Raw genomic sequence first — 115283 nt, forward strand, 5'->3', positions numbered from 1 at the left:
CATGGCGTTACCACCACACCAGTCCGTTCGATTAACAACACCTTGAACGAGGGTTTTCAGCTCTGGAGAACTATAGCGATTAAGGTCTCCCTGGTTGTTCATACGCTCCCAGTCTTGAGGTTCCCACTCAATAGAGCTATTAAAATAGCTTCGAGAAGAAATATTGTTTTGACTATTTGTGTAGGTGTTTGCATTGCCAGAATTCTCGGCTTTGATATTCACTTTAATATCGGTGTTGGAATCCGAGCGCGGGACAACCTTGAAATAGGCAGAAGTAATGGTTGCTCCTTGAGGAACAGGAACCTCTTGAAAGCGCAGGCCAACAGTATTAGAAGCATTTGTAGGCGATGTATAAGTCAGGCGCAGTTGTGGTGGTAGAGGTCCCGTTGGGGCTTTGTAGGCATCAAAAGAATTGTTGCCACCACTCGTTTTACGGAAATGAAAACTGATACCCTGGATGCCCGAATATTTATCAACTGCTTCCTGCACAAGATCTTTCAGATCTGGTGTCGAGTCGAAATTATCCCCATGCCAGTTATAGTAAATATCGTTATTCCAGGGAACAACGGTATTTAATTCGTTACGGCTGCCAATTGTAGCACTTGTGCTATACATCGCAGGATTAGCACTGTCTTCAGCCGTGATATTCATCCAGACCGTAGAGTTTTTCCATGAGGTACCCCAAGGATAAAAATCTACATAAGCTGAGGTGATAATGGAATTTGCTGGGATATTCAGATCAGTAAATGTGACACCGGTGACTCGAGCCCCCCCGAAGCGAAGAAGCTGATTTGTATCGTTATCATCTCGGAATTGACCGTTAGGCTTATCAAAGCCTGCTCTGTTTTTTACACTCTGTATCTGAACTATGGAATTGTTTTGAGTGGAAGCATAGGTTTGGTTAATAGCCGAAGAGAGTGGTAGTGCAGTGTCGTTCGTTGCCAGGTTACTGGTTAGCTTGCCCAGAGTCAGTGGTGCTTCAATGTTGACTGTTCCAGTATTAGTGTTCTCAACAGCATCATCGCTACCCTGCAATATTTTTGGAGAAAAAGATGCTGATGACTGTGAGAGTGGATCGTCAATATATTTAACAGGGTGGTAAACACCGTTTGCATCGTTGATGCTGTTGTTTTCCCAGAGGCGCATTAGGCCAATGTTAACGTTGTTGGTGTTATCTATCAGAGATTCAAATGAATCCTGAAGAACATCCATTCTTGTTTTGCCATAGGTGGATGAGGCTTCATTCATCGAACCGGAGTTGTCCAGAATGAACATGACGTTCGGGCGAGCACTGCTTCCAATGCTTGTACCAGCAAAAAATATTTCGGTATCATCGGCCAAAACCGGCTGAATTCCAGCTATGGAATAGATTGCAGACGCTAAACCAATAAGCAGTTGTTTCTTAGTGTTTTTCATAATGTGCCACTCGAAAGTATGGATACACCCTGGGAGTGGGTTGTACTAATTTCGTTATTTGTAGGTGCAGTGCCACCGCTGGCATCGGCATCCTGCCAGGCGGTTGATTCGATCACGATGTTGACATAGTGCATCCCGCTACCTGCCACGGAAAGATCAAAGCCAGGGGCAATTTTGGTCTCGTGGGTGCTGTCTTTTTGTACCGTCGCATGGCTGCGGCTGTTGTTTGTGGCTGTCGAGCCAGTGCTTTTGGTGATATTCAAAATGGCTGTTGATCGGGCAGAGGATTCAATCTCCTGATAAGACTGGTTAATGCGATTTTCAGCTTCGATAAACAGTTGGGTTTTGACCTGTAGATTATTGGCCATGCGCTCCTGAACCGTTGCGCTGTATATGCTGGTACCCGCAAGACTGGTAATGATTAACAGCATCAGTAGAACGACGATTAGCGTCATCCCTTGTTCTTGTTTCATGCCCGCCCCCATTTATTGCACCACATTTCTGCGAGTCACTGTTGTTGCAAAGGTTTTTTGGTAATCACTCCCGGTATTATTGAGACCAAGAGTGATCGTAAAGGCATCACCCGATTGCTCGACAGACAGAATCTTGTTCGCTTTACTGGTTAGTGCTGCTGCGTTGTTAATTAAACGGTCTGGTCCAACAAACAGTCCAAATGGATCAGCAGCATTCTCCTTGCCGATGGAATAGTTACGGTAAACACCTTCATAAAGCAGAATGTCACTGTCGCCAAAATCTTCTTTTAGTGCCTTTTTAATGGTGAGCGTGGTCGCGCCAACTGTTGTATCCGAGGCCAGCTTTGCAACCTCAAGTCGGGTGCAGTTACCAATAAATAAGGTCGTGTTGGAGCCAATAACCCGGGTTATTGTATTTTGATCCACTGCCGGGTCAGGGTCTGGGCTTGGCTCGCGCAAAGTGACTGTCGTATTGCTAACAGAAATTCTATTGGAGCCGGCTCTGGGGAAAGGGCGCAGGTAGACAATTTCAATAGAGTCAGAAGCGGCATGAAGGTTACTGGCCAGATCAGTTGCGGGAGTGCTGATTCCGTCATTTAGTTTATCGATCTGACTCTGCATTTCGACAGCATCGGCTATATCATTTGCAGAGGTTGCGGCATCATAACTACCAAGTGTTACGTCTGTGGCGCAGCCTTTGAATCCTGCCCGTAAAAGATCCTGCCGCATTAAGTTCATAACAACACGGCCGCCGTCATTCACGGTATTCAGCTCATGCTGTGCGTTTTTACTCTGCAGGCTGTCCATAAACAAGCGCGTTACACCGAGGGTCAGCACAAGTCCAAGAGCCATGGCAATCATCAATTCGACAAGAGATAAGCCGGACTGATGCTGGATCAAGACATTCTTTCTGGCCGTCATAAAGCAAGCGCCACGTTAAGAGTTGTTGGACCTGATGCTTTCATCAGACTGTTATTATTTGTCCATGTCACAGTAATGCTTGGATCACCGGTGCAGTCTATGGTGGCAGCCGTTGCTGCAGGAACGCTGTTAAGCAGACCTGTTCTCCAGAGTACGAAGGGAGAGCCTGCTGCAGTAGCACAGTAGGTTTGACCAGATTGACCATCGGCTTTCATTTTTTCCACCAGATCATTAACGGTTAGAACGATCTGGGTTCTGGCGTCAGCGCTTTGGCTGGATTGCATGCTGTACATCTGCAGGCTGAGCATACCAAGGATGCCGACGCTCAAAATAATGAGAGAGACCAGTATCTCGATCATGGAGAGGCCGCCCTGTCTGGAGCGTGGTGTTGTTGTTTTTCTCATAGTCTGCACGCCATCATTCAATTTGCCCGATAGGGCTGACAGTTATCGTGTTTGTGTTTGTTGCACTTGTTGAAACAGTGAAATTGACTGAGCCTGATGTAATAAGGCCGTCCCGGGTAAAAGTGACCTGTGCTCCAGCAAGGTTGACGTTGTCAGGGATGCTGTCGTAGACCTGAATCACAGGGCCTCCGACTTCCATTATCAAAATGCCATTGCTGTAATTGTTGGCACCGAGGCAATTATCGAGAGTTGCATTTGCCGGGCAGAGGGTGACGTCTGTATTACGTGTGATGGCCTCGTTGCGGGCGAGCGAAAGTAAACCGGTGATTCTGTTGCTCTGGTTGGCAACATCATTCCTGTCCATGGTGTCAGAGAAGTCGGGAAGTGCGACAGCGACGAGAATGGCCAGAACGGCCAGTGTTACCATCAGCTCGACAAGGGTGAATCCCTGTTCTTTTAATTCTTTGGTTATCATTCGCTTTAAACATCTGGTTTTATAGCCGTAAGACTACAGAGCTCGATGTGCAAGCGGTGGGTCGGTCGATAAACGGCGTCAGTAGTCTGATAATTGACCACTGACGCTTTTGATGAGCTTTACACTGTGATTCAGTTAACGCTTTCCGGGCCGTCCAGACCAAGTTTTTTCAGTTTGTATCGCAGTGCCCGGAAGGTAATACCAAGTTGTTTAGCCGCTGCTGTGCGGTTCCAGCGGGTGGCCTCCAGGGCATCCAGAATGGCCTGCTTCTCTATTCCTTCGAGATAATCTTCCAGATTGTCGAAATCGGCTTTTGGCAGAGCGGGTTGCTCAATAGCGTCTTCAATATCCTGGGCTACGACTGGCTGGTCAGTCAGATAGAGATCGTGGGCTTCGATAATATCGTGATCGCACAGTGTGAAGGCCCGTTCGAGAATATTTTCCAGCTCCCTCACGTTGCCCGGGAATGGATAGCCCAGCAGGGTTTGCCGGGCAGATTCGGTCAGCAGCGGTAGTTTTGCATCACACTCAAAGGCCAGCTCATTCAGGAAATGATTAGCCAGTAATAAAATATCCTGACCACGCTCTCGGAGAGGTGGCACTTTTAATTCAATAACATTAATTCGGTAGAACAAATCCTGGCGAAAACGTTCGTCTTTGACTTCCTCTGCCAGATCCCGATGAGTGGCACTGAGTATACGCACATCCACCTGTTCTTCCTGATGGCTGCCCACTGGGCGAATCTTCTTCTCCTGGATGGCACGCAGCAGTTTGACCTGCATATGCAAAGGCAGGTCCGCAACCTCATCAAGGAACAGTGTGCCACCGTGGGCGGCGTGGAACAGTCCGTTTTTGTCATTTACCGCGCCGGTAAAACTGCCTTTGCGATGGCCAAAGAATTCACTTTCCATCAGCTCGGAAGGAATAGCACCGCAGTTAACGGCGATAAATGGCTGATCGCCACGTGAACCCTGCTCGTGAATCATCCGGGCAACGACTTCCTTGCCGGTACCAGATTCTCCATTGATATAAACAGGTGCCTGACTGCGGGCAATGCGTCCAATCTGCTTGCGAAGCTTTTCAACCGGGGCCGATTCGCCAAGCATTTTAATGGAGGAGCCTGGAGTTTTGGTTTGAGAGAGCTTGATGGCCTGATTAACCAGCTCTCTCAACCGTGGAAGCTCGACTGGCTTGGAAACAAAATCAAATGCGCCGGCTTTCAGGGCGGAGATGGCCGTATCCATGCTGCCGTATGCGGTGATAACGGCTACCGGCGTTTCCGGGCAATGCTTCTGGATAAATTGCACAAGCTCAATACCATTGCCATCCGGAAGATTCATATCGGTCAGGCATAGGTCAAATGTCTGCTTCAGTAGTTGGGCTTCTGCATCTTTCACGCAGGCGACAGCCTCAGTTTCCAGCTTCATGCGTCCCAGAGTGATTTCCAGAAGTTCACGGATATCTGGTTCGTCATCAATAATGAGTACGCGCGGGGTTTGCCCATTGTTCTGCACGGTGTCCATCCCTCTGAATCTTGTTGAAACGCTGGCATCGCTGCCGTTCATATTGTTAGTGCGTGCAAATGCAGTCGTTTATTACACACCGGTTATTCGCTTGTCCGGATGGGCGAAAGATATCCGGAATATGCAGCCGCCTGTCTCGTCAGGAGGCAGAAGCTCAAGGCTGGCCTGATTGGCTTCACATAGCTCGCGGCTGATATATAAGCCCAGGCCCGTGCCGTTTTTATCGGTGGTAAAAAACGGATTAAAAATGCTGTCGCGCTGATCTTCTGGAATGCCAGGCCCCTGATCAATGATCTCCAGCCAGGGGTGACCAGACGGACTAATGCCTGTGCGCATTTCCAAGCTGGCGGTTCCTGTCTTCTGTTGGCTATAGCGCAAGCCATTCAAGCTCAGGTTCATAACAACCTGATGTAGTTGTTTGATATCAAAGCGTGCCCATAGAGATTGCTCCGATTCATCCTTACCCATAGGATGGAATTGAATAGCTGGTGTTTCAAAGCCGGAGAAATATTCATCCTGAATAAAGTGTTGCAGCCAGCCATTCAAATCCAGTTTTTCGGGGTGCCAGCTCTCTTTACGTGATAACTGGAGAATGGTTTCAATAATTTCATTCATCCGGTTGCAGTGCTTATGGATAATGCCCAGAAGTTTCTGGTCGTATTTATCCAGATTCTCCGACTCTTCCATCAGTTGCGCTGAGTGGCTAATGGCTCCCAGAGGGTTTCTTATCTCATGGGCGATGCTGGCCGTCAGCTGACCAAGGGAAGCCAGCTTTAACTGCTGTGCCTGTTGTGCCATAGAGGCCTTGTCATCCAGGAATACCAGAACGAACACATCTGATTCATAGGTCAGTCGGGTAAAGCTGGGTTGAACCTCTGGTGTGTCCGGTGTGGTACGGAAGCTGTCGAGCTGTAGCTGAGGGTTTTCTTTCCACTGCCAGTAAGCGGTTTGCAGGGGATTGGATATCTGATCGAGATTGCCTTCCCGGTAGCGGGTGGCGAGCATATGGCTGGCCGCTTCGTTCATCATCAGAACCTGCGAAGGTTCCCGCAGCACAACAATACCGGTACGCATATGCTGCATGATGGTCAGGCTAAGCTGCTGCAGATTAATAGCTCGGCTCTGGCTTTGCATCGCGCTGCTGACAGTGGACTTTAAACGCAGGTTATAGCTCTGGATAATCAGAGTAGCTGCGAAGAACAATAGCCCGGTTAATCCGGCATCCAGCTCCTGCGAGAAGCCCATGTAGTAATCAATAAACAACAGAAATATCGATGCCATAGCAGTAAGCAGAACACCGATACGTCCGGGGATCAGAGTGTTGCCTATGGCGATCGGAATAAAGAGCAGGTTGGTCAGACCATTGTCGTTCACACTGCTCATCGTCAGCAGAATACAGAGCAGGATGATGTCCAGAAAGGTAATGGCAAACATCACCGTTCTGTTGGGCACGGGCTTCAGGAACATCATGGTGCCGAGCGCCTGCGCGCCATATATCAACGAAAAGATCACAGCGGCCGATGATGTAACTGCTGTGAAAACAAGAGGCGTTGCCGGAGTCACCGCAAGTATGAAAAAGATAACAGCCAGCATAAAACGATAGCTGCTGTAGAGGTTGTACATGCGGTGTGCCAGGGCCTGTTCCTGATCCACTGGCAAGGTATTGGCAGACAAGTGGGCGCTCTTTTTTGTTATGTGGACGTTAGTTGCCGATTCTACACAGGCGGTCGGATTCCGAAAACCGCTAAAAGCGAGCGGTATGGCACAGATCAAACTTCTGATAATACGCTGTAATGCTGGCAAATACGCTATAAAATAGCGGCCATATATAAGGAATTTTGAATTGAGGTTTTCATGGCCGCGACCCTGCGCGTTGCCCTTGCCCAGTTGAATCTGCTGGTGGGTGATATTGAAGGCAATGCCCGACGGATTGTTGAGGCTGCCCGTGAGGCAAAGACTCAGCACAACGCCGATATTATTGTATTTCCTGAGCTGACACTGTGTGGTTATCCCCCGGAAGATCTGCTTCTGCGACCGAGCCTGGATCTGCGTATCGGTCAGGCCATGCAGGATCTGGCCTATGCCTCCAGCAGTGAACTGTCCGGGCTGGATCTGGTGATTGGTGTACCGGTTAGAGTGGAAGGGCATCTGCAAAACCAGGCTGTGGTGATTCGCGATGGCCAGATTGTGGCCAGTCACGCCAAGTGGCACCTGCCTAACTACCGGGTATTTGATGAAAAGCGCTACTTCCAGCCAGGGAGCACTGCTGAAACCTATGAGTGTCAGGGTGTGAAAATCGGCCTGACCGTTTGTGAAGATATCTGGTTCCCGGATCCTGCCGCAGCGTTTAAGGAGTCCGGTGCCAATCTGCTGTTAAACCTGAATGCCTCCCCGTTCCATATGGATAAGCAGGGAGAGCGATACAGCGTCGTTAATCAGCGCTGTCAGGAAAATGGTATTCCTGTTGTCTATGTGAACCAGGTCGGTGGTCAGGATGAACTGGTTTTCGATGGTGGTTCATTTGTCATGAATGGTGATGGTGAACTGGCACTGTCAGCATCCACTCACGAAGAAACCATCGTTATTGCAGAGTACAACAAGGCGACAGGTGCGTTTGAGCAAGGGGAAAAGACTCCACTGAAGAGTCTGGAAGCCCGTGTTTACGACAGTCTGGTGCTTGGCGTCCGTGATTATGTGAATAAGAACGGCTTTAAAGGCATTGTTCTGGGGTTGTCCGGTGGTATCGACTCGGCCCTGACCTTGGCTGTCGCTACCGATGCTCTCGGCCCGGATCGGGTGGAAGCGGTGATGATGCCTTTCCAGTACACGGCCGAGATCAGCAAGGAAGATGCCGCTGCTGAAGCCCATGCTCTGGGAGTGACGTATAAAGAGCTGCCAATTAAGGGTATGTACGATGCCTTTATGGCGACCCTGGCGGACGAATTTGCCGGCACTTCCCGTGATACGACGGAAGAGAACCTGCAATCCCGTTGCCGCGGCGTTATGTTGATGGCTATCTCCAACAAGAAGGGCTATCTGGTTCTCACCACCGGTAACAAGAGTGAAATGGCCGTTGGCTATGCCACTCTCTATGGTGATATGGCCGGTGGTTTTGATGTGCTCAAGGATGTGCCGAAGACTCTGGTTTTTCGTCTCTCCGAATACCGTAACACCCTGTCTCCTGTCATCCCTCAGCGGGTTATTGATCGTCCACCGTCGGCCGAGCTGGCACCGGATCAGGTCGATGAAGATAGTCTGCCGCCCTACGATATTCTGGATGCCATTCTCGAGCTGTATATTGAGAAAGACCAAAGTGCGGAAGCGATTATCGCTGAAGGCTATGAGCGAGATGTGGTCTACCGCATCCTGCGCCTGGTGGATATCAATGAATACAAGCGTCGTCAGGCGCCTGTTGGTGTACGTATTACTTCCCGCGGTTTTGGTAAGGATCGCCGTTATCCGATTACCAACGGCTGGCGTCCAGGTGTTTAAAGCGGAAGAATCTGTATGAGTGAACAAAAACAGCCGGGGCTTATCCGGGATTCGTTTCCCGTTGGCCCACTGCAGTGCAACTGCACCATTATTGGTGATCCGATCAGCAAGAAGTGCATTGTTATCGATCCCGGTGGTGATGCCGATCTGATTCTCAGCCGGGCACAGAGTCAAGGGCTGACGATTGTCGCCCTGATTCATACCCATGCTCATCTGGATCACTTCCTGGCCAGCGGCGAGCTGAAAGAGAAAACCGGTGCACCGATCTATCTGCACAAGGAAGATCAATTCCTGTGGGACGCACTGGAAACACAATGTCGCATGTTTGGTGTGCCTTATAAGCCGGTTCCGCCTCCGGATTTCTGGCTGAAGGACGATGAACAACTGCCGTGCTGTAATGGTGTTGCCATGCACACACCCGGCCATAGTCCGGGTTCGATGAGTTTCTGGTTTGGCGATGACAAACTTTTGATCGCCGGGGATACATTGTTCCGAGGTGCCATAGGTCGTACCGATCTTTGGGGTGGCGACTTTGCCACAATCGAGAAGTCGATCAAAACCCGCCTTTATACCTTGGATGAAGAGGCTGTTGTTGTCACCGGGCATGGCCCGGACACCACCATCGGTGCTGAGATTCGGGGCAATATGGTTGTTAGGGGTTAGTCGTTTAATCTGTTTGTAAACCCTGTGGCAAATTGAGATATTTGTGATACAGATGCGTGGGATGATGAAACAAATTATTCCAATTAAATGTATGTGAAGGAGTCGCGACATGAAAAAGCTGGTTGCCATCTGTTTGGCAGGTGCCGTTCTTGCAGGTTGTCAGTCTACCAACCCTTATACGGGGGAGCAGCAAACAGCCAAATCCACCAAATATGCCGGAATCGGTGTGCTGGCAGGCGCTTTGGTTGGCGCTGCGGCCAATGGTAAGGATGGCGCTCTGGCTGGTGCGGCTCTGGGTGGTCTGGCTGGTGCTGGCTACGGTGCTTATGCCGATAAGCAGGAAGCAGCACTGCGAGCAGAGCTTCAGGGGACTGGCGTTCAGGTTGCCCGCTACGGTGACGATATCAAGCTGATCATGCCGGGCAATATTACTTTTGACAGCAGCGATGCCGCAATTAAGTCCGGCTTCTATCGGGTGCTGGGTTCTGTTGCGACAGTAATGAAGCAGTATGATGAGAACGCGATTGTGATCGTGGGTCATACCGATTCTACCGGTAATGAGCAAAAGACCAATATGCCGCTTTCCAATGAGCGAGCCATGAGTGTGGCCCGTTATCTGGAAGGGCAGGGTGTGGCTTCCGCACGAATTACTGCCTATGGCGTGGGTTCTTCTGAGCCGGTGGCATCCAATACCTCGCCAGCGGGTCGTGAGCAGAACCGCCGGGTGGAAATTGATCTTAAGCCGGTCGTGAGATAAGCCTTTCGAGATGAAAAAAGCCGAAGTGAAAACTTCGGCTTTTTTATGACTAACTCCTTTCGCTCAGGAAGTCAGTTCAGGTTGAGGCTGTTCAGTCTTGACCGTCTGTCTATCCATAAACCGGTCTTTCTCTTCCCACAAAACGTTGACCCATTTCTGGATATCCGCGCGGAACTCACGATCCTCCATATAGTTACGGCCAAGAAACTCCTCGGGAATCTTCACCAGCTCTACATGCAGGTGCGCAGATGGGCAGCGACCGCAGAGAAACTCCCAGAAAGATGGTGCCTGGTCACGGTACTCAATGGTGATATTGATCATATGCTTGATCTTGTCACCCATTGCGCCCATCACAAAACCAACGCCACCGGATTTAGGCTTCAGCAGATATTTATAAGGTGAGCCTTGTCGCTTATGTTTGGCAGGGGTAAAACGCGTACCTTCGACAAAGTTATAAATACACACCGGGCTGTCTTTGAACTTCTCGCAGGCCTTGCGGGTAGTCTTCAGATCTTCACCTTTTTTCTCCGGATGTTTGGCCAGATACTCCTTGGTGTGACGTTTCATAAACGGGAAGTCCAATGCCCACCAACACAAACCCAGCACCGGTACCCAGATCAGCTCCTGCTTCAGAAAGAACTTCAGCTGCGGCACTTTGCGATTCAGCAATATCTGCACCAATACAATATCGGCCCAGGATTGGTGATTACTGGTAACCAGAAAGGACGCACCGGGATCCATGCCTTGCAGAGTCTCGATACCGGATGCAGAGACAGCCATTGGGCTGCACAGTTTCATAACGATGTTATTGATGCTAATCCAGAATGAGACAATGCCATTCAGCACCCGGCTGCAGACAATACGAAAGCCGCGCAGTGGCAGAACAGCCTTGAGCAGGGCCACAGCAAAAAGTGGGATGCTGCAGGCTACAGTGTTGGCGACAATCAATATGGCAGCGAGGCTCCCCCTCAATGCGGGTGGCAGAAAAGTCAGCATGGTTCTCTTTCCGAGTTTGAATAGTTTTTCTCTTATTTACACCGTGGACTGTGACGTTACCACGGTGTTTTTGTAACAAGGTTATGAATACCGCCCCTTAATTCCCTGCCTGAATCGCCGTCAGCGCTATGGTATAGACGATATCGTCGACCAGCGCGCCCCGGGAAAGATCGTTGACCGGCTTGTTCAAACCCTGCAACATCGGGCCAACGCTCACCACATTAGCGCTCCGCTGAACAGCCTTGTAGGTGGTGTTACCCGTGTTCAAATCCGGGAAGATAAACACAGTCGCCTGTCCGGCAACCGGACTGTTCGGCGCCTTGCTGGCCGCGACTGAAGCAATAGCCGCTGCGTCATACTGCAGAGGTCCATCAATCAGCAGCTCTGGCGCCTGCTCTTTGGCGATACGCGTTGCTTCGCGCACCTTCTCCACATCTGAACCGTGACCAGACTGCCCGGTGCTGTAGCTGATCATGGCCACGCGGGGCTCAATGCCAAACGCCTGAGCAGAGCGGGCACTTTGCAGAGCAATGATCGCCAGCTCTTCTGCACTTGGATCAGGATTGACAGCACAATCGCCATAGACCACCACCTGATCAGGCAGCAGCATAAAGAAGACGGAGGAAACCAGCCCACCGGCCTGCGGATCGGTTTTTACCAGCTGGAAGGCCGGTCGAATGGTATTGGCAGTGGTGTGAATGGCGCCAGACACCAGACCATCCACTTCGTCCTGCGCCAGCATCATGGTGCCAAGCACAACGGTATCTTCCAGTTGCGCCTCGGCCATGGCTTCATTCAGACCCTTATGTTTGCGCAGTTCCACCATCGGTGCGATGTACTGCTGGCGAATGGTATCCGGTGCAATGATGGCCAGATCTTCTGGCAGGGTGATATCCAGGCCTCGAGCGATATCATGAATTCGCTCCGGATTCCCCAGCAGCACGCACTCGGCGATACCTTTGTTCTGGCAGATAACGGCAGCCTGAATAGTGCGGGGCTCTTCGCCTTCCGGCAGAACGATGCGTTTTTTCGCCTGCTGGGCCCTTTCCATCAGGTTGTAACGGAAGGCTGGTGGTGTCAGGAAGTGTTTGTGAGGGCGGCCACAGTGGCTGCGCAGCTTCTCGATATCGATATGTTCGGCGACGGTATCCATCACCATCTCCATACGCTCGACGTCGTCTACAGGCACTTCCGGGTCCATTCGATCCAGAAGCGTTGCCGTTTCATAGGAGTTGGTATCGGTCAGTAGAACTGGCAGACCGGATTCAGCAATGGCTGGCTGACAAAGGCGCATAATGCCTTTAGCGGGTTCCTCGCCATTGGTCAGCAGCAAGCCGGCCAGAGGTACACCATTGCCGGCGGCCATGCAGGCGGCCAGCACAATATCGTCCCGGTCACCTGGTGCGATAATTAACGTTCCGGCCACCAGGTGCTGGGTGACCTTGGCAGAACTGCGGGCGCACAGCACACGTTTGGTGACCCTACGGGAGTCGATCTGCCCTTCGTGCAGAACCTTGGCACCCATACGGTTGCTGATATCCCGGGTTCTTGGCGCTGCAAGTTCAGGGCTCCAGGGAATATGACCAATTGGTGGGAAGCTTTTGGCCGGCATGCGAGGCAGGGCTTTTAAGCCCGTTGGTGTGGTGCCGTACTTGTCGGTCAGCTCCGCAGGCATCTTATTCAATACATAACCCAGTACGGAAGAGTTTCTGACCCCGCCGTGGTAGTCAGCGCTGATACGCAGCAGGTCGACCAGTTCCCTCGGACTGTTTTCATCGGCCCGGGTAACGACAATCACGTCGGCACTCAGGGTTTTGGCCACATCACTGTTAAAGCGAGTGACCCAGGGGGTGTTGCGGGTGGGCGTCAGACCCTCCACTACCAGTGCATCAATCCCACTGCCAATGGCATGGTTCAAACGGCTGACAATCTCTTCCAACACATCATCCCGGCGGTTCTGGCCAAGCATATCTTCAACGTGATCGAACGACAGTGGCAGAGGGGGCTCCTGATGCAGGGTTTTGCGGGCAAACAGAACCGAGATGTCGTCCAGATTGCTCTGCTGGCTGACTGGTTTGTAGAAACGGACATGCATGCCGACCCGCTCAAGAGCCCGCACCATGCCCAGGGCTACGGATGTCAGGCCCGCACCATAACTGGTGGGTGATATATAAAAAATATGCATAGGTTATACGGCTTCTTTCGTCAGTTCCTGCCAGCTGATATCAGACGCGTGCAGGCGGTGCCTGGCCATGTAATACACCAGCTGTCCACCAGTTACCTGATGATTGGCGGGCGGGTTGAGTATCAGGTCTTCACCGTGAATGCTTTCCGCTGTCCCCAGTACCAGGGCGTCCCTATGAGCTTTGAAATAGCTGATCAGAGTGCTGAAATCACAACCTTCAAACTCGGCGGGAATCTGCAGGCTGAACTGGGTCGGGCCACTCAGAGTGTTGAGCAGCTGATTCTGAACCCGTGATGAACCTGGGTCCTGTGCGGAGCGCACCAGCATCTCTGTGGTATGGCTGATATGGCATTCCACCGTCGGCGCATGTTCGCGCAGCAGATCGGCCATGGAACGTTTCTGGAAGTGGCAGACAATATGAGCCTGGGTGCCGGTGGCCACCACTTTTAAAGCCGCAGCCAGAGTGCTGTCGTCATTGCCGGCAGAAATAATAATGCGGGCCGCTTTGGTAATACCGGAACGGTCACAGGCATCCTTGGAGGCCAGGTTTTCGGTCTGGATAAAAAAGATACGTTCCGGGTCCGGGTTTTCCATCTCCTGGGTAACCACCAGTACGACATCCCGTTTAACGCGCTTTTCGTCACCAAAGATAAGTTCGATCATTCGGCTGGTGGCTTCCCGGTGCCAGCCCAAAATCACCAGATGGTTATCTAACTGACTACTGAGGTCCAGCTGTCCCTTCATGCTTCGCCTCCAGGCGTTGACAAGGTGAGTAGAGAGTTTCCCGATGGCTGCGGCAAAGAGGGTAATGCCGCCTGGAATAATAAATAAACTGACGACCATTCGGCCGGCTTCGGTCTCCGGAGAGAGGTCGCCATAACCGACAGTCGATGCTGTGACTATATAGAAGTAGTAATAAATATTAGGGGCGACCAGTGATGTTTCATCAAACAGGCTCAGCAGGAACCAGGACGCCAGGAAATGTGCCACCAGAATCATGAGCAGCAGAAACCAGTTCAGCTGAAGCATGTGGTGATTGATGCGTAACAGGAAACGGACAAAAGGGCTCATAGTCTGCTCTCCCCATGAACTCTCAGGGAGAGCTTCCTCGTAAACGACGAATAGAGTCTTTTCATTGTGATATTTGGTCAGACCTTTTTGCAGTCATAATACATGGTTTAAAAGCATCTAAACATGGCAGTCTGTTATCCTTTACGGCCTGCTTTTTTACTTCCATGGACTGGTATGCGCATACTTCTCCTCTCCGGTTATGACGCTGTCTCCCACCGATACTGGCGGAAAGGGCTGGTAGAGCATTTCCCCGAACATGAGTGGACAGTGCTGACCCTGCCGGACCGTTATTTCAGCTGGCGTCTGCGCGGTAACAGTCTGACCTGGGCCATGGGGCCGGAGCGAGAGATACTGGAACAGCCCTGGGACAGAGTGATTGCGACGTCTATGGTGGATCTCGCTTCTCTAAGGGGAATGGTTCCGTCACTGGCTCAAGTACCGACGACGGTTTACTTCCATGAAAACCAGTTCGCTTATCCCCGTTCAGGTCACCAGGCGTTCAGTCCGGTCGAACCTCAGCTGCAGAGTCTGTATACCGCTCTGTGTGGCGAGCATCTGGTTTTTAATACCGAGTACAACCGGGATACCTTTTTTCATGGGGCAGCACAGCTGTTGAAGAAACTGCCGGACCATGTGCCTGCAGGTGTTGTCGAGTTTCTGCAGGCTCGGAGCCGGGTGATTCCGGTGCCTCTGGCAGATGATGTACCGGATGCTAAAGCGGAGCAGATATTGAATCCAGACAGTCTGCTGGTCGCCTGGGCGGCTCGCTGGGAATATGACAAGGGTCCGGATCGGCTGTTATCCATTATTACTGGCCTAGAAGCATCAGGGCTGGACTATCAGCTCTGTATTCTTGGGCAGGCTTTTCGCAAGCAGCCGCCAGAGTTTGAGCAGATTCGTGAGACATTCGGCCATCGTTTAAGCCATTTTGGCTATGCCGAGTCCCGTGAGGATTACCTGAACTGGCTGAGTCGGGCTGATATTCTGCTATCAACCTCTAGGCACGAATTCCAGGGTATCTCGGTTATGGAAGGCGTTGCCTGCGGAGCCTGGCCGGTACTTCCTAACGAGCAATCCTATCCCTGCCTGTTCGGAGATGATTATCTTTACGACAGTGATGAGCAGGCGGTTAACAAGATAGTTAGTTATGGGCAACAAAAGCTGTCAGGGAAGATGAATAGCCCGGTGCCGAATATGGGAAAATACCGCTGGAATACTTGCCGGGAAGCCTATCAGCAGGTGCTATGAGTTGCTGCCGACTTTGGTCGTAACGCGGGAACTTTGGGGGGCACTTAGGTTTCTAATCGGGGAATAACCTTTGCCGGAGATGTCAGAAATGGCTGCAACCTATCCCCCTCGTCCCGTACCCAATTCCCAGGGCTTTGTCCCAAATGGGCCCTATGTGCCGCCGTCATCGCAACAGGCATCGCAGCCAGGGCACCCACATTCTTCAACCCGGCCGGTTCCGCCAAGCAAGAATATCCCAGGCCAGCCTCCTGTGCCTGGGCAGCAGCCTTCGCTTTCCCAGAGGCAGACCAACCCACACAATGTTTCACATCCGCCTTCAAGCCAGCCTTCGACTCAGCCCAAATCCATTCAGGAGCAGGTGCAGGATGTTGTAAGTGAGCAGTATGCAGTCTCGACGCTGGATGATGCTTTACTCTGCCTGCAGAAGCCCGAACTGGCTCAGCAGAAGGGCATTATCATTTTGGTGACTCTGCCCAATACCAATGGTCGGCAGGTGTCTGTCGCGCCTCCTGAGAAGGGAATGAGCCCAGAACAGCTGAAGCCTTACATGGACGCAGCCAGTACAGCTCTGAGCGGCATGAAGAGTAAGTATTCCGTGCGTAAAGATGATTTCTATGAAGGAACTTATAACCAGCTGAAAGCCAGTTATATGCAGGAGGTCAAGAAGACTCCGGGCGCCCCGGATTGGGATACTTTCTTTGCAAATGTAAAAAAGAACGCCCACCAGTTCCGCTGCCAGTTGGACGATGGTTCTGTGGTCGTCTTCAGCCAGCAGACTCCGAAAAAGCCTGTGCCGCCTTCCCACCCTTCGGTCAGTCTGAAGCAGACCAAAAAGTAACTCGCCATTTCCCAGTCCGGACTTTTTCTCCGGGCTGGGTTAAACTCCCTTCCTCAGAATAATTCTTATGAAAAAGCGCCGGATTTACGCTCCGGTCAGCCAGAAGGATAACAAGACGTGAGTATTTCCCAACCTCAGGGCTCTAATAAGAGCAGTGGCTCTGTGGTCGTTTGTGCCCTGTATAAGTTTGTCTCCCTTGAAAACCATGAAGCTATCCGTGAACCGCTGCTGAACTTTATGCTGGAGCAAGGTGTACGCGGCACTCTGTTATTAGCCTCTGAAGGCATCAACGGTACGGTTGCCGGCAGTAGGGCTGCTATTGATGCGCTGCTGGAATGGTTACAGAACGATGCCCGCCTGAATCCTATTGAGTACAAGGAATCCTATACCGAGGAACTGCCGTTCCGCCGCACCCGGGTCAAACTCAAAAAAGAGATTGTGACCATGGGCATTGAAGGCATAGACCCTCGCAAGACAGTGGGTACTTACATTGATCCTAAAGACTGGAATGCTCTGATTAGTGATCCGGACGTTGTGCTGGTGGACACCCGCAACGATTATGAAGTGCAAGTTGGCACATTTCAGGGAGCGGTTAACCCGAATACGGAAACCTTCCGCGAGTTCCCGGATTATGTGCAGAACAATATGGACAGCACCCGGCAAAAGAAGGTGGCAATGTTCTGTACCGGCGGTATCCGCTGTGAAAAGTCTACGGCTTATATGAAAGAGCGGGGCTTTGATGAGGTCTACCACCTGAAAGGCGGCATTCTGAAGTATCTGGAAGAAGTGCCTGAAGAAGAGTCTCTCTGGAAAGGGGAGTGTTTTGTATTTGATGAGCGGGTGACGGTTAATCACCAGCTTGAGAAAGGCAGCTATGACCAGTGCAACGCTTGTCGTCTACCGATTACGGAAGAGGAAAAGCAGAGCGAAAAATATCAGCAGGGTGTGAGCTGTCCACATTGCTTCGACAAACTCTCAGACAAGCAGCGTCAGCGTTTCAGTGAGCGTGAAAAGCAGATGCAGCTGGCCAAAGAGCGTGGCGAACATCATATCGGTGGTGATGTTTCCGAAACCATTCGCCAGCGTCGGGATAATAAAGAACAGGAACGTAAGCGTCAGCAGGAGCTGGCGGCATCACGCCTGAAGTCTTAGTTCCGCAATTAACTCGTCTAACGTCGTCTGGTATTCAGAATCCTGATGCCAGGCGGCGTAGATGTGCCGCTCCAAAACCGGTGCCGCGTCCACGATAAACAACTCTCCGCGTTCCAGCTCCGAGGCCACGACATTCGCCGGCAGATAAGCGCAGCCATTGGTCTGGTGCAGAGCATTCATGGCAATGCGCAGGCTGTTGGTCTGCAGGATTGGCAAGGGCAATTCTGGCAGTGCACGAGCCAGCTCACTGCCAAAGCGGGTGCCCCAATCAATCATTATCCAGTTATCGTCTGGCTCACTGGGCAGCCAGTCGGATGTTTTGGCCTCCGTTGTTACCAGTACCATATCAATGGTCTTTACCGCCTTGCAGGCCAGTTCATCCACCTTGGGTGGATCAAACATCACGCAGAGATCCAGGGTACGTTCCAATAAACGACGGGGCAGGGTTTCTGCACTCAGGCTTTCTGCCCTTAATACTCGTGAACTGTTCGTCGCCAGCAAGGCTGTGACCCTTTCCTGCAGAAGAATGTCCCAGACATTGGCCGTGGCACCGATGGCAATCTGCTGCTGGTGAGTTTGATGCAGAGCAACATCCTGTCGTGCCCGATGCAAAGCGGTAAGGATGGATTCGGCATGGGGAAGCAGACGTTCACCGGCAGACGTCAGCCGGATATTGTGACGGGTGCGTTCAAACAGCGGGCTGTTTAACAGGGCCTCCAGCTGGCGGATACGGGCGCTGACAGCCGATTGGGTCAGATAGAGGTTTTCGGCCGCTTTGCCAAAGTGACGGGTGCGGCTGACTTCCAGAAACGTTTTCAGTAAATCCGTATCCATAAATTTTCTTCTTAACGAGAAAAAAATATTGTTTTACCGGCGGCGAACATTACTGCATAAAGCGGCGGTTTTATATCGGTATTTCAGGAAGTTTGCAGATGTTGCAAGTTGAAGAGACTCAAGGATTTGAACGCGGTGCAAGCCGTTGGTACGACAACGTCAACTGCCCGCACGGTTTTGCCCGTTCCGGCCACTTTACCCTGAAGCAGGCGGAGTTCCTGGAGTGGTACGGCCGCAGCCTGAAAGCACTGACTGCAGGTGAAGTGCTGGCGGGTACTCCAGAGCAGGAAGAACTGCTGAAGGTGGTGACTGGTGAGAAGCCGGCAGAAACCTTTGCAGAAAAAACCTGGAACCGTTATGTGCAGATTCTGACCCCACACTGGGTGTCTTTCTGCAGCGAGTTTTCTCCATCCTCCGACTATTCTTCCGAAAGTGCCTGATCGGGCTTCAGTTGAATTGTCGTTGAGTAGTGGAATAGACCGTTGAAAATCTGTTTTCTGATGTACCCGTGGGAACGTGTGGAGCCTGAAACGGACACCACACTGCGTATCATTCACGAATGTGCCTCCCGCGGGCATACGGTGGCGATTGCTACCACCAGCAGCCTGACCATGCAGGACAGCGTGGCCAGTGCCTTCTGTGATGTGCTCAAGCGCAGCGATAAAGTGGTGGAGAATATCCCGACCTTTTATCGTAAAGCCGAGTTCCGCCGAGCTCAGCTGCCGCTGTCCGGCTTTGACGTGATCTTTATGCGCTGTAATCCACCGCTGGATCTGCTGACCCTGAACTTTCTGGATTCTGTTCGTGAAGATACCTTCATCATGAACGATATCGATGGTCTGCGTATTGCCAATAACAAGCTGTACACAGCCTCGTTCCAGGATATTGCCAAGGAATTTATTCCGGCGACCCACGTTTCCAAGAATCGTGATTTCCTGCAGAAGGTGATTGAAGAGTCTTCCCAGGAGAAGATGATTCTCAAGCCTTTGAATGGCTATGGCGGTCAGGGCGTGATCGTGGTGGAAAAGAGTGCCCGCGCCAACCTGCGTTCACTGCTGGACTTCTACATCGGCGGTCAGGAAGGCACCGGTGGCAACTATGTGATCCTGCAGGATTATGTGGAAGGCGCAGAGCTGGGTGATGTGCGGATTCTGATGCTGAATGGTGAGCCAATAGGCGCCATGCGTCGGGTACCGGCCAAAGGGGATGTGCGTTCCAACGTACACGCCGGTGGTACGGTTGTGAAACATATGCTGTCCAAAGAAGAGAAAGAACTGTGTCGTCAGATCGGTCCCAAGCTGGTTCGTGACGGTCTCTACTTTGCCGGCATTGATGTGATCGGCGGCAAGCTGATTGAAGTCAATGTGATGAGTCCCGGTGGTATTACCCGTATCAACCGCCTGAACAGGGTCAAGCTGCAGAAGCCTGTGGTTGACTTTATTGAGGGTGTGATTCGGGCCCGGGAGAATTCCATAAACAGAAAAAATTCTTTCCGACAGTTAATAGAAGATGCAGACACAATCTGAGCAGAGGATCCTCTCTGAGCACGATGTTCTGGATCGGATTTCCCGCAGGGAAACCTTTGAGGGCTGCCTTGATGGCAGCCTTCATATCAAGATCCAGGATTATGTGCCCTTTCTGGCCACGGCAGTTCATGCCGGCCACAACCTTCGTTCTGAACTGATAAAAAAATGTGCGCTCACGGAGGAGGAGCGAATTTATGGTGAAGACCTGTTCACCGATGAGCTGATCAGCGCTTTTCCCATAACACTGAGTGTGCTTGATTCCCGTTATGAGTATGATCTCAACCGGGCTCCGGAGCAGGCTGTTTACCATGAAGCCTGGGGGAAGATGGTCTGGCGAAGGCCATTAACCGAGCGGCAGAAACAGGCCAGTCTGGAGAAACACGCCCGCTATTACCGCATTCTCAAGGCTCTGCTCGGCACCCTGAATAGCATCTACGGTAACTCCTTTCTTCTAGATCTTCATACCTATAACTATAAGCGTTTAACGACTCTCGACTCCTTTTCGGAAACTATTCCGGTATTCAATATCGGCACCTGGCGGATGAATACTTCCCGGTGGGGTTCGACGCTGGCCGCTTTTGAAAGCAGGCTCTGTGGTATCACTCTACCCAACCTGCGTACGACAGTTGCACAAGATCAGGTCTTCCAGGGGAAAGGCTATCAGGCGGCGTTCTGCCGGAAACATGCTCGGGATACCCTGGTTCTGCCGCTTGATGTTGCCAAGGTTTATATGGATGAAGAGACAGGGCAGCCTTATCCTTTGGTGTTAGAAGCGCTGGGCGATCAGTTGTACCACGCCTGTCTTGATACGGTCGGGCAGTTTGCGAAAAAACAGAAGCTTAATCTGCGCAAGCAGGATCTGGTCAGCTCGGATCTGGAGCCGGCGGTTTTGGCTGTGGATAAACAGCTTTACCGCATGGCACGTAATCTCAATACCCTGAGTTATGTGAATCCTGTAAACCTCCACTCCGAGAAGAAGCGCTTTCTCGCCAACCCCACCGGCTATGAACCGCAGTTCCGTTACCGGCAGCTACAGATTGATCCCTATGATTATCGGGAGAAGCTCTACCGCTTGCCGGTGTCAGATATTCAGGATCCTTTGCTGCGCTCACTCTATCGGGATGTTGTGGATTCTTACGGCAACAAGGTGGAGATGCTGACGCATCTGGGTACCGAGCAGTTCCTTTATAACTCTCTGCGTTACTATGGTCAGCCCGACGAGCATGATATCGCTAATGCTCACTTTCTGCTGCATGCCCCGGAGATAGATATAGACCCGGATCTCCTGGTGAAGCTCACGGCCCGTGAAGCGTTGCCACTGTTTCAGGCCGCTGTTGCCGAGCGCAAGTTGGATGTGTCTGTTCAGATCAGTCGCAAGATTGTAGCCAAGGCCATGGTGGATGGGGAAAAGCGACAGCTGTTGATTAATGAGTCCGCACAGTTTTCCCGCTTGGATATCCGGGCGCTGATTCATCATGAAATCGACGTACATCTCTACACTACCTTTAATGCCAGTCAGCAGCCGCTTAAAGTTCTGGCTCTTGGCTTACCTGGCAATACCCATACTCAGGAAGGTCTGGCGATTTTCAATGAGTATATGAGTGGCGGTTTAAGTGTAGGGCGGTTGCAAATTCTTGGTCTGCGGGTGCTGGCGGTAAATATGCTGATGAAAGGTTATAGATTCAGCCAGATTTACCGGGTGCTGGTGGAAGAGTATCAACTGGATAAGGATACTGCCTTCTCGTTGGTGATGCGGGTAACCCGAGGTGGTGGTTTTACCAAGGATTATGTTTATCTGACCGGCCTGCGAGATGTTTTGAAGTGTTATTCAGAACATGACCTCGCGCCACTGTTTGTTGGTAAAACATCGCTGAAATATCGGGAGACACTTACCGAGCTGCTGGAACGGAAGATTCTGGTTCAGCCCCGGCATCTGCCGGACTTCAGTGCCCCGGCGGATCATCACCCGGTGCTGGATTATCTATTGACCGCATTACGTTAATGGCATAACCAAAATGAAGAATATGATTGATTTTCAAAAAGCGTCCTGGATTTACCAGCCTCAAGAGTCGGTCGTAACTGATAATCAGGTCGTGATCAAAACCGAGCCTGGCACTGATTTCTGGCAGCGTTCCTATTACGGATTTCGCAATGATAACGCACCGGCACTGTTGCTGGAGTCGGATGACAATTTCACCTTCACAGCCGTGGTGGAGTTTGATTATCAGTCCCAGTTTGATCAGTGTGGCCTGATCATTTATCTGGACAATGACAATTGGTTTAAAGCGTCGATTGAGTACGAGAACCCGGACTATTCCCGGTTGGGCAGTGTGGTGACCAATCGCGGGTATTCTGATTGGGCAACCGCAGATATCGAACTCCCCGAAAAGATCTGGTATCGGCTAAGTCGCCGGGGGCCGGATTTCCTGATTGAGTATTCGCTGGATGGTGACGTTTTTCGGCAGATGCGGATTTTCCATCTTCATCTGCTGGGTGAAACATCACAAGCTATGGGCAAGGCCAATCCACCATTACCTGCGACGGGGGCCGTGCGATTTGGTGTTTATGCCTGCAGCCCTCTGGAGTCGTCATTTACAGCAACCTTTTCGCAGATGACTTTGGAGCATTGCATCTGGAAAGCTCACGCTGTCGCCTAATGACAGATACAAAAATGGCCGGACAAACCGGCCATTTTTATACTCAGGCTTTTTCTTTCTTAGTTTTCTTCACAGCCTGTGGAACAGGTTTGACCTCTTCCTGCTCTTCCAGCTTGCTGCGCTCAAACAGGCCCAGACGAATACGGATGTAGTGGAAGATCTCCCGTGGAATATTGATATCCACAACCTTTTCCAGACCTTCAAAGCCTGGAGAGGAGTTAGCCTCACAGATCTTGAAGTGATCCTGATCGTAAAGCAGATCAATGCCGGCAACATCCAGACCCATTTCCTTGGAGCACTGGGTGGCCAGCCACTCAACTTCAGGCGTCATCAGCGCTTCGTGCAGGGAACCACCGGCACTATAGTTGGCTTTGAAGTTATCACCCGCCGCACGGCGCTCAAAGCAGGCAATCGCACGTCCGCCAACAGTAAACACACGCAGATCGCGGCCGTGACTGTTGGAGATAAACTCCTGCAGGATAATGTTTACGTTCTTGGCCGTACACTCGATCAGCTGCATCAGATCGATAAACTCAGTGCGGCTGCGGGACAGGAATACACCACTGCCCTGGGAGCCGGAAATGGTCTTTACCACTACCGGGAAGCCAATGTTCTGTTCCACCAGATCAATATTGACCGGGAACTTCACCAGCATGGTCTTTGGGGTTGGCAGATTCTTCTGAGCCATGATCTGCTGAGCCCAGAGCTTGTCCTTCACCAGTTCGATACTGTGGGAAGAGTTCACACAGTACACACCCAGACGCTCAAGATGACGAATGATCGCCAGAGCAAAATAGGTTGTACCTGCTCCCATACGCGGCATCACAAAGTCAGGCAGGGGAACACGTTCACCCTTAAGCAGAATGCTGCGATCGCCATCCATGGTGACAGTGAGGTCAAAGTCATCAGGAGAGTAGACCTGCAGGTCAATATTCTGCTTCTTAGCTTCTTCCATAAACCGTTCAACCTCATAGGTCTCCGGCTTCAGAAGCGTCGCAGTCTCCTTGAAAATAATCCAGCCGCGCATAAATGCCCTCACAAAAAAAATGAAGCCCCAAAAATAAACACTCATGACCTGTAAACCATTCAGTGTGATGGTCAGGAGCATGAGTGTGGAGGCGTTTTGGTGGTGGATTATAGTTGTCCTGACAAAATTGGGAACCGCTGAATATACGAAGAATAAGGCAGATAAAAAGCAGAAATGCTTACTCTGGCTCATACTCCCGCACGCCTTGAGGCAGGTGGACGCGGATTTACAGTCTGCAACGGTAGGGACAAAAAAAACTAACAACCATGCTGAACGCCGCAAGCTGCTTCAGGTCTGAGTTATTCCACGAAAAATATCAACCAATAACGATGCTTTCCAGAGAAGGTATCCATTGATAGGGAGTAGACATAATGCCGTTCCAATCCGTGAAAGTGCTTTCTGCCGTTATTGCTCTGGGAGTGCTTAGCTCTCCGACTCTTCTCTGGGCCAGCTCAGATACACCGAATCTCGACAAGGTCGAAACCCTGATACAAGAGCAGGAAGACGGCAATAATGAGGGGCTTCAGCAGTTGCGCAAACCGGAAGCCCGGGATGCCGAGGCGATGACCAACTACCCCGAAACCCAGATGGGAACGCATCGGGTCTATGTGCATGGAAACATCGTCCATAATAACCACAGAGGGCGACATCTGGCGTCCTACTATGCTGATGTTCCCGTTTACTACGAGTATACCGATAAGAATGCCGATGATGCTGGCTATATTGCCTGCTACCGGAGTGCCAGTGATAACCTGCGGGAGTTTCGGGGGGATGGAGATCAGCAGCCTAATGCGTTCTACACATTGCCAGAAAGCCCATTCAGTGTGATGGGGATGGTGCGGGTTGAGGCTTACACCAAGCGTCAGGCCGGTATCGTGATCTTCCATCCCAGAAAAGATCAGGCTCCGCATATTGATAAAACCTGGACTTACTCCGGTCAGCTTTGTAACCAGCATATTCCAACCTGTCAGGGTGCATGCTGGGCCGGTGGTGATACCGTTGGCTTCTTCCCTCTGCTAGAGAAAGAGTACACCGGTGACTGGCCTCGGGTGATAAAAAGCAGAACCGGTGGAGCAGATGTGGATACTCAGGCACTGAAGGATGAGATCGATACATCTGTTCGGGATGAGCTGGCCCGAGAAGGTGTCAATATTTCTGAAGAGCAGAAGCCTCGTTATAAGGCCTACCTGAAAGAGACCACCGATAAGTTGATGGATCTTGGGTTAGGCGTCGAGCGTTAATCATTTAACTCACACAACGTTTCGCTTTTTCTCCCGTGTATGGATTTTAACCAGACACGGGACATTTCCCCGCTGCCCGTTATAATAAATGCACTTGTCGGAGTGCCTGCTGTATTGCATGCGTTAAAAGCGCACAACTCATCGGGCTGAGATTTCATTCGTGAAAAATCCGTTGAACCTGAACAGGTTAAGACCTGCGGAGGGAACAAGGGCCAGCACAGTGCCTGTTATGATGTCCATCATGATGTGGTATTGATGCGTCTCACCATCCGGCAAGCCAGCTTTTTGAGCAATGAACAATAAGGAAGAGCTCCGTGGCTTGCAGCAAAGATCAGTTAATCAAGGACGCCTGTCGTCCGTTTCCAGCCTCCCGCAAGGTTTATGTTGAAGGCAGTCGCCCTGATATCCGGGTGGGCATGCGGGAAATTGACTTATCCAATAGCCCTGAGCGCCTTGGAGGCCAGCCTAATGATCCGGTACGGGTTTATGATACGTCCGGCCCCTACACCCAGCCGGGTTACCAGCATGATCTGACTGAAGGCTTGGGTGCCTACCGTAAAGCCTGGATTGATGAGCGGAACGATACCGAACTTCTGTCGGGTAAAAGCTCCGAGTATGCCCGAGCGCGGGAAGCGGATCTGCGACTGGATAATCTGCGTTTCAATCACAAACTGACACCCCGCCGTGCCAAGCCCGGCAAGAATGTGTCCCAGATGCACTATGCCCGCAAAGGCATTATCACCCCGGAGATGGAATTTATCGCTCTGCGGGAAAGTATGGGACGCACCGGGAAGGATGCCATTACCCCGGAATTTGTGCGTAAGGAAGTCGCCGAAGGACGGGCGATCATACCCTGCAATATTAATCACCCTGAATCCGAACCGATGATTATTGGCCGGAACTTTCTGGTCAAAATCAATGCCAATATCGGTAACTCACCGATTACCTCTTCTATCGAGGAAGAGGTAGAAAAATTGCTGTGGTCAGCGCGCTGGGGCGCAGATACCCTGATGGACCTTTCCACGGGCAAAAACATCCATGAAACCCGGGAGTGGATTATCCGTAACTCGCCCATACCGATCGGCACAGTGCCGCTGTATCAGGCGCTGGAAAAGGTCAAAGGGCGTATCAAGGATCTGACCTGGGAAGTGGTTCGGGACACGCTGATTGAGCAGGCAGAGCAGGGTGTTGATTACTTTACTATCCACGCCAGCACTCTGCGTGCCCATGCTGCCAAAACCGGTAACCGGGTCACCGGTATAGTTTCCCGTGGCGGCGGCATTATGGCTCAGTGGGCTGAACTGCATAATGCCGAGAACCTGCTCTATACCCATTTCAGAGAAATCTGTGAAATTTGTCAGGCCTATGATGTCAGCCTGTCTCTGGGGGATGGTCTGCGTCCTGGCTCCATTGCTGATGCTAACGATGAAGCCCAGTTTGCTGAGCTGGATACTTCCGGTGAACTTACCCATATTGCCTGGGAATATGATGTGCAGGTGATGATAGAAGGCCCTGGCCATATACCTATGCATCTGATTAAGGAGAATATGGATCGACAGCTGGAGGTTTGTAAGGAAGCGCCGTTTTATACCCTTGGTCCACTGACTACAGATATTGCTCCTGGCTACGATCATTTCACGTCCGGTATTGGCGCAGCCATGATCGGCTGGTACGGCTGCGCAATGCTTTGCTACGTCACACCGAAGGAGCATCTGGGGCTGCCTAACAGGGATGATGTGAAAGAAGGGTTAATCACCTACAAAATTGCCGCCCATGCCGCCGATCTCGCCAAAGGTCATCCGGGTGCACGGGTGCGGGATGATGCCTTGTCCAAGGCGCGTTATGAGTTCCGCTGGGAGGATCAGTTTAACCTGGCGCTGGATCCGGAAACTGCCCGCGCCTACCACGACGAAACCCTGCCGCAGGATGGCGCGAAAGAGTCCGAGTTCTGTTCTATGTGCGGCCCGGACTTTTGCCCAATGCGAATGACCCGGGAGGTGAGGGAAATTACTGCGGATGCGGTGGACTCCGAAACAGCCTGAGCTTAAGTGTTGATAACCGGGTAGGCATTGGGTCCCCAATCCCTGTCGTTACTGTTCATCATGATCTGAATAATGATGGGCAGTAACGCTTTCAGAATGGCATGACCATCGTTGACCTGTTCCCGGTTTACGCCACTTTGAAAGGTGGCTCCACCATGTACCAGCTGGTTTCTCAGAACATACAGCCGATCAAGTACGATGCCCAGCAGCTTAGGAACATCCTGAGCCGCCAGGGCCTTCAGGGCATTCGCATGTTCTCTGTGGAATTGTTCTTCCCAGTGCGCTGTTCCCTCACGCTGTGCTTTCCAGAACCCTGCGTAAACATACTGGTTTTTGAGTAGCCGACGCACATGGTTGGTAAAGTTTCTCCACAGACAGTGGTAAATATGTTTGTTGAGGTCGCATTCACACAGGCTCTCAACAAACGCACGGAAACGCTGTCGTTCAGTCAGTTCCTGAGTATGGTCGCTCTCTTCGCCGTAGCAGGTATTAAAACCGATCCACAGGGACACAAAGCCCATATCAATAAAGTCGTCTTCCAACGCTTCCGTGGCGGCCAGCCAGCTGTTGGCACGGTGGAGCCGCAAGGCGAGATCAGGTTCCAGATCGTCTCTTACGGCGCGTAATGTAGCTTTAATCTCCTGGGCAATGGTGTCCATACACTGTCCTTATTCTTGTTCTTCCTGAAAACTTCTTATCCCCAGCCTTTATACGACAAATAGACTTTTTCTAGCATGCCATGCTGGTGAGTGAAAACAACCTCTGAACCTTTCATAAATCCTGTATATTAGTGCTGATATTTTTCCAGGGCTGGCAGGACTCCGGCCAGAAGATACAGACGTCTCAGGACTCACCATGCGCATTCTGCACACATCGGACTGGCACCTTGGTCAGCACTTTATGGGGAAAACCAGAGAACAGGAGCATCGCCTGTTTCTGGACTGGCTGTTAAACACAGTGAAGGAACACCGTGTTGATGCGGTCATTATTGCCGGTGATGTGTTTGATACCGGTGTTCCTCCCAGTTATGCCCGCACCGCCTACAACCAGTTTATTGTTGATCTGCAGCGTGCTGGAGATGGCAGATGCCAGCTGGTTGTGCTGGGCGGAAACCACGATTCGGTGGCTACCCTGCACGAGTCAAAGAGCCTGCTTTCCTGCCTGAATACCGTTGTTGTTGGCGGCGCAGGGCAGGATCCGGAACAACAGGTTATGGTCCTGAATGATCGCGAAGGTCAGCCTGGAGCTGTACTTTGTGCCGTCCCTTATATTCGCCCGCGAGATGTTCTGGCCAGTCGGGCTGGCGATTCCGGCGAAGATAAACAACAGGCTCTGCTGACCGCGATGACCGAACACTACCGTGCGGTTTATCAGCACGCAGAACGGCAGGCGGAGCTGTTGAAGGTGCCGGTTGTTGCGACCGGACACCTGACTACCGTTGGAGGCAAGCTATCCGAATCGGTGCGGGAAATTTATATCGGCACATTGTCGGCTTTCCCGGCTTCCGCCTTTCCTCCGGCCTCTTATATCGCACTGGGGCATTTGCACCGTGGACAGAAGGTTTCTGACCATGACCATATCCGCTATTCCGGTTCACCTATTCCTCTGAGCTTTGATGAATGCAGCGCTGGTAAGCAGGTCTTGCTGGTGGACTTTGTCGGTGATCGTCTCGAGGCCATTACCGAGCTGGACATCCCTCTGTTCCGAAGATTGGCCAGTCTGAGTGGTGATATCGAGAGCCTGAAGGCACAGCTGCAAAGTATTGCTGATGAGAAAGCCGCAGATGATCTTAACCCCTGGGTCGAGATTCAGGTGGATGACAAAAGCTGGATCAATGATCTGCAAAGCGTAATTGAAGCCTTTACCGCCGAATTGCCGGTAGAGGTTCTGAGAGTGCGGAGAAAACGACAGCAGGCAGCTGCCACACTGGCACTGGAAGAGCGGGAAACGCTGGCAGAGCTGCAGGTTGAGGATGTGTTTACCCGCCGTTTGCAGATCGCCGAGCTGGATGAAAAGAGTTCCGAGAAGTTGACCGGCGCCTTCCGTGAGCTGGTGGCAGAGCTGGAAGATGAAAAACTGTTGGGTGAGGTGATTGAGCACAAGAGCAGTAAGGTGTCTCAGGAGGAGAAGCCGGTATGAAGATCCTGACTCTGCGTCTGAAAAATATTAACTCCCTGAAAGGGGAGTGGAAGATCGACTTTACCACACCGGACTTTGTGGAGAATGGACTGTTTGCCATTACCGGGTCGACCGGTGCCGGGAAAACCACGCTGCTGGATGCGATTTGTCTGGCGCTTTATCACCAGACCCCGCGCCTGCATGTGTCCCAAAGTGATAATGAGCTGATGACCCGCCATACCGCCGAGTCGCTGGCGGAGGTGGAGCTTGAAGTTAAAGGTAAGGTGTATCGCTCCTTTTGGTGCCAGCGCCGCGCCCGTGGTCAGGTCGACGGCAAGTTGCAGGCACCACAAGTCGAGCTGGCAACAGCTGACGGGGAAATTATTACTACCCGCATCAATGACAAGCTCAAGCTGGTCAGTGAAATCACCGGTCTCGACTTTGCCCGCTTTACCCGCTCCATGCTGCTGGCCCAAGGTGGTTTTGCTGCGTTTCTGGAAGCGTCTGCCAATGAACGGGCGGAACTGCTGGAAGAGCTGACTGGCACAGAAATCTACGGAGAAATCTCTCGCCGGGTGTTTGTCCGGATGCGTGAAGAAGAAGCCCAGCTAAAGATCTTTCAGGCCAAGGCTGAAGGTATGGCCTTGCTCTCAGCAGAAGATGTAAAAGAGCTGGAGCGGGATGAAACCCTGTTGAAAAAACAGCAGGTTGAGATTCGCACACAGCATAAGCAGCTTCAGGAACAAAAGCAGTGGCTGGATGCTATCTCCGTCAAGCAGAAGCAGGTATCTGAGAACCAACAGCGGCTGGTTCAGGTTGAGCAACAGTTGCAGGAACGGGCTGGTGATCTCAAGAAACTGAATGATGCTTTGCCTGCGCTGGATATTCGTCCGGCCTGGGACAGTCTGCAGTCAATGAATACGACGCTGGATGAGCGTCAGAAAAAATTTAATCAGCTCAGCGGTGAACAGCACAGGACCAGTGAGGCGCTGAAAGCCGGAGAGGGGCAACAGAAAGAGGCTGAAGCGGCGCTGGAGAAAGCCCGTCTTCAACAGCGTGAAACCGAGAACCTTCTCGTTAGCCAGGTCATTCCTCTGGATACTGCCATTGCCCAGCTGGTCACGCAGCAGCAACAGCTGAAAGAGGAAGGTACGCAGCAGAAGGCGGTGGTCAATCAGAAAACCAGTCTGTTGAAGAAACTGGAGAGTCAGCAGGCCGAAGCGGGCAAAGCGGTTGAATCCGCTAATGCCTATCTGACTGAGCATGCCGGCTTTGAACAGTTGGGTGAACATCTCTCCGGTTGGCATCAGCAATTGAACAGCCGTAAGCAACTGACAAATGCCGTGCAACAGCTTGCCCAGCAGATCGAAGTACTGGATGGCAATCGTACAGCGTTTAATCGTGAACTGGCACAACAGGCCCAGACCATGACGGCTGCCGGAATGGCTCTGCAGGAGAACGAAGCCCAGCTGACTGATCTGGACAGCAAGTTCCGGGAATCTCTAGGCGACCATGAAGAACCGCACTGGCGGGAACGGTTTGGCCGGTTCCAGAATCAGCGCGTCACTATGGAAAACCTGAGAGAGCTGCTGGCGCAGAATCGGGAAGATGGGCTACAGCTGCGTCAGTTCCAGCAAACCCAGACCGAACAGCAGACCCTGCTTAAACAGAAGCAGCAGGAGCGAGATCAGTTCCGTGACCAGTATCGGAGTGAACGACAGCAGCTTAAGGATCTGGAAACCATCGTTCAGCAGGAACAGGCGATTGCCAGCCTGAGTGAATACCGTAACCGACTGCAGGCCGGTGAGGCTTGTCCACTCTGTGGCTCCCACGATCATCCAGCTATCCAGCAATATCAGCAGGTGGCTCCTTCCGACACCATTCAGCGCCGTGAGCAGAAGGCCAAACTGCTGGAGTCTCTGGAAAAGCAGGGGCGTGATCTGGGTAATGAAATTACCCGTCTGGAAACCCAGGCAGAAGCCACGGCCAAAACTCTGGTGGAATGCAGTAGTCGTATAGATAAAGGTCTGGAACGCTGGAAAGGGCTCTGTCAGGAGCTGGGTGTTGATCTCTCTATTAATGACCAGGAAGGTGTCGAGCGTTGGTTGAACCGTTGCCAGACCGAAGGTGAACGACTCAAATCATTGATTGAACGGCTGGATAAGCTGAATCAGGATCGCCAGCAGCTGTTGAAACAACAGTCTGACCTCCGCGCCAAAGCCGATGCAGCTCGTTACCAGCATGAAAGTAGTCAGCAGAAGGTGCAGGATCTGGAGGGCAAGCGTAATGATATTGCGGCTCAGCACCAGCAGCAGACACAGGCCTTGCAGGAGCTTGAAGATGCTCTTAAGGAATCTGTGTCGTCTTTCTCTCTCGCTCTGCCGGCCATTGCTGAACAGGAACACTGGCTGGAGGCGCAAAAGCAGAACCGGGAGACCTGGCTGAAAACACAGAAGCTGCAGGCAGAAGCGCAGCGGGAACTCGACCGTCTCAGCGGTGATGTCGGGTTGATGCGTCAGGAGGTTGCGCAACAAACAGAACAGTTTGGCAGGATTCAGGAACGCACCCAGAACCTTCAGGATGATCTGGCGGTTAAGACCGAACAGCGTAAAGGCTTGTTTGGTGATAAATCAGCAGAATCTGAACGCGAGAAGCTGCAGGATAGTGTTCAAACCGCGGAAGCAGCTTTGACACAACTCCGCCAGCAGCGTGAACAACAGGTTGAGCAGGTGAACCGTCTGGCAGGGGAAATTCGTAACCTGCAGGATACCATTCATGAATTGCTGGCCCGTCAGAAGAATGTACAGGCTGACTGGCAGAAAGCGCTGGAAGACAGCCCTTTTGCTGATGAGGCAGCCTTCCAGGCTGCGCTGCTGAGCACGGATGAGCGCCAGGAGCTGGAACAGTTGCGTCGTACACTGGATCAGCAGAAAGACAGTGCCGCCGCTTTGCTGGAACAGGCGGAAGCTGAGCTCAAAGCCCTGCAGGAGCAGGCGCTCACTGATCAGGAACTTACGGTTGTCGCAGAGCTGCTCGCCAAGGTCGAAACTGAGGTTGATCAGGTTGCCGATCGGTTGAAGGAAATCTTCCTGACCTTGAAACGGGATCGTGAAAACCGGGTTAACCAGAGCGATATGCTGAACCGGATTAACCAGCAGAAAGATAAACTGGCTGTTTGGGAGCAGTTAAATAACCTGATCGGTTCTGCCAAAGGGGATAAGTTCCGCAAGTATGCCCAGGGGCTGACTCTGGACCATCTGGTCTATCTGGCCAATCGACAACTGAACCGTCTTCACAGCCGTTATCAGCTGCGCCGGCAAGAGAATGAAGAACTGAGCCTGGAAGTGGTGGATACCTGGCAGGGCGATATTGCCCGGAATACCCGAACTCTGTCGGGTGGTGAGAGCTTCCTTGTTAGTCTGGCACTGGCCTTAGCGCTTTCTGATCTGGTCAGCCACAAAACCCGGATTGACTCCCTGTTCCTTGATGAAGGCTTTGGCACGCTCGACCCAGAAACATTGGAAACGGCACTGGATGCCCTCGATAGTCTCAATGCCAGCGGCAAGATGATCGGGGTGATCTCCCATGTGGAAGCTCTGAAAGAACGTATCCCGATGCAGATACAGGTGCACAAGGAGCAAGGTTTGGGGTACAGCAAACTCGATAGGAAATACAGTCTGGCCTGATCTGATCTTTTCATTTGCTGAAAGTGGGATTGCCCTGTTTAATGGAGTGAGAAAAATAATAACAGGGCGATTCCATGACCGATGTCGGTGAGAAAACAACCGTTAAAGCCAGTATTAAAAAAGTCTCGGTACGCACCGGGCGGCGTTATCGCCCTGGTCGTGCCGCTGATGATTATGATGTGATTGTTATTGGCTCGGGCATTGGTGGTCTGACCAATGCGGCTTTGCTCGCCTTGCTTGGCAAAAAAGTCTGTGTGCTGGAGCAACACTACACTGCTGGTGGCTATACCCACGCCTATGAGCGCAACGGTTATGAGTGGGATGTGGGTGTTCACTATATCGGTGAGGTTCACCGCCCTTATTCAACTCTCCGGCGGGTCTTCGATGTTATCAGTCAGAAGCGGCTGCAGTGGGCCGAGATGGAGCCGGTCTATGATCGGATCTTTCTGGGGGATAAATCGTGGGATTTTGTCGCCGGTCGGGAAAACTTTATTGAGAGTCTGTGCACGGCTTTTCCCGAAGAAGAGCAGGCTATCCATCGTTATGTCGATCTGATTCGCAAGGTCAGCACGCTCACCCCAAAATTCTTTGCCGGCCAGGGCATGCCCGCGTTTCTCAGCAAACTCTATAACCGTGTGCGGCCTGCGTTGATGCCGGATGAGTTTTTCCAGACCACCCGTGAGGTGTTGGAAGGGCTGACCAGCAATCAGGAACTGATCTCGGTACTGACCGGCCAGTGGGGAGATTACGGTCAGACACCGGCAGAAAGTGCCTTTCTGATGCATGCCCTGATCGCCAAACACTACCTTGCTGGCGGTGCTTATCCTGTTGGTGGTTCTTCGGAAATTGCCCGTACGATTATTCCCACGATTCAGGCCAATGGCGGAGAAGTGTTTACCTATGCGCCGGTAGAGCAGGTTCTTGTGGAAAACGATCGGGCCGTGGGCGTACGGATGGAAGATGGCAGTGAGATTCGGGCGAAACAGATCGTCAGCAATATCGGTTTGATGGCATCAGTGAACCAGTTGTTGCCAGAATCCGTGGGCAGCACCATGGGCCGGGAGCAGTGGCCGGAGATTATCCGCCATTCCAGCGCTCACATTTGCCTTTATGCCGGATTCAATGGCACGGCCGAAGAGCTGGGGTTGGATACGACTAACCTGTGGATTTATCCCGATGGGCGACATGAGCAGAATGTTGAAGCTTATTTGAATGATCCTGAACAGCCTTTTCCGCTGATTTATATCTCCTTCCCATCGGCCAAGGATCCGGATTGGGAGAATCGGTACCCGGGCAAATCCACCGTCGAAGTCGTCACCATTACCAATCGTGACTGGTTTGATAAGTGGGATGAAACTACCTGGGGCAAACGTGGTGATGACTATGAACAGTTCAAGGAGCAGCTGACTCAGCGGCTTTTGGACACGCTGTTCAAACATCGACCGCAACTGAAAGAGGCGATGGATTTTTATGAACTGTCCACGCCACTTTCGACCAAATGGTTTCAGAAAAATGAGAAAGGCGAAATTTACGGGCTGGATCATTTTGTAGGGCGCTTCGGTCAATCGTATCTCCATCCGCAAACACCATTAAAAGGCTTTTATCTGACCGGAGCCGATGTGATGACGGCCGGTGTTGGCGGTGCAATGATGGGCGGCGTGATGACGACTGTGGCTATGGAAGGGTTGCGTGGAAAAAGGGTTATGCAGCTTTTGAAAAATGGTTGATGTGAGAGGTCGTTCGTGACCGCTGCAAGCGCGGGCAGAACCTAGGAGAGCGGCTACACTACCTCGCAAGGTACAAGGTTGTAAATGGTTGTGTAGCTGACTCTTCATGATAATCGGACGTCTATTGAAATTAGTGTCGCTGTCTTTTCCGGGGTGTTTGATCGTCGCTCTGACGTGTGGAGCATTTGCTGTTGCCGGTGTAGGGGAGGCGGCAGGAGGGGCTGCTAAAGCGTCCCGATTCAAAGCGGGTGAGAAAACTGTTCCTCAGGCCTCTTCCCTTAATTCTGATACTGCTGATTACGGTGCTGATGGTGTCTCGGCTTCCGATGAGGAGGGTCGCCCTCAGGATGATGCCAGTTCTGTAAGTAGTACGGGCAGCGATGCAGAGGGTGAGAGTCTGCGGAGTGGGGGCGAGTACACTAATGAGCAGATTGCCGGGTTCTGGAAATTTATTAATGAACATTTCTCGATCTATTCGCGCATGCATCAACTCGCCAGTGCCAGCAAATATGATCTGATTGATATTGGGTTACCGGGCTCTGTACCGCCTAAAGCGAGTTTCTCCCAGACACTGCATACCCTGATTTCTGAATACACCAATCTTGCCCATGACTGGATTTACCAGTGTGAACAGGATGGGCTGCTTACACCTGATCGTAGCTATCTTGCGACATATACCCCTGAACTGGCACAAGGGGCGTTTGATGCCTTTTTGCAACTCAAGGATCCATTACTCCGTCCGTCATTGGTGCATTTGTTGTACCTATGTCTGCAGAATAAAGAAGAGTGCGGTTATGCTGAGCGGGAGTATGTTGCGCTGCGTATGCAATGGGTTGAAGAAACTCTGTTGCCCCCTGGTGTGATTGGGCTGCGCTGGAGAGTTGAGTATCAAAGGCTTTATCAGGAGCTGGTGAGCGCTCCGGATCAGATTCAGATTATTGATGTACCCTCCATGACCAAAGCGCGACTAAAGCAGAAATTGCGCTTGCCGCCGTTCTCAGAAAATAACGGCCTGGCGATGAAGTATATGGATGTAAAGTCGAACCCTCTGGAGCAGTTAATGACCACAGCCTGGGAGGCCGGCTTTGCGCTGTTCCAGTCAGGCATGCAGGCTTCAGAATCTGATGCGTTGATGTATAAACATGCACAGTTTGTCGCCAGGCTGATCCAGAAAGAACGGGCATTGTCACAAGATAAGCGCATATTGGCTATGTCATGGCTGGAAACAGCTGCAATCAAATCGCAAAAACAAAAGCATCTTAACTGGCGAGATAATTTATACAGCTACAAGCTTCCGGAACCGGATATTGCTAATAAAAAAGCGATGGGAAGAGGCGAAATCAAGCAGACGGAACAAACGGTGTATGCCACTCCTTCACTAGAAACTGGCAGCTATACAGATACCAGGATCGCCATGGCAAGAGATATATTGCGGGTATTAACCGACCGGGAGACTTCATCCCGGATCATTACCAATGTGACTGATGCCCAATCACTCAAATCTCCGGGGCATTTCAGTCTTCAACTTGGAGCGCCTGTTGGCTTATCTTCAAAAATCCGCACCAAGCCGGTAGCTGAAGGTGTGCAGAATTACTATGAAGGCTACTCGTACTCTGGCGTGCAGACTCCACTTTCTCCGAATACACGTTTGCCGCTGATGCCGGCTGGCAGCGGCAAGTTTATGTAGCTAGTACAATTTTACGTTGTTAGTGAAGCGTCTCACTCATGCGGTGAGGGGGAACATCTATTTTGGCGAGCCGTTTACCCAGCATATGGATTGAGCCTTCGTAGCGGTCATCCCCCGTTGCTGAAAACTCAAACGCACAGATAAACAATGGAGTGAGAATGCCGTTTGGCGCTCTTTTAAAACCAGACAGTTTCAGAGCAACATTACTGTCGAGTAGTTGCAGGTTCAGTTTCTTGCAGTGACGTTCAGCGTGGTGAAAGGCCCGCTGGCGAACATCCTGCAGGTTCCACCAGGCCAAAACGACCAATATCAACAAGGTCAGTACAACAATATCGGTCAGTTCAAGATACATTCGCAGTCATCCGTGCCATTTTTATTGTTATCGCTAGAGTCGGTTCTATACCGGGAGCAGATACCGCTGGTACCCCGTTAAGGGGCACCAACGCTGCAGTTTTCCGGCAAAGTCACATTGAGTTCCAGAATGGAAACATCTTTCTGGCTCTCAAAAGTAATGCTGACATGCTCTTCCGAGACACTGACATATTTGCGCACAACTTCAAGAATATCCTGCTTCATGGACGGAATATAATCGGGCGTGTTATTGCCGGCCCGTTCATGGGTCACAATGATCTGCAGGCGCTCCCGGGCAATGGCAGCACTATTGTGTTCATTCTTCTTTTGCTTACTGCGGAAAACTTCCAGCAGGCTCATGACTGCCCTCCAAACAATCGCTGAAACAGGCCTTTACGGGGAGTGTTCAGGAAGCGCATCGGACAATCCTGTCCCAACAGCCTGCGTACAGCATCATCGTACGCACTTCCGGCGTCGCTGTCAGCGAGATGAATAACGGGAGTACCCTGGTTTGAGGCCTTGAGCACAGCCGGGTCTTCCGGGATCACACCCAGCAGCGGGATAGCCAGAATGTCGGAGACATCTTCCACGCTCAGCATATCGCCGCGCACAACCCGTGCTGGATCATAGCGGGTCAGCAGCAGATGTTCCCGGATTGGTTCCAGGTTCAGCTCAGCCCGCTTGGATTTGCTGTGCAGAATGCCCAGAATACGGTCAGAGTCACGAACAGACGACACTTCCGGGTTGGTGGTGATAATCGCTTCATCGGCATGATACAGCGCCATCAACGCACCGCGCTCAATGCCGGCCGGAGAATCGCAGATGATGTAGTCGAACTCGCGGGACAGGGCTTCCAGTACTTCCGCCACACCTTCCGGGGTCAGAGCATCTTTATCGCGGGTCTGGGAGGCAGGAAGAATGAACAGGTTATCGGTGTGCTTGTCCTTGATCAGGGCCTGATGCAAAGCTGCCTCGCCATTGATGACATTAATAAAGTCATAAACGACACGGCGTTCACAACCAAGCACCAGATCCAGGTTGCGTAGACCGATATCGAAATCAACGACAACCGTACGATAACCCTGCATTGCCAGTCCGGTGGACAATGCGGCGCTGGTCGTGGTTTTTCCTACGCCACCCTTTCCGGATGTGACAACAATAATTTTGGCCAAAATAACCCCCTTAATGTTCCGTGCCGGAGCAGTGTTCGAGTAATGTGGCCCGGGTGATGTTCATTAACCAGATCATATGAGAAACATCCCTGCTCACAGTCTCTTCAATATCAGTGAATCCTGGTCCATATAAACTTGGACCGCTTTCTTCCATAGACTCTTGTCCATGGAGACAGCCAATTTGTAGTGCCCATGAATGGAAACCAGCTCGGCTTCAAAATGGGTACAGAAAATACGGGCTTTGCTGTTGCCGTTCACACCTGCCAATGCGCGGCCCCGAAAGGGACCATAGGCATGAATGTTGCCGCCGGCCAGAATCTCTGCACCAGCACTGACCGGTCCGGTGAGGATCAGGTCGCCATTATGGTAAACCTGCTGTCCGGAACGTACCGGAGTGCTGATCACCTTAGGTTCTTCAAAAGATGGTGCGGACGCTTGCTGACCTGCCTGTTCGTCAAAAGCCATTTCGTTCTGATGAATCGGCGTGACTTTCGCATTTTTGCCAATCGACGAGGTTTTATTGCGTTGCGGTGCATTCGCCGGCAACTTGCGGGTCACAGCCTGAGGTTGTGCAGCCAGACAGGCAAGTCCGGCCTCGGCAGCACTGCGGCGGTGTTGGCTGTTTCCACCGCGAATGGCAATCAGGTTGATACCGAACCCTGCACACAAGTGAGCGAGACGCTTCAGATCAATCGCATCTTCGGGGTTGTGCAGATGTTCAAGGCCAACGACAACCGGCGTATTTTCAAAAAAGCGGGGTGCGTTGGCCAACAGGCCCTGAAATTGCTGACGCAGCAGATTTTCATCGTAGCGATAAAGCTCCAGGGTCATCAGTGTGACCATTGAGCCCTTCAGCTGAAAGCAGGGACTCGCGGTATGGGGGGTAATGGTACTTGTCATCGCTGGACTGCAGATACATCTTCCTCAGCATGGCAGTAGATTAGGGGACAAGCCTCTCTCTAGGCAAGCCTGCAGTGCCATGTTAGTGCGAATAAAATAAATTTTTCGGGAACTTGCCCTGCACAGCCGAATTTTTCTGCCGTAGGCGTTAAAAATATCTTTGGATTGAAGAGGTTATCTGTACGTCGAAGAACGTTTATTCAAGGGTTTCATCATGCAGTGGGAATGTGCCAGTAGCTCGATCCTGAAAGAACAGTTCAAGCGTGCGGGATACGGTGCGGAAGGCCAGCTCCTTCCAGGGGATCTCTTCTTCGCTGAACAGGCGCACTTCAAGACTCTCCGGACCAGCGGCAAAGCCGGGTTCAGACAGTTCTGCCCGGTACATCATGTAGACCTGGCTGATATAGGGGATGCTGATAATGGTGTACAGCTCTTCTTGGCAGGTGCGGGCACAGGCTTCTTCCCAGGTCTCTCTGCGGGCGGCCTCTTTAACGGACTCTTCATTTTCCATAAAACCGGCCGGCAGGGTCCAGAAGCCTTTGCGGGGTTCGATGGCGCGGCGGCACAGCAGAACCTTGTCACCAACTATTGGCAGCGTGCCGGCCACGATCTTCGGATTCTGGTAATGAATGGTTTCACAGCTATCGCAGATATGGCGCTCCCGGTCATCCCCTTCAGGAATGCCCAGAGTCAGCTCAGATCCACACAGGCTGCAAAATTTCATACCGGTTCCTTGATGAGGAGGTTGTCGGATATCCAGATTGTCAGTGTGCCAGAACTGTTCAGGCAGGCAAATCCTTGGCGGGCAGAAACTTTCACCTCCATGGTGGTGTCGATGCTCATGGGGATGTTCGGGGAGGTGCATTTTGTTAGCCAGATTCAAAGTGTCAGCCAAAAAAACAGTGTCGTTAGCTTATGGCCTGCTTCTCATATTGGTATGCACCTTTACAGTGCATAACGTGAGGGGGGATGCCGCCATGTGTATTAACGGTTTTCCCGGTATTCCGGTGGAAGGTTTGACTCTGTCGCAGCCTCAGAATGACCGGTATGGCTTGCGCATCGTTGATCATGGTGAGTTGCGCTCACTGGTGTTTCAGGATGTGATGGGGCGGCAGCGGGTGGTGGCGCAGATGAATCTGGAGCAGCCTGAAACCCTGGTGCAGATTGACAGGCGCGGACTGCTGGCATCCTTTTTGCTGGTACCTGTGCAGGGGCGCTCGCTGGTTGTTGGGCTTCGTAACCTGGGGCTGATCCGCTTTCTGCGTAACTTTACGCCGGCCCAGTTTATTGATGTTGCGGAGGAGAACCCTGAGTTGATCCGTGCTGCGGATCAGTGGTTTGGTTTAAAGCCGGATGATCAATTGACGATTCGCCGGGATGATCGGTTGGAATATCTGCTGAGTCGCCCTCAGGGCAGCTACGATGTGATCTATCTTGATCAGGGTGTTATGGAGGCTGATGGGGTGGTGACGAACGGGTTGTCGGATCATGCCCGGCGGCTGGAAGTCATGACTGGTATCCGCGACCGGTTAACTGATCAGGGCGTACTGATCGTTGCACTGGAAACTTCACCCCGGACAGTGGAGCGGGATGCTGACAGTGTGATTGCTGTCTTTCCCCATGTGTTCGTCTGGGAAAGCCCGGAGACCGGTGTCACATTGCTGGCCGCATTAAAGCACCGGCAGATTATCAACCCGCTGATTCTGCGGGAGCGGGCAAGAAAACTGGATCAATGGGCCTATACGGGTTTCTCTTTCCACGGATTTATTGATCACCTTCTGGCCGGAGAATATCGGGTGCAGGAGATATGATCGATAAAGGAGGCAAAATATGTTTCTCGAAGCAGCAAAGACAAACGATTGTGGCTCTGAATTTGGATTGGGAGCTGCTATGCTGGGAGGTGCCGCCAATAACAAAACAGGCACGGATGTTCGCTTCAGCATGATAGAACAGATTCGCCAGCAGCTTACTGAACATACCCCGCGCAGACTGGCCATGGATGTGCCGGAAGCTGCGGTACTCATCCCGTTAACCCGGTGTAATAAAGAACCGGAAATCGTTTTTACCCGTCGTTCCAGTCGCTTGAATACCCACAGCGGTGAAGTCGCCTTCCCGGGTGGCAAACGTGATCCGGGTGATCTCGATCTGTCGTATACCGCCCTTCGTGAGTCCAATGAAGAGATTGGTCTGCCTTATGATCGGGTGGAGCTGATTGGAACCACTGGCGATGTCGTTTCCCGCTTTGGTATCAAGGTGACGCCGTTTATCGGTGTGATTGAGCAGGATGTTGAGCTGATCGCCAATCCTGATGAACTGGAAAGTATTTTTCGGGTGCCGGTGAGTTACTTCCTTGAAGCTGAGCGTCTGCGAACCGATGAGCTGCGCTACAAGAACAACCGCTTTTATGTCCCGGCCTGGCAGTATCAGGATTACCAGATCTGGGGACTTACCGCGATTATGCTGGTGGAGTTTCTGAACGTGGCTCTTGGTGCCGGTATCCCTCTCAATGTTCCCCAGACACTTCCCTCCATTCCTGAAAAAGGTGACTGGAGCCGTCAGGGATGACAAGGACCTTCCCACTGTCTCTTTAACCCCTGCTTTGAGTCGTGTAGTTTGTGATTTTTGGCAGGGTGAAGGGGAGCAGACCCATGATTTATCGATTAGGTGACCGCGCTGTTGAGATACAGGGCGAAGACTGGTTTGTGGCTGACAGTGCTTCGGTCATGGGCGCTGTTGTTCTGATGAACAATGCCAGTGTTTGGTTTAATGCCGTTATCCGTGGCGACCATGAGCTGATCACCATCGGTGAAGACAGCAATGTGCAGGATGGCGCGGTACTGCACACTGATCCAGGTTACAAACTGACTTTAGGGAAAGGCGTGACTGTGGGGCATAAGGTGATGCTGCATGGTTGTGAGGTTGGTGATTACAGTCTGATCGGTATTAATGCGGTGGTGATGAATGGCGCCAAAATCGGCAAGCACTGCATTATTGGCGCGAATGCCTTGATTCCTGAGGGTAAGGTTATCCCTGATGGCTCCGTGGTGATGGGGTCGCCAGGTAAGGTTGTAAAAGAGATTGCTGAACCTCAGAAGAAACTGCTGGAACTCTCAGCAGCTCACTATGTGCAGAACTTTAAGCGGTTCAAGAAAGAGCTGGTGGTTGACGAGCGGTTTGTGTAATTAAGAGTGTATAAGCAGAAATGAGAGGTTCCAGATTTGTGCCAGGAACCTCTCGATGAGACATTATTCTTTCGGCACAGTCCACATCTGTACCGTCTGCACCCGGTTATCCTGAATCTGCAGGATTTCCATCCGGTACTTGTTGTCTACCACCATGCAGACACCATGCTCCGGAATTTCTTCCAGATGCTCAGTGACCAGACCATTGATGGTTTTCGGGCCTTCCACCGGCAGCTCCCAGTGCAGAGTCTTGTTGATATCCCGAATGTTCGCTGAGCCATCCATAATAAAGCTACCATCGCCCTGTGGCTGGATATCATGGTTGTGGTCTTCGGTATCGGTGGTGAAGTCACCGACAATCTCTTCAAGAATATCTTCCAGCGTCACCAGACCCAGAACATCACCGTACTCATCAACCACAAAGGCTGAGCGCAGTTTCTTTTTCTGGAAGTTCACCAGCTGGGTGTGCAGCGGGGTGATTTCGGGAACAAAGTAAGGCTCAGAGGTTTCATTCAGCAGGGCGGCCTTGTTGATATCTTCCATATTGAGCAGGCGGGCGACATTACGCATGTGCAGCATGCCGATAATATTGTTGATATCGCCTTTGTAGACCGGCACCCGAGTGTGCTGGGCATTGCGGAGTTGCTCAAGAATCTCTTCGATATCTTCCTCAATATCGATCCCGATAATTTCGTTACGGGGGATCATGATGTCATCCACCGTCACCTTTTCCAGATCGAGAATGCTCAGCAGCATACTCTTATGGCGGGTCGGGATAAGGGTGCCGGCCTCGTTCACGACGGTGCGCAGCTCTTCCTGACTCAGCTGGTCGCCACTGGCTTCATCAGGGTTGACTCGCATCAGTCGCAACAGACCATTGGAGATAGTGTTGGCGGACCAGACCAGCGGGTAAAGAATCTTCAGCAGAGGCTTCAGGATCAATGAGGATGGGAAGGCAAAGCGTTCCGGATGAAGAGCGGCGAGGGTCTTCGGCGTTACCTCACTGAATATCAGTACAGCCAGAGTCAGCAGTAGAGTGGCTGCAGCAATACCTCCATCCCCCCAGACTCGAATAGCGATAACGGTGGTGATCGCGGCAGACAGGTTATTAACAAAATTGTTACCGATCAGGATAACGCCGATCAGGCGGTCCGGACGGTCAAGCAGTTCGCTGGTGCGCTGGGCGCCTTTGTGGCCGCTGCGGGACAGGTGGCGCAGGCGGTAGCGGTTCAGGGCCATCATGCCGGTCTCGGAACCGGAGAAGAATGCAGACAGTAACAGCAGAAAAACCAGTACGCCCAGCAGTATGCCGATGGGTGCTTCGTTCAAGGTGGTGTGCTCTCAGTTAATAACCATGTCCATGATGAATTTACTGCCGAAGAACGCAAGCATCAGCAGTGAAAAACCACTCAGGGTCCAGCGAATGGCTGTTTTGCCCCGCCAGCCCATAACGGTGCGGCCACCGAGAAGGATGGCAAACAGGATCCAGGCCAGAACCGACAGTACGGTTTTATGGGCAACATGCTGGGCAAACATATCCTGCAAGAACAGGAAGCCGCTGCCCAGACTCAGGGTCAGCAGAATCAGGCCAGCCCAGAGGAATTCAAAGAGTAGCTTTTCCATGGTCTGCATCGGCGGGAAGGCCTGAATAACGCTGTTCTGATGGTGACCTTTCAGCAGGTTTTCCTGATAGGCCAGCAGGACAGCCTGGAAAGCGGCAACCGTCAGGGTGCTGTAGGCCAGTATGGAAATCAGAATATGGCCAACCATGCCCGGAGCTCTGTTCATCAGCAGAGTTGGTTTGGTCGAGATGAATGTACTTGAGGCAATCGCGGCAATGGCGACAGGGAGCAGAACAACCAGCAGGTTCTCTACCGGCTTGCGGATGCTGCTCAGAAGCAGGATAAGAATCACCAGCCAGGAGCTGAGTGAACCTGCGGCATAAAAATTGAGATTAATGCCTTCAGGCTGGTGGAGCACATGATAAATGCTGAACGCCTGCGCACCAGCACCGATCAGTGCGAGCAATTGAACTATTGCCTTTTTTATATCCCGTCCCTGGATGCGCAGCCACTGACAGAGTGCACTGAACGCATAGAAAACGATGGCAACGGTACTGAATGTTTCTACTGACATCGATCCACCTTCCTCACCAGCTCAGAGTTTGGCATAAGCCTGTCCGAGGGTGAAGAGGCGAGACCGTTGATCTTGCGGTTAAATGCGATCTAGATAGAACTCAAACTGGCTGGAAATCAATTTTTCCATACTGCGTAATCCAGGATCATCGTCATTATCTATAAATGCTTTCAGCTCGGCGTAGGCCTCATCCGGAAAGTTGAAGGCCTCCATTTCACCGCCCAGTGAGCGGAAGCTCTTCTCAAACTTCGGAATTATGGATTCTCTGGCAATGTTGAGTTTTGCCTGTTTGCTGAACCCGGCAAAGGTCAAAGTCTCCAGCCGTGATGCGAGCGCTTCCAGTCGCGGATTGCTTCTGGCCAGCTCCCGAATGTCCTGATTGCCGGCCAGAATAATAATGTCTGGCAGGGTGATCGTAGTTTTCAGATAAGGGGAGTAGAAGTGGCGTTTGGTCGGGTCGAGCAGCTTTAACATAAAGCTCAACACTTCTTCTGAACGTTTGTCATCAGAGGTCAGCAGGCGGTCAAACTCATCAATCAGCAGAATCTGGTTCTGATGATTGATATCGTTGATGGAGTTGGTATTGGCAATAATGGCATCCAGCAGCCGTCCGGCTTTGGCGTCATAACTTTCAAAAGGCGTTCCGACGATATCATCAATGCTGGCACCGTCGAGGGTTACGCTGGCCAGTGTCGTACCCATGGCTTCTGCGAGTTTGTGCGCTGCATGGGTTTTGCCTGTGCCGGGAGCGCCCTGAAAATAAATAGGGTGACGGTTTCCGGGGCGAGGGGACATCTTCTGGTAGAGAATTTCGGTGCGGGCAAAGCGATCAAGGCGTTCAATCACCTTATCCGGGAAGTTGCGCAGCGCGGCATCGACGGCTTTTGGCGTGTAATGCTGCTCGCGAATATAGACCGGCAAACGCAGAGCCTTATCCAGAATTTTGTGGATTCTTTCTACTCCGGCGCTGCTCGGGGACTGCCAGAAGCTATAGAACACTTCGTTCTCGATATAGGACTGTGTGCTGGCAGGCAGCAGATGCCGTTTGCTTCCGTAAGCGATGATCAGCTCTCGCTCCGGTAGTGTGGGAGGGAACAAGGCAAAGTAAATGGCAGTAGAGGCGTAAAAGGCCGGCAGTGCGGGAATCAGCATGCCCAGAGGCGTGAGTCCGGCGATCACTTGCTGAGCCTCCCAGGGGAGAGTTGCGAACTTGCTCAACAGCCAGTTTCGTTTTAGCAGGACTGGCAGGGTGACGGCGGCGATCGGCATGCCGTAACTGGCAGCCGTGAAACCGGCATATTCCCGGACGGCAAAGTTGAGACGATCCGCAGAGCGTGATTTCTGGTTGGCGACCTGTTCGACAGTGGGCAGCTGGCTGATGTCTTCGCTCTCTATGCGTTCAAAGAAACGCTGGCTTGCGAGATAGCTTCGGGTGTACTGCACCTGTGTGGATTCCATGCCAACGATCTGATCGCCATGGACGGTACTGATAGACAGGATCAATAAAAGAGCGATCAGAGGTAACGGATAGGGATTACGGCCAGACATATCTGTTGTAAACCTGCTCAGACGGAAGCTGGAAATATAGACGGACGAATAACTCTGGCGTCCGATGGGGCAGAGAGATTTGTAACCGCAGAGTTTTTCTTTGCGTCCTTCCGTGAAAGGGTGCCGTACTGCACAGGGAACAGGTATACTCCACTGTTTTATGGACGCCAGGATCAAGAGAGCGCCGGATGTTCGAGAATCTTTCTGACCGCCTGTCGAGGACGCTGCAGCATGTCACCGGCCAGGCGAAGCTGACCGAAGACAATATTAAAGACACCCTCCGTGAAGTGCGTATGGCACTGTTGGAGGCCGATGTTGCCCTGCCGGTCGTCAAGGAATTCGTAAACCGGGTGCGTGAGCGCGCCATTGGTGAAGAAGTCCAGCAGAGCCTGAGCCCGGGCCAGGTCTTCGTGAAGATCGTTAATAACGAACTGATCGATGTCATGGGCGCAGCCAATGATGAGCTGAATCTGGCGACCCAGCCGCCAGCCGTTATTCTGATGGCAGGTCTGCAGGGTGCGGGTAAGACCACCTCTGTGGCCAAGCTCTCCAAGTGGCTGAGTGAGCGCAAAAAGAAATCTGTGCTGGTGGCCTCTGCCGACGTTTACCGTCCGGCGGCGATCAAGCAGTTGGAAACTCTGGCCGGCGAAGTGGGTGCGACCTTCTTCCCGTCCTCTACCGATCAGAAGCCGGTTGATATTGCCCGCAATGCGATTCAGGAAGCGCGCCTGAAGCATAAAGATGTGGTCATCATCGATACCGCGGGTCGTCTGCACGTTGATGCGGACATGATGGATGAGATCAAGGAGCTCCACGCCGCGATCAATCCAATCGAAACCCTGTTTGTGGTTGATGCCATGACTGGTCAGGATGCCGCCAACACCGCCAAAGCGTTTGGTGATGCCCTGCCACTGACCGGTGTGATCCTGACCAAGGCTGATGGTGATGCCCGTGGTGGTGCTGCGCTGTCCGTACGTCATATCACCGGCAAGCCCATCAAGTTCCTGGGTATGGGCGAGAAGATCGACGCCCTGGAGCCGTTCCACCCTGAGCGTATCGCCTCCCGTATTCTGGGTATGGGTGACATCCTCTCCCTGGTGGAAGAGGCTGAGCGCAAGCTGGACAAGAAGAAGGCTGACAAGCTCGTATCCAAGCTCAAGAAGGGCAAGGGTTTCGATCTGGAAGACTTCCGTGATCAGCTGCAGCAGATGAAAAACATGGGCGGCATGGCCGGCCTGATGGACAAGCTGCCAGGTATGGGTGGTATGAGTCAGATGGCTCAGACCCCGGAAGCCAACAAAATGTTTGTGCAGATGGAAGCCATCATTAACTCCATGACGCCAAAAGAGCGCCGTAACCCGGATCTGCTGAACGGTTCCCGCAAGAAACGTATCGCTGCCGGTTCCGGTACCCAGATTCAGGACATCAATCGTCTGGTCAAGCAGCACAAGCAGATGGCCAAAATGATGAAGAAGATGACCGGTAAGGGTGGTATGGCGAAGATGATGCGTGGCCTCGGCTCCCTGAAAGGCCAGCTGCCAGGCGGCATGGGTGGAATGGGAGGCATGGGCGGTATGGGTGGCCCAGGCGGAATGCTGCCTCCGGGCGGCGGCAAGAAATTCCCGTTCTGAGGTCGTCTTTCGATTCCTCTTTCGCGATAAATAAAAGATAGATACAAGTAAGCCCCTGTTTGAGATGTTTCTCGCAGGGGCTTTTTTGGTTATTGGGTTTTACCGATGGCTCTAGAGTGGCCCGAGCCATGGGGCAGGTGGAGTTGCTGGAAGTTTTGAATCATTGCCGGCATTGGTTGAACGGGATCGTGGGATGAGTCGAACTTGTGATATCTCTCAGACTTGGGGTTCGGATCTTTTGCCTTGGTGACGCTTATGCTGAATGTTGCATTACGACCATCAAGAAGGGAGAAGAAATGCTCATAGCTCATGTCGCTGCTGTAGCTCAGCGTTGATGAGTAGTTTGAGTGTTCCCATAGCCAATGTCGCCAATCACCAAAGTGACCAATCAGAACGCGTTCTCCAACAGGGGGATGCCAAAAAATCTGTATGTCTCTTGCCTTCATAAAGTAAAAGAAACGCTTTTTGTTCTCTTTGACCACTTGGGTCTCGATATGTTTTTTTTGATGGAAGGATGGTTGTGTGGTGCCCTGTTGGGGGTAAAGATCCCTCAGGCTGGCAATTGTGGCATAGGAATCCGGAGTATAAATATGAGTTGTCAGTTTTGATTTTTGATTGGTAAGGGCAAGGCCAAAGATTTCCCCATCAATTTCAATCCAGCTGGACCCTGCCCCGTTGCAGGCTTTGGCCTCCGGGGTTGGTGTTCCGTCGGCTCCCCGTGTGTGCAGAAGGGCATCGTAGGGAACTTCATAGGTGAAGGCATAGCCGTTTTCGGGAGTGACCAGAAGGTCGCGTTTTAGAAAGGCGCTCGGTGTTATGGCAAGTCTGAGGGTGTTTTGATCCCACTCATCTTTGAATTTGTTCCAATCTCCACTGCTGCCAATATCGACGAATGAGTGTTCGCATCCAACCAGACCGAAAGAGAATGCTTTGGTTTTCTTTTTTTTCTTGTGGACAAAGGTCAGGGTGCTATAAAAGCTTGAGGACTCAGTCTCGGTGCTTTTTAGCAGGCCTGATGTGAAGCGCGTTGGTACTTTAGCGCCTGAGTTTTGTGATTCCACGTACCTGTTAAGGTTCTGAAGCGTAACCAGAATCCGGCCGCGCTTTTCTGCACTTCCTGCACCATTTGGGAAAAGCCAGATCTCGGCAGTGTAGTGATCTGTCTTTTTCAAGTTGTGGTCAGCCTGTGAAAACTGAATGGGCGTTTTGATATAGCTTCCTGGGGGGAAGGTTTTGGCGTCTATATCATCATAGGAAATATCGAGGAATTGCTTTCCTGCGTCCTCGCTTTTCATGGAGACCGGTGCCAGTTCCTGGCTGTCAAACACCAGATATTGAATGCCGTCTATTTCCAGATAGCTTTCGTGCGTGGTTCCTTGTGAGTAAGGGGGCGGCCCGCCTTCGTCTATTTCGTTATCGTCTGTATCTTCTATAAGAGCTTCAGATTCTGTTGTTATTTTGCCTTTGCGGCCGCAGTAACCTTGTTCAGGGTGAAGCAAGGCGCTGAAAAGAATTCCAAAGCATAGGGTGGCTAATAATCTGGTTGACCAAAGGTTGGTTCCAAGGCGGGTCAAAACGCGGCTCCAAGTGTTCTCCTGAGGGGGCGGGTCAGTATAGGACAGGCTTTATAGGTGGTTGCGGCAGCTGGGCTTAGGTTATTCCGCTAATCTGTCTTCTGATATCTGCAGGTTGCATAAAGATGAAATTATCGTAGAATGTTGCGCCTTTACGGGGGAAGGCTCGGGCTTTCTCTCGGCCGGGTGAAGGAATCGGAATGCTCTGCTTGCAGATCAGGAAGATGGCTTTTCCCATCGGTAAGATTTCGTCGTTTTGCCGTAAAGCATCGCTGACATAGGAAGAGATAATTCCATGGTAACTATTCGTCTTGCACGTGGCGGTTCTAAGAAGCGTCCTTTTTACCATCTGACCGTTGCTGACAGCCGTAACGCCAGCACTGGCCGTTTCATCGAGCGCGTAGGTTTCTTTAACCCACAGGCTCGTGGCCAGGAAGAGCGTCTGCGTGTTGATGCTGACCGTGTTGATCACTGGGTCAAGCAGGGCGCACAGATGAGCGATCGCGTTAAGCAACTGCTGAAAAGCGCTTAATGCACGCGGAAGGTAAAGCACCTTCTGCCGGAGCTGCTGAGAAGTCCGATGACCTGGTCATGGGGCGCATTACAGCAGTGTACGGGATCAAGGGCTGGGTCAAGGTGTATTCGTTCACCGCGCCCATGACCAATGTCCTGAACTATCGGCAGTGGCGTTTGCGATACCCGGATGGTCGTCAAGAGACTGTCCAACTCGACAATGGCCGTACCCACGGTAAGGGCTTGATTGCCCTGATCGCGAAGACGGCGGACCGGAACCAGGCGGAACGATTTATCGGCGCTGAAATTCTGGTTAACAGTCGGGATCTGCCAGAACCGGATGATGGTGAGTTTTACTGGCACCAGCTTGAAGGTCTGACAGTATTGGCCCGGGATGAAGACGGCAACGAAAGCAATCTGGGCAAGGTTCATCACCTGATGGAAACCGGCGCGAATGATGTTCTGGTGGTGCGTGGCGCCAGCGGCAGCATCGACAGACGGGAACGTCTGATTCCGTGGCTGGAAGAGCAGGTGGTTACCGAAGTGAACCTTGAACAAGGGTTCATCCGGGTCGATTGGGATCCGGAGTTTTAAGTACTTTGAGTACACAAGCAATGAGGTTTGATGTTGTAACACTCTTTCCTGACATGCTGGCAACGATCACAGATTTTGGCGTGACGGGGCGGGCCTGCAGGCAGGGGCTGATTGAAGTGAATACCTGGAACCCCAGGGACTACACTCATGACCGACATCGAACAGTGGATGACCGGCCTTTTGGCGGTGGTCCCGGCATGTTGATGAAAATTCAACCTCTGCGTGATGCAATACAGGCAGCCAGAGAGGCTGCTGGTCCTGACACGACAGTCATTTATCTTTCGCCCCAGGGTCGCAGACTCGATCAGGCGGGAGTAAAGGAACTGGCCTCACGGAAGAAGCTGGTTTTAGTGGCGGGACGGTACGAAGGCATAGATGAGCGGCTTGTTGCCGAAGAGATTGACGAAGAGTGGTCTCTCGGTGATTTTGTCCTGAGTGGCGGTGAACTGCCGGCCATGACCCTTATCGACGCCGTATCGCGCTTTGTACCGGGCACCCTGGGTCATCAGGATTCCGCGCAGGAAGATTCGTTTGCCGAAGGCTTGCTTGACTGTCCTCACTACACCCGACCTGAGGTGTTTGAAGGCAGATCGGTTCCGGAAGTTTTGCTATCCGGCAACCATGAGCGCATCAGGCAGTGGCGGCTGAAGCAGTCACTGGGGCGGACATGGTTAAGGCGTCCAGACCTTCTCGAAGGCCGGACGATGACTGGTGAAGAAGAGCGGCTGCTGTCGGAATTTATTCGCGAACATCATGATGCGGATAATGATCAGACAGTAGGCGAGCAAAACTGAATTTCTGACGGTTTCTCGATACCGACTAATTGGGAGCAACAGAGCAAATGAGCAAGAACAAAATCATTCAGCAGATCGAAGCTGAACAGATGCAGAAGGAAATCCCTTCTTTTGCACCTGGCGACACCGTAGTAGTACAGGTTCGCGTTAAGGAAGGTAACCGTGAGCGTCTGCAGGCTTACGAAGGCGTTGTAATTGGCAAGCGTAACCGCGGCCTGAACTCTGCTTTCACCGTACGTAAGATCTCCAGCGGCACTGGCGTTGAGCGTACCTTCCAGACTTACAGCCCTCTGGTGGCAAGCATCGAAGTTAAGCGTCGTGGTGACGTGCGCAAGGCTAAGCTGTACTACCTGCGCGAGCGTAGCGGTAAAGCTGCTCGTATCAAGGAAAAGCTGGGCTAAACCTCACTTACACCCTAACGCTTTGCGACAAAACGACGAGAAAAAGGCAGCCCTTGTGGCTGCCTTTTTTTATAATCGAATAAATTACCCGCTCGTTTACAAGGGACTGTTCATTGTCCACCAAGGCTGCCAAACCTATTTTGCCACCGGATCTGGTGGACTATCTGGATTTCCTCTGGCTGGAAAAAGGCTTGAGTGAGAACAGTCGTCAGGCTTACCGCCGCGACCTGTTGCAGTTGCACCAGTGGCTGCAGGAGCAGTCAGTTTCTCTGCGCGAGTTGGAACGCCATCATCTGCAATCCTTTCTGGCCTGGCGTACCGAGCAGGGCTATAACGCCCGATCCATGGCGCGTCTGCTATCTTCGGTGCGCGGTTTTTATCAGTGGCTGCTGCGTATGGAGCGGATTTCCGAGAATCCTGCGCTGTTGGTGGAATCTCCAAAGATCGGGCGGGCGTTACCGAAAACCCTGACCGAAGACGATGTTGATCAATTGTTAAATGCTCCTGATGTATTAACCGCTATTGGTATGCGTGACCGTGCCATGCTGGAGCTGTTGTATGCTTGTGGTCTTCGTGTGTCGGAACTGGTTGGTCTGGAATTATCCCGCGTGAATCTGCGGCAGGGTGTTCTGCGTATTCAGGGGAAGGGCAGCAAAGAGCGACTCGTACCGCTTGGCGAGGATGCCATAGAATGGCTGGAGCGATATTTTAATGAGGCTCGGCCGGAATTGATGGGAGGCGTCGCCGGGGATGTTTTGTTTCCCGGTCGAGGTGGCCAGTGCATGACCCGCCAGACCTTCTGGCACAGAATTAAAAAATATTCGGTGATTGCGGGTATCGACAAACCGCTTTCACCTCATGTGTTGCGCCATGCGTTTGCGACACATTTGCTGAATCACGGTGCGGACCTGCGGGTTGTTCAGATGTTGCTTGGGCATAGTGATCTTTCTACGACCCAGATTTATACCCATGTGGCTCAGCACCGATTGCAAAAGTTACATGCCCGGCATCATCCGCGGGCTTAAAGATAACTTTGGTAAATCATCTAGGCTTTGGAATAGCCAACAAGAATTTAAAATTCAGGCGGGCGCAAGCCGGCTGCATATAGAGGTAGGACATGCGAAACAAAAATATTCTGGCAGCCATGCTGGTCTCGTTTATGTGTGCTGGGAGCGCTTATGGGGAAACAGAAACTGCCCTCGCTCCAGCCAAGCCAAAAGTGCAGGATGTGATTCAGAGTGGCTTCTCCAAAGTGAATCCAGGTCTGGTGGTTGAGGCGTTACGTCCCAGCCCGGTTCCGGGTGTTTATCTTGCGCAGATGAAAAGTGGCGAACTGCTGTACGTGAGTGAAGACGGCAAGCATATCTTCACCGGTGATCTGATGAGCATTGAAGGCGGAAGCCCGGTGAATCTCACCGAAAAGGTGCGTGGTGAACGTGCTACACAGCAGCTGTCTGCAGTGGATGCCAGAGATATGCTGGTGTTTCCGGCGAAAGGCGAGAAGAAACGGGTGATGTATGTCTTTACGGATGTCAGCTGTGGCTATTGCCGGAAGCTGCACCAGGAGATCCCGGAGCTGAATGCGAAAGGTGTAGAAGTTCGTTATCTGGCATTCCCCCGTGGTGGTCAGCGTTCGCCAGCATATTCGGAGATGGTTTCTGCCTGGTGTGCCAAGGATCGCAATCAGGCTTTGACTACGTTGAAGGCCGGTGGATCTATTCCTTCCGCCACTTGTGATAACCCGGTTATGGACCAGTTCAATCTGGGCGGCGCATTGGGTGTGCGTGGTACGCCGGCCATTTATCTGGATGATGGGCAGTCGATACCAGGTTACCGTCCAGCGCCAGATCTTTTGGATATGATGGGTCTGTAAAAGGACGATATGATTCGACAGAGCCGACTTCTCGAGAGGGGAGTCGGCTTTTTTATTGGTTATTTCTGGGGTTGTCTATGAACAAGTGGGTATCGTGTCACCACGGCTGACGATATAATCGATCACCAGTGCCAGTATCTGCAGAGTAAAAATATACAGGGAGATGCTCTGGCAACAAAAACAACTTCACATGAGGGTGTCAGTTTGAAACCTGTCAAAGTCGGTGTATGCGGTCTTGGCACAGTTGGCAGCGGGACTGTCAATGTTCTGCTCAGAAATGCTGGAATTCTAAAAGCACGAACAGGAAGAGAGATTCAACTGACCCAGATTGGTGCCCGGCGCCCCAATCCCGCCTGCGATACCACAGGTATTGATGTCACCACGGATATTTTTGAAGTCGCGGCCAACCCGGAAATCGATATCGTGGTTGAGCTGATCGGTGGTTATGACGTGGCTCTTCAGCTGGTAAAGACTGCCATTGAAAACGGCAAGCACGTGGTGACTGCCAACAAGGCGCTCATCGCCGAGCATGGTAATGAAATTTTTACTCTCGCCCGTGAAAAGAATGTAATCGTCGCCTATGAGGCCGGTGTGGCCGGTGGCATTCCTGCGATCAAAGCTTTACGTGAAGGTCTGGTTGCCAACCGGATCAGCTGGCTGGCTGGTATTATTAACGGTACCGGCAACTTCATCTTGACCGAAATGAAAGACCGTGGCAGCCCGTTCGCAGATGTACTGAAGGAGGCGCAGGAGCTGGGTTATGCCGAGGCAGATCCCACCTTTGATGTTGAAGGCATCGACGCTGCCCATAAGCTGGCGATCCTGGCTGCCAATGCCTTTGGTACCCCGCTGATGTTCGACAAAACTTACACTGAAGGCATTAGTCGTGTAACTCCGGACGATCTTCGTTATGCCCAGGAGCTGGGGTACCGCATCAAACACCTGGGTATTGCCCGCCAGCGTGAAGGTGGAGTTGAACTGCGCGTTCATCCAACTCTGATCCCTGAGTCCCATCTGCTGGCCAGCGTTAATGGCGTGATGAACAGCGTACTGGTGCAGGGCGATGCCGTAGGGCAGACCATGTACTACGGCCCCGGTGCGGGCAGTGAGCCAACGGCTTCAGCTGTTGTGGCTGATATTGCCGATATTGCCCGCCTGGTTGATGCACCTTCCGCTGCCGTGCCTCCTTTACCTTACAGTGCCGGCACCACGGAAGTGGCGGCTTTACCTATTGGTGATGTGGTAGCCGCCAGCTATTTGCGGATGCGGGTTAAAGACCATCCCGGTGTATTGATGCGGGTGACTGAAGCACTGGGGCAGTACGGGATTAATATTGATGCCCTGCTGCAGAAAGAAAAACGCGAAATTGCTGGTGCGGCAGATATTGTTTTGCTGACCCATGAAATTAAGGAAAGTGTCCTGATGAGTGCCATCCAGGCGATTGAGGCGTTGGATGATATCACCGGTAAAGTGGCCCATATACGGGTTGAGCATTTGGACTGAGAACAGGGCGGGATTTGAGACAATGAAATATATCAGTACCCGGGGGCAGGCGCCGGCACTCGGTTTTGAGGATGTGATGTTGACCGGTCTGGCCAGCGATGGTGGCCTTTATGTTCCGGAAAGTCTGCCGCAGTTCTCACCGGAAGACATGCGCCGTCTGGCTGAACTGGATTACCCGTCGCTGGCGATTGAAATTATTCGTCCGTTTGTTTCTGATTTCTTGAATGAAGAACAGCTGGCCAAGATTGTTAATGACACTTATGGCGTCTTTCGTCATAAGGCCGTCGCGCCTCTGATTCAATTGGATAACAACGAGTGGGTGATGGAATTGTTCCATGGCCCGACGCTGGCCTTTAAGGATTTTGCCCTGCAACTGCTGGGTCGTTTGCTGGATGAGGCGCTGGAGCGCCGTGGTGAGAAGGCAGTTATTCTGGGAGCGACTTCCGGTGATACCGGTTCGGCTGCGATAGAAGGCTGTCGGGCCTGTGAGCATGTGGATATTTTTATCATGCATCCGCACAACCGGGTCTCTGAAGTGCAACGTCGGCAGATGTCCACGGTGATAGCCGATAATGTTCACAATATTGCTATCGAAGGCACCTTTGATGACTGCCAGGCTCTGGTGAAAGCCAGCTTTGCCGATCAGTCTTTCCTGGGGGGGGAGCGTCGTCTGGTGGCAGTGAACTCCATCAACTGGGCCCGGATCATGGCGCAGGTGGTTTACTACTTCCATGCCGCACTTTCGCTGGGAGCACCGGAAAAAGAGGTTTCCTTCTCTGTACCGACCGGCAACTTCGGCGATATCTTTGCCGGTTATATCGCCAAGGGCATGGGGCTGCCGATCAAGCAGCTGATCGTTGCCACTAACCGCAACGATATCCTGCATCGTTTCTTTGCTGATAACAGCTATGCCAAAGAGCAGCTGATGCCGACGCTGTCACCAAGTATGGATATTATGGTATCCAGCAACTTTGAACGTCTGCTGTTTGATATTCATGATCGGGATGGTGCGCAGCTGAAGGCGCTGATGGATGCCTTCGACCAAAGCGGCAGTATTTCGGTAGAACCAGAACGGTGGGAAGCGATTCGTTCCCTGTTCAGCAGTGATCGTGCTTCTGATGAAGAAGTGGTTTCCGTGATCAAGCAGGTCTCGGATGAGTGTGGTGGTTATCTGCTGGATCCGCATACCGCCATTGGTGTGAAAGCGGCCCGCGCCTGTTGGGCTGATCAGTCGACGCCTATGGTGACACTGGCAACTGCACATCCGGTGAAGTTCCCTGATTCTATTATTCGTGCCGGATTGGAAGAACCGACTCTGCCATTGTGGATGGCTGATCTCCATGAGCGTCCGGAGAAATATGATGTGCTGGCAGATGATAAGGCTGGACTGCACGGTTATATCCGCAAGATCCTGAATCTGGGCTAAAAGCTGATATAGCGATTGAAAGGCGACTCTGACGGGTCGCCTTTTTTGTTTGCCTGCGGTGGTATGCGCAGTAAGATGCGAACCCCGCCTTCCCTTTGAACACTCTTTTCCGGGAGTCGGGTTATTCTTATCTGAGTGCTCCTCTTATGTCATATACCCTTCGCATCTACCAACAGGAAGACCTGCAGGCTGTTCTGGACTGTTGGGAAGCGTCTTCCCGGTTTGCACACACCTTTCTTTCCGATGAGCAGATTGCTGATGAGCGTCAGCAGGTGGCTGACATTTATCTGCCCAATACCGAGAGCTGGGTCGTTGATGTTGATGGCGTGGTTGTCGGATTTGTGGGCTTGATCGTTCCGGAGGAGAAATCCGTACCGGTTGAGGTGGGTGGCCTGTTTGTGTTGCCGGAATGCCATGGTCTGGGTTATGGAAAAGCCCTGCTGAATAAAGCGACAGAGCGTCATGGTGTATTGGAGTTGGAAGTGTTTGAAGTGAACGCCAATGGGCGCGGGTTTTACCTGCACTATGGCTTCGAGTTGATTGCACCAGCTGGAGAACGTTACGGTCAGCCTTTGCTGCGTTTGCGCTATACGCCCTGACAATCCTATCGCTGTTAGCGAGATGAATCCTGTGATCCCGTGTTAGGATTACCGGAAATCTTTTTGGAGCTCGCCCGGTCCATGACGGTCACCATTGTCAGACGCGAAGTGACAGATGCCGCTTCCGCTGAACTGCCCCCAAACCTGACACCCCTAATCCAGCGAATCTATCTTGCCCGTGGTATCAGTCATGCCCGTGAGCTGGAGCGTACTCTCCCGTATCTGGAGAGTAACCAGTCGATCAAAGATATTGATAAAGCGGCGGTGCTGCTGGCAGATGCGATCGAGCAGCAGCAACGTATTTTGATTGTTGGGGACTTTGATGCCGATGGTGCGACCAGCTCAGCTCTTGGCGTACTGGCTCTCAGGGCTATGGGCGCGGCCTTTGTTGATTTTCTGGTACCTAACCGGTTTGAATATGGCTATGGTCTGTCTCCGGCGATTGTGGATGTGGCTAAACACCAGCGTCCGGATTTACTGGTGACTGTGGATAACGGTATCTCCAGCATTGACGGTGTGCAGGCGGCGAAAGAGGCCGGAATGAAGGTGTTGGTGACCGATCATCACCTGGCCGGTGAAGTGTTGCCTGATGCTGATGCTATCGTGAACCCGAATCAGCCTGGCTGCCCGTTCCCTGGTAAGAATACCGCCGGTGTTGGGGTGATCTTCTATGTGCTGTGCGCGGTTAGGGCAGAGCTGGAGAAGCGGGGTTGGTTTACTGACCCGCACCATCCACGCCGCAAGCCGAATATGGCCTCCTTCCTCGATATTGTTGCTTTGGGCACCGTTGCCGATGTTGTCGGGCTGGACAGCAATAACCGGATTCTGGTGCACCAGGGGTTAAATCGTATTCGTGCAGGTGCGGCGCGACCAGGAATTCTGGCGTTGGCGGAAGTGGCCAAGCGAGATCCTTCCCGATTGGTGGCTTCTGATCTTGGTTTTGCCCTGGCACCACGGTTGAACGCCGCTGGTCGTCTGGATGATATGTCCCTCGGTATTGAGTTGTTGATCACTGAGGATCCGATGCATGCCCGTTATCTGGCCAGCCAGCTGGACAGCCTCAACCGGGAGCGTCGTGAGATTGAAGGCAGCATGAAGGAGGAAGCTCTGCGTGATCTGGCCAAACTGGAGCTGGATGAAGCGCAGGAGCTGCCGTGGGGTGTTTGTCTGTATCAGGATGACTGGCATCAGGGTGTGATTGGTATTCTGGCCTCCCGGGTCAAAGAAAAGATTCACCGGCCGGTGATTGCCTTTGCTCCCGGTGATGAAGGTCAAATCAAAGGTTCAGCCCGTTCCATTCCCGGCTTTCATATCCGTGATGCTTTGGAAGCTATTTCAACCCGTTATCCGGGTCTGGTTATTAAGTTTGGCGGCCATGCAATGGCGGCAGGCCTGACTATCAATGAGCAGGATTACCCGCAGTTTTCCGATGCCTTTGATCAGGAGGCCCGGCGACTGCTGACGTCTGAACAGTTGGAGTCCTGTCTGGTGACGGATGGTGAATTAACGCCGTTTGAACTGAGTCTGGATACAGCTGAGCAGTTACGGGAAGCCGGTCCCTGGGGGCAGAACTTCCCCGAACCGTTGTTTGACGGCATCTTTGAGTTGCAGGACCAGCGCCTTGTCGGCGGTCATCATCTGAAAATGGTGTTGGTGCCGGAAGGCGGCTCAGACTGGATTGATGCGATCTGGTTCAATATTGATACCCGGCAGTGGCCTGATACTTCAATCAAAAAGGTGCGGGTTGTTTATAAACTGGATATTAATGAGTTCCGGGGCCGCCGCAGTGTGCAGTTGATGGTGGAGCATGTTGAGCCGGTTTGATCCGGAATGAAGCCCTTACCATGTTCCGCCGGTATGCATGTAAATACCGGCGACCATGGTGAGGTACATAAAGAAGCCAAGACCATTGCCTACCCAGATGGTCGGGTTACGGTGATAGAAACCGTAAATTGTCCACAGGCAGGCAATCAGCGAATACATGACCCAGGTGGTCAGTGACAGCCCGACCGCATGGTGACTCTGGGAGCCATAGAGCTTAAGAATCTGGGGTATGGTTGCCAGCGGGCTGACGACTCCCATAACCAGCATCACCGGTTCAAGGGCCTTACCCAGAGCTTCAAGCCAGCCATGTGCGTTTGCAGGTTTATTGTTCAAGACGGGGGATGACTACTTTTTCGATTTGGTTTGAGAAAAGTAGTTCTTTAAAACATCGTTGTGTTTGTTGAGGGTTTTAAAGTCTTCTTCGTTTCCCTTTTTTGACTTGTCCGGATGGTACTTCTTGGCAAGCCTGCGATAACGCTTTTTCACTTCGGGTTCTGATGCGGTTTGTTTGAGGCCAAAAAAGTCGAAGGCCTGTTGAATTTTGTTCAGAGATTCCTCTGGGGTTGTGTTTGCTGCCTTCCTTCTCTTTCGTCTGCTGTATTGGGGCTGAGGGATGGAGCATTTCTTCCAGTAATAAAACGGACGGCTCTCATACTCTCTGTTGTATTCTTCACTCTTTTGAAGAGCTTCATTAGCTTGTTCTTCCAGGGCTGTCAGCTTCTCGCTGAATGCGTCTTTGGCCGCTTTTGCCGGCGCCAGAGGTGTTTCAAAATCAATGAAATCAACCGTAGTCCGTCGATTGGTGATCGGCGTCAGGGTGTTCTCTATCATGGAGCTTGCGAGCGTAATGCGCCGGTCATCTTCACGGGTACCGGTCTCTGCTTTTATCTGGTTGCCCAGATCGCCTACCTGCTGACGCATTGCGATAAGGCGCTCTGTATCCTCATCTCGCAGCCGGTAAAGGGTGAGGTGGGTTTCATGGCGAAGACTTCTGCACTGGTAGTCCAGGTGTTGTTTCTGCTTGTCATATTCACGTTCCAGACTACCCCTTAAGAGGTGAATCTCCTTCAGGATTCTCAGTGCTCGTGTTTCCTTTATGGGGCCAATGGGATAGTCAGTCATCTCGTTGTCCAGAGTCTCAATCGCTGTCAGCTGTTGGCTGTAGACCGGGGCAAGATTTTGCACTGTGGTTTTGGCCTCACTCAAAAGATCTTCATATTTCTTTTTTTGAGTGCTCAGGGTGGCTTGCCACTTCGCTTCCATTTCATCCCCAAGTGTCTGAATCTCCTGTGGAGAGGGAATGCGGCGCAGAGGGCTCGTCTCTGACCGAGAGGGTTGTTGTGGCGAAATCCGGCGCTGCTTGTTGGTGTGATGATCCGGATGATTGGTGGAGGCGCTGGGTGTGAACCTTGCACCGGGCTCGTGAGCGACCAGCTGGGTATTCTTATGGTTGAACCGGGCACTGGAGGTTCTTTTTCTGGTATCCAGTGTCACCTTTTGGAGGCGTAACTGGAGTGTCTTCCTCAGAAGAGATTCTGAACAGTCCATCGTCAACCTCATAAGTCTCAGTCAAATCATTATTTTGAGTAGACTTGATTAGCTCGGTTCACTTTGGCAATCGCTTGGTTGGTATGGATAACGCTCTGGTTGGCAGGTCTAAACCTGTCGATGTGGTAATAACCGGCGAGATTCGTTGCCAGCGGCGGGATAGGCTATTTTGTAACGACTCCCAATCTGTTAGATTTGCGCCCTTGAATTTTAAATTTGTCTTCTGGAAGTAGAGATGGAAATTAATCCAATCCTGAACGATATCAAGGATATGACAGAACGTACTGACGTTCTTAGGGGGTATCTTTGACTATGCCGGCAAGAAAGACCGGCTGATCGAAGTTGAGCGGGAGCTTGAAGACCCCGCAATCTGGAATGAACCTGAGAATGCCCAGGCTTTGGGACGTGAGCGTTCCCAGCTGGAAGCGGTAGTGTCTACGATCGACACTATGGACCAGGGCCTTGCGGATGCCCGCGAGCTGCTGGATATGTCCGTCGAAGACGACGACGAAGACGGCGTGCAGGGTGTTGTCGAAGAACTGGACGCACTACGTGAGCAGCTGGAGAAGTTGGAATTCCGTCGTATGTTCTCCGGCGAGATGGATCCGAACAACGCTTATCTGGATATCCAGGCTGGTTCCGGTGGTACCGAGGCTCAGGACTGGGCCAACATGATGCTGCGCATGTACCTGCGCTGGGGCGAAGACAAAGGCTTCAAGTGCGAGATCATCGAAGCTTCTGCCGGTGAAGTTGCAGGCATCAAATCTGCCACCGTTCAGTTTACCGGTGAGTATGCCTTTGGCTGGCTGCGTACGGAAACTGGCGTTCACCGTCTGGTACGTAAGTCGCCGTTCGACTCCGGCGGCCGTCGTCACACCTCTTTCTCATCCGTATTTGTGTCTCCGGAAATTGACGACAATATCGAGATCGAGATCAATCCGGCCGACCTGCGCATCGACACCTACCGTTCCTCCGGTGCCGGTGGTCAGCACGTTAACACCACCGACTCCGCCGTGCGTATTACCCACGTGCCGTCTGGTATCGTGGTAGCGTGTCAGAACCAGCGTTCCCAGCATCAGAACAAAGACAAAGCCATGCAGCAGCTGAAAGCGAAGTTGTATGAGCAGGAGATGATGAAGCGCTCTGCGGATGCTCAGGCTCTGGAAGACACCAAGTCTGACATCGGCTGGGGCAGCCAGATTCGCTCCTACGTGCTGGATAATTCCCGTATCAAAGACCTGCGTACCGGGGTAGAAACCCGTAATACCCAGGCGGTACTGGATGGCGATCTGGATCGCTTTATCGAAGCCAGTCTCAAGAAAGGGCTTTAGGGCCCGGAAGGCGGCGGGCGGACAAGCGTCCCGCTGTTTTCGTGTTAATATATCGTACTAACGAAATTCCAACGTAAGCGGGGCCATGCGGGCTCCGCTTTCTGATTTTCAGGTCTGAGTCCATGTCGAACGAAGAAAATGTGAATGACGTCGCTCTTGAGCAGCAGGAAGAGAACAAGCTGATTGCCCTGCGCCGTGAGAAACTGGGCGCGATTCGTGAAACCCGTAACGCGTTCCCGAACACTTTCCGTCGTGACAGCTACGCTGGCAAACTTCAGGAAGAAAACAAAGACCTGAGCAAGGAAGAACTGGCGGAACTGAACAAGCACGCCAGCGTAGCCGGCCGGGTTGTACTGAACCGCGGTGCCTTTATGGTTCTGCAGGATATGACCGGTCGTATCCAGGCTTATGTTGACCGTAAAGGTCTGCCAGCTGATATTCTGGCTGAGATCAAGACTCTGGATCTGGGCGATATCATCGGTATCTCCGGTTCTCTGCAGCGCTCCGGTAAGGGCGACCTGTATGTGAACATTGAACAGTTCGAGCTGCTGACCAAGTCTCTGCGTCCACTGCCTGAGAAGCACAAAGGTCTGGCTGATATCGAGCAGCGTTATCGTCAGCGTTATGTGGATCTGATCACTAACGAGAAGTCCCGTGAAACTTTCCGTATCCGCACCAAGCTGGTGGACGGCATTCGTCGTTACCTGAGCGACCGTGACTTTATGGAAGTGGAAACCCCAATGCTGCAGGTGATTCCAGGCGGGGCTTCTGCCCGTCCGTTTATCACCCATCACAACAGCCTCGACCTGCAGATGTACATGCGTATTGCACCGGAGCTGTACCTGAAGCGTCTGGTTGTTGGTGGCTTCGAGCGCGTGTTCGAGATCAACCGCAACTTCCGTAACGAAGGTCTGTCCGTTCGTCACAACCCTGAGTTCACCATGCTGGAGTTCTACCAGTCTTACGCGGACTACAAGGATCTGATGGATCTGACTGAAGATATGCTGCGCACTCTGGCTCAGGATATTCTCGGCACTACTACCGTGATCAATACCGTCCGCAACAGCGAAGGTGAAGTGACTGAAACCATCGAATACGATTTCGGCCAGCCGTTTATCCGTATGACCATGGTGGAATCCATCCTGCACTACAAGCCGGAACTGACCCGTGAGCAGGTGACCGAGTTTGAAGCGGCCAAGCTGGTTGCCAAAGACCTGGGCATTGAAGTGAAGCCAACCTGGGGCCTGGGTAAGGTTCAGACCGAGATCTTTGAAGAAGTGGCCGAGCATCGTCTGATTCAGCCAACCTTTATTACCGAATACCCGGCTGAAGTGTCTCCGCTGGCGCGCCGCAGCGATACTGATCCACATGTCACTGACCGTTTCGAGTTCTTTGTGGGCGGCCGTGAGCTGGCTAACGGTTTCTCCGAGTTGAACGACCCGGAAGACCAGCACGAGCGTTTCATGCAGCAGGTTCGTGAAAAAGACTCTGGCGATGACGAAGCTATGCACTATGATGCCGACTACGTACGCGCTCTTGAGTATGGTCTGCCACCGACTGCGGGTGAGGGCATCGGTATTGACCGTCTGGCCATGTTGTTTACAGATTCACCATCCATCCGTGATGTGATTCTGTTCCCGCATATGCGTCCGGAAGCATAATTGAGAGTTTAAAACACGGCCTCAGGTATCATTTTCCCGGGAGAAGAGTCAGGTTCTTCTTTTGGGAAGATGGTGTCTAAAGGTCTTAATAACGGAACATGATACATACCAACCGGGGCTTTTGAGATGGAAGCGACCAGACCCACTTTAAAACCATCTGTATCATCTGTAGATGAAGAAAGAGCGGTAAAAGAAGAAAAGGTACCTGTCACTTACCAGGGGCGAAAGACCAGCCGGGCCGGCAGTGAGCTGCGCCGAAAGGCCATTCTGGAAGCTGCGCTGCGCATTGTGGTGCGTGATGGGGTTCGGGGTGTTCGTCACCGTGCCGTAGCGAAAGAAGCCGATGTTCCGCTCTCTGCAACCACTTACTACTTCAAAGATATCTCGGACCTGATCACCGATACCTTCACGCTGTTTGCTGAGGTAGGAACCGAGAAATACCGTAATTTCTGGGGCGAATCCAAAGAGCAGCTGATCAATGCTCTGCTGGAACTCAAGGCTGACCCAGCCTCCAAAGAGCGGGTGATGACCAGTGTTGTTGAGGTCATCGTTCACTATCTGCGCAACCAGCTGCTTAATCATCGGGACTACCTGTTGGCAGAACAGGCCTTCCGACTGGAAAGTCTGCGCAATGATAATCTGAAGCAGATTGCCGAGAAGCATACCGGTCTGTTTCTGAAAGACCTGACCGAACTGTTTGTTGTGATTGGCTCCGAATCCCCGGAAGCCGATGCCACTCTGCTGATGCAGCTGATTTACTCTGCCGAGTATGAAGGCCTTCTGCGGCCGGAAGGCGAGTTTGATGAAGTCTGGGCCCGCAAGTTGTTTATGCGAGGTCTGCAGCTGTTTATCGGTACTTTGTTCGCGTCGAAGTAATTCGATCGGCATGCTGCGCTGACAGAGCAAGACATGCCCGTTAGAATGGGCTCTCGCTAAAAAGGGGCGGAGCCCGTTATGTCCACGCCGAAAATGTTTAATCATAAAACCCAGCTGATTCTTGTTGCTCTGGCAACGGTTCTAATCACTGTTTTCACCCTGCATGCCAATGGTTACCTGCGCCACTCTTCAGAGCAGGATGCACTCTATATCTCCGAATTCTCTTTGATTGCCAGTGTGCCCGGTGCCCAGGGACTGGTTTCGACCAAGCCTGCTGATTTTATTGCCCGCTGTGATGGTGGTTATCTGGTGATGGATGCCGCGGAAAAGGTGTCCAAGAATCTGACCGGTGTACTGGTTGATCAGAAAAATCGTCTCATTTCCTGCCGCTGATAGGAATTGCCCATGCCAGAGATCAAACTGGATGAGAGCTGGAAAGCTCGTCTCGGAGAGGAGTTCTCCAAAGAGTACATGCTGCGTCTTCGTGCTTTTTTAATGCAGGAAAAGCAGGCGGGTAAGACCATTTACCCGAAAGGCAGCGAGTTTTTCCGGGCGATGGATCTCACTCCGTTTGATCAGGTCAAGGTAGTGATCTTAGGCCAAGACCCTTATCACGGCCCTGGGCAGGCCCACGGCTTAAGCTTTTCTGTTCGACCGGGTATTCAACAACCGCCTTCGCTGGTGAATATCTTCAAGGAGCTGCAGAGTGACCTGGGGATTCCTCCGGCTCCCCATGGCTGCCTTGAGCAGTGGGCGCGTGAAGGTGTGCTGTTGTTAAACAGCGTGCTGTCGGTGGAACACAAACAGGCGGCATCTCATCAGGGGCAGGGCTGGGAACAGTTTACCGACCGGATTATTCATGCCCTTGCTGAACAGCGGGAGAATCTTGTCTTTATTCTCTGGGGCAGTTATGCCCAGAAGAAAGGCAACTTTATCGATACTTCGCGCCACTGTGTGATCCGATCCCCGCATCCCTCACCACTGTCATCCTACCGGGGATTCTTTGGGAGTCGGCCATTTTCTCAGGCGAATGCCTATCTGATGGAGCATGGTATTGCTCCGGTGAACTGGCAGTTGAGTGAAGTTTGTCAGGAAGAACGGGCAACGTTGGTTTAAGTTGTACGGGTGAAATTAGATACGCAGCTTATTGTGGACGGTCCTAGCCATTTTGCTGCGTTTCTTTTTGCGTTTTTTGTCTTTGGTGTCGGCTTCGGCTGATTCCGACTGATTGTCTCTCAGAAACTGATTGAGCTCTTTTTGAGCAGCCCGATACGCATCCTGGCTTTCAGGAACCTGCTCCAGCAGCTCTTTGCTGGCACCGGCTTGAAGGCCAATATCCTTACGCATGGCCTCCATGCTTTTCAGGCTTTTTTCACTGGCCTTGATCAGTTTGTCGCTATCCGCCAGAAAAGCTCTGAGATCATCGCTCTCAGTGCTCATGCGATGTTCCTTATAATCTCTTTCGCCTGGTTCAGAGCCTGTTTCTGGATCTGCGAGGCCAGAGAGTTGGTCTGTTCGTACTTACCGGTCAGGGATTGCAGCTTCACCATGTCCAGCTGGGACATACTGGTCAGCGTCTCTTTGGCATTCTTGATCTGCTCACTGAGATTATTGATCTCCTCAGGTGTGAGGATGCCCACGCCGCTGGCATCATAAACTGTAATGCCCAGCTCATTGAGCAAGTTGCGTTCTTCCGTGCTCAGGCTGTTGTTGAGATTGTCATTGGCGGACTGTGCGGTGGCGTGTTCGTTGATCAGCTCACCCTTGCCCTCGGTGACATTTTTGAAATCACCGGTGATTTCTTCGCCGTTGAACAGCCAGTCATCAACCTGATCACCCATCTTGAACAGGTAGCCATCGTTGAAAGCGGCATCTTTGGCGGCACCGTCCAGAGCCGGGCCATCGATCTGGGGATTGTTGTCGGCAATGCCGGTAACATGGATGGATTGGTTAGCCTTGGTGATAATCAGCTCATCCGAGAAGATGTTCTTGTCCTTGCGACCCTTGTCCTTACATTTGCAGGTGATCTTGGTGCCGTCATCCAGAACAAAGGTGGCATCTTTCTGGAAGTCCCACTGCTTGCTGCCTTTGCGGTCACCCTCGTTAACGTGCGGATCACCCCAGATTTTGGTGTTGTTGCCATTGGCATCAACAATGGTCCAGCTCTCTTTTTCACCGTGGATCTGAATCTTGTAGCCATTATCCAGGGCTATTTCCTTGGGGTCTTTATCGTGATTGACGGACCAGGTGTTCTCGCTGACCGCCTGGGTGGTGGTCTTCTGGTTCATCATCTTGGCCTGGATATCACTGAGCATTTTCATCTGCTCATTCTTTTTATGGACAATCCCGACCTGGTTACGGATTTCCTTATCGAGCAGTGTGGATTTTTCCATAAAGATCAACATCGACAAATCACCAATGCTGAGCTTTTTATCATGGATTTTGCTGGCATCGAGCCCTTGGGTCTGCTGAACGCCACCAATATTTCCGCCGGTCTGGATACCCGCCATGATCTGTTCTCCCTTGGCCCTGCCGGGCTGGATCCTGGTCGTTTAAATAAAGCCGCCGCGTTTTTTCTTCTTGCGCGTGGTCGGGGCTTTCTCCGGCTGAACTTCCTGCAGGGTCTGTCTGCGGGCTTTTCTGGCCAGTTTGAGTTCATTCTTCTTGGCTGTGACGGCTGATTTCATATCGCTTTTGACTTCAGCCTTCCAGTTACGCATCTCGTCAGCAGCCTGTTTCAGGTCTTCCGGTGCACCAAGCTTGAGGCTGAGCGCCTGCTGCAGCAGTCCGGATTCAACCTCAAGGTCGGCATTGATCTTGTCAAACTCTTTGATCTGAGACTGGGCCTTCGCCAACAGGCTATCCATCTGGTCACAAAGCAGCTGGGACTGGGATTTGTCCTTCTTGGTGCTAATTTCTGAAGAAACCGGCATCGCTCAGTTACACCTTCCATGAGAGTCTCAACAGGTTATCGCTTTTAACGGCGCGCTCTTTAACCAGCGAAAGTCTCACGTCTTGATGCTGGTGGAATATGCTGGCCTAATGTCAGAAAAAACAACAAGGTGAGGAGCTGGCAGACTTATGTCAGATAATTGTCAGGTAGAATTTCTCGAGCACCAGACCCAGTCCGGGCATATTCTCGGGCAGGCCATTCTTGATGCACCAGCCAGCCTGAACTCGCTGACACTGGAAATGATCAAGGCGCTCTTTGATCGTCTCAGTCAGTGGCAGCAGGATGAACGGGTTGTTGCCGTGGTGTTGAGCGGCAATGGCGGTAAAGCGTTCTGTGCCGGGGGGGATATTCGCAAGCTTCATGGCTCTGTGCTGGAACATGACTTTGGCCCGAATCCCTATGGCGAGGAGTTCTTTACCCGGGAATACCGTTTGGATCACCTTATCCACACCTTTGGTAAGCCGGTTCTCTGCTGGGGCGCAGGTATTGTTATGGGCGGCGGTATCGGGCTGATGGCCGGAGCCTCTCATCGGGTGGTGTCTCCTTCTTCTAAGCTGGCCATGCCGGAAGTGTCTATCGGCCTGTTCCCTGATGTTGGTGGCAGCTGGATTCTTGGACGCATGCCAGGGCGGGTTGGGCTCTTTCTTGGTTTGACCGGCGCCCGATTGAATGCGACCGATGCTCTGTTCTGCGGTTTGGCTGATCGCTTTCTTGATGATGACGCCTTGCCAAAACTGCTGGAAGCCATGACCGTGCTTGCGTGGCAAAGTGGAGCCGAAGCTGTTCCGGCGAATCATCAATGTCTGAGCGAGCTTCTACGTATCTGTGAACAGGAGCGATCAGCGGACAAGCCAGTTTCATCCGTACAACAGAACTTTGATGCCATTCAGCAGGTGACGGATGCCGATAACCCCCAGGCTGTCTTGAGCAATATCCAGGCACAAGAGGGTGAGTGGTGGCAAAGAGCAGCAGCATCGCTGCAGGCCGGCTGCCCAATGACCGCTCATATTGTGTTTGAGCAATTGGCGCAGGCAAAACATCTTTCCCTGGCGGATGTGTTCCGGATGGAGCTCAATGTGGCTGTGCACTGTTTGAGAAACCCGAACTTTGCGGAAGGCGTGCGCGCTTTACTGCTGGAGCGTGGCAGCACGCCTCAGTGGTCCCCGGCAACACTGCAAGAGGTTGAGGGCGTTAAGGTGAAAGCCTTCTTTGATTCACCATGGAGTGAACAAGTGCATCCTCTCGCAGATTTATAAGCACATTTTCATTGATCTGACCAATATCCCTGAAGCCTCTTCATTGGGTACACTGGCCGCACGATATAACAATGACTCTGTGTGGCTGCATGGCACGTGCATACCCATTGAAGGCGCTTCGTTTGGCCCTTCTTTGTTTCCTTCTGGTAGTAATAAACTTTCAATGTTCATTTGCAAATGCCGTTACCGGTAAATCTGCAGATGAGGCTATAGGCGTGCCTGCTGAATATGCCGCCCTGCATAATTTCAAGCTCACAGAGCAGGAGCGGGAAATGCTGACCCGCTTCGGTGAAATCCGAGTGGCCGTTGAGGTGGGTTCTCCACCGATCTCTTATGTTGATGACAAAGGACAGTATGCCGGTCTGGCCATTGATTATCTGAATGTGATTGCTGACCTTCTGGGCGTGAAGTTTACCTACGTTCTCAGCATGGATCGGGATGAATCGCGGATTAGATTGTTTAACGGAGAGGTTGATATCGCCCCCTGGGTGATGACGGATGCACTGGAAACATTTGATCAGCTTCGGTACACCCGGCCTCTGGCCTATCTTCCCAGCGTCATTATGGTTCGGGCAGATTCAGATATGTGGGCAGTGGAAGATCTGAGGAATGCCCGCATCATCACCAATAGAAACCAGGTAGCCCGCGAAAATATCAAGAAAGATGCACCTGCTGTTTATCACATAGAAGTCTCCAGTGCAGAAGAGGGTTTCACTCTTCTTCATAAAGGAGTGGGGGATGCTTATGTCTCCAATCAGGTAACCGCCAATCATGTTATGGGCAAACTTGGATTAAGTAACCTCCGCTCCCTTGGTGACAGTGGCTTTCCGTTGTCTGTGCAATTTGCCATGTCGAAAGACTCGGATGAATTGCTGGCTCTGTTTGAACGGGTTCTGTTGAATATCCCGGCCAGTGTTCGTGACGGGATTCATACCCGCCATGTTGAACTCCCCTCATCTGCCGCAAAAATAAATACCAATATTGCCGTGCTGCTGGTGATCGTTCTGATTCTGTTGATCATGTTTATGCACTGGAACCGTCGTCTGTCGAGAGAGGTGGGTGAGCGACAGAATGCCGAAACCCGCTTGAGAGAGCGTGGGGAGATGGATCGGGTGCTGGGCTTTATCACCCGGCAGTTTGTCGATCACCCTCTGGATGAGGCGATTCAGGCCACACTGCAGTCGGTCAATGTCTACCAGAATGCGCTGTGCTGTTGGGTACAGGAGATTAATGGCGAACTGCGTGATCAGGATGTTGTTGTCTACGGCGGTCGGGGGAATACCGGGCTGTCTGAGGCAATCCGTCAGCTGACCCGCTGTGACTGTTTCCCGGCCTGGGAGCAAATCCGGCAGGGGCAGCATGTGCAGGTTAGTGTCAAAGATATCGATCCGAACAGCTGTAGCGAATTCCATCAGGTCATGCAGCTTGCCGGGGCCCAGTCAATGATCTGTGGTCCTCTACTGGTAGAAGGTAAAGCCGTTGGGTTTCTGGGGCAGTTAAGTACCCGGGATCATGACTGGGGCGCAGATGAGATCATGCTGTTAACACGCACAGCGGAATTGATTGCAATCAGCCGCCTGCGCAAGAACGCTGAGATGGCTCTGCGTGCCAGCGAGGAGCGATACCAGCTTGCCATTGAAGCTGCTTCCGATGGCCTGTGGGACTGGAATATCAAACAGGACCGCATCTATTTTAGTACCGACTTTTTGAGTGTTCTGGGTTATCAATCGTCAGACATTATCCAGAATGAATCAGGCTTTCGTCGTTTAATGCATCCGGACGACAAGCAGTCTACGACATTGTATCTACGAACTGTCTTTAAAGAGTCGTCTTTGCCTTTCCAGTATATTGTGCGGCTGCGCTGCAAGGATGGCAGTTATGTCGTTGTTCGTATTAATGGTCAGGTCATCAAGCGTTCCCCTGAAGGGTTGCCTTTGCGTGCCATCGGCACCATGGTCGATATCACTGAACAGCGGGCCTGGGAGCGGGAGTTGTCGCTGGCGCGTTTTGCTCTCGACAGTAGTGGTGATCAGATTCACTGGCTACGTGAAGATGGCAGCCATAAGTATGTGAATGAGGCAGTAGTCAAGGCGCTGGGCTATTCCTACGAAGAGCTGATGTCCATGAATGTTCTGGATGTGAATCCGGATCTCAATAAAAAGTCCTGGAAGAGCCTATGGAAGACCCTGAAAGATCAGGGGCATATCTCCTATGAGTCCCACCGGGTCAGCCGTGAAGGCCACCATTATCCGATTGAAGTCACGGCAACCTACACCGAGTATGAAGGTGAGGGTTTTATGTTCGCGACCTGCCGGAATATCAGCGAGCGCAGAGCGCAGGAAGTCGCTCTGCGTATGGCTAAAGAGGAAGCCGATCAGGCCAGTGCCGCAAAGAGTGAGTTTCTGGCCAATATGAGCCATGAAATTCGCACGCCAATGAACGCCATTATCGGTATGAGCCTGCTGGCTCTCGATACTGAGCTGACGGAGGAACAGCGGGATTATATTTCCAAGGTGAGCGATGCGGCGGAAACCCTGCTGGGCATTATTAACGATATTCTGGACTTCTCTAAAATCGAGGCGGGTCGTCTGGAGTTGGAGACAGTACCGTTCAGCCTGCACAAGGTGTTGGAAAACCTCTCTGCGATGGTTGCCATTCAGGCGGCGAATAAAGGCATCAGTTTCGATGTGTCGTTTGATAGTGAGGTTCCGCATCTTTTGGAGGGGGACTCACTTCGTCTGGGGCAGGTGTTGCTTAACCTGGTGCACAACGCCATCAAGTTCACCCAGGAAGGCGGAGTGCAACTCGGTGTTCAGCTACTGAACGAATCCACAAATCAGGTGAGGCTCTGCTTCACGGTACGGGACAGTGGTATTGGTATTGAGCCAGATAAGCTGTCTCTGTTGTTTGAATCCTTTTCCCAGGTAGACAGTTCGACCACGCGCCGTTTTGGTGGCACCGGGCTGGGATTGGCGATCTCCCGAAAGCTGGTCGCATTGATGGGTGGTTCGATTAGTGTTGAATCGACAGTAGGCGAGGGCAGCGTCTTTGCATTTGATGTGGTTTTGGGGGTGGTCAGTGATGTTCAGACCCTGCCACCGGTTCCCCTGTTGGGTGAACGCCTGTTGATGGGAGGTCATAACCGGATTCTTCTTGCGGAAGATAATGAGGTCAACCAGCAGGTGGCCGTTGCTCTTCTCCAGCGGCTGGGTGCATCGGTCACTTGTGTTGGTAATGGCCGTGAGGCTATCGAACAGCTGGGAAGGCAAGCCTTTGATCTGGTGTTTATGGATATCCAGATGCCGGAAATGGATGGTTACACAGCGGTGCGTCATATTCGTGCCTGCCCCGAATACGATGATCTTCCGATCATTGCGATGACCGCCCATGCCATGGCTGAAGATAGAAACCGCTGCCTGGCTGCAGGTATGAATGATCATATCTCCAAACCTTTGCTGCCTGATCGTCTGTTGGAGCTTTTGTCCCGACATCTACCTCTGGCACCGGCGGGTTCCGGAAGAGTTGAAGCGCCTTCTGTAATGCCGCAAGTGTCACTTGTCCTGCCGGGTATCGACAGTCATAAGGGATTGGCTCGTCTGTTCGGTAATCAGGTTTTATATCGTGACTTACTGGCTCGCTTTTATCGGGATTTTTGTGGACTGCCTGAACGTCTGGCGGAACCTGTAGAGAATCAGGATGCTGTTCGTTTGCGGTTCCTTGCCCATGAGCTTAAAGGAGTGGCTGCTACTCTGGGCGCAGAGGTGCTTGCTGGGCGGGCTGCAGAGCTTGAGCAGTTGGCAGTGCGTGTACAGTGGGCGGATGTGCCGGAAGTTGTTAATCAACTTTGTCTTGAGTTGGACAAGGTGCTGTCGGGATTACAGGCCTTTCTGGAAAGTAATGATCGCCCGGTTCAGAAGCAGCCTGTAAATGTTGAATCTACAGATGGGGCGATTGAGGAAGGTATCGAGTGTTTACGGTGCTATCTGCAGGAAGGTGATGTTCAGGCGATAAAGAGTTTCTCTGATCTGGCACCCCTGCTCAATCATCATGGTCACACTGGCAGGCTGGCTGAGTTGGAGCAGCTTATTGATGACTTTGACTTTGTACAGGCTTTGGAAGTGTTAAATAGTCTGGAAGCGGAGCTGGTCACCTTATCAGCCTGAAGCTCTTGGTCTGAGCATTTCAGGCTGATAAGAAATTAGAAGGATTAGTCTTCGACAGTGTAGGGCAGTGGTACCAGTGTCAAAGGTGTCTTATCTTCACCAAGGGTAAGGCCACCATTCTCTGCATCGTCTTTGCGAATGACGGCCAGAATCTCCACCTGACCGTTACCGCTGCTCATGGCAGTAACCACATCTCCGGTTTTCTTACCATCCTGATTGAAAACAGCAGTGCCAATCTCTGGCGCATCGTTGGTTTGAGCTGAGAAGTGAAACAGATGGCTTTTCAGCTTACCAAGATACTTCATCCGGGCCACGATTTCCTGACCGGTATAGCAGCCTTTCTTAAAAGAAATCCCGTTCAGAGACTGCCAGTTCAAGTGCTGGGGAATCCAGGCATCCCGTGACGCTTCAGTGACCCAGGCAATACCGTTCTGAATATCTTCCAGCTGCCAGTGCGTGGTTGGTGCGACAGCGGCTTTTTCTGCCAGAGATTGCCATACGGCACTTGCCGCATCCGGTTTGATCCAGAGTTCAAAGCGTTGGGTCGAGACGGGAACAATAATGCCGTTTTCCCAGCTCGGTGTATGGCCGGCGTCTGGTGCAGGCTGGTCGGTCAGAGTGCTGATAATGTTCAGGCTGTCAGGGCCGGACAGGCCAATGCGCACCCACTGATCAGACACATCGGTAATGCTGACTGTGCGGAAGAATGCGGCATATTTGCCCAGATGGGCTTTTAGGTGCGCGCTCTGATCCGCAGGCAGGACTGCAATCAGATCATTGTCGGAGGCAACCATCCGGAAGTTGGCGACCATACGGCCTTTCGGGGTGCAGCAGGCGCCCAGAGTTTCTTCACCATTCTGAAGTGCCACCACATCACAGGTCAGCTGACCCTGTAAAAATTTACGGTTCTCTTCACCGGTAAAGGCCAGCAGATGCTCATGACCCAGTAGGGTGATGGTGTTGGACGCTTCTGCAGGGGTTTCGGAGCTGATGATGGTGCCATCTTGCAGCGTGATGTTCTGACTGGTGAGCCAGTTGAGCCATTCTTGTGTGGTCATTGGAGGAAACATCAATGTCTCAGGAATCGGATGCTGCCCATAATAGAGGATTTTGGCTTCCGGTTCCCAGTCCGACTGTCTTGAGAGTGCAAAGATTGGTGTTCATTCCGGGTTTTGCTCTTGTTGTCCCGGGCCCCCTCCCTATAATGAGACCGCTATTGTGTTTATCACCTGTTTTTCAGGAATTGCAGATGTCAGAGAAGACCCAACAAGAATCTACTCAACACGTGCCTACTCAAGAGCCTGGCCAGGAAGAGATGAACCGACTGTTCTGGCACAGCCGTCGGGGAATGCTTGAGCTGGATGTACTGCTGGTGCCGTTTACGCAGGAGGTTTATCCAACTCTGTCTGCCGAGCAGCGAGCGACTTATGTTGAACTGCTGGCCTGCGAAGATGCCGACCTGTTCGTCTGGTTTATGGAGAAGGAAATTCCTGCCGAGCAGAACCTTGCGGATATGATACGCATGATTATCGACCGTGCCCGCTCACTGCCACCCGTGCATTGATCTTTTTCCGGGGCCGTCCGTTCAAGCGTGGCGGATGGCTCTGCTGGTTCATTCTATTGCTGCGTTGTCCCCTTTCTTTTCTGCCGCAGGCTGGCTGACTCCACTGTTCTGGCCGTTGGTTGTAATCTCCCTCAAACAATTTCATAGCCGTCTGGTTTCTCGCCAGAGTGCAGACGTTCAGGGACTCCGCTGGTTTCAGGGTGAGTGGAAACTGATGCTACCCGACGGTCATTGGGTTGAGAGCCAGCTGGTGGGTGAGCGGCTGGTGACGCCTTTTCTTACCGTACTGCGATTTACCTGCAGTACCTCTTCAATTGACAAACCGAAAAGGCTGGCTGTCGTACTGTTTAGGGATGCGGTACCGGAGGAACCCTATCGTCAACTCAGGGTTCTGATCCGGCTTAGGCATTAGTGTCTGGGTGTGAGAACCGTATCCCGTGCTGTGGGCAGGGTGCCGGGGAAGTCGCGGGTAAAGTGAAGGCCCCGGGACTCCCGGCGGGACAGGGCGCTTTCAATAATCAGTTCAGCTACCTGAGCCAGATTACGCAGTTCGATAAAGTCACTGCTGATTTGGTGATTGGAATAGAACTCGTCAATTTCGCTGAGTAGCAGGGAGATGCGATGTTTGGCCCGCAAGAGACGTTTGGTGGTTCGTACAATGCCGACGTAGTCCCACATAAAGCGGCGCAGTTCGTCCCAGTTGTGACTGATCACAACATCTTCATCGGAATCAGTAACCTGGCTGGCATCCCAGCAGGGAATTTGGATATCCGGATAAGGTTCTTGTCTGCGGGTGAGAATATGTTCCGCCGCTGAACGGGCATAAACCAGACACTCCAGCAGGGAATTACTGGCCAGCCGGTTGGCACCGTGCAGTCCGGTATGGCTGCATTCTCCGATAGCGTAAAGACCTTCCACATCGGTGCGGCCTTCATGATTTACCAGCAGGCCGCCGCAGGTATAGTGCGCGGCAGGGACTACCGGGATGGGATCTTTGGTGATATCTATGCCCAGCTCTTTACAACGCTTATAGATGGCAGGGAAGTGTTCCTGAATAAACGCTGCCGGTTTGTGGCTGATATCCAGATACACACAATCCACACCCAGGCGTTTCATTTCATGGTCAATGGCGCGGGCGACGATATCCCGTGGTGCCAGCTCGCCCCGTTCATCAAACCTGTGCATAAACCTGCTGCCATCAGGCAGGCGCAGGAGGCCACCTTCACCACGCACGGCCTCGGAGATCAGAAAGGAGCGGGCATCCGGATGATACAGGCAGGTGGGATGGAACTGGTTGAACTCCATATTGGCGACCCGACAACCGGCGCGCCAGCCCATGGCAATACCATCGCCAGAAGCCCCATCACCATTGCTGGTATAGAGGTAGGCTTTGCTGGCACCGCCGGTGGCAAGAATTACGGAATTCGAGCGGAACAGAACTGTGTCATTACGGTCTATATCGAGCACGTAAGCCCCGAGGCAACGGTTCCCGGGCAGACCCAGCTTGGCAGTGGTGATCAGATCGATCGCCAGATAATTATCCAGCAGGGTAATGTTTTTATGTTGCTTTGCCTGTTCCAGCAAGGTGTCGCCAATCGCCCGCCCGGTGGTGTCGGCTGCATGAATGATGCGACGCTGGCTGTGGCCGCCTTCTCGGGTCAGGTGAAAGTGTTGATCATCGGTATCCCGAGTGAAGGGGACCTGCTGGTCGATAAGCCATTGAATGGCTGAAGGTCCGTTCTCGACGGTAAAGCGGACGGCGGGCTCCTGGCATAACCCGCCACCGGCGGTCAGCGTGTCGTTAATATGCTGGTCGATGGAGTCTTGCTCGGTCAGTACCGCAGCGACACCTCCCTGGGCGCGCCAGGTGGAACCGGATTGCAGTTGCCGTTTACTGAGTACGGCAATGCGGGCGTCTGCACCCATTTTCTCTGCCAGATGAAGGGCCAGTGTCAGCCCGGCGGCGCCACTGCCAAGAATCAGCGCATCAAAGTAAAAATTTTTATACGTGTTGTGAAGCATTGCAGAGGATCGTTACTGTTGTCGAAACCATTCCTTTGGCATCATGGTGAAGACTGAATGTTATTATGGTCTGTGGCCGTGATATGCCGCAGACAATTTGCGACAGCCGTAATAAATATTCTGGGCAAGAGCATTGCATAATGTTTTGCTAGAGTGAACCTTATGGCAGGGTAAACAAGTGATTGTCTCCTGTTGTTTCGCTCCTCCCTTTGTCGGAAGTACGATCAGTGGACAGGGTGGTTTGTCGCTGATGCACTGACGCATTCTCAGCCTGTAATTGCACGACATTGCAGAAAATTGAAAAAAATGTACCGAATGATGGAACTTTTTGTCAGCTCTACTGTCATAACGGTTAGATCGGAGCAAATGCGTTTTGGCCTAGGCTCTACATCTGGTCAAAAACGTTGAGGGAAGCCTATGGCAGATGCACCTGAAACCGATCTACAGCTGGTGGAACGGGTGCGCAAGGGGGATAAAAGAGCCTTTGACCTTCTTGTCATCAAATACCAGCACAAGATTCTCGGCCTCGTCGGGAGTTACGTCCATGACTTCCAGGAAGTGCAGGATGTAACCCAGGAAGCCTTTATCAAGGCTTACCGTGCGATGGGCCAGTTTCGTGGTGACAGTGCGTTCTATACCTGGTTGTACAGAATTGCCATCAATACTGCGAAGAATCATCTGGTGTCCAAGGGGCGTCGGCCTCCGGATACTGATGTCGATGTATACGACGCAGAGAATTATGAGGGCGCGTTCCCGCTGAAGGATCTGGAAACTCCGGAAAACAACCTTCAGAAGAATCAGGTGGAAGAGGCCATCTACGGGGTGATCAACAACCTCCCGGATGAGCTGAGAACAGCAGTGACGCTACGAGAGTTTGAAGGCCTGAGTTATGAAGAAATAGCCCAGGTTATGGATTGTCCGGTGGGGACTGTCCGTTCACGGATCTTCCGTGCGCGGGAAGCCATCGACAAGGTGATCCGACCTCTGCTTAACAAGGCAGGCTAGGCGGATGACCACACAGGCTGAGTAAAGCTGGTTAACGCTGGATGCGTACTTTCTACCCATTGGGTACGCGGGGGATGAGTGAAACAGACAAAAACCAGTGAGGTGTCCTATGAGTGATACCAGTAATAACAAACCAGATTCCGGCTCCCGTCAGGATCATCTGCGCGAATCACTCTCTGCGCTGATGGATGGCGAGGCCAACGAACTGGAAATGCACCGGATCCTGGATCGCCTGGGTTCCGATGAAGAGTTGCGCTCTGCGGCGGTTAGCTACCAGCGTATTGGGGCTGCGGTTCGCCAGGAGCAGAATGCCTTTTCAGGTATCGATCTGTCGGCTTCCATTCGTGATGCAATTGCTGGTGAGCCTACACCGGTTCTGGAAAGCGAAGCCAGCGAGCAGAAGCAGGCTGCCAACCGTCAGGGCTGGTTCGCCAACCTGGGACGACTGGCAGTGGCAGCTTCTGTTGCGGCGGCTACGGTTGTTGGGGTGCAATCCTGGCAGCTGGCCAATCGTGGCGATGCCGGTGCTCCATCAACAGAGCTGGCGACAATTGTCGAGCCGGTCAGTGTGCCGTCTGTAGGCCTGCCTTCAGGCAACCTGCCATCTTCCGATATGTTTGGTGCCCGTGGCCTGCAGGCCGGTTTTGGTACCGAGCAGAACAGTATGACACCAGAGCAGATGAGCCGGGCCCGCGGTTATGCGGATCAGGTAGCTCAGGCCCGTTTCCGTGCTTATATGATGGAGCATGCTGAACAGGCTTCTGCTTACGGTGGCAGTATTGTTCCTCTGGTAAGAGCGACAAGCTACGGTTCAGCCGGGCGCTGAACCTTCTCTGGCGGGATACCTGTCAGCAGGTATCTGCCGGGGAGATCAGACTGGCAAGTGAGTGAGTTTGAGAGCGGAGAGTAGAGAGTGTATGAGTAAAGGAACACTCGGCGTGATGGGATGCAGTTTGAAAGGTGGTTTGAAAGCTGCTCTGGTGGCGGGTGGTCTGTTATTTTCAGCACTCACATTTGCACAGACTTCTGGCTCCCAGTCTTCAGTGGCAACACCAGCCGACTGGTTGACCCGAATGGTTGCCGCACCCTCGGTGACCGCCTATGAAGGCCTGTTTGTCTATGAAAATGCCTCCGGTATTTCCGCTGTGCGCATCTTCCACAAGCCGGAAGATAACATTCAGAAAGAACGCCTGATTTATCAGGATGGCCCTTACCGGGAAATTGTCCGTGAGGGCGACAAGATCGCCTTTATTCGTCCAGATGGTGATATCAGCCGCTTCCGCACCGAAGGTGTCAGCGGTCTGGTTGAGCGTCTGAGTAACTATCAGGATGATCTTCGTCAGTCGTACCGTCTGCTGTTTGGCGGCAATGACCGTGTTGCCGGTCGTAATGCCCTCCGTATTGAAGTTCAGCCCCGCGACTCCCATCGTTACGGTTTTGCCCTGTGGCTCGACCGGGATACCGGTTTGATGCTGCGTTCCGAATTGATTGGTGAAAAGGGTGCGATCCTCGAACGCCTGCAATATGTTGACCTTTCTACGCCGCAAGAACTTCCTGCCCAGTTGCTGGAACCTTCCCGCCCTGTTAACTGGCAACCAGCGCCGAAAAAGCAACCGGTTCCCGAAGCATCGGCCCTCAAGGCTTTGAGCTGGGAGATGGGCTGGATTCCTTCCGGTTTTGAGCTGGCAGGAATCAGTCAGGCCGATAGCCCAGTCTCTCGGCAGAAGGTAGACAGCCTGTTGTTCAGTGATGGCCTGTCTGCGTTTTCGGTATTTGTTGAGAAGGATCAGTCCAAGGTGCTTGGGCCGGCCTCAGAGCAGATCGGGGCAACAGCGGCTATCTCCCGCCTGTTCCGGCAGGGTGATGATTATTTCAATGTGACGGTGATTGGTGAGATTCCTGTCGGTGTTGCTGAGCGGGTCGCAGTCTCTGTTAAACCGAGAAATAGCAGTTCTCAACCTTCGGCGGATCAAAACGATAAGCCATCTCCCTGAATATCAGATCCATTAAGTCAGATAGCTGTTGTGTGGTTGTCTGTCTCTGAATGTTAATATTCGAGCATGATTGAAGAGCGCGGTCGGGTCGTTAAGGTAGAAGCGACCTCAGTCTGGGTTGAAACCCTCCGAAAAAGTACCTGTGGCCAGTGTCAGGCCAGCAATACCTGCGGGCATGGTTTGATGAACCGAATGATGCCGTCCCGCAGCCATGCCTATATTCGTGCCTCCAGTGCCACAGCCTTGAAGGTGGGTGATGAAGTGACCATTGCCTTGCCTGAGCAGGCTGTGCTGTCGGCTTCGGTACTGGTGTATCTGGGGCCTTTGCTCGCCATGCTGTTGGGTGTGGTGCTGGGCAGTATGGCCGGACTGGCAGAACCCTGGATCATAGCGTTGGCTGTCGTCGGACTGGTGTCGGGTTTTTATGGTGTGCGCTGGTGGACACGGCAGGCGCAGGAAGGGCTGTATGAACCGATTGTTTTGCGTCGGCACATTCCTCTTTCTGCGACAGATTAAGACAGATTGATACAGCTGATTCGTTGCTGTTTGCGGCACGGTCGGGTAAATCTAAAGAACCCTTACAAACTCGTTAATAAGTACGGGAATAATAGTGATGAGCAAAAATGGATCTCGATCTACGTCACAGTATGAACGCCCCATTAGCCGCAAGGCCCTTCTCTTTACCTTTTGTCTGGCCGTTGTTGGCAGCCTGACATTTGCCATTTCCAAACCGGCAGAAGCCAAAGATCAGCTGCCGGACTTCTCGACGCTGGCGGAGCAGACGTCTCCGGCCATCGTCAATATCAGTACCATGACCAATCCCAAGCGTGACCGTAACCAGATGTACGGCCCATATGGGGAAGAGCTGCCGGAAATCCTGCGCCGCTACTTCGGGCTTCAGGTTCCTGACGGTCGTGGCGGTTCCCGGCAGGAGCAGCCTCAACCCCAGTCACTGGGTTCCGGCTTTATCATCTCCAAAGATGGTTATGTCCTGACCAACAATCATGTGATTGAAGGTGCGGACGAAATTATTGTGCGGATGAATGATCGTAGTGAGTACAAGGCCAAGCTGATTGGTGCTGACAAAAAGTCCGATCTGGCTCTACTGAAGGTGGATGGTAAGAACCTGCCGACTGTGAAAATCGGCCAGTCTGAAAACCTCAAGCCTGGTCAGTGGGTATTTGCGATTGGTTCACCGTTCGGTTTCGACTACTCGGTGACCAAGGGCATTATCAGCGCCTTGAACCGTAGTCTGCCCCGCGAAAGCTATGTGCCGTTTATTCAGACCGATGTGCCTATCAATCCGGGTAACTCCGGCGGCCCGCTGCTGAATATGCAGGGCGAAGTGATTGGTATTAACTCCCAGATCTACACCCGCTCCGGTGGCTTTATGGGGCTGTCGTTTGCTATCCCGGTTGATGATGCCATGGATGTGGTGGCGCAGCTGAAAGAGAACGGTCAGGTATCACGCGGCTGGCTGGGCGTGATTATTCAGGATGTTGACCGTGATCTGGCGGATTCTTTTGGTCTGGATCGCCCACATGGCGCTTTGCTGAGTCAGGTGCTGCCAGAAGGTCCTGCTGATAAGGGCGGCCTGCAGGCTGGTGACATCATCACCCGTTTCAATGATCGTGAAATCAAGTTCTCCAGTGATCTGCCTATTGCTGTTGGTCGTGCGCCAATTGGCAAAGAGGTTGAAGTGGAGCTGGTTCGTCGCGGCAAGAAGAAAACTCTTGAGCTGGCCGTGGGCGAGCTGCCTGATGAGCAATCTGGCGTGAACCCTCGCGATGGTATCCGTAAGGACAACCGGTTGGGTATCTCTGTGACTGCGCTCGATGAAGCGGTTCGTTCCCGCCTGGGGCTCGACAGTGAAGTGAAAGGTGTTGTGGTTACCGAAGTTGGTCAGGGTGTTGGTCGTGCTTATGGATTGCGTTCCGGGGATGTGATTACCCAGATTAACCATGAGAACATTACTTCCACCAAAGAGTACCAGAAGGTCACCGCCGACCTGCCGGTGAATAAGACCATCTCCATGCGTCTGATTCGCCGTGGTACACCGGGCTTTATTACTTTCCGTTTGGCTGAGTAAAAGTAACCGGGTGAAAAATGGGGTGACAATGTGTCGCCCCATTTTTTTAGGGAAAGTGTTTGTACTTGTTGTGATGCTGTTGAATAGCAGGCTTTTGGCAAATACGGTAAACTTCTCTTTTTAATGAACATTTATCCAGTCCGCACTTACAGGTGCGGACTGGTCTGTTTACAGCGGATAAACCGGAGATTGCGCGGCCTGATGTACAGAGCTGGCGCTGAGTAACTGACGGTGAGCAACCTGAAAAACATTCGTAACTTTTCCATTATTGCCCATATCGACCATGGCAAATCCACACTCGCGGATCGCTTTATTCAGCACTGCGAGGGCTTGAGTGAGCGTGAAATGCAGGCTCAGGTTCTGGACTCCATGGATCTGGAACGTGAGCGTGGCATTACCATCAAGGCCCAGAGTGTAACGCTGAACTACAAAGCCAATGATGGCGAAGTTTATCAGCTGAACTTTATCGATACTCCGGGGCACGTTGACTTCTCTTATGAAGTATCCCGTTCTCTTGCCGCCTGTGAGGGTGCGCTGCTGGTGGTTGATGCGGCCCAGGGCGTAGAAGCCCAGTCTGTTGCCAACTGCTATACCGCCATTGAGCAGGGCCTGGAAGTGATGCCGGTTCTGAATAAGATGGACCTGCCACAGGCCGAGCCTGAGCGTGTTGCTCAGGAGATCGAAGAGATTATCGGTATCGATGCCCACGATGCAGTACGTTGTTCTGCCAAGAGTGGTCTGGGTATTGAAGATGTACTGGAGCGTCTGATCACGACGATTCCGGCGCCGGAAGGTGATCGTGACGGCGATTTGCAGGCACTGATCATCGATTCCTGGTTCGATAACTATCTCGGCATTGTTTCCCTGGTGCGCGTCGTGAACGGCGAACTGCGCAAGGGCGACAAGATGCTGGTGAAGTCCACCAAGGAATCCTACCAGGTGGACGACATTGGTATCTTTACCCCGAAGCGTACTTCTACCGGTGTGTTGCGTGCCGGTGAAGTAGGCTATGTGATCGCCGGTATTAAAGACATTCATGGTGCGCCGGTGGGTGATACCCTGACCAAGGTCAAGACCCCTGACGTTCCGGCGCTGTCCGGCTTCCAGAAGGTGAAACCGCAGGTTTACGCGGGTCTGTTTCCGGTATCCTCTGATGACTTTGAAGACTTCCGTGAAGCGCTGGACAAACTGAGTCTCAACGATGCTTCCCTGTTCTTCGAGCCGGAATCTTCCGATGCACTGGGCTTTGGTTTCCGTTGTGGCTTCCTCGGTATGCTGCACATGGAGATCATTCAGGAACGTCTGGAGCGTGAATACAATCTCGACCTGATCACAACTGCACCAACGGTGGTTTATCAGGTGGTGATGAAGAACGGTGATGTGGTTGAAATTGATAACCCGTCCCGCCTACCGGATCCTTCAGGTGTTGATGAGATTCGTGAGCCAATCTGTCGCGCGAATATCCTGGTGCCACAGGAATACCTGGGTAACGTGATTACTCTGTGTGTTGAGAAGCGTGGTGTTCAGAGAGATATGCAGTTCACCGGTGGTCAGGTCTCCCTGACTTATGACCTGCCGATGAGCGAAGTGGTGCTGGACTTCTTCGACCGTCTGAAGTCCTGCAGTCGCGGTTTCGCCTCTCTGGACTATAGTTTTGACCGTTTTGAAGCGGCCAAAATGGTGAAAATGGATATCCTTATTAATGGTGAAAAGGTTGATGCTCTGGCATTGATTCTCCATAAGGATAACTCTCACGGCCGTGGCCGCGCACTGACCGAGAAGATGAAAGAGATCATCCCTCGTCAGATGTTCGATGTGGCGATTCAGGCGGCACTGGGTGGCCAGATTGTTGCTCGTACAACGGTTAAGGCTCTGCGTAAGAACGTAACGGCCAAGTGTTACGGTGGTGACGTTTCCCGTAAGCGTAAGCTGCTGGAGAAGCAGAAGGCCGGTAAGAAGCGTATGAAGCAGGTAGGACGCGTGGAGATTCCACAGGATGCGTTCCTGGCTGTTCTGAAAGTGGACAAATAAACAAGCCATCGGCGAGTCACTTCCTCTTCCCGGGAGTGGCTCCACAACAAGCCTTGGGCTGAGGGCGCTAACAAAGTGATGGATTTAAACTTTCCCCTGATTCTGGTTGTGGCGGTCTTTGCCACCGGGTTGATTGCCCTGTTTGATCGGCTGGTGCTGGCACCACGTCGCAAGCAGGCTGTCAGCAGCTACCGCCAGAGCGTAGAAACGCCGGATGAAATGACGGTGGAAGATCTGGAGCGTGAATCGGCTGTGGTCGAAACCTCCAAGTCGATCTTCCCGGTTCTGCTGCTGGTGCTGGTGCTGCGTTCATTCCTGTATGAGCCGTTCCAGATTCCGTCGGGTTCCATGCTGCCAACGCTGGAAGTGGGTGATTTTATTCTGGTGAATAAATACACCTACGGTCTGCGTTTGCCGGTTGTTGGTACCAAGGTGGTGGCGGTCAATGATCCGAAACCGGGTGATGTGATGGTGTTCAAGGAGCCGGCCAATCCGAACATCAACTTTATCAAGCGGGTGATCGGTGTTCCGGGCGATAAGATTGCTTACCGGAACAAGATTCTGTACATCAATGGCAAGCCGGTGCCGGAGAGCTTTGTTGGCGAGCTGAAGGATGACTACGACCCGCGTATGGGTGTGCGTCCGCCTTATCGTGTCTATGACGAAACCATTGGCGATGTGACCCATGAGATTCGCAAGGATCTGCTGCTGATGGATCGCCGTGCGGAAGGTGAGTGGACAGTACCAGAAGGTCAGTACTTCGTGATGGGTGATAACCGTGACCGCAGTAATGACAGCCGCTTCTGGGGCTTTGTGCCGGATAGTCATGTGGTTGGCAAGGCAGTTTATATCTGGATGCACTGGCCAAGCTGGACGGATATCCCTAACTTCCGTAACAATGGAGCTGTGCAATAATCCGCACGTAAAATCTTAAAGGCCGGGAACAGAGGGAACAGGACCATGGGAAAGCGAGTCTTTAACGGCAGGCGCCAGCAGCAGGGAGCCAGCACACTGGGTATGTTGTGTATTGTTATTGCTGCTATTTTCTCAGTGATGGTGTTCTTTAAACTGTTTCCGGTCTATATGGATAATTATTCAGTGCGTTCCGTGCTGGATTCGCTGGATGAACGGAGCACTATCCGTCAGGCCAGTGCCAAGGAAGTAAAATCCTGGATCACCAAGGGGTTCCAGGTAAATGGTATTCGGGATATCCCGACGCAAGACATTAAAGTTCGTCAGGAAGGTGCTTTCCTGGTGGCTGACATCAACTATGAACGACGCATCGACCTGATCAGTAACGTCGATGTTGTTCTGACTTTTGAGAACAGCTGGAAAATCAAACAGCAGTGAAATCTTCGCTAGACAAGCTGGAACGCAGGCTCGGGTATACGTTCAAGAATCCCGACCTGGCTGTTCTGGCATTAACACACCGCAGCTACGGCGGTAAAAATAACGAGCGTCTGGAGTTTCTCGGAGACTCCATTGTCAACTTCCTCATTGCCGAGGATCTTTATCAGCGTTTCCCGGAAGCCCGTGAAGGCCAGTTGAGCCGTCTGCGGGCTTTGATGGTGCGTGGTCGTACGCTGGCGGAACTGGCCCGTGAATTTGAGCTGGGCGATTTTCTGTTGCTCGGTTCCGGTGAGCTGAAGAGTGGTGGCTTCCGTCGTGAGTCCATTCTGGCCGATGTGGTTGAGGCTCTGCTGGGTGCTATCTATCTGGACTCCGGCATGGATACCTGCCGTGAGCGGGTACAGGCCTGGTTCTCTTCCCGGTTGGCAACCCTGTCGGTCACTGACCAGCACAATAAAGATCCAAAAACCCGTCTGCAGGAGTTCCTGCAGTCCCAGCAGCAAAAGCTGCCTGAATATGAACTGCTCAGTATTGAAGGCAAGGCTCATGCCCAGACCTTCAAGGTGTCCTGCCTGATCGACGGCCAGAAGCCGACCGAAGGTGAAGGCAGTAGTCGTCGAATCGCTGAACAGCAGTCCGCCCGTCGAGCTTTGGTTGCTCTGGGTGTGGAGGTAGAGGAATGATTGAACAGGCCGTTTCCCAGGGACGTTGTGGCTACGTGGCGATTGTTGGTCGTCCGAATGTGGGTAAGTCCACGCTGCTGAACCGGATTTTGGGTCAGAAGCTCAGTATTACCTCCCGTAAGCCACAGACAACCCGTCACCGCATTCACGGTATCAAGACCGAAGGTGATGTGCAGGCGATCTATGTGGATACGCCGGGGATGCACCTGGGCGCAGAGAAAGCCATTAACCGCTATATGAACCGTGCGGCGTCTTCCTCGCTGGCGGATGTGGATGTGATCGTGTTTATCGTCGATCGTCTGCGCTGGACGGAAGAAGACGAGATGGTGCTTGAGAAGCTCAAGCATACCAAAGCACCGGTGATTCTGGTGGTGAACAAGGTTGACCGTCTGGATGAAAAAGCCCAGCTGATTCCATGGCTGGATGAGCTGTCCCGCAAGATGGACTTTGCCCATATCGTGCCAATCGCGGCTCGTAATGGTCATAACGTTGATCGCCTGGAACGTCTGGTGAACAGCTACCTGCCGGAAAGCATTCACTTCTTCGGTGAAGATCAGATTACTGACCGCAGTTCCCGCTTCCTGGCGGCCGAGCTGGTGCGTGAAAAGGTTATGCGCCAGCTGGGTGATGAACTGCCTTACCAGATCACTGTCGAGATCGAAGAGTTTAAGGATGTGGAAGGCGTACTGCATATCAGTGCCCTGCTGCTGGTTGAACGTGCCGGTCAGAAGAAGATTGTGATTGGCGACAAGGGTTCACGCCTGAAAACTATTGGTCGTGATGCCCGTCTGGATATGGAAAAGCTGTTCGACAGCAAGGTTATGCTGAACCTGTGGGTGAAAGTCCGCAGTGGCTGGTCGGACGATGAGCGGGCTCTGGCGAGCCTGGGTTATAACGATCTGGCCTGATCCTGATGCAAAACCGCTCCGTTGAGCTGCAACCGGCCTGGGTGCTTCACTCCAGGCCTTACCGTGAAACCAGTCTGATCGTCGATCTGCTGACCCGGGATCACGGTAAAATCTCGGTTGTAGTTAACGGGGCTCGCGGTGCGGCGACCAAGAAAGGTCGTCCGCGTCGTGGTCAACTTCTCCAGCCTTTTGCGGAACTGCTGGTCAGCTGGACCGGTAAGACCGAACTCAAAACTCTCAAAGCCCTTGAGCAGCGCCGGGTGATCCCTCTGTCTGGTATTCGGTTGTTCAGTGGTCTCTACGCTAATGAGCTGCTGCAGCGGCTTCTGCAGCCTTGGCAGGCTGTGGATGATCTTCTGGAGCTCTATATCTGGCTGCTGGAACATCTCTCATCAGACACCCATCTTGAACGGGTGCTCCGCCTGTTTGAAAAGAACCTGTTGGACCTATTGGGGTATGGGCTGCCTCTTGGCTATGCGGCAGGCTCGGGTGATGAGATGACCAATGACGGTTGGTATCGGTATGATCCGGATAATGGCTTCTGGCCAGTTGTCTTTGCCGGTCAGGGCCATGAAGTTGAAGATGCTGGGGCTTCACGAAATCTGTTTAGCGGTGCCATGTTGCAGGCTTTGGCAGAAGACCGAATTGAGGATCGTTATCTGGGGCAGGCCAAGCGACTGATGCGTATGGCTGTCGGGCTTCATCTGGGTGAACGGCCTTTGCGCAGTCGCGAGCTGTTTCGGATGGCCTGAGCGAAAAAAAACAATCTATAAAGAAAGCATGAAAGCGAGTAGTAAGCAGAGATGATACCAATTAACAGAATCCTCCTTGGTGTAAATATCGATCACATTGCCACTGTTCGTCAGGCGCGCGGTACCAATTACCCTGATCCGGTCAAGGCGGCTCTGGATGCCGAAGAAGCCGGTGCGGACGGCATCACATTGCACCTGCGGGAAGATCGTCGCCATATTCAGGATCATGATGTTTATCGCCTTAAGGATTTGATGCAGACCCGCATGAATCTGGAAATGGCCGTGACCGAAGAAATGCTCGGTATTGCGGAAGATGTTCGTCCTGCCCATGTCTGTCTGGTGCCGGAAAAGCGTGAAGAGCTGACCACGGAAGGTGGACTGGATGTGGTCGGTCAGGAAGAGAAGATTCGCCGTGCCTGCCATCGTATGGCGGATGTCGGTATTGATGTCTCCCTCTTTATAGATGCCGAGCCTGAGCAGATTCGTGCTGCCCAGCGTTGTGGTGCGCCGACCATTGAAATCCATACTGGCGGTTATGCCGATGCGGAAACCGATGCTGAGCGTGATGCGGAGCTGGAACGTATCCGTGCCGGTGTTGCGTTAGGAAATGAGCTAGGTCTGGTGGTGAATGCCGGACATGGCCTGAACTACCAGAATGTTGAGCCGGTTGCCGCTATCTCCGGTCTCTGCGAACTGAATATTGGCCATGCCATTATTGCCCGCGCTTTGACGGTAGGTTTGAAAGAGGCCATTCGTGAGATGCGTACGCTGATGATTGATGCCTCCCGTTACCAGAAGGTTGATGTGTGATCGTCGGGATCGGAACAGATATTGCCTCTATCCCCCGGATAGAGGCAGCCTGGAAACGAACGGGTGATCGTTTTGCGCGTCGTATTCTGACAGATGCTGAATATGCCGTATTTGAGCAGCGCAGCTTTTCACCTGCTTATCTGGCAACCCGCTTTGCTGCCAAAGAAGCCGCGTCCAAAGCCTTTGGTACTGGCATCGGCAAGGTCTCATTTCAGGAAATGGAAATTACCAATCTGGAATCTGGTGCGCCGGTAATGACTTTTTCCGGTGCGGCAGAGGTGCTGCAGATGGAAAAGGGTATACAGCATATTCATATCAGCCTGAGCGATGAAAAAGAGTTCGCTCAGGCCTTTGTTATTTTTGAATCCTGACCGGACGGAATGATGCCCCTTTAAAAAGGTGCATCATCTTCATCAGCGGTGTCTGGGGCGAGTTCTTCAGAGCTTACACTGCCCTGAGTCTGCCATTCGGCGCCTTTCTCTTCTTCACCACCCAGACCTTCAATCATTTCTTTCAGGAACTCTGACAGGGTGCCGGCCATCAGGGTGAAGTCGGCATCAAAGCGGCTGGCTTCATCGTCTGCATTCAGGGCCTCAGACTGCTCTTGCAGCTCATCGGTAAATTTCACCCGGCGAATAATCAGGTCATCACCAAGAATACAGTTCAGAGCTTCGTTCCAGTGCAGGGCGAGCTTGCTCACCTGCATGCCGGTATTGAGATGGCTGAGAATTTCGTCCGCCAGCAGATCCTGACGCTTGCAGCGAATGCTGCCGCCTTCTTCGCCCAGATCCTTCAGTTCGCACTCATCTCCCAGGGATAGGAAACGGGGCAGGGTGGAACCGTGTGACTCCAGCCAGTTGGTCATGGTGGCAGCTGGAGATTGTTTCAGCGCAGGCGGAACCACTGGCAGAGAACCCAGATTGCCACGCAGGGCGCTGGTCAGCTCTTCGGCCTTGCGGAAGCTGCTGGCATCGACAATGAGCCAGCCGTCACGGGTATCTATATAAGCACGGGTGATATTTGAGCGGGTAAATGCGCGAGGGAGGAGTGACAGGGTCATCTCATCCTTTATCTGGTCTTTCTCTTTTTTGAAGACCTGACGCCCCTGTTCGGCTTCTATTTGTTCTACTTTCTCTTTCACGGCATCGCGGACCACGCTGGTCGGCAGGATGCGCTCTTCTTTTTTTGCCGCAAAGGTCAGGAAGCGACCACTGGCGTGAACCATGCCTTCCGTGCCAGAGATAGGTGGCACCCAGCCATAGGACGCCAGCTCGGTTTTGCCACACGGACGGAAAGGCTGCTGGCCCAGGCTCTCTTCCAGAGAGTGGGAGGTGATGTCTGTTTCCTGATTAAAGCGGTAGAGAATAAGGTTCTTGAACCACATAGGGGTTGGCTCCGGATGTTCTTACAAGTGTTATGGGGCTAGTTTGGCAGGGTCGGACAGCAAGTACCACAGCTGTCACGGAGAGGCGCTTTTGATAAGGTGACCGTAAGCGACCACGAACGTATGTTCTGGGGTGTGCCTGACACCTATATAAGTAACGGAAATAAGAAATACATTTCTATTGCACACTCTTCGTTCTGCTGCTTATAATGCGCGCCGTCTCAACGACAGCCGCAAACAAGTTTGCAGCAAATGCAGCGGGTGATTAGCTCAGCTGGGAGAGCATCTGCCTTACAAGCAGAGGGTCGGCGGTTCGATCCCGTCATCACCCACCACTTCATTTGTGTTGTTGAGTGCGTACTTCGAGAGCTTATTTCTGGTACGTAGTTATGCGAAATGCGGACCGGTAGTTCAGTTGGTTAGAATACCGGCCTGTCACGCCGGGGGTCGCGGGTTCGAGTCCCGTCCGGTCCGCCATCTCATGCTTCTGTATGAGGTGTTCAGGGTTTGAATCTATCGCTCTGATTTGCATGACAATTTGCTGGATTTTGACTCTGGCAAAGAGCGCTGTTTTCTGTATAATGCGCTGCTCTGATGGTTGCTGATATAAGTGGTTGTCAGAATTCTTCTCTTGGGAAGACAGTGGGTGATTAGCTCAGCTGGGAGAGCATCTGCCTTACAAGCAGAGGGTCGGCGGTTCGATCCCGTCATCACCCACCAAATTCGAGATTGTCTGAGGTTTAAAGGGTTTCAGGTGTCTCAATCGATTAATGCGGACCGGTAGTTCAGTTGGTTAGAATACCGGCCTGTCACGCCGGGGGTCGCGGGTTCGAGTCCCGTCCGGTCCGCCATTAATTTTGCAGCACAAGAATGACAGGTTCTTGTGTGCAGATCATCGGCTGTTAGAGTGCTGATGTTTGTAGGTTTTGAAGTGTAGTGGACCGGTAGTTCAGTTGGTTAGAATACCGGCCTGTCACGCCGGGGGTCGCGGGTTCGAGTCCCGTCCGGTCCGCCATTTCAACTTCTACTTTTCTCGTTTCGAGAGTTTTGGGTGATTAGCTCAGCTGGGAGAGCATCTGCCTTACAAGCAGAGGGTCGGCGGTTCGATCCCGTCATCACCCACCAAATTCGAGATGGTCTGAAGGTTTCAGATGTCTCAACCGATTAATGCGGACCGGTAGTTCAGTTGGTTAGAATACCGGCCTGTCACGCCGGGGGTCGCGGGTTCGAGTCCCGTCCGGTCCGCCATTAATTCAAAGGTTCTGTTTCCTTTTAAAACCAACAGATTGGGTGATTAGCTCAGCTGGGAGAGCATCTGCCTTACAAGCAGAGGGTCGGCGGTTCGATCCCGTCATCACCCACCAAATTCGAGATGGTCTGAAGGTTTCAGATGTCTCAACCGATTAATGCGGACCGGTAGTTCAGTTGGTTAGAATACCGGCCTGTCACGCCGGGGGTCGCGGGTTCGAGTCCCGTCCGGTCCGCCATTAATTCAAAGGTTCTGTGTCCTTTTAAAACTTACAGACTTGGGTGATTAGCTCAGCTGGGAGAGCATCTGCCTTACAAGCAGAGGGTCGGCGGTTCGATCCCGTCATCACCCACCAAATTCGAGATTGTCTGAGGTTTCAGATGTCTCAATCGATTAATGCGGACCGGTAGTTCAGTTGGTTAGAATACCGGCCTGTCACGCCGGGGGTCGCGGGTTCGAGTCCCGTCCGGTCCGCCATTAATTCAAAGGTCTGTGTCCTTTTAAAACTTACAGAATTGGGTGATTAGCTCAGCTGGGAGAGCATCTGCCTTACAAGCAGAGGGTCGGCGGTTCGATCCCGTCATCACCCACCAAATTCAAGAGCTTTGAGTGTGATGCAAGGTTCTTTACAAGTTAGCGCGGACCGGTAGTTCAGTTGGTTAGAATACCGGCCTGTCACGCCGGGGGTCGCGGGTTCGAGTCCCGTCCGGTCCGCCATTACAATAAAGCCTCTGTACGAAGCCTTCTCAGGTATGGTGCAGAGGCTTTTTCTTTATCGATCTCTTCTTCCTTTTCCTGATCTGGATTATCCAGGGGCTTCTCTAGCGGCTTTTCTAAAGAGTGCAGCCCTATCGGTGCATCTTCATACCAGCTTCCCAGTAACTTCGATGTGCCAGAAACCAGAGCCCCCGTACCTTGTTTGGCATAACTCACCAGCTTGTCCACACCTACTGTTTCAAGAAGCTTTGCCAGGCCCCGTTTGGGCGGTGTTCTGAGTACCGGTGCGGTTTTTTCTCCTCTGAAAAAGGCACTTGTTTGTTCAAATGCCTGCGCCTGTGTTTGTGCGTAGAGATTGGGGTGTGAGAACGGGCCAAGCAGCAGGTGGGTTTCTCCGGCATTGTTGGGCATGGATTCTTTAACGTGGTGGTACTGACTGGGCTTCTCCTGAAACTCACTATGAGCGACGGATTCCAGCTCAGTTAAAGTCTTGCTGTGGGGACGAAGTTCGTGAGCGCAATCCGGGTTGGCGAGCAAGATGGAGAGTTGTACTTTATTGTCCGGGTTTTGATCTCTCACCGTTTGCATAACTTCCCTAGCCAGCGAGCGGGTGAAATACTGCGCCGGGTTAAAAACCATGCAGATATGATCAGTTTCGGGGCTGATGGGAGCGACGCGTTCTTTTGCGATCTTTTCTCTACCCATCTGGATCAGGGTGCGTGGGAAGCAGCCAACGGGTGTAACTGAATAACTGCCGCAATGGCTGACAACCTCAGGAAATACTTTGGTTGAAGGGCTTATCGCGTAAACCGGTTTTTGGGGTTGATGTGAGCGACCGCAGGCATAATTTGCCGCCTGCAATATATGGGCGGAATTACCCACCATAATAATTTTATTAAGACACCCTGAGACCTTCTTACTCATAAAAGAGTGTTTGGCCTTTTTGGTGACTCTTCCCTGCTCCGTGTCCTCTAATGGTGGGCGTGTGCTGGTTCCGCGTTTGCGTCCTGCTAAGCTGCTTTTGTGCATGGGGAGCCCTTCCTGTTCTTCTTTCCTTCTTTCCTGTGACATCGTCAGAAAAGAAATTGAGCAGGATGGGCAGAAGCACTGTCGCTCTTGTTATAAGAGCCGCCTGGGATGCTGTCAGGCGGCCTGAGAGACGTCTCTATTTTACGGAGGACTGGCTCGGTGGGTAATCATCCCCGGTAAGGCAGACAATCCCGCCTAAAAGACCGATGTCGTAACGCACCTTGCCAACAGCATCTTCATCTTCCTGATTGTGAATGCCATCGATACGGGTGTTGATCTCTTTTGCTGTCTCGCCGGATACCAGCCAGATACAGGCAGATATTGCACAGGATGGTGAAGACTGTTTGCAGCCATCAGGTGAGCTGCCACGAATCCATTCCACCTTTTCCTTTACCAGCAGTTGTGCGGCGATATAGTCCGGATGGGCAACGTATTGCCCTTTGCCAAACCAGTCGTTGTTATAAGGCAGGTAAGGACCTTTCCAGCCCGGCAGACCTTTGTCGATGATCAGATCATCAATCTTCAGGTAACCAAAGGCGGGGTCGGTATCAGCGGTAATCTGCAATACCTTGCCGGTATCGGTTTCATATTGTTTGGCGGCCGACAGCATCTGCTGGAGTTCTTTGATCACAGTGGTGGGCGTGTCATCTTGTTCTGTGCTGTAAACCGCTGTGCTTAAGGCAATCGCTGCGGTCAGAGAGGCTAACTGGCAGGTACTTGTGATATTTGGCAAAAACCGTTTCAAAGACATCTCCTGGTTTTTGAGTGGTGGGCAGTTTTTTCGTACGTATAAACAAGAAGCCCGCAAAGGTTGCGGGCTTCCGGGTACTTCCAAAAGGAACCTATCGGTCTGACTGTTTGGCCAGCATGGGTTCTTTGGAGCGAATCCAGTCGCTCAGGATATTGCTGGTTTCAACCAGCAGAGCGTCGTCGCTTAAATCCTTATCCTTCTTGTTCTGGTTGAAACGATCATTCTGTTCGTTCTCCAGCTCGTCCAGAGTCTTGTAAGGCTTTTCGCCCTTAGACTTGCGCAGATAGTTCTCAATCGCCAGGCGTTCGTCCTGCATCCGCTGGATCTCTTCCTTGCGGGCCTTCTCGTTCAGGGTTACTTCTGTGCGGTTTTCAAACTGCTTCTGGTATTCACGCAGCTTGTCCAGATAAATGAAGTCCGGGTTGTCGGCGACACGCTCTTTATGGCGAGCCTGCAGAGCGGGAACTTCCGGAGATAGTGGCTTCAGTGAGTTAAAGCTCACTGGCTTGATCTCGGTATAAGGCAGGGCGTTAGGCAGTGAGCTTTCGCCGATATCCTTGGGATCAAACAGGGAGGGGAAGCTGATGTCCGGAATCACACCACGGTTCTGGGTGCTCTGGCCGGAGACACGGTAGAACTTGGCAACCGTCAGTTTCAGCTGGCCATGGTTCAGTGGCTGGATAGTCTGCACAGTCCCTTTACCAAAGCTCTGGCCACCAATCACGAGTGCGCGCTGATAATCCTGCATGGCTCCGGCAAAAATTTCAGAAGCAGAAGCACTCAGGCGGTTGATCAATACAGCCATAGGGCCGTCATAGACTTCTTTCGGATCAGGGTCCTGCTGAGCTTCAGTGCGTCCGCGGCTGTCTTTGACGATAACCGTCGGGCCTTTAGGGATGAACAGGCCAGTCAGCTGGTTGGCTTCCTGCAGAGAGCCGCCACCGTTGTTGCGCAGATCGATCACCAGACCGTCGATCTTCTCTTTCTTGAGCTCAGCAATCAGCTTACGCACGTCACGCGTCGTGCTTTTGTAATTCGGATCACCAGCCTGAGCCGCTTTGAAGTCAATATAGAAGGCCGGGATCTCGATCACGCCAATGCGCTTTTTCTCGGAACCTTTACCTACTTCAATCACGCTCTTCTGGGCCGACTGCTCTTCCAGTTTGACCTTGTCACGAACAATGGAATAAATGCGGTTCTTGCCATCGCTGGTGCTGGATGGGATCACCTCCAAACGCACCTCAGTGCCCTTGGCGCCACGAATCAGCTTCACGACTTCATCCAGACGCATACCGACCACATCTTCCATCTTGCCGTCTTTGGCTTGAGCCACGCTGATGATCTTGTCACCGGGTTTCAGCTGGCCAGCTTTATCGGCAGGGCCGCCAGGGACAACGCTGATCACCTTGGTGTACTCGTCCTCGGACTGCAGTACCGCACCAATCCCTTCCAGAGACAGGCTCATATTGATGTCGAAGTTCTCTGCCCGCTGTGGAGAAAAGTACTGGGTATGCGGGTCAAACAGTTGGGTATAGGCATTCAGGTATAGCTGGAAGGCATCTTCGCTGCGGGTCTGGTGCAGGCGGCGCAGCTGGTTGGTGTAACGCTTGTTCAGCAGATCCTTGATCTCGGCGTCGTCTTTTTCGTTCAGCTTCATGGCCAGCACGCTGTCCTTGAGCTGACGACGCCAGAGGTCTTCCTGTTCGGCCTTGTCGGTTAACCAGGGGGCTTTTTCCCGATCAATTTCCAGAGTTTCCTGCTGTTTGAAGTTCAGCTTCTCAATACCGTTATCGACCAGTTTGAGCATATAGCGGATACGCTCTTCACTGCGCTCACGATAACGATTGAAAATTTCAAAGGCCGGACGCAGGTTGCCACCTTTCAAAGCATCATCCAGATTGCTCTGATACTTGCTGAACTCTTTGATGTCAGAGGCCAGAAAGAAGCTGCGGTTACGATCGAGGGAATCCAGATAGCTGTTATAAATCTTGTCGGAGCTGTTTTCGCTCAGATCGATTTTTTCATAGGAGTTATTCTTCAGCAGCTGCACCACATTCACACTGGCAATGGCCTGATTCAGTGTGGGTTTAAGGGCGGTGAGCGGCTGGTTGAGATCTTCGGCTGCCAGTACAGCGGTTGGCAGCAGCAGAGAGAGGCCGAGGGCGCTTCGTGCCAAAGTGTTTCTGATGCGTTTCAGCGTACGGTATCCGGAAGGGTGAGACGATGACAGAATTGAGCTGAATTGCATCAGTGGTTTCACTCTTGTGCTTGGAGTTTTCGTACTTCGGAAAGAGAAGAGCATACGAGAACATCCTTGTTGTTGGAGAATTCATGCTCTGGCTGACAGTGCAGACTGGGGTTCCTGAAGAGCAACCGGCCTGCTGGACACTTCCAATACTTAAAGTGCAAAACAAATGGCAGCCATCTTAAGCATGCTATTCCGATGAAACGGCAAATCTTTCAAAAAGATGAAATCGTCAGAATAAACAGTGCTTTCTGCACTATAGCATCTTAACAGGCCCGTTTGTTGTTTGTTTTAAAAGGCCTGTCAGGTGTGTACCAAGTTGTATCAGTTTTCGCTTAACACATAACTGAGTTCGGACTCTTCCTGAGAATCAGGAACGCGCGGGGATTCACTTTTACACAGCGTACGGTTGGTTGTGGCAAGGGCAAGCAGCAGCTCTTCCATCTCCTGACTTTCGTGAGAGAGCTGATTATTGGCGCGGTAGCTGTTGGAGGAGAATTGCATGGCCATATCCGTAAGTGAGTTGTCACTCTCAGACTACCATTGAGCACTGGCTGGATTTGATCAGTTCTTGTACGAAATCGTATGTGGTTCGCTACATCAGGTAACGGACTGTAAGGCGCGGAGGCTCACTCTGGAGCCTCCGTTTATACCGTTATGGCAGCAGGCTTTCCTGCTGGAAGAAGCGGGTCAGCACTTTAGACAGGTTGGCTGCGTCGTCACGACCGGCCAGCTCCCGAATGGAATGCATGCCGAAGGTTGGCAGGCCGACATCGACAGTCCGCACACCCAGGCCGCTGGCGGTAATAGGGCCGATGGTGCTGCCACAGCCCATATCGGTACGGGCAACGAATGCCTGCACCGGTACATTTTCCTGCTCGCACAGAACCCGTACCAGCGCGCTGGTTTCGCTGCTGGTTGCGTAGCGTTGGTTAGCGTTGATCTTGATAACCGGACCATCGTTGATGATCGGGCCGTGGTTGCCATCGTGACGGTCGGCATAGTTCGGGTGAATGCCGTGGGCATTATCGGTCGAGATCATAACGGAACGCTGCAGGGCACGGGTCAGTTCGGTGTTGGTATCGCAGATGCGTTCCAGCACTTGGCGCAGGAACGGGCCGCTGGCACCCTGGGCACTTTCACTGCCGACTTCTTCATGATCATTGCAGACCAGCAGGCATGGGTAAGGAGAGTCTTCAGCTTCAAGCAGGGCCGCCATGCCGGTGTAACAGCTCAGCAGGTTATCCAGGCGGGCGGAAGCAATAAATTCATCCTTCAGGCCCAAAATGGCAGGTGCCTGAGTGTCGTAAAAGAAGATCTCATAGTCCAGCACCTTGGCTGGTTTCAGCTGCTGGCTTTCCAGTTCGGCTGCCAGCATCTGGCGGAAGTCTGGCTTGTCATCGCCCTGTACGCGGCACAGTACCGGTGGGATATCGGTCTGCGGGTTGATGCTGCGGCTCTTGTTGGCTTCACGGTCCAGATGGATGGCCAGACTCGGGATCATGGCGATCGCTTTCTTGAAGTCCACCAGGGCATTCTGGATATTGCCGTCCTTGTCCTGCCAGGTCACCCGGCCGGCCATGGAGAGGTCCCGGTCAAACCAGGGATTCAGCAGTGCGCCGCCATATACTTCCACACCTAGCTGGAAGTAGTTCTGGCCGGTCAGTTCGGCATTGGGCTTAACCTTCAGTGCCGGACTGTCGGTATGGGCGCCGACCATGCGCAGCCCCTGGGTGGCCAGATCACCATTGCCGGTCGTGAAGGCAATAATGGCGGAGTCATGACGGGTAACGTAGTACTTCTGGTTTGGCTCAAGCTCCCAGCTGGAACGCTCATCCAGAGCGATAAAGCCGGCATCGGCAAAGCGTTTGGCCATTTCTGCAGTGGCGTGGAACGGGGTCGGAGAGGCCTGCAGGTAAGCGAGGAGGTCGTGATTAAATGCGGTGGTATCCATAACAGCCTGATGGTTTGTGTTTAATGAAAGGGGCTCTATGACTTGCCGCAGGATACCACTGTTGGGGTTTATCGCGCATCTGTAGGTATCAATTCTCATCACCATTGGCTTCAGGATGGCCGTGCTGAATCTGGAATCGCGTCTATATTGGGCTGTCCGGGAAAGAACGAATAATTTCAAAGACCCTGATCAGGGAGTGTGGCTGCTTGAGCACTGTGATGCATCTTCTGACAATCTGGAGAGGGCTGCTGGCCGGTCTTCTCCTTGCGCTTTTCTTGGGAATCAGCCTGGGAATTGGCTCGGTACAGGCTGAGGATTTCCTGTTTCCGGCTAATGAGCCTGACACTGGGAGTCTTCTGCAGCCATCAAAGGCGACGCCCTGGGAGGAGCCTGAAGCGGTGAGGCGCTGGTATGCCACTTCTCCGGCCGGTACGTTTGTCGTTTCCGGTAACCGGGTTTTGTTGTTTGAGAATGTCCAGTTGCCTCAGGAACTGGCGGAAATGGCTTCAGGGCTGTTAACCGGTGCACTCTGGAAGGAAGGCTATCTGCTTTCCCATGAGCTGTTTCTCAGTATGCTCTGGCCCTCTTTGCCAAAGCCGGTTCAGCAGATGTTTCGTGGAGTCTCGCAAGGATGGTTGCTCTGGACTCTGATGCACTCTCTGGTGCAGGTCGGCTCGCCTCTGGCTGTGCTGGTGCGGGATTATTACCGTTACTGGAATGCCTCTCACTTTCAGGGCACGATGCCGGTGGCGGTGAATGATGCTGAGTTGTCTTTCCGTGTGTTTGTTCAGGCGGATTTCCCTGACGCTATCGAAGAACCTGCCGGTTTCATTATTGATAAGGTGCCGGCTATGTCTGCCCTGCCAACGCTGGTGCGCCGACATGATCATTTGAATCCCTGGAACCGGTTGTTGGATGAGATGAGCCGCAGTGATATCAGTCGGCTGCGGTTATCAGGGGATCGTGATGGTGTTATCACCGTTCGCTTTCAGGATGCCGGGCTGGGGGGCGCAGAGCAGCGGCTGGTGGCGGCTGTGAATCAGGAATACAACCCATCACCCTGGTTACTGGAAAAGATCCGTAACCGGGAGGACCGCAAGGATATCCACCTTTATACCAGTCTGTTATCTCAGGATGTGCTGGAGCTGATGGTGAGAATGCTGGAGTGCCGGCGGCTGTCTCGGGAGCAGCCTGAGCTGGAAGGGCAGTGCAAATGGGGACGGATGGTAAAGGATGAGGGCGGCCTGGAGTTTCTGTCGGATCATTCTGTTGCCCCGTCCCAGATCTGGGAGCGCCGGGACTATCCGGGCGGTCGTGCCCTCTCATTAACCGGCTGTGCTTTCTCCACCCAGCCATTGTGCTGGGAGAATACTTTGGTGATGGGGGATGGCAGTAAAATTTACCCTTGGCCATCGCTTTCCCTGTATTCCCGCTTCTCCAGCTTCAAGGAGCGGAATGACTGGGTTCTTCTGGGGCATGAGCCACAGATCTGGTTTACTGGCAGCTTTTTCCAGCTGCGGGTTCCCGAGCTGTTTACCCGTTTCCTTCTCTCCGCTTTCTCTGCAGGTGGGCAGATAGCTGTGAACCGTATGGTCACGTCTCTGCATCATAAATTGTGGGGAAATGGATTTGTGCCGGGGAAACCAAAGCCTTTGCCGGAATCGGTCGAAGCGCCCAATCAAAAAGAGCATGCCATGCAGGATGGTTATGACTGTTTGGAGTGTAATACTCCCCAGTGTCGCTATACCCTGTGTCATTCCTGCAAGTTCCGCTTTGATAAAGGGCCGATGGTCGATTTAGGGTGCTCCCGTTCCCGTGATGAACGACATCAGGTTTGCACATCCTGTTTCAAAAATCTCATCTCCATTACCAAGGTCAAACCCTGTGATCAGTGTGACGCTTATCACATGCATATGATCCGGGAGAGCAATTATCACATCGACCCCGATGAGGATCAGCAAATGGTCAAATCAGCGCCCCGGTGTCCGGTTTGCCGAGTGCTGTTTGATAGTCGAAGGGGCAATATTGTTGATAATTTGCGAGGGGAGTGTGGTGCTTTGTGGATGAAGCTGAAGTGGCTGTTCAGTGACAGCCTTGGCGTCGATAGTCCACCACAAACAACGCCATAGCGGTCGTACGGTCTATCATCTACCGGCACACCGCAACCTGAATGGTGAACAAGCCATGGCAACCCGCCTGACGCCAGCGCAACTCCTGGAGCAGAATCATTACTGTGTTCTGTCAACCTGTGACCGCTTTGGTACTCCTTGGTCAACACCGCTGTTTTATACCTACGATGATCACTGGCAGGTGTACTGGATTTCTGCCTTAAGCAGCCGTCATTCCCGGTTGATTGCTGAAAACCCCCAAGGCTCGGTGGTGATCTACCAGCCGCCAGGAGTCTCTGCGGAAGCCTCGGCTTTATTCCTGTCTGGCCCTGTCTCGGTGTGCACGCCGGATGAAGTGGAAAGAGGGTTGGAGTTGTATTTTGAGCGAACCGGGCTGGGTGTTTCCGGGCGGGCTGCAGATTATCTTGGGGAGAGTCTGTGCCGCATCTATCGTATGGAAACCTGGACGGCCTATACGCTGGGTGAGCCGGAGTGGGAGGGTAATCTGTTGTTGGATAAGCGCGTGGAGGTTCCCGTGCCGGGGCAGGCTGGGCGAAGTGCTTCTTAAAACTTTGAATTTGGAAGCAGAAGGCTGTTGGGGTCAACAGCCTTCTGAAGAGAGTGAGAGCGGTTCTTGAGTGCTACAGCAACTCTTCCGGAGGAGGTGTGCAGCTCAGGCGATCGCCCAGCAGCTCTTCCAGAGTTGGAATCAGGAAGGAGTCATCCTCACAGGCAAAGCTGATAGAAGTACCTGAGGTTCCAGCACGGCCGGTACGGCCGATACGGTGAACGTAATCTTCCGGATCTTCCGGCAGGTTGTAGTTCACCACATGGGAGATGCCATCGATGTGGATGCCACGACCAGCCACATCGGTGGCCACCAGAATACGCAGCTTGCCGGAACGGAAATCTTCCAGCGTTTTTACTCGCTTCTTCTGAGGCACATCGCCGGACAGCATATCGGCTTTCAGACCATCCTTGCGCAGCTTCTCGGTCAGGCGGCGAGTCTGGTCACGGCGATTAGTGAACACTATCACCCGTTCCAGGTTCTGGCGAGTGATCAGGTTGCACAGAACCTGATACTTCTGCTCGGAGCTGATAATCCATACCTGCTGATCCACAGTATCCGTCGCCACGCTGTCCGGCTCGATTTCTACTTTGAGCGGGTTCCAGGTCCACTGCTCACCCAGGCGCAGAACGTCTTCGCTGAAGGTCGCAGAGAACAGCAGGGTCTGACGGTCACCTGGACGTGGAGTCGAGCGGATAATACGACGAACCTGTGGGATAAAGCCCATATCGAGCATGCGGTCGGCTTCGTCGATCACCATGGTTTCGGTCAGATCAAGGAAGATATCCCGGCGCTCGCAGTAATCGAGCAGACGACCCGGTGTTGCCACCAGAATATCGACATACTCTTTCTGCAGCTGCTGGCGCTGCTTCTCGTAATCCATACCACCGACAACCATCACGCAGTGTAGGTTGGTGTACTTGGTCAGCGCCTGAGCATCCTTGTGAATCTGCATGGCCAACTCACGGGTTGGTGCAATCACCAGGGCGCGGGGCTCACCCAGGAAGCGTTCATCCGGGGCTGGAATTTCCATCAACTGCTTGATGGTGGCGATCAAGAAGGCGGCGGTCTTACCGGTACCGGTCTGGGCCTTACCGATGGCATCACGGCCCTGCAGGGTAGCGCCCAGAACTTCAGCCTGAATAGGCGTGCAGTATTTGAAACCAAGATCGGCAATGCCGTGCATCAGAGGCAGTGGCAGATCAAAGTCATGGAAGCGGGCCTTGCCCGGCTCTTCCGGTACCTGAAACTGGCCGAGATCCCAGGATTGGTCAGCCACTTTGGCTGGACGGTTCTTGCGATGGGGATGACGGCTGCGACGGGTTTTGTTGCCTTCGTTGCGGGATCCTGCGGCTTTTTTTCCAGAGGCGGGGGCCTGTGAGCCAGATGCTTTGCTCTGCGGCGCATCCTTGCCCTGGTTGTTCCGGTGCTTGGACCGGTTGAAGATATTTAGAAAACCACTCAAACCTGGTTCTTTCCTTAGTCGAAAAGTTGCGCAGCAGATAGGTTTCTACAGGCTTTAGGAAGGCTGAGAGTATGCTGCTATAAAATGCTATTAAATGTCTGTCCAGCATTATCGGTGGAGTGGGGGCTCTTGTCGACAGTCGGGCGAGTTAATATTCGTCGACGTAGTAATCATCCTGCTGAGGATTGTGCTTCTTGAGCATCTGTCCTTCTGCCTGAAAGCGACGGATCACCCGGCCAAGGGATGATCTTTCCCGCTCTCGCTCGGCACGGGTGCGGCGGCGCCGAACCCAGCGACGGGTATTGGGGCTGATGACCACATACATCAAGGCAAAGAAGCTTTTCTCTTCCTCGAAATTTGCCATGGCCGTATTGATATTATTGAGGCCAGTCGGGGGCATGTTGTTGGGAAAGTTAATTCCGCTCATGACTCACTCCTGAAGCATCACTATCAAGATTCACACTTGTTACACACTATTGGAAAGCCGGGCTGGGGTTGAGTTCCCGAAAAACGGGGAAAATCAGCGAAAGGAGGGGGTATATTGGCTTTTGGAATAAAGGAAATTAATTTTAATTAAACTCGGTTATCTAAACCCCATGCCGAACCGGCCGGCATGGGGATCGGCAGGTTTACAGACCGGCAACAATATCCTTGCTGAAGCTCTTCTCACAGTAGCGGCATTTCAGCTGAATATCGTTATTACGTTCCTTGATAGCAAAGGAGCTCTGCACTGGCTCGTTGTGGGTGATGCAGTTGGAGTTCGGGCACTCAAACACCCCTTCCAGCTTCTCCGGCACGCTCATCTTGAACTTGGCACGAACGGCATAGTTCTCAATCACGTTGATGGTGGCCTGAGGTGCGAACAGCCCCAGCTCGCTGGCTTCGGTCTCATTAAACAGGCGGTTTTCCACCTTGATAATATCTTTCAGGCCCAGCTCCTTGCTGGGCAGATTGAAACCGACGGTGATACGCAGGTCGGTGCCCAGCAGCTGCAGCTGACTGAGGATTTTGACGCCCTGACCGGCCGGGATGTGATCGATAACTGTACCGGTGCCGATGGCTTCAACCTGGAGTTTTTTCTTCTCAACCATGTTTTCTGAATCTCCTGAAAATTCCTGAAAGTGCGCCGGTTAAATGTTTTCGTTCAGCAGCAGAGCCAGTAGGGCTTCCCGGGCGTACACACCATTTTCAGCCTGCTCGAAGTAGTAGGCGTGTGGCGTGCGATCTACATCAACAGTGATTTCGTCGATGCGTGGCAGCGGGTGCAGAACGCGCATGTTCGGCTTGGCTTCTTTCAGGTGCTCTGCGGTCAGGATGTAGCGGGAGGCCAGATGTTTGTACTCGGTCTCGTCAAAGCGCTCTTTCTGAACGCGGGTCATGTAGATGATATCCGCTTCATGGGCGACTTCATGGAAGTCTTCCGCTCGCTTGAAACTGATGCCGGCATCGGCAAAGTCTTGCAACAGGTAGTCCGGCATATACAGCTCATCCGGGGCCAGGAAGGTGAACTCGGCGCCAAAGTGGCAGAGCGCCTGAGCCAGGGAGTGAACGGTGCGGCCGTACTTCAGGTCACCACAGAAGGCCACTTTCAAGCCATCCAGTGTACCCTGGGATTCATAGATGCTGAACAGGTCGAGCAAGGTTTGGGTCGGGTGCTGGTTGGAGCCGTCACCACCGTTAATGATCGGTGAAGACGAGAACTCGGAGGCCAGACGGGCTGCGCCTTCCTGTGGATGACGCATAACCACTGCATCGGTATAGGAGGAGATAACCTGGATGGAGTCAGCCAGGGTTTCACCCTTTTTCGCTAGCGAGGTGTTGCCGCCATCGGCGAAACCGATAATGGTTCCGCCCAGGCGCTGAACCGCAGTTTCAAAGGAGAGGCGGGTACGGGTGGAAGCTTCAAAGAAGCAGCTGGCGATCACCTTCCCAGCCAGCAAATCCGGGTTGGGCACCTGTTTCAGCGTGGCGGCCGTTGAGACGATCAGCTCCAGTTCATCCCGGGTAAGGTCAGTGATGGAGACGATATGCTTCTGGTAAAGCGGGTTGCTCATTGTGTGCGTACCTGTCCATTGGGCATTGTAAGCCTGCGTGCTTCAGATATAAGACACAGTCCTTGTTCTTTGTGGAATGTCGGTCGGGTCTTACAGCAGGTTGCAGGTTGGGTGGTGATGAGGGGAGTTCGACTGGCTGATGGTTTTTCAGCCAAAAAAAAGCCCCTGAATAGAGGGGCTTTTTCAAAAAAATAAATTATCTCCGGCAGGCAGCGGCGCTGAAAAGTGGAGGAAGTCTGTGCTGCCATCATAAAACGTTCGGGTTCCGTCGGTGTTTATGGTCGTGGGACGTACGTTATTATCAGCTGGTTGTACCAGTCTTTATTCTCGCTCTCTCAAGGCTTTGGATGCTTTTGATTAATCAGCCTTAAGATGAATTGTGCGGAATTGTACGTACCTCTATAGTGGTGTCAACACTCTTTACGAAGCATAAAAGAGACGCTGACGACTGGCAACTGTTGCTCTTTATGCCAGTCGTTCAGGCTGATGCCTTGCGCTGTTGCAGTTCTGTCAGGGGCTGGGGCAGGGCGACGGTCACATCACTGTTGGCTTTGCAGCAGCAGGGCAGAATATGCCCTTCCTGTACGAAAGCCAGCGGCTCTTCCTGATACTCGACATCCCCGTCAATCAGTTTGATCTGGCAACAGCCGCAGTACCCCTGGCGACACTGGTACTCCATGGCAATATTTTCACTTTCCAGTGCTTCCAGCAGGGTGGCTTCCGCACGGGGCAGAAAGCTGTAACCATCCTGAATCTTTACAATATTTGCCATGGAGCTATTCCTTGTTGGAGCTAACCCCTATTGGAGCTAGCCCTTATAGGGTCAACCGCGTTTACAGAGAGAAGTCGTTGAAGTCGTCGGTATCGACATCGCTATCAACCTGGCCAACCAGATAAGAGCTGACTTCCACTTCCTGCGGTGCAACCTGCACATTATCACTGTTCAACCAGCTGCTCATCCACGGCAGTGGATTCTGCTTGTTCTCAAACGGTGACTCGAAACCAACCGCTAGCATACGCTGGGTGGTGATGTATTCGACATAGTCAGCCAGGATCTCTTTGTTCAGACCGATCATGGATCCGTCACGGAACAGGTAGGCTGCCCACTCTTTTTCCTGCTCGGCCGCATCAATAAAGATCTGGCGGGCTTCGTCTTTCAGTTCGGTAGCGATCTCGGCCATTTCCGGGTCATCGCGGCCGGAGGCCATAAGCTGCAGCATATGCTGGGTGCCGGTCAGGTGCAGGGCTTCATCCCGGGCGATCAGCTTGATGATCTTGGCATTACCTTCCATGGTGGCGCGCTCGGCGAAAGCAAAGCTGCAGGCAAAACTGACGTAGAAGCGGATCGCTTCCAGCACGTTCACTGATACCAGAGTCAGGTAGAGTTTCTTTTTCAGATCCCGGCGGGAGACAGTAATTGTTTCGCCATTAATGGTGTGCTCACCTTCACCAAAGGTGCTGTACAGCTGTACACCTTCAATCAGGGCATCGTAGTGGCGAGTGATCGCTGTGGCCCGGGAAACGATGGCGTCGTTACTGATGATGTCATCGAACACCTTGGAAGGGTCGGTGAGTACGTTACGCATAATATGCGTGTAGGAGCGGGAGTGAATGGTTTCACTGAACGCCCAGGTCTCAATCCAGGTTTCCAGCTCTGGCAGGGAGACGATCGGTAGCAGGGCAACGTTCGGGGAGCGACCCTGAATGGAATCCAGCAGAGTCTGGTATTTAAGGTTGCTCAGGAAGATGTGCTGCTCATGCTCGGGGAGCTTGGCAAAGTCACTGCGGTCATTGGACAGGTCCACTTCTTCCGGGCGCCAGAAAAACGACAGCTGTTTTTCAATTAGCTGCTCAAAGATCGAGAACTTCTGGACATCATAACGGGCCACATTGACATTCTGGCCGAAAAACATCGGCTCTTTGGTGGCATCAAAATTATTCTGGTTAAACGTGGTGTAAGCCATGTTTGTGTTCTTCCTGCAGGGCTGCCCGTTTCAGGAGCCCTGCATTAACCGTCAGTGGATGAATAGTTTACAAAGTCATTCTGGGGCGCAATCAGATCTTGCAGGCGCCGCCGGCACAGCCATCGTCTTCCTGCTCGACATGCTGGGCGTCGCTCGCCCCATCCCGGGTGTTGTGGTAGTACATGGTCTTCACCCCGAGTTTGTAGGCATTCAGCAGGTCAGTCAGCATCGCTTTCACCGGCACCTTGCCCCCCTCGAAGCGACTTGGGTCGTAGTTGGTGTTGGCGGAAATGGTCTGATCGACAAACTTCTGCATAATCGCGACCAGCCGCAGGTAGCCGGTGTTGTTCGGGATGTTCCACAGCAGTTCGTAATGGTGACGAAGTGTGTCGGACTCCGGCACCACCTGCTTGAGAATACCGTCTTTACTGGCTTTCACGCTGACGAAACCGCGCGGCGGCTCAATACCGTTGGTGGCATTGGAGATCTGCGAAGAGGTTTCGGACGGCATGAGTGCCGTCAGGGTGGAGTTGCGCAGACCATGGGTCTTGATCTCTTCCCGCAGGCTTTCCCAGTCGAGACGCAGTTCGGTATTGCAGACTTCGTCCAGCTCTTTTTTGTAGGTGTCGATTGGCAGAATGCCCTGGCTGTACAGCGTCTCGTTAAACTTCGGACAGGCGCCTTTCTCTTTAGCCAGCTGGTTGGAAGCTTTCAGCAGGTAGTACTGAATGGCTTCAAAGGTTTTGTGCGTCAGAGCATTACCGGAACCATCAGAATAACGGGCACCATTCTTGGCCAGATAGTAGGCGTAGTTGATGACACCCACACCCAGCGGTCGACGACCCATGGTGGCATTACGTGCTGCTGCGACCGGGTAATCTTGGTAATCAAGCAGGCTGTCGAGAGCGCGGACGATCAGATCAGACAACTCTTCCAGCTGGTTCAGACCATCGACCTTGCCAAGGTTAAAGGCAGCCAGAGTACACAGGGCAATCTCGGCGTTCTCGTCGTGGATATCTTCCAGTGGCTTGGTCGGCAGGGCGATTTCCAGACACAGGTTGCTCTGGCGGATCGGTGCGACCTTGGCATCGAACGGGCTGTGGGTATTGCAGTGATCGACGTTCTGCAGATAGATGCGACCGGTGCTGGCACGTTCCTGGGCAAACAGGGTGAACAGTTCGACCGCTTTTAAGGTCTTCTTACGGATGCTGCCGTCTTGTTCATATTTGACGTACAGCTCCTCGAACTTTTCCTGATCTTCAAAGAAGGCATCGTAGAGGCCTGGTACATCACTTGGCGAGAACAGGGTGATATTGCCGCCCTTGATCAGACGCTGGTACATCAGGCGGTTAAACTGCACGCCGTAATCCAGATGACGTACCCGGTTATCTTCCACGCCGCGGTTATTCTTCAATACCAGCAGGTTTTCGACTTCAAGATGCCAGAGCGGGTAGAACAGGGTGGCTGCACCACCACGGACTCCGCCTTGGGAGCAGGACTTCACTGCAGTCTGGAAGTACTTATAGAACGGAATACAACCGGTATGGAAAGCATCACCGCCGCGAATCGGGCTGCCGATGGCACGGATGCGGCCGGCGTTAATGCCAATGCCAGCCCGCTGGCTGACATACTTCACAATGGCACTGGCAGTGGCATTGATGGAATCCAGGGAATCACCACACTCAATCAGTACGCAGGAGCTGAACTGGCGAGTCGGAGTTCGCACGCCGGACATGATCGGTGTTGGCAGTGAGATCATGAACTGGGATGTGGCATCGTAGAAACGACGGATAAAGTCCAGTCGGGTCTCTTTCGGGTAGCCGCTGAACAGGCTAGCCCCAATCAGGGCATACAGGAACTGCGGGCTTTCATAATATTCTTTGGTCACCCGGTTCTGGACCAGATACTTGCCTTCCAGCTGTTTTACTGCGGCGTAGCTGAAGTGCATATCCCGGCTGTGGTCGATAAAACCGTTGATCTCGTCGAGCTCTTCCCGGGTGTAATCGGTCAGTAGGGCTGCGTCGTATTTCTTCAGTTCCACCAGTCGGACAACATGGTCGTACAGCTGCGGAGGCTCAAACTCACCGAAGGCTTTTTTACGCAGATGGAAAATGGCCAGGCGGGCCGCCATATACTGGTAGTCGGGGGCATCAATGGAGATCAGATCGGCCGCTGACTTGATCAGGGTTTCATGGATCTCGGTGGTCGGGATGCCGTTGTAAAACTGGATATGTGCCTTCAGCTCCACCTCGGAGACAGACACATTGTTGAGTCCCTTCGCTGCCCAGGTGATTACCTTGTGAATTTTTTCAAGGTCAATAGCTTCCTGCTGTCCGTTTCGTTTGGTGACCTGAAGAGTTTCGCTCATGCCCTGCCTATTACCCTGTTGTGTGCTGCTGGGGAGCACTATATGTAGTGGTTCTGCTGACGGCGTCAGCAACGGTCTTATAACTACACAGCCACAAATAAAGTAGCTGAAGTGCCGGTTTGGAATATTAAGGGGCTCTTTTCAGGCACAAGGGAAGGGCGGCCAGTTCTGAAAAAACAGAGCTGAACATGTCACTTTTGGCTTGTGTCTGTCAGAGAATCAACCGCTGAACTGTGCTTATGGCTTGTAGAGGGTGGAGAGCCCTTTAATACAGATCCCTGCACTGAATCGGTTGTTTCAAAGCCCGCTGTGTTCCGTGTTGGGGCACTAAATGTTGTGTTTTTATTGTTTCTCTACACAAGATAATGCGGTATGCCGGTTATTGCAAGCTGACGGCCGAACCTGACCAGGTGTCTCTGAGAGTGCAAAAAACAGCCATGTAAGTGTTTACTTCTGCGCAAGTTAGGCGCTTTAGGCGGATGCCCAATTGCAGGAACCCCGGTTCCGATTCGGGTTTTTGTATTTATAAAATTTTGTTATCGCAGGCTAGGACTTTATAGATTTTTTGGTTTGCGTTTTGTAAACAGGCTTTAGCAGGCGGGTAACACTACATCTTGTGGTTGTGTTTTGAGCGGCTAGTGTGGCTTTGGGTATTAAAATGACAGCGGGAAGGCAGTGATTCAGGTTGGAAACCGATCACTGCCTTCCCGCTAACGGAAGGCATGGGGGTCTTTACTGACCCTTGCGAATCACCTTCAGCTCAACCCGGCGGTTCTTGGCCCGGCCTGGCTCACTGAGGTTATCGGCAACAGGTTCCAGCTCACCGGCTCCGGAGACGGTGACGATCCGGCTGTCGATGCCCTGATCAACAAAGAAGTTGCGCACAGCACGGGCTCTCTGCAGCGACAGAGTCTGGTTGTACTTTTCAGAACCAAAGCTGTCGGTATGGCCGGTGATGCTGATACGGGCTGCCGGATTGGCTTTCAGGACGTCTGCCTGCTGGATCAGCAGTTTGTTGGCCGCGGCCGTCAGTATGGCGGAGTCGAATTCAAAGTTCACACCGTCGAGAACGATGTTCTGTACTGGTGGACAGCCTTTACCATCAACCACAGAGCCGGCCGGTGTTCCGGGGCACAGGTCATTGGCATCGACAATACCGTCACCATCGGTATCCAGTGGGGCCGGTTCAACAGGCTGAGGAGCAGGCTCAGCAAAAGCGACTTCTTTCTTCAGGGCACAGCCATTACTGTCAACGGCAACACCCAGCGGAGTCGCAGGGCACTGATCAGCGCTGCCCTTTACGCCATCATCGTCAGCATCCCCATCCATCATATGGCAGACCAGAGCACCAACCAGAGCGCCACCAATCGCGCCTTTCACCGCATTGTCACCGTCATCGGCACCGCCAACACCACCACCGATTGCGGCACCGGTCGCGACGCACAGGGCCTCACGTTCAAACGAGCTCATTGATGCACAGCCACTGACCAGTGCGATAAGAAGGCCCACGGAGCTGAGCCTGATCCCTATATTTTTCATGTTGTGTGTTTCCAGAGAGTTATTCTTCTTTCCATGAACATGCCCACATCCTTTCTCGCCAGAGTGGGCAACTTTCGCTCAGGGCTATCTTATTACTTCGCGCCGGGTTTGTCCGGCTCTATATTTGTGCCACGGTCAGGCCGCAGCGGTTATCCATCGGCAGCGAGGCTTCCAGCTGACGTAGCAGCAAACCTTCGCTGTGCAGCAACCGGTACTGGCTGTACAGGTGGTCGTAGTCGGCACGCACCCGGGAGTTACCTGCCGAGAAGTATTCATTCTGGCTGTCGAGCAGATCCAGCAGGGTTCTGGCCCCGGCTTTAAACTGTTCGCTATAGAGTGTGCGTGCTTTTTTGGCATTGCTTTCGTATGACTTAAGCTGCACCAGTCGTTTAGCGCCGGAATCAACAGCGACCCAGGAGAGACGCACTTCCTCAGTAATCTGACGGGAAGCCCGGTTGCGAATCTCCATAGCTTCATTAATCAGTTTGCTGGTCTGGCTTTTGCGGGCACTGTCTGCACCACCGTTGTAGAGATTAAACGACATTCTCACCATAGCGGTGTGGTTGTACGTGGTGCCTTTGCCGCCATTCTGGTCCTTGCCCCAATCGGCACCCAGTTCCGCCGTGAAGGTAGGAAGGAACGCACTCTTACTGGCTTCATATTGAGCCTGGGCTTCTGCCACATCGGCTTTGGTGATTTTCATAATCGGATGATGTTGCTCAGCCATGGCGACGGCCTGATCTGCCGTGCCGGGCAATCCGCTGGGCGCACCGGGCTTCATAAACTGTGAAGGCAGGTTGCCCACAACCCGCTGAAACACGGTTTTGCTGTCCCGCAGAGAGGCTTCAGCAGAAATCAGATTGGCGTGAGCCAGTAGCAGCCGGCTTTCCGCCTGAGCTACATCAGCTTCCGTACCCATACTGTTGCCACGCTGGCGGATCAGCTCGACGATCCGTTCGTGTTCATCCACATTGGCCTGGGCATTCGCGACCAGCGCCTTCTCTTTCATCACATTGGTATAGGCTTCGGTGGCCTGCAGACCAATATCTTCTGCACTGGAACAGACTTCAAAGTCTGCGGCCCGCTTACGGGCTTTCTGGCGATCCACTTCGCTGCTGGTGGCAAAACCATCAAAGATCATCTGCTGCAGGGTAATAGCGGCTTCTCGACGGGTGCGGTTTTGATCTTTGGTGGCACTGTAAGGGTTATCGTTGTTGCCAATGGTTGTGGCGTTGCGGCTGTTTTCAAAACCGGCACCGGCAGTGAGGTTCACCTCTGGCAGATAACCTGAGCGCGCCTGACGAACCTCATCGGTTTTGGCGCTGGCCGCACTGTTACGGATCAGCACCTCCGGGTTGGTGGCGATGGCGTTATTAACGACATCGGTTAATGTTGCCGCCTGCACATTGCTGGTGGCAATAGCGAGCGTGGACGCGAGGAAAGGAACAACGGCTAACCATCCTTTGTTTTTTTGCATTTTCATAGCATCTCTCCTTGAGATTATTATTTTTTATCTGTGTTTGGATTAGACGAGCAGTTGTCCGTTGTTAATGAGTGCGGTGAGCACCTCGGATTCATTGGTCACCTGATTACTACCGTCGACAGTGACCGTGTAGTTACTGTCATCCCACTTTTGCAAATCCTGTCCATCAAGGGTGATGGTCAGATCCGCCAGGGAAGAGTCGGTGAAGCTGATAGTTGTGCCGGAGGCATCGACGGCTATCTGGATCAGGTCTTCAAGGCTGTTACCGCTGTCGAGAAGATCTTTCAGCAGATTGCGCAGGTCGAGGGCGTCAGCAGCCTGTCCATCGGTGTTTCCGGCCAGCGCAAAGTCGGTGACGTTATCGGATTGCGGGGTGCCACTGACGATATCGCCGCTGTCCCAGACAAAGTAATCCTTGCCGTCTCCGCCTGTCAGCGTGTCACTGCCGCGCCCGCCAATCAGCACATCAACCAGTTCGGCTCCGGTCAGGGTATCGTTGCCATCCAGGCCAGACAGCCGATTATTAACCCCGCTGTCACCGGTTAAGGCATCCTCAGTATTGTTGCCAACCTGAGGTTTAAAGAGGTAACCACTGGTATCCACAGTGACGGTCGCTTCATTGCTGACGAAATCATCAGCATCGATGGCGACATAGTTGAAGGAGTCATCAAGCCCGGAGTTCAGCTGGATATTACGCAGTTCAAAGGAGCCGGTACGGGCATCCGTTCCTTCCACTGCGCCTTCAATTCCAAACTCAATGCTGTCAATGGTCTGGCCTGCGACTGTGGTGGTGATATCGACAATACGGGCAAGGTTATCTGGGGCGTATTCATTATTGGTGACAAAGATACTGCCACCCTCTTTGCTCCAGTTGTCCGGACCGTCCACGCTTACAATCAAAGTGGCCGGGTCGATCAATGTGCCGGACTTATCAAAGACCTTAATCTCAACCCGCTCCACACCTTGCTTGTCAGTGCCGTCATCATTCATCCAGTCGTAATAACTGCCAAGGCCATCCACAGTCAGGGTGACACTCTTGGCAATCAGACCGATAAAGGATGCCGTGATCCTTTCGTCGGGCTTATTAATATCCGGGCTGGATGGCGTACCGTCGGTATTGTATTCGGAGATAATGCCAAGTCCGCCGCCCCGTTGGTTATTGTCAGGATCAACAATTCCGAACACATGGCCAGCGGAAGCTTGCAGCTCGATAAACTGTCCGTCGCCAATATTCAGCGATCCTGATGATTGACCCTCGCCAGAAATTCCCCAGCTGGTGAATTCGGTTCGTTCGGCGCTGCCGGTATCACCAATAATGGCGATACGTGGCAACATCGGATCGGCTTCGTAATGCAATCCAGATTGCGTGAAGTTTTGCTGATCAGCTCCACCGCGAAGCATCTCGTCAGTAACTTTGACTGTGCCAGAGGCATCGGTATGGTAAAGCCATCCCGATTCCGGCAGGGAGGTCAACTGTATGATCAGATCATCATCGTTACCGTCATAGTCGGTGACGTGCGGCTCAAAGCCTACTGAGCCTGACAGGCCAGTATTTACGTTCTGAATGGTGAAGTCTTCTGCCACCGGCGCTTCGGGAACAACGCGAATTGTCAGAGTACCTTCTGAACCATCGCCATCGTTGTCTATCAGCGTGAAGGAGAATTCTTCGGAGGTCAGATCAGCGGCTTTGCTGGAAGGCGCAAAGGTGTATTCCCCCGTACTCATATTGACCTTCAGTCTGCTGTTCTCTGAAGTCAGAACCGACAGTTCATTCCCGGCAATCACATCGCTGTTGTGATCATTGGTGATCTGGTTGCCATCAAAGGTGTAGATCACATCCTTATCGGTACCATTGTCATCAATGGTTACGGTAAAGGATTTCACATACCCGCCATCCGCTCCGAAGCCTGAGGTCTCACCATTTTGCTGGAGAACACCTATCAGGTTGGCGTTAGTGGGCGGGATAGAGATAGTCTTCTCGACTTCATCGGACAGCAGGTTAAGGTCATCAATAATGATGCCATCCGTATTCCGAGTCGCAGGGTTGTTGTCCTGCGCATTATAGGCGACAGGGTTTATGTCATCTTTGCTAAGACCTGTGCCTAACCCGATTGCAATGGAGTTTATGGGCGGTTGAGATTGATCTCCCTGAGGATCAGCAAGGAAGTTGATCCATGCCGTTTCTTCAGGTCCATCTATGTCATCACCGGCAGACCAGGGTACGCCATCCGAAAGGAAGTAGGAGACATTGTTGACGACAGTATCCGTGTCAGGAACAAATTTACCAGACTGGAGGAAAGCGGCTTTGGCTTCTTCCAGAGCATCATCAAAATCGGTACCGCCATCACCATAAAGATCATCAAGACCGTTTATGAATGCTTTCGCTGTTGCTGCGTCAACCCATACGTTCTGAGGAGAGAAGGCAACACTTTCAAACATGACCAACTTGACCATGACATTGCCGTAGTTGGCATACTCATCGACCAGCTTGTTGACAGTCTGTTTCGCCAGGGCAAAACGTGTGTATTGCCCTTGGTTTGTGTCGTTCGGATCGATAACGCCGGAAGGGTCATCCATACTTCCGGATCTATCAATAATGATCGTCAGGTTGGTATGCACTGGCGGGATAACAATATCCTGCACGACATCACCGCCGACCGGCATATCATCTTCTACTTTAACGGTTAAGGTGCCGTCGGTAGTGTTCGAGCCATCAGTCACCTTGATGCCAAAATCAAGTTGGGAGATATCTTCAACACTATTCAGTGGATGATCGACAGGCTTACTAAGGGTGACGGTGTAACCAGCCTCGAAATCCTGGGTGCCGGGAGCCGAACCTGCAGTAACAGGATCCAGTGTCACGACCATCACCGTTTCAGTATTACTGCCTGTGCCGATGGAGCCAATCAGCTGTGAGGTATCCGCAGAATTAACCGTCCAGGTAATGGGTGAACCACCGGACTCTATGGCTGGTGGGTTGTTCAGCAAGAATGTGACTGGATCAAAGTCCCAACCCACACTCATATCCGCAAGTACGCCATCCGGATCATCAAAGGTAACCTTTCCGGTTACTGATGCGTTATTGGTTGTATCTCCTGGTTCGCCGGGGTTAAGTGGCTGACCATCGTCGTCGAGGATGCCATTGGACAGCCCTTCTTCCGAGACGCTTACAGCGCCGGAGATGTTGGTTGGGGCAAAGTCGTTATCGGTAATGCTGATTGTGACTTCGGCAGTGTCGCCAAGGAGTTGTTCAAACTGGTTGGGGGTTACTGGACTGACACCGGTAATCCGGTTAGTGATGGTTTCACCAGCTTCAACCAGCTTATCGTCGGGAACAATGTAGTTGACTGTTCCGCTCACACTGTTTGCCGCAATGGTAATGGTTTGACCATTCGCTAAGTCAACACTCACTCCATCATGCCCATCGACAGGTAACCCGTCAGCATTCGACAGAGTGGCTGTATAGGTAATCACTCCACCTTCAATCACCGGGTTGGGGGTTGCTGTCAGGGTGATTATGACGGGATCGTTATCATCGGTGATGGTGGTGACCACATCATCCGACGTAAAGGTGAGGTTCTCAAACTCACTGCCGCCGGTAACGCCGGTAATGCTGTTGGAAACCGTATCCCCGTTTTCGACCCAGACATCATCGCGATCAATCGCCAGATCCACAGTGCCACTGGTGGCACCGGCCTGGATGGTGATCTGCTGCTGGTTGGCCAGCGTGACGGTCAGACCATTGTGATTGGCAACCGGCAAGCCGTCGACGTTAGACAAAGTCGCGGTGTAAGTAATCGATCCACCATCTTCACTGGTGGTCGGTGTCGCGGTCAGCGTGATCGTCACTTCATCTTGATCATCAGTGATCGCGGTGACCACTTCCTCCGACGTAAAGGTGAGGTTCTCAAACTCACTGCCGCCGGTGACGCCGGTAATGCTGTTGGAGACCGTGTCCCTGTTCTCGACCCAGACATCATCCCGATCAATGGCCAGATCCACGGTGCCACTGGTGGCGCCGGCCTGGATGGTGATCTGCTGCTGGTTGGCCAGATTGACGGTCAGACCATTGTGGCCGGCAACCGGTAGGCCGTCGGCATTCGTTAGAGTGGCAGTGTAGGTAATCGAGCCGCCATCTTCACTGGTGGTGGGTGTGGCGGTCAGGGTGACGGTGACGATATCGGTGTCATCGGTAATCGCGGTGACCACTTCATCCGGACTGAACGTCAGGCTTTCAAACTCGCTGCCGCCGGTGACACCGGTAATGCTGTTGGAAACCGTATCACCGTTCTCGACCCAAACATCATCGCGATCGATGGCCAGATCCACCGTGCCACTGGTGGCACCGGCCTGAATGGTAATCTGCTGCTGGTTGTCCAGCGTGACGGTGAGACCGTTGTGGTTAGCAATCGGCAAGCCGTCGACGTTAGACAAAGTCGCGGTGTAAGTAATCGAGCCGCCATCTTCACTGGTGGTCGGTGTGGCGGTCAGGGTCACGGTGACGGTATCGCTGTCATCGGTGATGTTAGTGACTACTGCATCCTGACTGAACGTCAGGTTCTCAAACTCGCTGCCACCGGTGACGCCGGTAATGCTGTTGGAAACCGTATCCCCGTTCTCAACCCAGACATCATCCCGATCGATGGCCAGATCCACCGTGCCACTGGTGGCACCGGCCTGAATGGTAATCTGCTGCTGGTTGGCCAGCGTGACGGTGAGACCGTTGTGGTTAGCAATCGGCAAGCCGTCGACGTTAGCCAAAGTCGCGGTGTAAGTAATCGAGCCGCCATCTTCACTGGTGGTCGGTGTGGCGGTCAGGGTCACGGTGACGGTATCGCTGTCATCGGTGATGTTAGTGACTACTGCATCCTGACTGAACGTCAGGTTCTCAAACTCACTGCCACCGGTGACGCCGGTAATGCTGTTGGAAACCGTATCCCCGTTCTCAACCCAGACATCATCCCGATCGATGGCCAGATCCACCGTGCCACTGGTGGCACCGGCCTGAATGGTGATCTGCTGCTGGTTGGCCAGATTAACGGTCAGACCGTTGTGGTCGGCAACCGGCAAACCATCGGCATTGGTCAGAGTGGCGGTGTAGGTAATCGAGCCGCCATCTTCACTGGTGGTCGGAGTGGCGGTCAGGGTCACGGTGACGGTATCGGTGTCATCGGTAATCGCGGTGACCACTTCATCGGGACTGAACGTCAGGTTCTCAAACTCACTGCC

Annotated in this window: 99 protein-coding genes, 13 tRNA genes and 1 riboswitch (1 of these 113 only partly in view); of the genes, 67 read left to right on the top strand and 45 right to left on the bottom strand. The window is 52.5% G+C overall.

Going from position 1 to position 115283, the window contains the following annotated elements; genetic code table 11:
* The 7 genes from EHSB41UT_RS20905 to EHSB41UT_RS20935 form a co-directional block, all read right to left on the bottom strand.
* A protein-coding gene (locus tag EHSB41UT_RS20905) for a PilC/PilY family type IV pilus protein (protein ID WP_087112819.1) crosses the window boundary here: on the bottom strand, positions 1 to 1416 show its start. The gene continues 3342 nt to the left of window position 1, outside the view; the window shows 1416 of its 4758 coding nt (coding positions 1-1416); its start codon is at positions 1414 to 1416; its stop codon lies off the left edge, out of view.
* Positions 1413 to 1889, bottom strand: coding sequence for a PilX N-terminal domain-containing pilus assembly protein (locus tag EHSB41UT_RS20910; protein ID WP_165767364.1), 477 nt, complete (start codon positions 1887 to 1889; stop codon positions 1413 to 1415). Before EHSB41UT_RS20910 ends, EHSB41UT_RS20905 begins: the two co-directional genes overlap by 4 nt.
* Positions 1890 to 1901: 12 nt before the next feature.
* Positions 1902 to 2810 (bottom strand): PilW family protein, encoded by a 909-nt coding sequence (locus EHSB41UT_RS20915; protein ID WP_087112821.1) that lies wholly within the window; start codon positions 2808 to 2810, stop codon positions 1902 to 1904.
* Positions 2807 to 3214 (bottom strand): type IV pilus modification protein PilV, encoded by a 408-nt coding sequence (gene pilV / locus EHSB41UT_RS20920; protein WP_087112822.1) that lies wholly within the window; start codon positions 3212 to 3214, stop codon positions 2807 to 2809. The genes EHSB41UT_RS20915 and pilV overlap by 4 nt, the downstream gene beginning before the upstream one ends.
* Positions 3215 to 3227: 13 nt before the next feature.
* Positions 3228 to 3689, bottom strand: coding sequence for a GspH/FimT family pseudopilin (locus EHSB41UT_RS20925; RefSeq protein WP_087112823.1), 462 nt, complete (start codon positions 3687 to 3689; stop codon positions 3228 to 3230).
* Positions 3690 to 3820: 131 nt separating this feature from the next.
* On the bottom strand, positions 3821 to 5212 hold the full coding sequence (locus EHSB41UT_RS20930) for a sigma-54-dependent transcriptional regulator (RefSeq protein WP_087112824.1): 1392 nt from the start codon (positions 5210 to 5212) through the stop codon (positions 3821 to 3823).
* Positions 5213 to 5284: 72 nt separating this feature from the next.
* Positions 5285 to 6886, bottom strand: coding sequence for a sensor histidine kinase (locus tag EHSB41UT_RS20935; protein ID WP_087112825.1), 1602 nt, complete (start codon positions 6884 to 6886; stop codon positions 5285 to 5287).
* 180 nt (positions 6887 to 7066) lie between these two features.
* Here EHSB41UT_RS20935 and EHSB41UT_RS20940 point away from each other — a divergent pair, with 180 nt between their 5' ends.
* The 3 genes from EHSB41UT_RS20940 (at position 7067) to EHSB41UT_RS20950 (ending at position 10124) form a co-directional block, all read left to right on the top strand.
* Positions 7067 to 8704, top strand: a complete 1638-nt coding sequence (locus EHSB41UT_RS20940) for an NAD+ synthase (protein WP_087112826.1) — start codon at positions 7067 to 7069, stop codon at positions 8702 to 8704.
* A gap of 15 nt (positions 8705 to 8719) precedes the next feature.
* Positions 8720 to 9367, top strand: coding sequence for an MBL fold metallo-hydrolase (locus tag EHSB41UT_RS20945; RefSeq protein WP_087112827.1), 648 nt, complete (start codon positions 8720 to 8722; stop codon positions 9365 to 9367).
* A 109-nt stretch (positions 9368 to 9476) separates the two neighbouring features.
* Positions 9477 to 10124: a YiaD family glycine zipper/OmpA-like lipoprotein gene (locus EHSB41UT_RS20950; RefSeq protein WP_087112828.1), complete on the top strand. Its 648-nt coding sequence runs from the start codon at positions 9477 to 9479 to the stop codon at positions 10122 to 10124.
* Between the two features lie 63 nt (positions 10125 to 10187).
* On the opposite strand, the gene EHSB41UT_RS20955 is transcribed toward EHSB41UT_RS20950, so the two are convergent.
* The 3 genes from EHSB41UT_RS20955 to EHSB41UT_RS20965 all read right to left on the bottom strand — a co-directional run bounded on the left by EHSB41UT_RS20955 (position 10188) and on the right by EHSB41UT_RS20965 (position 14376).
* On the bottom strand, positions 10188 to 11120 hold the full coding sequence (locus EHSB41UT_RS20955) for an acyltransferase (RefSeq protein ID WP_087112829.1): 933 nt from the start codon (positions 11118 to 11120) through the stop codon (positions 10188 to 10190).
* Positions 11121 to 11217: 97 nt separating this feature from the next.
* Entirely contained in the window at positions 11218 to 13305 is a 2088-nt protein-coding gene (gene pta, locus EHSB41UT_RS20960; RefSeq protein WP_087112830.1) for a phosphate acetyltransferase, read from the bottom strand.
* 3 nt (positions 13306 to 13308) lie between these two features.
* Positions 13309 to 14376: a potassium channel family protein gene (locus EHSB41UT_RS20965; protein ID WP_087112831.1), complete on the bottom strand. Its 1068-nt coding sequence runs from the start codon at positions 14374 to 14376 to the stop codon at positions 13309 to 13311.
* 174 nt (positions 14377 to 14550) lie between these two features.
* Here EHSB41UT_RS20965 and EHSB41UT_RS20970 point away from each other — a divergent pair, with 174 nt between their 5' ends.
* The 3 genes from EHSB41UT_RS20970 to trhO all read left to right on the top strand — a co-directional run bounded on the left by EHSB41UT_RS20970 (position 14551) and on the right by trhO (position 17614).
* Positions 14551 to 15624 (top strand): tRNA-queuosine alpha-mannosyltransferase domain-containing protein, encoded by a 1074-nt coding sequence (locus tag EHSB41UT_RS20970; protein ID WP_165767365.1) that lies wholly within the window; start codon positions 14551 to 14553, stop codon positions 15622 to 15624.
* A gap of 250 nt (positions 15625 to 15874) precedes the next feature.
* Positions 15875 to 16462 (top strand): hypothetical protein, encoded by a 588-nt coding sequence (locus EHSB41UT_RS20980; protein WP_133060603.1) that lies wholly within the window; start codon positions 15875 to 15877, stop codon positions 16460 to 16462.
* Between the two features lie 117 nt (positions 16463 to 16579).
* Positions 16580 to 17614, top strand: a complete 1035-nt coding sequence (trhO, locus tag EHSB41UT_RS20985) for an oxygen-dependent tRNA uridine(34) hydroxylase TrhO (protein ID WP_242667383.1) — start codon at positions 16580 to 16582, stop codon at positions 17612 to 17614.
* Here trhO and hdfR read toward each other — a convergent pair.
* Positions 17597 to 18448, bottom strand: a complete 852-nt coding sequence (gene hdfR, locus EHSB41UT_RS20990; RefSeq protein WP_087112835.1) for an HTH-type transcriptional regulator HdfR — start codon at positions 18446 to 18448, stop codon at positions 17597 to 17599. The two genes, trhO and hdfR, sit on opposite strands and share 18 nt — an antisense overlap.
* Positions 18449 to 18546: 98 nt before the next feature.
* Between hdfR and maoP the strand changes: the two genes are divergently transcribed.
* The 4 genes from maoP to EHSB41UT_RS21010 are packed head-to-tail and all read left to right on the top strand — an operon-like array spanning position 18547 to position 22631.
* The gene (gene maoP, locus EHSB41UT_RS20995) at positions 18547 to 18888 is read left to right on the top strand and encodes a DUF413 domain-containing protein (RefSeq protein ID WP_087112836.1); all 342 of its coding nucleotides are present in this window, start codon (positions 18547 to 18549) and stop codon (positions 18886 to 18888) included.
* Positions 18889 to 18930: 42 nt separating this feature from the next.
* Positions 18931 to 19974, top strand: a complete 1044-nt coding sequence (gene gshB, locus EHSB41UT_RS21000) for a glutathione synthase (protein WP_087112837.1) — start codon at positions 18931 to 18933, stop codon at positions 19972 to 19974.
* Complete coding sequence (locus tag EHSB41UT_RS21005) at positions 19958 to 21976, top strand: flavohemoglobin expression-modulating QEGLA motif protein (protein WP_087112838.1); 2019 nt, start codon at positions 19958 to 19960, stop codon at positions 21974 to 21976. Before gshB ends, EHSB41UT_RS21005 begins: the two co-directional genes overlap by 17 nt.
* Positions 21977 to 21998: 22 nt before the next feature.
* Entirely contained in the window at positions 21999 to 22631 is a 633-nt protein-coding gene (locus tag EHSB41UT_RS21010) for a DUF1349 domain-containing protein (RefSeq protein ID WP_087112914.1), read from the top strand.
* Between the two features lie 43 nt (positions 22632 to 22674).
* On the opposite strand, the gene EHSB41UT_RS21015 is transcribed toward EHSB41UT_RS21010, so the two are convergent.
* Entirely contained in the window at positions 22675 to 23658 is a 984-nt protein-coding gene (locus EHSB41UT_RS21015; RefSeq protein ID WP_087112915.1) for an ATP-grasp domain-containing protein, read from the bottom strand.
* 371 nt (positions 23659 to 24029) lie between these two features.
* Between EHSB41UT_RS21015 and EHSB41UT_RS21025 the strand changes: the two genes are divergently transcribed.
* Together EHSB41UT_RS21025 and thiC are read left to right on the top strand one after the other, a co-directional pair.
* Positions 24030 to 24899, top strand: coding sequence for a hypothetical protein (locus tag EHSB41UT_RS21025; protein ID WP_087112840.1), 870 nt, complete (start codon positions 24030 to 24032; stop codon positions 24897 to 24899).
* 88 nt (positions 24900 to 24987) lie between these two features.
* Positions 24988 to 25121: riboswitch (TPP riboswitch) on the top strand.
* A 92-nt stretch (positions 25122 to 25213) separates the two neighbouring features.
* Positions 25214 to 26941, top strand: coding sequence for a phosphomethylpyrimidine synthase ThiC (gene thiC, locus EHSB41UT_RS21030; protein ID WP_133060604.1), 1728 nt, complete (start codon positions 25214 to 25216; stop codon positions 26939 to 26941).
* A 2-nt stretch (positions 26942 to 26943) separates the two neighbouring features.
* Here the strand turns inward: thiC and EHSB41UT_RS21035 are convergent, their stop codons facing one another.
* Positions 26944 to 27600 (bottom strand): HEPN domain-containing protein, encoded by a 657-nt coding sequence (locus EHSB41UT_RS21035; RefSeq protein ID WP_087112842.1) that lies wholly within the window; start codon positions 27598 to 27600, stop codon positions 26944 to 26946.
* 196 nt (positions 27601 to 27796) lie between these two features.
* Between EHSB41UT_RS21035 and sbcD the strand changes: the two genes are divergently transcribed.
* From sbcD to EHSB41UT_RS21055, 4 genes are all read left to right on the top strand, one after another.
* Positions 27797 to 29080: an exonuclease subunit SbcD gene (gene sbcD / locus EHSB41UT_RS21040; protein WP_087112843.1), complete on the top strand. Its 1284-nt coding sequence runs from the start codon at positions 27797 to 27799 to the stop codon at positions 29078 to 29080.
* Positions 29077 to 32745 (top strand): SbcC/MukB-like Walker B domain-containing protein, encoded by a 3669-nt coding sequence (locus tag EHSB41UT_RS21045; protein WP_087112844.1) that lies wholly within the window; start codon positions 29077 to 29079, stop codon positions 32743 to 32745. Before sbcD ends, EHSB41UT_RS21045 begins: the two co-directional genes overlap by 4 nt.
* 74 nt (positions 32746 to 32819) lie before the next feature.
* Positions 32820 to 34472 carry a phytoene desaturase family protein gene (locus EHSB41UT_RS21050; protein WP_087112845.1) on the top strand — a complete coding sequence of 551 codons (1653 nt, stop codon included), beginning with the start codon at positions 32820 to 32822 and terminating at the stop codon, positions 34470 to 34472.
* A 157-nt stretch (positions 34473 to 34629) separates the two neighbouring features.
* Positions 34630 to 36159, top strand: a complete 1530-nt coding sequence (locus tag EHSB41UT_RS21055) for a hypothetical protein (RefSeq protein ID WP_087112846.1) — start codon at positions 34630 to 34632, stop codon at positions 36157 to 36159.
* Positions 36160 to 36178: 19 nt separating this feature from the next.
* Here the strand turns inward: EHSB41UT_RS21055 and EHSB41UT_RS21060 are convergent, their stop codons facing one another.
* The 5 genes from EHSB41UT_RS21060 to EHSB41UT_RS21080 form a co-directional block, all read right to left on the bottom strand.
* On the bottom strand, positions 36179 to 36511 hold the full coding sequence (locus tag EHSB41UT_RS21060; RefSeq protein ID WP_087112847.1) for a DUF3301 domain-containing protein: 333 nt from the start codon (positions 36509 to 36511) through the stop codon (positions 36179 to 36181).
* A gap of 77 nt (positions 36512 to 36588) precedes the next feature.
* Positions 36589 to 36870 (bottom strand): cell division topological specificity factor MinE, encoded by a 282-nt coding sequence (minE, locus tag EHSB41UT_RS21065; RefSeq protein ID WP_087112848.1) that lies wholly within the window; start codon positions 36868 to 36870, stop codon positions 36589 to 36591.
* Entirely contained in the window at positions 36867 to 37682 is an 816-nt protein-coding gene (minD, locus tag EHSB41UT_RS21070; RefSeq protein WP_087112849.1) for a septum site-determining protein MinD, read from the bottom strand. The genes minE and minD overlap by 4 nt, the downstream gene beginning before the upstream one ends.
* A gap of 93 nt (positions 37683 to 37775) precedes the next feature.
* Positions 37776 to 38582 carry a septum site-determining protein MinC gene (gene minC / locus EHSB41UT_RS21075; protein ID WP_087112850.1) on the bottom strand — a complete coding sequence of 269 codons (807 nt, stop codon included), beginning with the start codon at positions 38580 to 38582 and terminating at the stop codon, positions 37776 to 37778.
* 196 nt (positions 38583 to 38778) lie between these two features.
* Positions 38779 to 39306 (bottom strand): NUDIX hydrolase, encoded by a 528-nt coding sequence (locus EHSB41UT_RS21080; protein WP_087112851.1) that lies wholly within the window; start codon positions 39304 to 39306, stop codon positions 38779 to 38781.
* 253 nt (positions 39307 to 39559) lie between these two features.
* Between EHSB41UT_RS21080 and EHSB41UT_RS21085 the strand changes: the two genes are divergently transcribed.
* The 3 genes from EHSB41UT_RS21085 to EHSB41UT_RS21095 all read left to right on the top strand — a co-directional run bounded on the left by EHSB41UT_RS21085 (position 39560) and on the right by EHSB41UT_RS21095 (position 41764).
* Positions 39560 to 40393 (top strand): spermidine synthase, encoded by an 834-nt coding sequence (locus EHSB41UT_RS21085; protein ID WP_087112852.1) that lies wholly within the window; start codon positions 39560 to 39562, stop codon positions 40391 to 40393.
* A 19-nt stretch (positions 40394 to 40412) separates the two neighbouring features.
* The gene (locus tag EHSB41UT_RS21090; RefSeq protein WP_242667384.1) at positions 40413 to 41147 is read left to right on the top strand and encodes a CoA pyrophosphatase; all 735 of its coding nucleotides are present in this window, start codon (positions 40413 to 40415) and stop codon (positions 41145 to 41147) included.
* An 83-nt stretch (positions 41148 to 41230) separates the two neighbouring features.
* Positions 41231 to 41764: a gamma carbonic anhydrase family protein gene (locus tag EHSB41UT_RS21095; RefSeq protein ID WP_087112853.1), complete on the top strand. Its 534-nt coding sequence runs from the start codon at positions 41231 to 41233 to the stop codon at positions 41762 to 41764.
* A gap of 63 nt (positions 41765 to 41827) precedes the next feature.
* Here the strand turns inward: EHSB41UT_RS21095 and EHSB41UT_RS21100 are convergent, their stop codons facing one another.
* From EHSB41UT_RS21100 to EHSB41UT_RS21110, 3 genes are all read right to left on the bottom strand, one after another.
* Positions 41828 to 43093: an HlyC/CorC family transporter gene (locus tag EHSB41UT_RS21100; RefSeq protein WP_087112854.1), complete on the bottom strand. Its 1266-nt coding sequence runs from the start codon at positions 43091 to 43093 to the stop codon at positions 41828 to 41830.
* Positions 43094 to 43105: 12 nt separating this feature from the next.
* Positions 43106 to 43900, bottom strand: coding sequence for a cytochrome C assembly family protein (locus tag EHSB41UT_RS21105; RefSeq protein WP_087112855.1), 795 nt, complete (start codon positions 43898 to 43900; stop codon positions 43106 to 43108).
* Positions 43901 to 43978: 78 nt separating this feature from the next.
* Positions 43979 to 45448, bottom strand: a complete 1470-nt coding sequence (locus tag EHSB41UT_RS21110; protein ID WP_087112856.1) for an AAA family ATPase — start codon at positions 45446 to 45448, stop codon at positions 43979 to 43981.
* Positions 45449 to 45636: 188 nt separating this feature from the next.
* On the opposite strand from EHSB41UT_RS21110, the gene ffh reads away from it, so the two are divergent.
* On the top strand, positions 45637 to 47079 hold the full coding sequence (gene ffh / locus EHSB41UT_RS21115; RefSeq protein ID WP_087112857.1) for a signal recognition particle protein: 1443 nt from the start codon (positions 45637 to 45639) through the stop codon (positions 47077 to 47079).
* An 89-nt stretch (positions 47080 to 47168) separates the two neighbouring features.
* Here ffh and EHSB41UT_RS21120 read toward each other — a convergent pair whose 3' ends face one another.
* A complete protein-coding gene (locus tag EHSB41UT_RS21120) occupies positions 47169 to 48653 on the bottom strand; it encodes a hypothetical protein (RefSeq protein ID WP_133060605.1) in 1485 nt (494 codons plus the stop codon).
* Positions 48654 to 48948: 295 nt separating this feature from the next.
* Here EHSB41UT_RS21120 and rpsP point away from each other — a divergent pair, with 295 nt between their 5' ends.
* From rpsP to recJ, 10 genes are all read left to right on the top strand, one after another.
* Positions 48949 to 49185, top strand: coding sequence for a 30S ribosomal protein S16 (rpsP, locus tag EHSB41UT_RS21125; protein ID WP_087112859.1), 237 nt, complete (start codon positions 48949 to 48951; stop codon positions 49183 to 49185).
* Entirely contained in the window at positions 49185 to 49760 is a 576-nt protein-coding gene (gene rimM, locus EHSB41UT_RS21130) for a ribosome maturation factor RimM (RefSeq protein ID WP_087112860.1), read from the top strand. Before rpsP ends, rimM begins: the two co-directional genes overlap by 1 nt.
* Positions 49761 to 49780: 20 nt before the next feature.
* A complete protein-coding gene (gene trmD / locus EHSB41UT_RS21135; RefSeq protein WP_087112861.1) occupies positions 49781 to 50554 on the top strand; it encodes a tRNA (guanosine(37)-N1)-methyltransferase TrmD in 774 nt (257 codons plus the stop codon).
* 47 nt (positions 50555 to 50601) lie between these two features.
* The gene (rplS, locus tag EHSB41UT_RS21140) at positions 50602 to 50955 is read left to right on the top strand and encodes a 50S ribosomal protein L19 (protein ID WP_087112862.1); all 354 of its coding nucleotides are present in this window, start codon (positions 50602 to 50604) and stop codon (positions 50953 to 50955) included.
* A 113-nt stretch (positions 50956 to 51068) separates the two neighbouring features.
* On the top strand, positions 51069 to 51980 hold the full coding sequence (xerD, locus tag EHSB41UT_RS21145; protein ID WP_242667385.1) for a site-specific tyrosine recombinase XerD: 912 nt from the start codon (positions 51069 to 51071) through the stop codon (positions 51978 to 51980).
* A gap of 92 nt (positions 51981 to 52072) precedes the next feature.
* The gene (locus EHSB41UT_RS21150; RefSeq protein ID WP_087112863.1) at positions 52073 to 52828 is read left to right on the top strand and encodes a thioredoxin fold domain-containing protein; all 756 of its coding nucleotides are present in this window, start codon (positions 52073 to 52075) and stop codon (positions 52826 to 52828) included.
* A gap of 204 nt (positions 52829 to 53032) precedes the next feature.
* Positions 53033 to 54331: a homoserine dehydrogenase gene (locus EHSB41UT_RS21155; protein ID WP_087112864.1), complete on the top strand. Its 1299-nt coding sequence runs from the start codon at positions 53033 to 53035 to the stop codon at positions 54329 to 54331.
* A gap of 22 nt (positions 54332 to 54353) precedes the next feature.
* Complete coding sequence (gene thrC, locus EHSB41UT_RS21160; RefSeq protein WP_087112865.1) at positions 54354 to 55757, top strand: threonine synthase; 1404 nt, start codon at positions 54354 to 54356, stop codon at positions 55755 to 55757.
* Between the two features lie 146 nt (positions 55758 to 55903).
* A complete protein-coding gene (locus tag EHSB41UT_RS21165) occupies positions 55904 to 56356 on the top strand; it encodes a GNAT family N-acetyltransferase (protein ID WP_087112866.1) in 453 nt (150 codons plus the stop codon).
* Between the two features lie 81 nt (positions 56357 to 56437).
* Positions 56438 to 58180, top strand: a complete 1743-nt coding sequence (recJ, locus tag EHSB41UT_RS21170) for a single-stranded-DNA-specific exonuclease RecJ (protein ID WP_087112867.1) — start codon at positions 56438 to 56440, stop codon at positions 58178 to 58180.
* Between the two features lie 15 nt (positions 58181 to 58195).
* Here recJ and EHSB41UT_RS21175 read toward each other — a convergent pair whose 3' ends face one another.
* On the bottom strand, positions 58196 to 58513 hold the full coding sequence (locus EHSB41UT_RS21175) for a SemiSWEET transporter (RefSeq protein WP_242667386.1): 318 nt from the start codon (positions 58511 to 58513) through the stop codon (positions 58196 to 58198).
* A gap of 12 nt (positions 58514 to 58525) precedes the next feature.
* Positions 58526 to 59728: a J domain-containing protein gene (locus tag EHSB41UT_RS24380; RefSeq protein ID WP_165767366.1), complete on the bottom strand. Its 1203-nt coding sequence runs from the start codon at positions 59726 to 59728 to the stop codon at positions 58526 to 58528.
* A 235-nt stretch (positions 59729 to 59963) separates the two neighbouring features.
* Here EHSB41UT_RS24380 and prfB point away from each other — a divergent pair.
* From prfB to ung, 5 genes are all read left to right on the top strand, one after another.
* Positions 59964 to 61059 (top strand): peptide chain release factor 2 gene (gene prfB / locus EHSB41UT_RS21185; protein ID WP_106408285.1). Its coding sequence is split into 2 segments (ribosomal slippage): positions 59964 to 60035 and positions 60037 to 61059, totalling 1095 coding nucleotides; the frame shifts between segments, so codons are not numbered across the junction.
* 122 nt (positions 61060 to 61181) lie between these two features.
* Entirely contained in the window at positions 61182 to 62720 is a 1539-nt protein-coding gene (gene lysS, locus EHSB41UT_RS21190; protein WP_207626725.1) for a lysine--tRNA ligase, read from the top strand.
* A 126-nt stretch (positions 62721 to 62846) separates the two neighbouring features.
* Complete coding sequence (locus EHSB41UT_RS21195; RefSeq protein WP_087112868.1) at positions 62847 to 63596, top strand: TetR/AcrR family transcriptional regulator; 750 nt, start codon at positions 62847 to 62849, stop codon at positions 63594 to 63596.
* 78 nt (positions 63597 to 63674) lie between these two features.
* A complete protein-coding gene (locus EHSB41UT_RS21200; protein WP_087112869.1) occupies positions 63675 to 63989 on the top strand; it encodes a PA3694 family proteiin in 315 nt (104 codons plus the stop codon).
* Between the two features lie 12 nt (positions 63990 to 64001).
* On the top strand, positions 64002 to 64712 hold the full coding sequence (ung, locus tag EHSB41UT_RS21205) for a uracil-DNA glycosylase (RefSeq protein WP_087112870.1): 711 nt from the start codon (positions 64002 to 64004) through the stop codon (positions 64710 to 64712).
* A gap of 15 nt (positions 64713 to 64727) precedes the next feature.
* On the opposite strand, the gene EHSB41UT_RS21210 is transcribed toward ung, so the two are convergent.
* From EHSB41UT_RS21210 to EHSB41UT_RS21220, 3 genes are read right to left on the bottom strand one after another with little or no spacing between them, the layout of a single operon-like run.
* Complete coding sequence (locus EHSB41UT_RS21210) at positions 64728 to 65036, bottom strand: hypothetical protein (RefSeq protein ID WP_087112871.1); 309 nt, start codon at positions 65034 to 65036, stop codon at positions 64728 to 64730.
* On the bottom strand, positions 65033 to 66106 hold the full coding sequence (locus tag EHSB41UT_RS21215; RefSeq protein WP_087112872.1) for a DUF1521 domain-containing protein: 1074 nt from the start codon (positions 66104 to 66106) through the stop codon (positions 65033 to 65035). Before EHSB41UT_RS21215 ends, EHSB41UT_RS21210 begins: the two co-directional genes overlap by 4 nt.
* 42 nt (positions 66107 to 66148) lie before the next feature.
* Positions 66149 to 66529: a hypothetical protein gene (locus EHSB41UT_RS21220; RefSeq protein ID WP_087112873.1), complete on the bottom strand. Its 381-nt coding sequence runs from the start codon at positions 66527 to 66529 to the stop codon at positions 66149 to 66151.
* A gap of 148 nt (positions 66530 to 66677) precedes the next feature.
* On the opposite strand from EHSB41UT_RS21220, the gene EHSB41UT_RS21225 reads away from it, so the two are divergent.
* Both EHSB41UT_RS21225 and EHSB41UT_RS21230 read left to right on the top strand, forming a co-directional pair.
* A complete protein-coding gene (locus tag EHSB41UT_RS21225) occupies positions 66678 to 67805 on the top strand; it encodes an enoyl-CoA hydratase/isomerase family protein (RefSeq protein WP_087112874.1) in 1128 nt (375 codons plus the stop codon).
* 215 nt (positions 67806 to 68020) lie between these two features.
* Positions 68021 to 71968 (top strand): ATP-binding protein, encoded by a 3948-nt coding sequence (locus EHSB41UT_RS21230; protein WP_165767367.1) that lies wholly within the window; start codon positions 68021 to 68023, stop codon positions 71966 to 71968.
* A 44-nt stretch (positions 71969 to 72012) separates the two neighbouring features.
* On the opposite strand, the gene ygfZ is transcribed toward EHSB41UT_RS21230, so the two are convergent.
* Positions 72013 to 73026, bottom strand: coding sequence for a CAF17-like 4Fe-4S cluster assembly/insertion protein YgfZ (gene ygfZ, locus EHSB41UT_RS21235; RefSeq protein ID WP_165767368.1), 1014 nt, complete (start codon positions 73024 to 73026; stop codon positions 72013 to 72015).
* 191 nt (positions 73027 to 73217) lie between these two features.
* On the opposite strand from ygfZ, the gene EHSB41UT_RS21240 reads away from it, so the two are divergent.
* Positions 73218 to 73532 carry an FAD assembly factor SdhE gene (locus EHSB41UT_RS21240; RefSeq protein WP_087112877.1) on the top strand — a complete coding sequence of 105 codons (315 nt, stop codon included), beginning with the start codon at positions 73218 to 73220 and terminating at the stop codon, positions 73530 to 73532.
* Positions 73504 to 73944, top strand: coding sequence for a protein YgfX (locus EHSB41UT_RS21245; protein ID WP_341350360.1), 441 nt, complete (start codon positions 73504 to 73506; stop codon positions 73942 to 73944). Before EHSB41UT_RS21240 ends, EHSB41UT_RS21245 begins: the two co-directional genes overlap by 29 nt.
* On the opposite strand, the gene nadB is transcribed toward EHSB41UT_RS21245, so the two are convergent.
* Positions 73941 to 75554, bottom strand: coding sequence for an L-aspartate oxidase (nadB, locus tag EHSB41UT_RS21250; protein ID WP_087112879.1), 1614 nt, complete (start codon positions 75552 to 75554; stop codon positions 73941 to 73943). The two genes, EHSB41UT_RS21245 and nadB, sit on opposite strands and share 4 nt — an antisense overlap.
* A 417-nt stretch (positions 75555 to 75971) precedes the next feature.
* Here nadB and rpoE point away from each other — a divergent pair, with 417 nt between their 5' ends.
* The 13 genes from rpoE to acpS all read left to right on the top strand — a co-directional run bounded on the left by rpoE (position 75972) and on the right by acpS (position 87547).
* The gene (gene rpoE / locus EHSB41UT_RS21255) at positions 75972 to 76559 is read left to right on the top strand and encodes an RNA polymerase sigma factor RpoE (protein ID WP_087112880.1); all 588 of its coding nucleotides are present in this window, start codon (positions 75972 to 75974) and stop codon (positions 76557 to 76559) included.
* 109 nt (positions 76560 to 76668) lie between these two features.
* A complete protein-coding gene (locus EHSB41UT_RS21260) occupies positions 76669 to 77385 on the top strand; it encodes a sigma-E factor negative regulatory protein (RefSeq protein ID WP_087112881.1) in 717 nt (238 codons plus the stop codon).
* Positions 77386 to 77476: 91 nt separating this feature from the next.
* Positions 77477 to 78553, top strand: coding sequence for a MucB/RseB C-terminal domain-containing protein (locus EHSB41UT_RS21265; protein ID WP_087112882.1), 1077 nt, complete (start codon positions 77477 to 77479; stop codon positions 78551 to 78553).
* 66 nt (positions 78554 to 78619) lie between these two features.
* Positions 78620 to 79069 carry a SoxR reducing system RseC family protein gene (locus EHSB41UT_RS21270; RefSeq protein ID WP_087112883.1) on the top strand — a complete coding sequence of 150 codons (450 nt, stop codon included), beginning with the start codon at positions 78620 to 78622 and terminating at the stop codon, positions 79067 to 79069.
* A gap of 97 nt (positions 79070 to 79166) precedes the next feature.
* On the top strand, positions 79167 to 80642 hold the full coding sequence (locus tag EHSB41UT_RS21275) for a DegQ family serine endoprotease (protein ID WP_087112884.1): 1476 nt from the start codon (positions 79167 to 79169) through the stop codon (positions 80640 to 80642).
* Positions 80643 to 80873: 231 nt separating this feature from the next.
* On the top strand, positions 80874 to 82673 hold the full coding sequence (gene lepA / locus EHSB41UT_RS21280; RefSeq protein WP_087112885.1) for a translation elongation factor 4: 1800 nt from the start codon (positions 80874 to 80876) through the stop codon (positions 82671 to 82673).
* Positions 82674 to 82751: 78 nt separating this feature from the next.
* A complete protein-coding gene (gene lepB, locus EHSB41UT_RS21285) occupies positions 82752 to 83588 on the top strand; it encodes a signal peptidase I (protein WP_087112886.1) in 837 nt (278 codons plus the stop codon).
* A 45-nt stretch (positions 83589 to 83633) separates the two neighbouring features.
* On the top strand, positions 83634 to 84023 hold the full coding sequence (locus EHSB41UT_RS21290; RefSeq protein ID WP_087112887.1) for a DUF4845 domain-containing protein: 390 nt from the start codon (positions 83634 to 83636) through the stop codon (positions 84021 to 84023).
* On the top strand, positions 84020 to 84706 hold the full coding sequence (gene rnc / locus EHSB41UT_RS21295) for a ribonuclease III (RefSeq protein WP_087112888.1): 687 nt from the start codon (positions 84020 to 84022) through the stop codon (positions 84704 to 84706). Before EHSB41UT_RS21290 ends, rnc begins: the two co-directional genes overlap by 4 nt.
* Positions 84703 to 85614, top strand: a complete 912-nt coding sequence (gene era, locus EHSB41UT_RS21300; RefSeq protein ID WP_087112889.1) for a GTPase Era — start codon at positions 84703 to 84705, stop codon at positions 85612 to 85614. Before rnc ends, era begins: the two co-directional genes overlap by 4 nt.
* A gap of 5 nt (positions 85615 to 85619) precedes the next feature.
* Positions 85620 to 86366, top strand: a complete 747-nt coding sequence (recO, locus tag EHSB41UT_RS21305; protein ID WP_087112890.1) for a DNA repair protein RecO — start codon at positions 85620 to 85622, stop codon at positions 86364 to 86366.
* Positions 86367 to 86417: 51 nt separating this feature from the next.
* Positions 86418 to 87176, top strand: coding sequence for a pyridoxine 5'-phosphate synthase (gene pdxJ / locus EHSB41UT_RS21310; RefSeq protein WP_087112891.1), 759 nt, complete (start codon positions 86418 to 86420; stop codon positions 87174 to 87176).
* A complete protein-coding gene (gene acpS, locus EHSB41UT_RS21315; RefSeq protein ID WP_087112892.1) occupies positions 87173 to 87547 on the top strand; it encodes a holo-ACP synthase in 375 nt (124 codons plus the stop codon). Before pdxJ ends, acpS begins: the two co-directional genes overlap by 4 nt.
* Positions 87548 to 87567: 20 nt before the next feature.
* Here acpS and rdgC read toward each other — a convergent pair whose 3' ends face one another.
* Complete coding sequence (rdgC, locus tag EHSB41UT_RS21320; protein ID WP_087112893.1) at positions 87568 to 88560, bottom strand: recombination-associated protein RdgC; 993 nt, start codon at positions 88558 to 88560, stop codon at positions 87568 to 87570.
* Positions 88561 to 88819: 259 nt separating this feature from the next.
* Between rdgC and EHSB41UT_RS21325 the strand changes: the two genes are divergently transcribed.
* The 13 genes from EHSB41UT_RS21325 to EHSB41UT_RS21385 all read left to right on the top strand — a co-directional run bounded on the left by EHSB41UT_RS21325 (position 88820) and on the right by EHSB41UT_RS21385 (position 90526).
* A tRNA-Val gene (locus EHSB41UT_RS21325) sits at positions 88820 to 88895 on the top strand.
* Between the two features lie 65 nt (positions 88896 to 88960).
* Positions 88961 to 89037: transfer RNA gene (locus tag EHSB41UT_RS21330), tRNA-Asp, on the top strand.
* A gap of 167 nt (positions 89038 to 89204) precedes the next feature.
* Positions 89205 to 89280, top strand: a tRNA-Val gene (locus EHSB41UT_RS21335).
* Between the two features lie 54 nt (positions 89281 to 89334).
* Positions 89335 to 89411 (top strand) — tRNA-Asp (locus EHSB41UT_RS21340).
* Positions 89412 to 89498: 87 nt separating this feature from the next.
* Positions 89499 to 89575, top strand: a tRNA-Asp gene (locus tag EHSB41UT_RS21345).
* Positions 89576 to 89609: 34 nt separating this feature from the next.
* Positions 89610 to 89685: transfer RNA gene (locus tag EHSB41UT_RS21350), tRNA-Val, on the top strand.
* Between the two features lie 46 nt (positions 89686 to 89731).
* A tRNA-Asp gene (locus EHSB41UT_RS21355) sits at positions 89732 to 89808 on the top strand.
* A gap of 40 nt (positions 89809 to 89848) precedes the next feature.
* Positions 89849 to 89924 (top strand) — tRNA-Val (locus EHSB41UT_RS21360).
* Between the two features lie 46 nt (positions 89925 to 89970).
* A tRNA-Asp gene (locus tag EHSB41UT_RS21365) sits at positions 89971 to 90047 on the top strand.
* A 41-nt stretch (positions 90048 to 90088) separates the two neighbouring features.
* Positions 90089 to 90164 (top strand) — tRNA-Val (locus tag EHSB41UT_RS21370).
* Between the two features lie 45 nt (positions 90165 to 90209).
* Positions 90210 to 90286: transfer RNA gene (locus EHSB41UT_RS21375), tRNA-Asp, on the top strand.
* A 40-nt stretch (positions 90287 to 90326) separates the two neighbouring features.
* A tRNA-Val gene (locus EHSB41UT_RS21380) sits at positions 90327 to 90402 on the top strand.
* A gap of 47 nt (positions 90403 to 90449) precedes the next feature.
* A tRNA-Asp gene (locus EHSB41UT_RS21385) sits at positions 90450 to 90526 on the top strand.
* On the opposite strand, the gene EHSB41UT_RS21390 is transcribed toward EHSB41UT_RS21385, so the two are convergent.
* The 5 genes from EHSB41UT_RS21390 to EHSB41UT_RS21410 form a co-directional block, all read right to left on the bottom strand.
* On the bottom strand, positions 90527 to 91555 hold the full coding sequence (locus tag EHSB41UT_RS21390) for a hypothetical protein (protein ID WP_087112894.1): 1029 nt from the start codon (positions 91553 to 91555) through the stop codon (positions 90527 to 90529).
* A 136-nt stretch (positions 91556 to 91691) separates the two neighbouring features.
* Positions 91692 to 92300: a type II secretion system protein gene (locus tag EHSB41UT_RS21395; protein WP_242667387.1), complete on the bottom strand. Its 609-nt coding sequence runs from the start codon at positions 92298 to 92300 to the stop codon at positions 91692 to 91694.
* 97 nt (positions 92301 to 92397) lie between these two features.
* Positions 92398 to 94554, bottom strand: a complete 2157-nt coding sequence (locus EHSB41UT_RS21400; protein ID WP_087112896.1) for a carboxy terminal-processing peptidase — start codon at positions 94552 to 94554, stop codon at positions 92398 to 92400.
* A 321-nt stretch (positions 94555 to 94875) separates the two neighbouring features.
* Positions 94876 to 95055, bottom strand: a complete 180-nt coding sequence (locus tag EHSB41UT_RS21405) for a hypothetical protein (RefSeq protein ID WP_133060606.1) — start codon at positions 95053 to 95055, stop codon at positions 94876 to 94878.
* A gap of 151 nt (positions 95056 to 95206) precedes the next feature.
* Entirely contained in the window at positions 95207 to 96505 is a 1299-nt protein-coding gene (locus tag EHSB41UT_RS21410; RefSeq protein ID WP_087112898.1) for a M18 family aminopeptidase, read from the bottom strand.
* 218 nt (positions 96506 to 96723) lie between these two features.
* Here EHSB41UT_RS21410 and EHSB41UT_RS21415 point away from each other — a divergent pair, with 218 nt between their 5' ends.
* Entirely contained in the window at positions 96724 to 98634 is a 1911-nt protein-coding gene (locus tag EHSB41UT_RS21415) for a hypothetical protein (protein WP_087112899.1), read from the top strand.
* Complete coding sequence (locus EHSB41UT_RS21420) at positions 98600 to 99181, top strand: pyridoxamine 5'-phosphate oxidase family protein (protein ID WP_133060607.1); 582 nt, start codon at positions 98600 to 98602, stop codon at positions 99179 to 99181. Before EHSB41UT_RS21415 ends, EHSB41UT_RS21420 begins: the two co-directional genes overlap by 35 nt.
* 73 nt (positions 99182 to 99254) lie before the next feature.
* Here EHSB41UT_RS21420 and rhlB read toward each other — a convergent pair whose 3' ends face one another.
* The 10 genes from rhlB to EHSB41UT_RS21470 all read right to left on the bottom strand — a co-directional run.
* Positions 99255 to 100460 carry an ATP-dependent RNA helicase RhlB gene (gene rhlB / locus EHSB41UT_RS21425; protein WP_415837422.1) on the bottom strand — a complete coding sequence of 402 codons (1206 nt, stop codon included), beginning with the start codon at positions 100458 to 100460 and terminating at the stop codon, positions 99255 to 99257.
* Positions 100461 to 100794: 334 nt separating this feature from the next.
* Positions 100795 to 101073: a hypothetical protein gene (locus EHSB41UT_RS21430; protein ID WP_087112902.1), complete on the bottom strand. Its 279-nt coding sequence runs from the start codon at positions 101071 to 101073 to the stop codon at positions 100795 to 100797.
* A gap of 202 nt (positions 101074 to 101275) precedes the next feature.
* Positions 101276 to 101737, bottom strand: a complete 462-nt coding sequence (gene pyrI / locus EHSB41UT_RS21435) for an aspartate carbamoyltransferase regulatory subunit (protein ID WP_087112903.1) — start codon at positions 101735 to 101737, stop codon at positions 101276 to 101278.
* Positions 101738 to 101776: 39 nt separating this feature from the next.
* Positions 101777 to 102700 (bottom strand): aspartate carbamoyltransferase, encoded by a 924-nt coding sequence (pyrB, locus tag EHSB41UT_RS21440; RefSeq protein WP_087112904.1) that lies wholly within the window; start codon positions 102698 to 102700, stop codon positions 101777 to 101779.
* A gap of 478 nt (positions 102701 to 103178) precedes the next feature.
* Positions 103179 to 103472: a class I ribonucleotide reductase maintenance protein YfaE gene (gene yfaE / locus EHSB41UT_RS21445; protein ID WP_087112905.1), complete on the bottom strand. Its 294-nt coding sequence runs from the start codon at positions 103470 to 103472 to the stop codon at positions 103179 to 103181.
* Between the two features lie 61 nt (positions 103473 to 103533).
* On the bottom strand, positions 103534 to 104664 hold the full coding sequence (gene nrdB, locus EHSB41UT_RS21450; protein WP_087112906.1) for a class Ia ribonucleoside-diphosphate reductase subunit beta: 1131 nt from the start codon (positions 104662 to 104664) through the stop codon (positions 103534 to 103536).
* Positions 104665 to 104755: 91 nt separating this feature from the next.
* Positions 104756 to 107032, bottom strand: coding sequence for a class 1a ribonucleoside-diphosphate reductase subunit alpha (gene nrdA / locus EHSB41UT_RS21455; protein WP_087112907.1), 2277 nt, complete (start codon positions 107030 to 107032; stop codon positions 104756 to 104758).
* A gap of 732 nt (positions 107033 to 107764) precedes the next feature.
* Positions 107765 to 108571: an OmpA family protein gene (locus EHSB41UT_RS21460; protein WP_242667388.1), complete on the bottom strand. Its 807-nt coding sequence runs from the start codon at positions 108569 to 108571 to the stop codon at positions 107765 to 107767.
* Positions 108572 to 108689: 118 nt separating this feature from the next.
* A complete protein-coding gene (locus EHSB41UT_RS21465; protein WP_087112908.1) occupies positions 108690 to 110054 on the bottom strand; it encodes a TolC family outer membrane protein in 1365 nt (454 codons plus the stop codon).
* A 42-nt stretch (positions 110055 to 110096) separates the two neighbouring features.
* Positions 110097 to 115283: immunoglobulin-like domain-containing protein (locus EHSB41UT_RS21470; RefSeq protein WP_133060608.1), on the bottom strand; the 5187-nt coding region annotated here is incomplete at its 5' end.

This window comes from Parendozoicomonas haliclonae (assembly GCF_900174585.1).
GTDB classification, from domain to species: Bacteria; Pseudomonadota; Gammaproteobacteria; order Pseudomonadales; family Endozoicomonadaceae; genus Sansalvadorimonas; species Sansalvadorimonas haliclonae.

Coding starts and splice junctions, on each gene's coding strand:
- EHSB41UT_RS21010 (WP_087112914.1), top strand. CDS start 21,999: ATGATTGATTTTCAAAAAGCGTCCTGGATTTACCAGCCTCAAGAGTCG.
- rplS (WP_087112862.1), top strand. CDS start 50,602: ATGAGCAAGAACAAAATCATTCAGCAGATCGAAGCTGAACAGATGCAG.
- EHSB41UT_RS21260 (WP_087112881.1), top strand. CDS start 76,669: ATGAGTGATACCAGTAATAACAAACCAGATTCCGGCTCCCGTCAGGAT.
- EHSB41UT_RS21410 (WP_087112898.1), bottom strand. CDS start 96,505: ATGGATACCACCGCATTTAATCACGACCTCCTCGCTTACCTGCAGGCC.
- EHSB41UT_RS20970 (WP_165767365.1), top strand. CDS start 14,551: ATGCGCATACTTCTCCTCTCCGGTTATGACGCTGTCTCCCACCGATAC.
- EHSB41UT_RS21415 (WP_087112899.1), top strand. CDS start 96,724: ATGCATCTTCTGACAATCTGGAGAGGGCTGCTGGCCGGTCTTCTCCTT.
- ffh (WP_087112857.1), top strand. CDS start 45,637: ATGTTCGAGAATCTTTCTGACCGCCTGTCGAGGACGCTGCAGCATGTC.
- EHSB41UT_RS20940 (WP_087112826.1), top strand. CDS start 7,067: ATGGCCGCGACCCTGCGCGTTGCCCTTGCCCAGTTGAATCTGCTGGTG.
- EHSB41UT_RS21085 (WP_087112852.1), top strand. CDS start 39,560: ATGTGTATTAACGGTTTTCCCGGTATTCCGGTGGAAGGTTTGACTCTG.
- minE (WP_087112848.1), bottom strand. CDS start 36,870: ATGAGCCTGCTGGAAGTTTTCCGCAGTAAGCAAAAGAAGAATGAACAC.
- EHSB41UT_RS20955 (WP_087112829.1), bottom strand. CDS start 11,120: ATGCTGACTTTTCTGCCACCCGCATTGAGGGGGAGCCTCGCTGCCATA.
- minC (WP_087112850.1), bottom strand. CDS start 38,582: ATGACAAGTACCATTACCCCCCATACCGCGAGTCCCTGCTTTCAGCTG.
- sbcD (WP_087112843.1), top strand. CDS start 27,797: ATGCGCATTCTGCACACATCGGACTGGCACCTTGGTCAGCACTTTATG.
- EHSB41UT_RS21165 (WP_087112866.1), top strand. CDS start 55,904: ATGTCATATACCCTTCGCATCTACCAACAGGAAGACCTGCAGGCTGTT.
- recJ (WP_087112867.1), top strand. CDS start 56,438: ATGACGGTCACCATTGTCAGACGCGAAGTGACAGATGCCGCTTCCGCT.
- ung (WP_087112870.1), top strand. CDS start 64,002: ATGCCAGAGATCAAACTGGATGAGAGCTGGAAAGCTCGTCTCGGAGAG.
- trmD (WP_087112861.1), top strand. CDS start 49,781: ATGAGGTTTGATGTTGTAACACTCTTTCCTGACATGCTGGCAACGATC.
- EHSB41UT_RS20950 (WP_087112828.1), top strand. CDS start 9,477: ATGAAAAAGCTGGTTGCCATCTGTTTGGCAGGTGCCGTTCTTGCAGGT.
- hdfR (WP_087112835.1), bottom strand. CDS start 18,448: ATGGATACGGATTTACTGAAAACGTTTCTGGAAGTCAGCCGCACCCGT.
- EHSB41UT_RS21225 (WP_087112874.1), top strand. CDS start 66,678: ATGTCAGATAATTGTCAGGTAGAATTTCTCGAGCACCAGACCCAGTCC.
- EHSB41UT_RS21465 (WP_087112908.1), bottom strand. CDS start 110,054: ATGAAAATGCAAAAAAACAAAGGATGGTTAGCCGTTGTTCCTTTCCTC.
- EHSB41UT_RS21195 (WP_087112868.1), top strand. CDS start 62,847: ATGGAAGCGACCAGACCCACTTTAAAACCATCTGTATCATCTGTAGAT.
- EHSB41UT_RS21005 (WP_087112838.1), top strand. CDS start 19,958: ATGCAGACACAATCTGAGCAGAGGATCCTCTCTGAGCACGATGTTCTG.
- nrdB (WP_087112906.1), bottom strand. CDS start 104,664: ATGGCTTACACCACGTTTAACCAGAATAATTTTGATGCCACCAAAGAG.
- pdxJ (WP_087112891.1), top strand. CDS start 86,418: ATGATACCAATTAACAGAATCCTCCTTGGTGTAAATATCGATCACATT.
- EHSB41UT_RS21430 (WP_087112902.1), bottom strand. CDS start 101,073: ATGAGCGGAATTAACTTTCCCAACAACATGCCCCCGACTGGCCTCAAT.
- EHSB41UT_RS21215 (WP_087112872.1), bottom strand. CDS start 66,106: ATGGCGGGTATCCAGACCGGCGGAAATATTGGTGGCGTTCAGCAGACC.
- EHSB41UT_RS21400 (WP_087112896.1), bottom strand. CDS start 94,554: ATGCAATTCAGCTCAATTCTGTCATCGTCTCACCCTTCCGGATACCGT.
- era (WP_087112889.1), top strand. CDS start 84,703: ATGATTGAACAGGCCGTTTCCCAGGGACGTTGTGGCTACGTGGCGATT.
- thrC (WP_087112865.1), top strand. CDS start 54,354: ATGAAATATATCAGTACCCGGGGGCAGGCGCCGGCACTCGGTTTTGAG.
- yfaE (WP_087112905.1), bottom strand. CDS start 103,472: ATGGCAAATATTGTAAAGATTCAGGATGGTTACAGCTTTCTGCCCCGT.
- EHSB41UT_RS21405 (WP_133060606.1), bottom strand. CDS start 95,055: ATGCAATTCTCCTCCAACAGCTACCGCGCCAATAATCAGCTCTCTCAC.
- pilV (WP_087112822.1), bottom strand. CDS start 3,214: ATGAGAAAAACAACAACACCACGCTCCAGACAGGGCGGCCTCTCCATG.
- EHSB41UT_RS20930 (WP_087112824.1), bottom strand. CDS start 5,212: ATGGACACCGTGCAGAACAATGGGCAAACCCCGCGCGTACTCATTATT.
- EHSB41UT_RS21095 (WP_087112853.1), top strand. CDS start 41,231: ATGATTTATCGATTAGGTGACCGCGCTGTTGAGATACAGGGCGAAGAC.
- ygfZ (WP_165767368.1), bottom strand. CDS start 73,026: ATGACCACACAAGAATGGCTCAACTGGCTCACCAGTCAGAACATCACG.
- pta (WP_087112830.1), bottom strand. CDS start 13,305: ATGCATATTTTTTATATATCACCCACCAGTTATGGTGCGGGCCTGACA.
- EHSB41UT_RS21270 (WP_087112883.1), top strand. CDS start 78,620: ATGATTGAAGAGCGCGGTCGGGTCGTTAAGGTAGAAGCGACCTCAGTC.
- EHSB41UT_RS20945 (WP_087112827.1), top strand. CDS start 8,720: ATGAGTGAACAAAAACAGCCGGGGCTTATCCGGGATTCGTTTCCCGTT.
- EHSB41UT_RS21060 (WP_087112847.1), bottom strand. CDS start 36,511: ATGTATCTTGAACTGACCGATATTGTTGTACTGACCTTGTTGATATTG.
- EHSB41UT_RS21035 (WP_087112842.1), bottom strand. CDS start 27,600: ATGGACACCATTGCCCAGGAGATTAAAGCTACATTACGCGCCGTAAGA.
- nrdA (WP_087112907.1), bottom strand. CDS start 107,032: ATGAGCGAAACTCTTCAGGTCACCAAACGAAACGGACAGCAGGAAGCT.
- EHSB41UT_RS21265 (WP_087112882.1), top strand. CDS start 77,477: ATGAGTAAAGGAACACTCGGCGTGATGGGATGCAGTTTGAAAGGTGGT.
- pyrB (WP_087112904.1), bottom strand. CDS start 102,700: ATGAGCAACCCGCTTTACCAGAAGCATATCGTCTCCATCACTGACCTT.
- EHSB41UT_RS21200 (WP_087112869.1), top strand. CDS start 63,675: ATGTCCACGCCGAAAATGTTTAATCATAAAACCCAGCTGATTCTTGTT.
- recO (WP_087112890.1), top strand. CDS start 85,620: ATGCAAAACCGCTCCGTTGAGCTGCAACCGGCCTGGGTGCTTCACTCC.
- EHSB41UT_RS21220 (WP_087112873.1), bottom strand. CDS start 66,529: ATGCCGGTTTCTTCAGAAATTAGCACCAAGAAGGACAAATCCCAGTCC.
- EHSB41UT_RS20965 (WP_087112831.1), bottom strand. CDS start 14,376: ATGAGCCCTTTTGTCCGTTTCCTGTTACGCATCAATCACCACATGCTT.
- EHSB41UT_RS21210 (WP_087112871.1), bottom strand. CDS start 65,036: ATGAGCACTGAGAGCGATGATCTCAGAGCTTTTCTGGCGGATAGCGAC.
- nadB (WP_087112879.1), bottom strand. CDS start 75,554: ATGCTTCACAACACGTATAAAAATTTTTACTTTGATGCGCTGATTCTT.
- EHSB41UT_RS21045 (WP_087112844.1), top strand. CDS start 29,077: ATGAAGATCCTGACTCTGCGTCTGAAAAATATTAACTCCCTGAAAGGG.
- EHSB41UT_RS24380 (WP_165767366.1), bottom strand. CDS start 59,728: ATGGACTGTTCAGAATCTCTTCTGAGGAAGACACTCCAGTTACGCCTC.
- EHSB41UT_RS21150 (WP_087112863.1), top strand. CDS start 52,073: ATGCGAAACAAAAATATTCTGGCAGCCATGCTGGTCTCGTTTATGTGT.
- EHSB41UT_RS21025 (WP_087112840.1), top strand. CDS start 24,030: ATGCCGTTCCAATCCGTGAAAGTGCTTTCTGCCGTTATTGCTCTGGGA.
- pyrI (WP_087112903.1), bottom strand. CDS start 101,737: ATGGTTGAGAAGAAAAAACTCCAGGTTGAAGCCATCGGCACCGGTACA.
- rdgC (WP_087112893.1), bottom strand. CDS start 88,560: ATGTGGTTCAAGAACCTTATTCTCTACCGCTTTAATCAGGAAACAGAC.
- EHSB41UT_RS20925 (WP_087112823.1), bottom strand. CDS start 3,689: ATGATAACCAAAGAATTAAAAGAACAGGGATTCACCCTTGTCGAGCTG.
- EHSB41UT_RS20915 (WP_087112821.1), bottom strand. CDS start 2,810: ATGACGGCCAGAAAGAATGTCTTGATCCAGCATCAGTCCGGCTTATCT.
- EHSB41UT_RS20910 (WP_165767364.1), bottom strand. CDS start 1,889: ATGAAACAAGAACAAGGGATGACGCTAATCGTCGTTCTACTGATGCTG.
- EHSB41UT_RS21460 (WP_242667388.1), bottom strand. CDS start 108,571: ATGAAAAATATAGGGATCAGGCTCAGCTCCGTGGGCCTTCTTATCGCA.
- EHSB41UT_RS21050 (WP_087112845.1), top strand. CDS start 32,820: ATGACCGATGTCGGTGAGAAAACAACCGTTAAAGCCAGTATTAAAAAA.
- EHSB41UT_RS21090 (WP_242667384.1), top strand. CDS start 40,413: ATGTTTCTCGAAGCAGCAAAGACAAACGATTGTGGCTCTGAATTTGGA.
- lepB (WP_087112886.1), top strand. CDS start 82,752: ATGGATTTAAACTTTCCCCTGATTCTGGTTGTGGCGGTCTTTGCCACC.
- EHSB41UT_RS21390 (WP_087112894.1), bottom strand. CDS start 91,555: ATGCACAAAAGCAGCTTAGCAGGACGCAAACGCGGAACCAGCACACGC.
- EHSB41UT_RS21015 (WP_087112915.1), bottom strand. CDS start 23,658: ATGCGCGGCTGGATTATTTTCAAGGAGACTGCGACGCTTCTGAAGCCG.
- EHSB41UT_RS21110 (WP_087112856.1), bottom strand. CDS start 45,448: ATGTCTGGCCGTAATCCCTATCCGTTACCTCTGATCGCTCTTTTATTG.
- lysS (WP_207626725.1), top strand. CDS start 61,182: ATGTCGAACGAAGAAAATGTGAATGACGTCGCTCTTGAGCAGCAGGAA.
- EHSB41UT_RS21240 (WP_087112877.1), top strand. CDS start 73,218: ATGTCAGAGAAGACCCAACAAGAATCTACTCAACACGTGCCTACTCAA.
- EHSB41UT_RS21105 (WP_087112855.1), bottom strand. CDS start 43,900: ATGTCAGTAGAAACATTCAGTACCGTTGCCATCGTTTTCTATGCGTTC.
- maoP (WP_087112836.1), top strand. CDS start 18,547: ATGTTGCAAGTTGAAGAGACTCAAGGATTTGAACGCGGTGCAAGCCGT.
- EHSB41UT_RS21290 (WP_087112887.1), top strand. CDS start 83,634: ATGGGAAAGCGAGTCTTTAACGGCAGGCGCCAGCAGCAGGGAGCCAGC.
- EHSB41UT_RS21275 (WP_087112884.1), top strand. CDS start 79,167: ATGAGCAAAAATGGATCTCGATCTACGTCACAGTATGAACGCCCCATT.
- EHSB41UT_RS21080 (WP_087112851.1), bottom strand. CDS start 39,306: ATGAAATTTTGCAGCCTGTGTGGATCTGAGCTGACTCTGGGCATTCCT.
- rpoE (WP_087112880.1), top strand. CDS start 75,972: ATGGCAGATGCACCTGAAACCGATCTACAGCTGGTGGAACGGGTGCGC.
- rpsP (WP_087112859.1), top strand. CDS start 48,949: ATGGTAACTATTCGTCTTGCACGTGGCGGTTCTAAGAAGCGTCCTTTT.
- rimM (WP_087112860.1), top strand. CDS start 49,185: ATGCACGCGGAAGGTAAAGCACCTTCTGCCGGAGCTGCTGAGAAGTCC.